Annotated in this window: 82 protein-coding genes and 1 tRNA gene; 50 read left to right on the top strand and 33 right to left on the bottom strand. The window is 64.0% G+C overall.

The genetic code is table 11. The features are described 5' to 3' along the window. Nucleotide 1: 1 nt before the first annotated feature. Nucleotides 2–88 (bottom strand) — tRNA-Leu (locus tag LHL23_RS18680). 254 nt (nucleotides 89–342) lie between these two features. Between LHL23_RS18680 and LHL23_RS18675 the strand changes: the two genes are divergently transcribed. Further along, complete coding sequence (locus LHL23_RS18675) at nucleotides 343–2532, top strand: dehydrogenase E1 component subunit alpha/beta (RefSeq protein ID WP_226431055.1); 2190 nt, start codon at nucleotides 343–345, stop codon at nucleotides 2530–2532. Continuing rightward, nucleotides 2529–3563, top strand: a complete 1035-nt coding sequence (locus tag LHL23_RS18670; RefSeq protein ID WP_226431054.1) for an ACP S-malonyltransferase — start codon at nucleotides 2529–2531, stop codon at nucleotides 3561–3563. The genes LHL23_RS18675 and LHL23_RS18670 overlap by 4 nt, the downstream gene beginning before the upstream one ends. A gap of 241 nt (nucleotides 3564–3804) precedes the next feature. On the opposite strand, the gene LHL23_RS18665 is transcribed toward LHL23_RS18670, so the two are convergent. The 3 genes from LHL23_RS18665 to LHL23_RS18655 form a co-directional block, all read right to left on the bottom strand. Beyond that, a complete protein-coding gene (locus LHL23_RS18665; protein WP_226431053.1) occupies nucleotides 3805–5379 on the bottom strand; it encodes a DUF427 domain-containing protein in 1575 nt (524 codons plus the stop codon). Between the two features lie 140 nt (nucleotides 5380–5519). Continuing rightward, nucleotides 5520–6221: a winged helix-turn-helix domain-containing protein gene (locus LHL23_RS18660; RefSeq protein ID WP_226431052.1), complete on the bottom strand. Its 702-nt coding sequence runs from the start codon at nucleotides 6219–6221 to the stop codon at nucleotides 5520–5522. Beyond that, nucleotides 6193–6486, bottom strand: a complete 294-nt coding sequence (locus tag LHL23_RS18655; protein WP_222476610.1) for a hypothetical protein — start codon at nucleotides 6484–6486, stop codon at nucleotides 6193–6195. The genes LHL23_RS18660 and LHL23_RS18655 overlap by 29 nt, the downstream gene beginning before the upstream one ends. Nucleotides 6487–6654: 168 nt before the next feature. Between LHL23_RS18655 and LHL23_RS23605 the strand changes: the two genes are divergently transcribed. The 4 genes from LHL23_RS23605 to LHL23_RS18635 all read left to right on the top strand — a co-directional run bounded on the left by LHL23_RS23605 (nucleotide 6655) and on the right by LHL23_RS18635 (nucleotide 10676). Further along, a complete protein-coding gene (locus LHL23_RS23605; protein ID WP_226431051.1) occupies nucleotides 6655–7173 on the top strand; it encodes a hypothetical protein in 519 nt (172 codons plus the stop codon). Between the two features lie 93 nt (nucleotides 7174–7266). Beyond that, nucleotides 7267–7884: a ribonuclease HII gene (locus tag LHL23_RS18645; protein WP_226431050.1), complete on the top strand. Its 618-nt coding sequence runs from the start codon at nucleotides 7267–7269 to the stop codon at nucleotides 7882–7884. A 107-nt stretch (nucleotides 7885–7991) separates the two neighbouring features. Beyond that, nucleotides 7992–9095, top strand: coding sequence for a site-specific DNA-methyltransferase (locus LHL23_RS18640; RefSeq protein ID WP_019297600.1), 1104 nt, complete (start codon nucleotides 7992–7994; stop codon nucleotides 9093–9095). Nucleotides 9096–9287: 192 nt separating this feature from the next. Next, the gene (locus tag LHL23_RS18635; RefSeq protein WP_226431049.1) at nucleotides 9288–10676 is read left to right on the top strand and encodes an adenylate/guanylate cyclase domain-containing protein; all 1389 of its coding nucleotides are present in this window, start codon (nucleotides 9288–9290) and stop codon (nucleotides 10674–10676) included. 3 nt (nucleotides 10677–10679) lie between these two features. On the opposite strand, the gene LHL23_RS18630 is transcribed toward LHL23_RS18635, so the two are convergent. Both LHL23_RS18630 and mutY read right to left on the bottom strand, forming a co-directional pair. After that, nucleotides 10680–11813, bottom strand: coding sequence for an alkane 1-monooxygenase (locus LHL23_RS18630; protein ID WP_226431048.1), 1134 nt, complete (start codon nucleotides 11811–11813; stop codon nucleotides 10680–10682). 84 nt (nucleotides 11814–11897) lie between these two features. Further along, a complete protein-coding gene (gene mutY / locus LHL23_RS18625) occupies nucleotides 11898–12962 on the bottom strand; it encodes an A/G-specific adenine glycosylase (RefSeq protein WP_226431047.1) in 1065 nt (354 codons plus the stop codon). 84 nt (nucleotides 12963–13046) lie between these two features. On the opposite strand from mutY, the gene LHL23_RS18620 reads away from it, so the two are divergent. Further along, the gene (locus tag LHL23_RS18620; protein ID WP_226431046.1) at nucleotides 13047–13574 is read left to right on the top strand and encodes a DUF721 domain-containing protein; all 528 of its coding nucleotides are present in this window, start codon (nucleotides 13047–13049) and stop codon (nucleotides 13572–13574) included. Continuing rightward, nucleotides 13571–14242, top strand: coding sequence for a DsbA family protein (locus tag LHL23_RS18615; protein WP_226431045.1), 672 nt, complete (start codon nucleotides 13571–13573; stop codon nucleotides 14240–14242). Before LHL23_RS18620 ends, LHL23_RS18615 begins: the two co-directional genes overlap by 4 nt. A gap of 96 nt (nucleotides 14243–14338) precedes the next feature. On the opposite strand, the gene lpxK is transcribed toward LHL23_RS18615, so the two are convergent. The 5 genes from lpxK to LHL23_RS18590 all read right to left on the bottom strand — a co-directional run bounded on the left by lpxK (nucleotide 14339) and on the right by LHL23_RS18590 (nucleotide 20416). Further along, entirely contained in the window at nucleotides 14339–15340 is a 1002-nt protein-coding gene (gene lpxK, locus LHL23_RS18610) for a tetraacyldisaccharide 4'-kinase (RefSeq protein WP_226431044.1), read from the bottom strand. Continuing rightward, nucleotides 15327–16520, bottom strand: a complete 1194-nt coding sequence (locus LHL23_RS18605; RefSeq protein ID WP_222476597.1) for a 3-deoxy-D-manno-octulosonic acid transferase — start codon at nucleotides 16518–16520, stop codon at nucleotides 15327–15329. Before LHL23_RS18605 ends, lpxK begins: the two co-directional genes overlap by 14 nt. A gap of 113 nt (nucleotides 16521–16633) precedes the next feature. Then, complete coding sequence (locus LHL23_RS18600; RefSeq protein ID WP_226431043.1) at nucleotides 16634–17437, bottom strand: 3'(2'),5'-bisphosphate nucleotidase CysQ; 804 nt, start codon at nucleotides 17435–17437, stop codon at nucleotides 16634–16636. Next, the gene (locus LHL23_RS18595) at nucleotides 17424–18770 is read right to left on the bottom strand and encodes a TldD/PmbA family protein (RefSeq protein ID WP_226431042.1); all 1347 of its coding nucleotides are present in this window, start codon (nucleotides 18768–18770) and stop codon (nucleotides 17424–17426) included. Before LHL23_RS18595 ends, LHL23_RS18600 begins: the two co-directional genes overlap by 14 nt. A gap of 122 nt (nucleotides 18771–18892) precedes the next feature. Then, complete coding sequence (locus LHL23_RS18590; protein WP_222476589.1) at nucleotides 18893–20416, bottom strand: DUF2125 domain-containing protein; 1524 nt, start codon at nucleotides 20414–20416, stop codon at nucleotides 18893–18895. Between the two features lie 135 nt (nucleotides 20417–20551). On the opposite strand from LHL23_RS18590, the gene LHL23_RS18585 reads away from it, so the two are divergent. Genes LHL23_RS18585 through LHL23_RS18575 form a run of 3 tightly spaced genes read left to right on the top strand, consistent with a single transcriptional unit; the run spans nucleotide 20552 to nucleotide 22592 of the window. Next, complete coding sequence (locus LHL23_RS18585; protein ID WP_226431041.1) at nucleotides 20552–21301, top strand: SDR family oxidoreductase; 750 nt, start codon at nucleotides 20552–20554, stop codon at nucleotides 21299–21301. Continuing rightward, the gene (locus tag LHL23_RS18580) at nucleotides 21298–21909 is read left to right on the top strand and encodes an enoyl-CoA hydratase/isomerase family protein (protein WP_226431040.1); all 612 of its coding nucleotides are present in this window, start codon (nucleotides 21298–21300) and stop codon (nucleotides 21907–21909) included. Before LHL23_RS18585 ends, LHL23_RS18580 begins: the two co-directional genes overlap by 4 nt. Further along, nucleotides 21906–22592: a VOC family protein gene (locus tag LHL23_RS18575; RefSeq protein ID WP_226431039.1), complete on the top strand. Its 687-nt coding sequence runs from the start codon at nucleotides 21906–21908 to the stop codon at nucleotides 22590–22592. The genes LHL23_RS18580 and LHL23_RS18575 overlap by 4 nt, the downstream gene beginning before the upstream one ends. On the opposite strand, the gene LHL23_RS18570 is transcribed toward LHL23_RS18575, so the two are convergent. Continuing rightward, on the bottom strand, nucleotides 22589–22882 hold the full coding sequence (locus LHL23_RS18570) for an HNH endonuclease (RefSeq protein ID WP_226431038.1): 294 nt from the start codon (nucleotides 22880–22882) through the stop codon (nucleotides 22589–22591). The genes LHL23_RS18575 and LHL23_RS18570 overlap by 4 nt on opposite strands. Before the next feature lie 68 nt (nucleotides 22883–22950). Here LHL23_RS18570 and LHL23_RS18565 point away from each other — a divergent pair, with 68 nt between their 5' ends. Continuing rightward, on the top strand, nucleotides 22951–24150 hold the full coding sequence (locus tag LHL23_RS18565) for a TIGR03862 family flavoprotein (RefSeq protein WP_226431037.1): 1200 nt from the start codon (nucleotides 22951–22953) through the stop codon (nucleotides 24148–24150). Here LHL23_RS18565 and LHL23_RS18560 read toward each other — a convergent pair. The 5 genes from LHL23_RS18560 to LHL23_RS18540 all read right to left on the bottom strand — a co-directional run bounded on the left by LHL23_RS18560 (nucleotide 24123) and on the right by LHL23_RS18540 (nucleotide 29458). Further along, nucleotides 24123–24713, bottom strand: coding sequence for a glutathione S-transferase family protein (locus tag LHL23_RS18560; protein WP_226431036.1), 591 nt, complete (start codon nucleotides 24711–24713; stop codon nucleotides 24123–24125). The two genes, LHL23_RS18565 and LHL23_RS18560, sit on opposite strands and share 28 nt — an antisense overlap. Before the next feature lie 76 nt (nucleotides 24714–24789). Further along, complete coding sequence (gene holA, locus LHL23_RS18555) at nucleotides 24790–25818, bottom strand: DNA polymerase III subunit delta (RefSeq protein WP_226431035.1); 1029 nt, start codon at nucleotides 25816–25818, stop codon at nucleotides 24790–24792. Next, nucleotides 25815–26330 carry an LPS assembly lipoprotein LptE gene (gene lptE / locus LHL23_RS18550; protein WP_222476570.1) on the bottom strand — a complete coding sequence of 172 codons (516 nt, stop codon included), beginning with the start codon at nucleotides 26328–26330 and terminating at the stop codon, nucleotides 25815–25817. Before lptE ends, holA begins: the two co-directional genes overlap by 4 nt. After that, complete coding sequence (leuS, locus tag LHL23_RS18545) at nucleotides 26317–28881, bottom strand: leucine--tRNA ligase (protein ID WP_226431034.1); 2565 nt, start codon at nucleotides 28879–28881, stop codon at nucleotides 26317–26319. The genes lptE and leuS overlap by 14 nt, the downstream gene beginning before the upstream one ends. Nucleotides 28882–28969: 88 nt before the next feature. Next, entirely contained in the window at nucleotides 28970–29458 is a 489-nt protein-coding gene (locus tag LHL23_RS18540) for a DUF3576 domain-containing protein (protein WP_226431033.1), read from the bottom strand. Nucleotides 29459–29768: 310 nt separating this feature from the next. Here LHL23_RS18540 and LHL23_RS18535 point away from each other — a divergent pair, with 310 nt between their 5' ends. Next, on the top strand, nucleotides 29769–30773 hold the full coding sequence (locus LHL23_RS18535) for a porin (protein ID WP_226431032.1): 1005 nt from the start codon (nucleotides 29769–29771) through the stop codon (nucleotides 30771–30773). A gap of 123 nt (nucleotides 30774–30896) precedes the next feature. After that, nucleotides 30897–31547 (top strand): YggS family pyridoxal phosphate-dependent enzyme, encoded by a 651-nt coding sequence (locus tag LHL23_RS18530; RefSeq protein ID WP_226431031.1) that lies wholly within the window; start codon nucleotides 30897–30899, stop codon nucleotides 31545–31547. Nucleotides 31548–31604: 57 nt separating this feature from the next. Here the strand turns inward: LHL23_RS18530 and LHL23_RS18525 are convergent, their stop codons facing one another. Continuing rightward, nucleotides 31605–32114, bottom strand: a complete 510-nt coding sequence (locus tag LHL23_RS18525) for a L,D-transpeptidase family protein (protein WP_226431030.1) — start codon at nucleotides 32112–32114, stop codon at nucleotides 31605–31607. Then, nucleotides 32114–33202: a GTP cyclohydrolase II gene (gene ribA / locus LHL23_RS18520; RefSeq protein WP_226431029.1), complete on the bottom strand. Its 1089-nt coding sequence runs from the start codon at nucleotides 33200–33202 to the stop codon at nucleotides 32114–32116. The genes LHL23_RS18525 and ribA overlap by 1 nt, the downstream gene beginning before the upstream one ends. A gap of 173 nt (nucleotides 33203–33375) precedes the next feature. Between ribA and LHL23_RS18515 the strand changes: the two genes are divergently transcribed. Next, a complete protein-coding gene (locus LHL23_RS18515; protein WP_222476556.1) occupies nucleotides 33376–34062 on the top strand; it encodes a response regulator transcription factor in 687 nt (228 codons plus the stop codon). A gap of 235 nt (nucleotides 34063–34297) precedes the next feature. Further along, nucleotides 34298–35086 (top strand): exodeoxyribonuclease III, encoded by a 789-nt coding sequence (locus tag LHL23_RS18510; RefSeq protein WP_226431028.1) that lies wholly within the window; start codon nucleotides 34298–34300, stop codon nucleotides 35084–35086. A gap of 176 nt (nucleotides 35087–35262) precedes the next feature. Here LHL23_RS18510 and LHL23_RS18505 read toward each other — a convergent pair whose 3' ends face one another. After that, the gene (locus LHL23_RS18505) at nucleotides 35263–35784 is read right to left on the bottom strand and encodes a DUF6653 family protein (RefSeq protein WP_226431027.1); all 522 of its coding nucleotides are present in this window, start codon (nucleotides 35782–35784) and stop codon (nucleotides 35263–35265) included. A 74-nt stretch (nucleotides 35785–35858) separates the two neighbouring features. Between LHL23_RS18505 and LHL23_RS18500 the strand changes: the two genes are divergently transcribed. Genes LHL23_RS18500 through LHL23_RS18490 form a run of 3 tightly spaced genes read left to right on the top strand, consistent with a single transcriptional unit; the run spans nucleotide 35859 to nucleotide 37642 of the window. Beyond that, nucleotides 35859–36785 (top strand): tetratricopeptide repeat protein, encoded by a 927-nt coding sequence (locus LHL23_RS18500; RefSeq protein ID WP_226431026.1) that lies wholly within the window; start codon nucleotides 35859–35861, stop codon nucleotides 36783–36785. 27 nt (nucleotides 36786–36812) lie between these two features. After that, complete coding sequence (locus LHL23_RS18495; RefSeq protein ID WP_226431025.1) at nucleotides 36813–37457, top strand: LON peptidase substrate-binding domain-containing protein; 645 nt, start codon at nucleotides 36813–36815, stop codon at nucleotides 37455–37457. Next, nucleotides 37454–37642: a Trm112 family protein gene (locus LHL23_RS18490; RefSeq protein WP_226431024.1), complete on the top strand. Its 189-nt coding sequence runs from the start codon at nucleotides 37454–37456 to the stop codon at nucleotides 37640–37642. The genes LHL23_RS18495 and LHL23_RS18490 overlap by 4 nt, the downstream gene beginning before the upstream one ends. Before the next feature lie 24 nt (nucleotides 37643–37666). On the opposite strand, the gene LHL23_RS18485 is transcribed toward LHL23_RS18490, so the two are convergent. Continuing rightward, the gene (locus tag LHL23_RS18485) at nucleotides 37667–38893 is read right to left on the bottom strand and encodes an FAD-dependent monooxygenase (protein WP_226431023.1); all 1227 of its coding nucleotides are present in this window, start codon (nucleotides 38891–38893) and stop codon (nucleotides 37667–37669) included. A 110-nt stretch (nucleotides 38894–39003) separates the two neighbouring features. Between LHL23_RS18485 and LHL23_RS18480 the strand changes: the two genes are divergently transcribed. From LHL23_RS18480 to LHL23_RS18465, 4 genes are all read left to right on the top strand, one after another. Further along, nucleotides 39004–40335, top strand: a complete 1332-nt coding sequence (locus tag LHL23_RS18480; protein WP_226431022.1) for an amidase — start codon at nucleotides 39004–39006, stop codon at nucleotides 40333–40335. 109 nt (nucleotides 40336–40444) lie between these two features. Beyond that, entirely contained in the window at nucleotides 40445–41623 is a 1179-nt protein-coding gene (locus LHL23_RS18475; RefSeq protein ID WP_226431021.1) for an aminotransferase class I/II-fold pyridoxal phosphate-dependent enzyme, read from the top strand. 115 nt (nucleotides 41624–41738) lie between these two features. Further along, entirely contained in the window at nucleotides 41739–44765 is a 3027-nt protein-coding gene (locus LHL23_RS18470) for a DNA translocase FtsK (protein ID WP_226431020.1), read from the top strand. 79 nt (nucleotides 44766–44844) lie between these two features. Then, on the top strand, nucleotides 44845–45429 hold the full coding sequence (locus tag LHL23_RS18465) for a LolA family protein (RefSeq protein ID WP_226431019.1): 585 nt from the start codon (nucleotides 44845–44847) through the stop codon (nucleotides 45427–45429). 15 nt (nucleotides 45430–45444) lie between these two features. On the opposite strand, the gene LHL23_RS18460 is transcribed toward LHL23_RS18465, so the two are convergent. Then, nucleotides 45445–46836, bottom strand: coding sequence for an alpha/beta fold hydrolase (locus LHL23_RS18460; protein ID WP_226431018.1), 1392 nt, complete (start codon nucleotides 46834–46836; stop codon nucleotides 45445–45447). Nucleotides 46837–46898: 62 nt separating this feature from the next. Further along, nucleotides 46899–47486 (bottom strand): transglycosylase SLT domain-containing protein, encoded by a 588-nt coding sequence (locus LHL23_RS18455; protein ID WP_174148550.1) that lies wholly within the window; start codon nucleotides 47484–47486, stop codon nucleotides 46899–46901. 425 nt (nucleotides 47487–47911) lie between these two features. On the opposite strand from LHL23_RS18455, the gene hspQ reads away from it, so the two are divergent. After that, nucleotides 47912–48238: a heat shock protein HspQ gene (gene hspQ / locus LHL23_RS18450; protein ID WP_222477534.1), complete on the top strand. Its 327-nt coding sequence runs from the start codon at nucleotides 47912–47914 to the stop codon at nucleotides 48236–48238. A 35-nt stretch (nucleotides 48239–48273) separates the two neighbouring features. Here hspQ and LHL23_RS18445 read toward each other — a convergent pair whose 3' ends face one another. From LHL23_RS18445 to LHL23_RS18435, 3 genes are all read right to left on the bottom strand, one after another. Then, entirely contained in the window at nucleotides 48274–49848 is a 1575-nt protein-coding gene (locus LHL23_RS18445) for a gamma-glutamyltransferase family protein (RefSeq protein ID WP_226431017.1), read from the bottom strand. A 309-nt stretch (nucleotides 49849–50157) separates the two neighbouring features. Continuing rightward, nucleotides 50158–50607, bottom strand: a complete 450-nt coding sequence (locus LHL23_RS18440) for an ATP-binding protein (protein ID WP_222476535.1) — start codon at nucleotides 50605–50607, stop codon at nucleotides 50158–50160. Between the two features lie 35 nt (nucleotides 50608–50642). After that, the gene (locus LHL23_RS18435) at nucleotides 50643–50987 is read right to left on the bottom strand and encodes an STAS domain-containing protein (protein ID WP_226431016.1); all 345 of its coding nucleotides are present in this window, start codon (nucleotides 50985–50987) and stop codon (nucleotides 50643–50645) included. Nucleotides 50988–51082: 95 nt separating this feature from the next. Here LHL23_RS18435 and LHL23_RS18430 point away from each other — a divergent pair, with 95 nt between their 5' ends. From LHL23_RS18430 to LHL23_RS18375, 12 genes are all read left to right on the top strand, one after another. Then, a complete protein-coding gene (locus tag LHL23_RS18430; protein WP_222476533.1) occupies nucleotides 51083–52255 on the top strand; it encodes an acetyl-CoA C-acyltransferase in 1173 nt (390 codons plus the stop codon). Between the two features lie 93 nt (nucleotides 52256–52348). Further along, nucleotides 52349–52804, top strand: a complete 456-nt coding sequence (locus LHL23_RS18425) for a GAF domain-containing protein (protein WP_226431015.1) — start codon at nucleotides 52349–52351, stop codon at nucleotides 52802–52804. 201 nt (nucleotides 52805–53005) lie between these two features. Beyond that, a complete protein-coding gene (locus LHL23_RS18420; RefSeq protein ID WP_226431014.1) occupies nucleotides 53006–53575 on the top strand; it encodes a helix-turn-helix domain-containing protein in 570 nt (189 codons plus the stop codon). Between the two features lie 10 nt (nucleotides 53576–53585). Continuing rightward, nucleotides 53586–53957: a GFA family protein gene (locus LHL23_RS18415; RefSeq protein WP_222476529.1), complete on the top strand. Its 372-nt coding sequence runs from the start codon at nucleotides 53586–53588 to the stop codon at nucleotides 53955–53957. A 15-nt stretch (nucleotides 53958–53972) separates the two neighbouring features. Then, entirely contained in the window at nucleotides 53973–56420 is a 2448-nt protein-coding gene (locus LHL23_RS18410; protein ID WP_226431013.1) for a GcvT family protein, read from the top strand. A gap of 45 nt (nucleotides 56421–56465) precedes the next feature. Then, the gene (locus tag LHL23_RS18405; RefSeq protein ID WP_226431012.1) at nucleotides 56466–57536 is read left to right on the top strand and encodes an alcohol dehydrogenase family protein; all 1071 of its coding nucleotides are present in this window, start codon (nucleotides 56466–56468) and stop codon (nucleotides 57534–57536) included. Further along, nucleotides 57533–58429 (top strand): homocysteine S-methyltransferase family protein, encoded by an 897-nt coding sequence (locus tag LHL23_RS18400; RefSeq protein ID WP_226431011.1) that lies wholly within the window; start codon nucleotides 57533–57535, stop codon nucleotides 58427–58429. Before LHL23_RS18405 ends, LHL23_RS18400 begins: the two co-directional genes overlap by 4 nt. A gap of 18 nt (nucleotides 58430–58447) precedes the next feature. Further along, entirely contained in the window at nucleotides 58448–59461 is a 1014-nt protein-coding gene (locus LHL23_RS18395; protein WP_226431010.1) for a GlxA family transcriptional regulator, read from the top strand. Nucleotides 59462–59544: 83 nt separating this feature from the next. Continuing rightward, on the top strand, nucleotides 59545–61995 hold the full coding sequence (locus LHL23_RS18390) for a GcvT family protein (RefSeq protein ID WP_226431009.1): 2451 nt from the start codon (nucleotides 59545–59547) through the stop codon (nucleotides 61993–61995). A 258-nt stretch (nucleotides 61996–62253) separates the two neighbouring features. Continuing rightward, complete coding sequence (dnaN, locus tag LHL23_RS18385) at nucleotides 62254–63375, top strand: DNA polymerase III subunit beta (protein WP_065267974.1); 1122 nt, start codon at nucleotides 62254–62256, stop codon at nucleotides 63373–63375. Nucleotides 63376–63472: 97 nt separating this feature from the next. Beyond that, nucleotides 63473–64570 carry a DNA replication/repair protein RecF gene (gene recF / locus LHL23_RS18380; RefSeq protein WP_226431008.1) on the top strand — a complete coding sequence of 366 codons (1098 nt, stop codon included), beginning with the start codon at nucleotides 63473–63475 and terminating at the stop codon, nucleotides 64568–64570. Further along, nucleotides 64567–65187 (top strand): LysE family translocator, encoded by a 621-nt coding sequence (locus tag LHL23_RS18375; protein ID WP_222476517.1) that lies wholly within the window; start codon nucleotides 64567–64569, stop codon nucleotides 65185–65187. The genes recF and LHL23_RS18375 overlap by 4 nt, the downstream gene beginning before the upstream one ends. Here LHL23_RS18375 and LHL23_RS18370 read toward each other — a convergent pair. Then, a complete protein-coding gene (locus LHL23_RS18370) occupies nucleotides 65184–65777 on the bottom strand; it encodes a TetR/AcrR family transcriptional regulator (protein ID WP_226431007.1) in 594 nt (197 codons plus the stop codon). The two genes, LHL23_RS18375 and LHL23_RS18370, sit on opposite strands and share 4 nt — an antisense overlap. Nucleotides 65778–65887: 110 nt before the next feature. Here LHL23_RS18370 and LHL23_RS18365 point away from each other — a divergent pair, with 110 nt between their 5' ends. The 8 genes from LHL23_RS18365 (at nucleotide 65888) to LHL23_RS18330 (ending at nucleotide 74014) form a co-directional block, all read left to right on the top strand. After that, complete coding sequence (locus LHL23_RS18365) at nucleotides 65888–66478, top strand: NAD(P)H-dependent oxidoreductase (protein WP_226431006.1); 591 nt, start codon at nucleotides 65888–65890, stop codon at nucleotides 66476–66478. Nucleotides 66479–66571: 93 nt separating this feature from the next. After that, a complete protein-coding gene (gyrB, locus tag LHL23_RS18360; protein WP_226431005.1) occupies nucleotides 66572–68989 on the top strand; it encodes a DNA topoisomerase (ATP-hydrolyzing) subunit B in 2418 nt (805 codons plus the stop codon). 430 nt (nucleotides 68990–69419) lie between these two features. Next, nucleotides 69420–69569 carry a periplasmic nitrate reductase, NapE protein gene (napE, locus tag LHL23_RS18355; protein WP_039185196.1) on the top strand — a complete coding sequence of 50 codons (150 nt, stop codon included), beginning with the start codon at nucleotides 69420–69422 and terminating at the stop codon, nucleotides 69567–69569. A gap of 12 nt (nucleotides 69570–69581) precedes the next feature. Beyond that, nucleotides 69582–70097 (top strand): ferredoxin-type protein NapF, encoded by a 516-nt coding sequence (napF, locus tag LHL23_RS18350; RefSeq protein ID WP_226431004.1) that lies wholly within the window; start codon nucleotides 69582–69584, stop codon nucleotides 70095–70097. Continuing rightward, complete coding sequence (locus LHL23_RS18345; protein ID WP_222476508.1) at nucleotides 70094–70372, top strand: chaperone NapD; 279 nt, start codon at nucleotides 70094–70096, stop codon at nucleotides 70370–70372. The genes napF and LHL23_RS18345 overlap by 4 nt, the downstream gene beginning before the upstream one ends. Beyond that, nucleotides 70369–72867 (top strand): nitrate reductase catalytic subunit NapA, encoded by a 2499-nt coding sequence (napA, locus tag LHL23_RS18340; protein WP_222476507.1) that lies wholly within the window; start codon nucleotides 70369–70371, stop codon nucleotides 72865–72867. The genes LHL23_RS18345 and napA overlap by 4 nt, the downstream gene beginning before the upstream one ends. Nucleotides 72868–72875: 8 nt before the next feature. Then, on the top strand, nucleotides 72876–73346 hold the full coding sequence (locus LHL23_RS18335; RefSeq protein ID WP_222476506.1) for a nitrate reductase cytochrome c-type subunit: 471 nt from the start codon (nucleotides 72876–72878) through the stop codon (nucleotides 73344–73346). Further along, entirely contained in the window at nucleotides 73346–74014 is a 669-nt protein-coding gene (locus LHL23_RS18330; protein ID WP_222476505.1) for a cytochrome c3 family protein, read from the top strand. The genes LHL23_RS18335 and LHL23_RS18330 overlap by 1 nt, the downstream gene beginning before the upstream one ends. A gap of 80 nt (nucleotides 74015–74094) precedes the next feature. Here the strand turns inward: LHL23_RS18330 and trhO are convergent, their stop codons facing one another. After that, nucleotides 74095–75006 carry an oxygen-dependent tRNA uridine(34) hydroxylase TrhO gene (trhO, locus tag LHL23_RS18325; RefSeq protein ID WP_226431003.1) on the bottom strand — a complete coding sequence of 304 codons (912 nt, stop codon included), beginning with the start codon at nucleotides 75004–75006 and terminating at the stop codon, nucleotides 74095–74097. A gap of 175 nt (nucleotides 75007–75181) precedes the next feature. Here trhO and pncA point away from each other — a divergent pair, with 175 nt between their 5' ends. From pncA to pncB, 3 genes are all read left to right on the top strand, one after another. Then, nucleotides 75182–75778, top strand: coding sequence for a bifunctional nicotinamidase/pyrazinamidase (gene pncA / locus LHL23_RS18320; RefSeq protein ID WP_226431002.1), 597 nt, complete (start codon nucleotides 75182–75184; stop codon nucleotides 75776–75778). Nucleotides 75779–75847: 69 nt separating this feature from the next. Further along, nucleotides 75848–78112 carry an ATP-binding protein gene (locus tag LHL23_RS18315; RefSeq protein ID WP_226431001.1) on the top strand — a complete coding sequence of 755 codons (2265 nt, stop codon included), beginning with the start codon at nucleotides 75848–75850 and terminating at the stop codon, nucleotides 78110–78112. Nucleotides 78113–78174: 62 nt separating this feature from the next. Further along, entirely contained in the window at nucleotides 78175–79464 is a 1290-nt protein-coding gene (pncB, locus tag LHL23_RS18310) for a nicotinate phosphoribosyltransferase (protein ID WP_226431000.1), read from the top strand. An 80-nt stretch (nucleotides 79465–79544) separates the two neighbouring features. On the opposite strand, the gene LHL23_RS18305 is transcribed toward pncB, so the two are convergent. The 4 genes from LHL23_RS18305 to LHL23_RS18290 are packed head-to-tail and all read right to left on the bottom strand — an operon-like array spanning nucleotide 79545 to nucleotide 84352. Further along, nucleotides 79545–80996, bottom strand: coding sequence for an aldehyde dehydrogenase family protein (locus LHL23_RS18305; RefSeq protein ID WP_226430999.1), 1452 nt, complete (start codon nucleotides 80994–80996; stop codon nucleotides 79545–79547). After that, on the bottom strand, nucleotides 80989–82596 hold the full coding sequence (locus LHL23_RS18300; RefSeq protein ID WP_226430998.1) for an ABC transporter ATP-binding protein: 1608 nt from the start codon (nucleotides 82594–82596) through the stop codon (nucleotides 80989–80991). The genes LHL23_RS18305 and LHL23_RS18300 overlap by 8 nt, the downstream gene beginning before the upstream one ends. After that, nucleotides 82593–83408, bottom strand: a complete 816-nt coding sequence (locus LHL23_RS18295; protein WP_226430997.1) for an ABC transporter permease — start codon at nucleotides 83406–83408, stop codon at nucleotides 82593–82595. Before LHL23_RS18295 ends, LHL23_RS18300 begins: the two co-directional genes overlap by 4 nt. Beyond that, nucleotides 83405–84352: an ABC transporter permease gene (locus LHL23_RS18290; protein WP_222476489.1), complete on the bottom strand. Its 948-nt coding sequence runs from the start codon at nucleotides 84350–84352 to the stop codon at nucleotides 83405–83407. The genes LHL23_RS18295 and LHL23_RS18290 overlap by 4 nt, the downstream gene beginning before the upstream one ends. Before the next feature lie 173 nt (nucleotides 84353–84525). Between LHL23_RS18290 and LHL23_RS18285 the strand changes: the two genes are divergently transcribed. Further along, nucleotides 84526–85644, top strand: coding sequence for an acetoin utilization protein AcuC (locus LHL23_RS18285; protein WP_226430996.1), 1119 nt, complete (start codon nucleotides 84526–84528; stop codon nucleotides 85642–85644). Nucleotides 85645–85730: 86 nt separating this feature from the next. Here the strand turns inward: LHL23_RS18285 and LHL23_RS18280 are convergent, their stop codons facing one another. Next, complete coding sequence (locus LHL23_RS18280; RefSeq protein ID WP_226430995.1) at nucleotides 85731–87209, bottom strand: ABC transporter substrate-binding protein; 1479 nt, start codon at nucleotides 87207–87209, stop codon at nucleotides 85731–85733. 165 nt (nucleotides 87210–87374) lie between these two features. Between LHL23_RS18280 and panB the strand changes: the two genes are divergently transcribed. Together panB and panC are read left to right on the top strand one after the other, a co-directional pair. Continuing rightward, nucleotides 87375–88220 carry a 3-methyl-2-oxobutanoate hydroxymethyltransferase gene (gene panB / locus LHL23_RS18275; RefSeq protein WP_226430994.1) on the top strand — a complete coding sequence of 282 codons (846 nt, stop codon included), beginning with the start codon at nucleotides 87375–87377 and terminating at the stop codon, nucleotides 88218–88220. 8 nt (nucleotides 88221–88228) lie between these two features. Further along, nucleotides 88229–89098: pantoate--beta-alanine ligase (gene panC / locus LHL23_RS18270; RefSeq protein ID WP_226430993.1), on the top strand; the 870-nt coding region annotated here is incomplete at its 3' end.

The following is an 89098-nucleotide window of genomic DNA, read 5'->3' as shown; positions in this document are numbered from 1 at the left end:
ATGGTGCCCAGGAGAGGACTCGAACCTCCACGTCCATACGGACACTAGCACCTGAAGCTAGCGCGTCTACCAATTCCGCCACCTGGGCAGGTGTCGTGAAACCGGCGTATAAGGCGGTTTTACGGGGGCGTCAAACGGAAATGGCAGGCGTGGCTGCCGGCCGCGGGTTCACCGGATCGACGGCTGCTGCTGCAAGCGCGGCCCATCAGTGGTTCCTGTGACGATCCGGACTGATTTCCGGGCTTGGCATTCCATTTTGGAATGATGACAGAACGCAAACTCATTGGCTTTAAGCGGCGGATTCGCGGATAAAGGCGCGGTCATTCAGCGCAAGGAGGCCGCATGGACCGCGCCCAGATCGTGCATCAGAACTTCCTGGACCGGGTTCAGGCCGGGAAACTTCCAGCAGGCGCTGCGCCGGGCGGGCCGCTGGCTGCAGCTGAGGCCGTTTCCGCATTCCGCGCGCAAGTGCTGAGCCGGGCGCTGGATCTGACCAGCCGCGACATGCAGAAAGCGGGGCAGGGGTACTATACCATCGGCTCCTCCGGGCATGAGGGGATGGCGGCGGTGGCCCGCGCCCTGCGCCCCACTGATATGGCGTTTCTGCATTACCGGGATGCGGCGTTTCAGATCGCCCGTGCCGATCAGGTGCCGGGGCAGCGGATTGCTTGGGACATGCTGCTGTCCTTTGCCTGCTCCAGCGAAGATCCGACCTCGGGCGGGCGGCACAAGGTGCTGGGGTCCAAGGCGCTGATGATCCCGCCGCAGACCTCGACCATTGCCTCGCATCTGCCGAAGGCGGTGGGCGCTGCTTATTCCATTGGTGCCGCCAAGCGGCACCAGCCGGAGCATCAGCTGCTGCCGGAGGATGCCATCGTCATGTGTTCCTTCGGCGATGCATCCGCCAACCATTCGACGGCGCAAGGGGCGATCAACACCGCGGGCTGGACCTCGGTGCAGTCGACGCCGCTGCCCTTGCTGTTTGTCTGCGAGGACAACGGTATCGGGATTTCGACCAAGACGCCGAAAGGGTGGATCGAGGCCTCGATGGCCCATCGTCCCGGCATCCGGTATTTCAAGGCGGACGGGCTGGATATCTACAACGCCTTTGCGGTGGCGCAGGAGGCGGCGGAGTATGTGCGGACGCGCAAGAAGCCCGCGTTCCTGCATCTGCGCACCGTGCGTCTGTATGGCCATGCCGGGGCGGATGTGCCGACCACCTATATGGCCAAGGCAGAGGTCGAGGCGGATGAGGCCAGCGATCCGCTGCTGCATTCGGTGCGGCTGCTGGAGGAGGCGGGGGCGCTGCGTCCCGAGGAGGCGCTGAAGATCTACCAGGACACCTGCGCGCGGGTGGATCGGATCCGGGCGGAAGCGGTGACGCGGCCGCATCTGAAAACCGCGACGGATGTCGCGGCCAGCCTGATCCCGCCCAAGCGGGAGTGCGCCCCCACCAACGGCCCCAGTGCCGAGGCGCGCGCCGAGGCATTCGGCAGCGACATGCGGGCGATAGAGGAGCCGCAGCCGATGTCGCGCCTGATCAACTGGGCGCTGACCGACCTGATGCTGGAGCACGGTGAAATCGTCATGATGGGCGAGGATGTGGGCCGCAAGGGCGGGGTCTATGGCGTCAGCCAGAAGCTGCAGCAGCGGTTCGGGCCGGACCGGGTGGTCGACACGCTGCTGGACGAGCAGTCGATCCTGGGACTGGCGATCGGCATGGGGCACAACGGGTTCCTGCCGGTTCCGGAAATCCAGTTCCTCGCCTATCTTCACAACGCCGAGGACCAGCTGCGCGGCGAGGCGGCGACGCTGCCGTTTTTCTCCAACGGGCAGTTTTCCAATCCGATGGTGCTGCGGATTGCCGGGCTGGGGTACCAGAAGGGGTTCGGCGGCCATTTCCACAACGACAACTCGCTGGCGGTGCTGCGCGATATCCCGGGGCTGGTGATTGCCTGCCCGTCGGACGGGGCCGAGGCTGCGATGATGATGCGCGAGGCGGTGCGGCTGGCGCGCGAGGAGCAGCGGGTGGTGGTCTTTGTCGAGCCGATTGCGCTCTATCCGATGCGTGACTTGCATGAGGTCAAGGATGGTGGCTGGATGCGCAGCTATCCCTCGCCGGACCGCCGCATCGGCCTTGGCGAGGTTGGCGTGCATGGGGATGGCACCGATCTGGCCATCGTGACCTATGGCAATGGGCGTTACCTGTCGGCCCAGGCGCAGGCAGAGCTGACGGCGAACGGGGTGAATGCGCGGATCGTGGATTTGCGCTGGCTGGCGCCCTTGCCGGAGGAAGCACTGCTGGAAGCGGTTAAAACCTGCAAGCATGTGCTGATCGTCGATGAGTGCCGCATCACCGGCAGCCAGTCGGAGGCGCTGATGGCGTTGTTTGCTGAGCAGAGCGATCTTCCCACGGCCCGGATTGCAGCCAGCGATTGCTTCATTGCTACCGGCCCCGCCTATGGCGCGACGCTGCCATCGAAGGACAATATCGTTGCGGCCGCATTGCAGCTGGCAGGAGGCAAGAAATGACCCGCACCGCTGTTCTGATCTGCCCGGGCCGGGGTACCTACAACAAGGCTGAGCTGGGGTATCTGCACCGCCACCATGCGGACAAGGCGGCGCTGTTTGCGGGCTTTGATGCGCAGCGCCGGGACGCCGGGCAGGAAGAGATCACCGCGCTGGACGGGGCCACGCGGTTTTCCGTGTCAAAGTATTCGCGCGGGGATATCGCCTCGCCGCTGATCTATGCGTCGGCATTGGCGGATGCGCAGTCCCTGGCGGAGGACATCGAGTTGGTTGCGGTCACCGGCAACTCGATGGGCTGGTACATCGCGCTGGCAGCAGGTGGGGCGCTGAGCGCGGCGGACGGGTTCGAGGTGGTGAACACCATGGGCACGCTGATGCAGGAGCAGCTGATCGGCGGCCAGCTGGTTTATCCCTTTGCTGGGGCGGACTGGCAGAACGACCCCGCGCGCAGGGCAGAGCTGCTGGCGCTGGCTGCAGAGATCAATGCGCGCGAGGGGCATGACCTGGCACTGTCGATTGATCTGGGCGGGATGCTGGTGCTGGCCGGAAACGAGGCCGGGCTGGCGGCGTTTGAGGGCGCGGTGCCAGTGGTCGAGGAGCGTTTCCCGATGCGGTTGGCCAACCACGCGGCGTTTCACACCAGCCTGCAGGCGCCGGTGGCGGCGGAAGGGCGCAAGCGTCTGGGGCAAGGGATGTTCACCCAGCCGGAGGTGCCGTTGATCGACGGGCGCGGGCAAATCTGGTGGCCCGGTGCCACGGATACGCAGGCCCTGTGGGATTACACTTTGGGTCATCAGGTTGTGGAGCCCTATGATTTCACGCTCGCTGTGCAGAATGCGGCCCATGAGTTTGCGCCGGATCTGTTCATCGTAACCGGTCCGGGCACCACGCTGGGCGGCGCGGTGGCGCAATCGCTGGTGCAGGCGGGCTGGCAGGGGATGACCTCCAAGGCGGATTTCAAGGCGCGGCAGGCCGAGGCGCCGCTGCTGGTCTCGATGGGCGATGCAGCGCAGCGCTCCTTGGCGGCGGGCTGATCAAGCGGCGCGGGGGGGGCTCCCGCGCCTGTTGCCTGGCATCACAGACGCAGGCAAGGCAGCCTTGGGCGCGGGACTGCCCTGCGGGCAGTGCCGAAGGGGTTTGCTGAGAAGGTCTTCAGGGGCAGGTTTGCCCTGAAGGCCGTGTTCCAGTGTGGTGCGTTCATCCCCGCCTCAAGGGTGAACCGCGCATAGCGCGGCGGCTGCGCCGCCCTTGACCCGGTGCTGAACAGGGACAGGGTTACTCCGCAGCAGCCTGGGAATTCCCGGCTGCCTGAATTGCAAAGCAGCTGACGGGCTGGGAGACATTGTGCAGGCTGACAGCGCCGAGCGAGACGCCCTGCGAGGTGTCGCCCAGGATGTCGCGGCTGACGACAATCGCGTGGTCAGCGGTTTTGCCGTAGTCGCCCAGCCGGGCGGCAATATTGGCGGCCTGGCCGATCACCGTGAAGTCCAGCCGCTCCCGCGAGCCGATGTTGCCATAGGTCACACGGCCATAAGCGATGCCGATGGCCGCTTCGCAGCGGTGGCCGTCTTCTTCCTGGGCAATTTCCTCCAGCCGGGCGACGATGGCGCGGGCGCTGTCCAGGGCCTGCTGCCGAGCCTTCTTTGGATCGTTTCCGGCGGGGAAGACCGCCAATACAGCGTCGCCGATGAATTTTAGCACCTCGCCGCCGTGATCATGCACGATGGTCGAGGCGGTCTCGAAGAACTGGTTCAGCAGCGCGATATAGTCCCGGCGGCCCAGCTGCTCTTCCAGCCGGGTCGAGCCGCGCAGGTCGCAGAACATGATGGCAGCGTCAATCTCGTCGCCGTCGCCGCGGCGGATCTCGCCGCCGAGCACCCGGGCGCCGGTGCGCTTGCCGACATAGGTTTCCAGCAGCGACTGGGCATTTTCGCGCTGCATGAAAATCTCGTAATAGCGCGCGATCACCCCGGAGCATTCGAAGATCAGGCCCAGGTTGGCGGTGGAAAAGCCATTTGGGTGATCGCTGGTCAGCGTCAGCACGTTGATCCGCCCGTCCGAGAACCGCAGCGGCATCGCGACATAGTCGGTGGCGCCTTCCTTGCGAAGATCCTCGAGAATGGGAAAAGCATCGTCGGTGCAGCAGCTGTCCAGCCGGTGCCGCACCCCGCCCAGCCCGTTGGAGACATGGCGCAGCGGGCTGTTCTGGTAAGCGGGATGGTCGTGGATTTCATACGACGGGGCGTAGGTCGTGACCTCGCCGGTTTTCTTCTGCCAGATATAGTTCTTGCCCGCGATAAGCGGGTGCAGCGACCAGGCCATGACCGAAAGGCGGGACAGGTAAATGCCCTGTTCCACGAATTTCTCTGCCAGCGCGGCGGTCAGCTCTTCCGGGGTTGCCGCCATCGAGGCATCGCGCAGGAGCCAGTCGATCACCGGGCCGGAGATATTTCCGTAGTCCGGCATCTCCACCGTGTTGCTGCCGAAATCGAATTCGACCTCTGCGCCGGGCATGAAACCGATGTGGCCGGAAATGGCGGCGGCCTCCGGCATGGCATCCTCGTAGGCCCAGACGCCGTTTTGCACCGTGCCGCCGGGCAACAGAATGTCGCGGTAGCTGGCGGTGCCTTTGAACGGGCAGAAGGTCTGCAGATCCGTATGCTGCGAGAGCGGGGCGGTTACGTCTTCAGCCGGGAAGTAGACCGCTGGCGGGAGCCGGGTTTCGTACATCACCCTGGCACGGGTGCTTTGCGCCAGAACGGTGCCGCCGCGCCGGGCAGTGACCGGGCCTTGCAGCGGTTCGACAACAATGCCGTAGCCCCGGTTGCGGGTCTGCACCTGTGTGTCCATCCCAGAGATCCTTGTCCTATGTGCCGTTCAGGCGGCGGAAACAGGACCGGCCGGCGCAGGCCGGTTCTGAACTATCTGGGGACTGTGCCGGAAAAATCCAGAGCCGGACACATGATATTGAGGAGAACGGAGCGGAAGGGTCAGACCATGCGGATCACATCCTTGCTGATCGCCAGCACATAGCCGCGTTTGGCGATGTTCTTGACCAGCAGTTCGCTGACCATCTGGTTGCCCAAGGTGTCGCGAAGGCGCTTGATCCGGGTGGCGCCGGCAGCTTCCTCGCAATCGGCGGAGGTGCGGCCGGAAATCACTGCCTCGATTTCGGCGCCGGACAGCACGTCGCCGTCCAGCCGGGCCTCGGCCAGGACCGAGAGGGTTTCCATTGCCGCGGGTGTCAGCTTGAACCCCATGTTGTTGAGGTAGACGGTGTTCTCATCGCGGCTGATCAGCAGTTCGTTCACCTGGATGCCGGAGCGCTCGATCTGTGCCATGCGGCGGTTCAGCATCACCAGCATGCCCAGCACCGCCAGCGCCGCCACCAGCATCGCGGTGGCAAAGACCAGCAGCACAAAGATCACCATCCGGTAGCTTGTCAGCGTGTCGGCAAAGGCAGTGCCGGACTGGGCCAGGATTTCCAGCAGCTTGATTTCAGCCTGGGTGGTGAGGTCGTTTTCGATAAACAGCCGCTCGACCCGGGTGTTGAAAGCGTTGGCATCCGGCAGCGTCAGCAGGAGCACGGTGCCCGCCACGGCCAGCATCGCAATGATGGCGGCGATGCCAAGCGCGATCACCCGGCTGCCGGCGGCCCGGGCGTCAGAAACGGAGATAGTAGGATCCGGCATCGGCCTTCCTTTGCTGCAGGCCTTCGGGGCCGAAAACGGAAAGGACGTTCAGAAGCTTCCAGCCGGCAGGGGCGATACGGGCTTCGATTTCGCTGCGGGCCGCTTTTTTCTTGCAGGCGCCGGACAGCTGGATCACGCCATAGTGCAGGCGCAGCGGATTGTCCTGCTTGGCCTTGTAGTCGGCATAGCAGTCAGCCGCCTGCGCCGGCGCGGAAAGCGCCAGAAGGGCAGCCGTAAGGGCGGGGATCAGGAGGTGCTGTTTCATGCGGCCATCCTGCGGCTGCACTGCCTGAAATTCAATAACCGCAGGAGGTTGGGGCAGCTGATATCCGATAACAAGCCGCCGATATTGCCTGTCTGAAAGGGCCGGGGCCAGGCTGTGTGCATCAAGCGCTGTCATTGCGTTTTGCATATTCAAAAGAAAGGTCCCGATATGACCCGTATTCACCGCCCTCAGCCGCACCGTAAATTCATTGCCTTGATTGTTGCAGCCGCCATTGCCGTTACCGGCTTTTCCGCGGCGCCCGCGCGCGCAGACGAGGATTTCGCCAAAGTGCTTGGAGGCCTGGCGCTGCTGGGAATCATCGGTGCTGCCATCAAGCATTCCAGGGATGACGACGACCGGCATGTGAGCCGCAAGTACACACCGCCGGCGCATAATCATTCGCACGGCGGCCACAAGTACTACGGCAGCGATCGCCACGACGGCTACGTCAGGCCGCTGCCGCCCCGGGTGCGCCGCTATGACCTGCCGTCCCAGTGCCTGAGGTATTTCCCGGCGTACAGCCGCAGCCATGCGCTGGTCGGCAAGGGCTGCCTGGAGCGCAGCTATGGCTACACCCATGCATTGCCGAAGTCCTGCAAGGTCACTTTCTGGAACGGCAAGCGCCATCGCACCGGCTACAAGCCCGGCTGCCTGAACAGCCACGGTTACCGGCTGGTGCGGCGCTGAGCAGACAACAATCGGGCAGCAGCAGACTGGGGGCCTCGGCCCCCTTTTTTTACGCGGGTTGCATCGGCTGCCTGAATTGGTTTTCTGGCTGGCATGACACAGCCTGATTACAGTCTTGAAGCCGCCGCCCTTGCGAAAGGGTTCCTGAGGATTGCCGGTGTCGACGAGGTCGGCCGCGGTCCGCTGGCCGGGCCGGTCACGGCTGCCGCCGTCGTTTTGGATGCTGCCGCGCTCCCGGAAGGCCTGAATGATTCCAAGAAACTGAGCCCGAAAAGGCGCGAGGCGCTGGAGGGGGAAATCCTATCCACGGCGCAGGTGTCGGTCGCTCATGCCACGGTCGAAGAGATTGATTCCCTGAACATTTTGCGAGCGTCGCACCTGGCGATGGAGCGCGCGGTAGCGGCGCTGGATCCGGCTCCGGACTACTTGCTGATTGATGGCAATCTGATCCCCAAGGGGCTGGCGTTGCCGGCTGAGGCGGTGGTCAAGGGCGATGCCAAATCGGTGTCGATCGCGGCGGCCTCGATTTTGGCAAAACTGGCGCGTGACAGGATCATGGTGGATTTGGCGCAACAGTTCCCGGGTTATGGCTGGGAGAAAAACGCAGGCTATCCCTCGAAACAGCACCGCGACGCGCTAGTTCAGTTGGGGGTGACCCCACATCATCGGCGCTCGTTCAAGCCGGTACACAATATCTTGTATCAAGAGTGAACCGTAGGGCGTTGTTATAATAAACAAATTGACCTCGAATCCGCGATGACTCATCCTGTGGACAACCTAATGAGCGCAAAAATGCGCCGCGGTTATGAGGCAGAGCAATGAATAAAACCATGACAAAGGGCGCGGCAGCGCTCCCTTTAAACACGATTATTGGCGGGGACTGCGTCGAAGCGATGAACAGTCTGCCGGCCAATTCGGTCGATCTGATCTTCGCGGATCCGCCGTATAACCTGCAGCTGAAAGGCCAGCTGCACCGCCCCGACAACTCCAAGGTCGACGCCGTGGATGATCACTGGGACCAGTTTTCCAGCTTTGCGGCCTATGACCAGTTCACCCGCGAGTGGCTGAAGGCGGCGCGCCGGGTGCTGAAGCCGAACGGCTCGATCTGGGTGATCGGCTCCTACCACAACATCTTCCGCGTCGGCGCCGTGCTGCAGGACGAAGGCTACTGGGTGCTGAACGACGTCATCTGGCGCAAGTCGAATCCGATGCCGAACTTCCGCGGCAAGCGGTTCACCAACGCGCATGAGACGATGATCTGGGCGTCCAAGTCCGAGGGCGCGAAGTACACCTTCAACTACGAAGCGCTGAAGGCACTGAACGAGGGCATCCAGATGCGCAGCGACTGGGTGCTGCCGATCTGCACCGGCCATGAGCGCCTGAAGGACGAAAACGGCGACAAGGCGCATCCGACACAGAAGCCGGAATCGCTGCTGCACCGGATCCTGGTGGGTGCGACCAACCCGGGCGACGTGGTGCTGGATCCGTTCTTTGGCACCGGCACCACCGGCGCGGTGGCCAAGATGCTGGGCCGCGAGTTCATCGGCATCGAGCGCGAGGAAGCCTACCGCAAGGTGGCGGAGAAGCGGATCAAGGCAGTGCGCAAGTTCGACCGCGAGGCGCTGGAGGTTTCCGCCAGCAAGCGCGCGGCGCCGCGGGTGCCCTTCGGCCAGCTTGTCGAGCGCGGCATGCTGCGCCCGGGCGAGGAGTTGTACTCGATGAACCGCCGCCACAAGGCCAAGGTGCGCGCGGATGGCACCCTGATCGGCGACAACATCAAGGGTTCGATCCATCAGGTGGGCGCGCATCTGGAAAATGCGCCTTCGTGCAACGGCTGGACCTACTGGTGTTTCAAGCGAGACGGCAAGACGGTGCCGATCGACGTGCTGCGCCAGCAGATCCGGGCAGAAATGCAGAACTGAGGCCCAAGGCTTTTCAGACCACAACAGTCTATTGCAGGCGCCTGTGCATCTTGTGCAGGCGCACACCTTGCCCCGCCTGGATCAGGCGGGGTTTTTTGCTTTTGTGCGGGCTGATGCGCTATTCCCAGATTGACGCAGGGCCACTATCTGAAATGGGTATGCTGCTGCAGCCAGCGGGAAGAGGGAGAGCCAATGACCGATACGGCGCTTGCAACCGGAACCGGTGCTGCCAGTGCAGCAGAAACAGGCAGCCAGCAGGTTTCTGCGGCCGAGGGAAGGTTTGCGGAGGCCGCACTGGATGCGCACAAGCGGCGCGGGCTGCAGCTGGCGGTGCGGGCCCGTTGGATCGCGATGCCATTCATCGGCGTGTTGCTTGTGTTCCTGAACCCGGCTTGGGAGATGCTCTATTATCATGGGATCCTGGCGCTTTTGTGCCTGAACGGCTGGTTCATCAGCCGCGCGGGCAAAGTCGGACGGTCGCGAATGGAGCTGTTTCTGATTTTCCTGGACCTGTTGATCATGACGGTGGGAATGGTGGTGCCGAATCCGTTCGCCAGTCATGAGATGCCGGTGGCGATGCAGTACAGGTTTGACAATTTTCAGTATTTCTTTGTCATTCTGGCGGCTGGCACCATGGCCTATTCTTGGCGTACGGTGATTGCAATCGGCACCTGGACGGCGGCGATGTGGCTAAGCGCCTTGGCGCTGGCCTGGTGGTTCGCACCCCCGTTTCCGGGCCTGACCGAAGCTGTCGAGGCTGCTTTTGGCCCGGACTTATTGCTGGCAGAGTTTTTTGACCCGAACAATTTTGTGGTCCGGATGCGGGTGCAGGAAGCGGTCGTCTTTGTCCTGGTTGCTGTGACGCTGGGTTTCTCGGTGCGCCGTTTCAACGGTTTGCTGATGAGCAACGCGAGCCTGACCCGGGAGCGGGCCAACCTGTCGCGCTACTTCTCGCCCAATGTGGTGGAGCAGCTGTCGCAGAACGATGAGCCGCTGAAACAGGTGCGCAGCGAGAATGTGGCGGTTCTGTTCATCGACATCATCGGCTTTACCCGGCTGTCAGCAGGCATGGATCCGCGGGCCGTGATTGATCTCTTGCGCGAATTCCATGGCCGGATGGAGCGGGAGGTGTTCCGCCACCACGGCACGCTGGACAAGTATCTGGGGGACGGGCTGATGGCGACATTTGGCACGCCGGTCGCCGGGACACAGGATGCTACCAACGCGCTGGCCTGCGCTCACGCGATGCGGACCTCGCTGGCGAGATGGAACCGGGAGCGTGCGAAACAGGGCAAGCCCGAGATTCGCGCCGGGATCGGCATTCATTATGGCGAGGCGCTGCTGGGCGATATCGGTGCCAACCGGCTGGAATACGCGGTTTTGGGCATGACGGTGAACATTGCTGCGCGGCTGGAGAACCTGACGCGCAGGCTGCAGGCCAGTATTGTTGTCAGCGAAACGGTGGCCGCGCAGGTCAAGGCTGAGCTGGCTGGGCTGGACCTGCTGGACGGCGCAGCCCGCCATCCGGATCAGGAGGTGCGCGGGCTGGATCTGCCGATGACGGTTTTGGCTTGGGCGTAATCCTTAGCGCGGCATCGGGTTCTGCGCCTTGTTATAGGCGTGCCAGTCGGTGATTTCCGGGTAGTACCTTTGCCGCCAGCGCCGCACCCGCGGGTTCATCACCCGCCGCCACAGGGGCGGGATCATCGCGGCAATGGTCATCACCGGATAGCCGTAGGGCAGCTGCGGGGCGTCGGCCTCTGTATAGTTCTGCAACAGGGGGAAGCGCCGGTTCGGCTTGTAGTGGTGGTCCGAATGGCGCTGCAGGTTGATCAGCAGCCAGTTCGATGCCTTGTGAGCCGCATTCCAGGAATGGCGCGGCTGGACCGGCTCGTATTTGCCCTCGCCCAGGTGTTTGCGGGTCAGCCCGTAGTGTTCGACGTAGTTGACCACTTCCAGCTGCCAGATCGCGGTGCCGGCCTGAACCAGGAACAGAAGGACGCCGGTCAGCCCGCCGAGCAGCAAGGCCAGCAGAAGCATCGCCGCCTGCAGCGCCCAGTAGCGGAAGAACGGGTTGGAGCGGTCGGTCCAGGGGCGGTCCTTCTTGGCAAGCTTCTCTTTTTCGGCACGGAAGGCGGAGTGCCAGCATTGCCGCAGTACCCGCGGATAGAAGCGGTGGAAACCCTCGTTGTAGCGCGCCGTGACCGGATCGCGGGGCGTTCCGACATAGCGGTGGTGCACCAGCAGGTGCTCTGACCGGAAATGCGAATAAAGCACCATTGCCAGCAGAATGTCGCCCAGCCAGCGCTCGACCCGGCTGGACTGGTGCATCAGCTCGTGGCTGTAGTTGATGCCGACGGCGCCGGTCACAACACCAACACCGAAGAAGGCTGCGAATTTCTCAAACGCGTTCAGATGTTCCGCACCGCTGACGTACCAGATCAGTCCGAACAGCGTGAGGAACTGCAGCGGCACCCAGGCCGCGGTCAGCGCCTTGTACCATTTCAGGTCGCTGTCCGGTGTCTCCGGGTCGGCGTTTTCCAGGTTGAGGCCGAACATCCCGTCCAGCACCGCAAACAGGTGCCAGGTGACCAGCGGCGGCAGCAGCAGCGCCCAGCCGCCCTGCAGCGCAGCGACCCAGACCAGCGGCAAAAGCAGAAAAGACATCCAGAACGGCAGGGCGCTTTGCCAGCGGGCAAGGGTTTCGGAGGCAATCATGCCGGGTCTCCCAAATCAGTCAGCGCGCGTTTGAGCGAACCCTATGCCTTGGCTCCTGAAAACCCAATAGGGGCGCAAGGTAACCTAGCGGTCTTTGTACAGGCTGAAGGCTTTGCGCATCACCGTGGGCAGACTGGAGGGGCGGAACTCTTGCTGCGGGACCAGCTCTTGGTCCGCATTCCGGTTGAACCCGCGGGGGAGCTCTGCGGTCATCACCTGCAGGATCAGGTGGAAATGGGTGAAAGTGTGCCGCACTTCGCCTGGCAACGCCTGCCAGTCAGCCTCAAAGGGCGGGGCAGGGACAGGGGCGCCGTTCCACTCCGAGCCGGGCCATCCGAGCATTCCGCCCAGCAGCCCCTTGTCCGGCCGCCGTTCCAGCAGCCAGATACCATCGGCCGATTGCGCCAGATAGACAATGCCGTGCCGGGTGGGTTTGGGTTTCTTTGGCGTCTTCCTGGGCAGCTCGGCGGCGGTTCCTGCAGCCCGTGCCGCGCAAGGTTCGCGCCAGGGGCAGATACCGCAGGCAGGGTTGCGGGGGGTGCAGATGGTGGCGCCAAGATCCATCACCGCCTGCGCGTAATCACCGGGCCGCTGATCCGGGGTCAGCGCTTCCGCACGGGTTTTCAGTACGGGCTTTGCACCGGGCAGCGGGTCGTGAATGTCATGCAGCCGCGCCATCACGCGCTCCACATTGCCATCTAGCACGGTCTCGGGGCGGTCAAAGGCGATCGAGGCGATGGCCGCGGCGGTATAGGGGCCGATGCCGGGCAGCTTGAGCAGGCCCTCGTAGCTGTCCGGGAAGCTGCCGCCATGATCCTGCGCCACCGTGCGGGCGCATTTCAGCAGGTTGCGGGCGCGGGCGTAATAACCGAGGCCGGCCCATTCGCTCATCACATCTGCGTCTTCCGCGGCAGCAAGATCCAGAACCGATGGCCAGCGGCCGGTGAAGCGGAGGAAGTACTCGCGGACGGCGGCCACGGTTGTCTGCTGCAGCATCACCTCGCTAAGCCAGACCCTGTAAGGATCCGGGCGGACACCTGCGGCACGGTCTGCCGGACCGACACGCCAGGGCATCTCGCGGGCATGAACGTCATACCACGCAAGCAGGTCTTCGCCCATCGCAGCAAAATCGCTATTCAAGTCACGCATTCGTTATTCCCCGGCTTGCGGTTTGGCTGGCGCCTGCATTACCGCTCTTTACAATAGGGCGGGCAGTCGAGCAAAACCTAGATCATGGCATTCAGGCGCAGCACCACACGCGGGTTCTCCCGGACCTCCAAGCTCCTCAGCGAGCAGATCCGCAAAGCGGGCGAAAGCCGCGGATTCGCGGTGTCCCGGCTGCTCACCCATTGGGAGGAGATCGCCGGGCCGGATATCGCTGCCATGGCCCGTCCCGTGAACATCGGCTACGGGCGGGGCTCCTTTGGCGCCACGCTGACGGTTCTGACCACCGGGGCCAACGCGCCGATGCTGGAAATGCAAAAGGAACGCCTGCGCGAGCGGGTGAACGCGGTCTATGGCTTCAACGCCATCTCCAAGGTGCGGATCACACAAACGGCACCGACGGGTTTTTCCGACGGCCGCGTGGAGTTCAAATATGCCCCCAAGGTGCAAGCGCCGCTGCAGCCGGACCCGCGGGATGCGGCTGAGGCCAGCAAGGCAGCCGCCGGGGTGGAAAATGACGATTTGCGCGCCGCCCTGGAACGCCTGGGGCGCAATGTACTGACAAAACAGAAAACGCAAGGAAAGGGGTTCAAATGACCCGTTTGATGTCTGGTGTCTTGGCCGCGGTTGCGGTGGTTGCGGGCGGTTATGCCCTGTCGGGTTTGGGCAGCCAGAGCAATCTGCCGTCAAATCCGCTGGTCGGCGCGGCAATCGCGCAAGAAGCCGAAGTGGACACCTCGACCATCACCGAGATGACCCTGGGGGCGGAGGACGCGCCGGTCACGCTGATCGAATACGCCTCTTACACCTGCCCGCACTGCGCGAACTTCCACAACAACACCTTCAAGCAGCTGAAGGCGGACTACATCGACACCGGAAAGGTGAAGTTCACCTACCGGGAGGTCTATTTCGACCGTTACGGGCTGTGGGCCTCGATGATCGCGCGCTGCAGCGGGCCGGAGAAGTTTTTCGGCATTTCCGATCTGATCTACAAGGGGCAGTCGGAATGGGCGCGGGCCGGCGGCGCGTCGGAAATCATCGACGAGCTGCGCAAGATCGGCCGCCTGGCAGGGATTGAAAACGATCAGCTGGAAGCCTGTCTGCAGGATGGCGAAAAGGCGCAGACCCTGGTGGCCTGGTATCAGGAAAACGCGACTGAGCACGGAATCGAGTCGACGCCGTCCTTCATCCTGAATGGTGAGAAAATCTCGAACCAGTCCTACGAAGACTTCAAGAAGCTGATCGACGCAGAGCTGGAAGGCTGAGCGCAGCTGGCCGCAAGGATGAAAAGCCCGGGCGGCTGCCCGGGCTTTTTCTTTTGGGCGGCACGCGCCGCCGCATGGATTGCAACCGGGCAGCGCTCAGGGTGCTGGCGCCGCCTTTTGCAGCAGGGCCTTCAGGCCGTCGGCACCGTCGATCTGCAATCGCACCGGCAGGGTGATCACCTTGGAGCGGAAGCTGTCCGGCAGGCGGACGGCGTCTTTTTCAGTTGTGACCAGCTGCGCGTTCAGCAGCTTGGACTCGCTTTCCAGCCGGTTCATCAGCGCCGGGGTCAGCGGCTGGTGGTCGTCCAGCGCCTCGGCCCGGGCTATTTCGGCGCCAAGGCTGCGCAGGGTGCTGAAGAACTTCTGCGGGTGGCCGATGCCGGCAAAAGCCAGCACGCGGGTGCCGTTCCAGGGCATCCCGGTCTGCAACGGTTCCAGCGCGCCGGTGAAATGCGGCAGCCCCTGCAGATGGCTGCCCCAAGCGTCCGCGAATGCCTTTTGGGCAGGCTCCGGCCCCAGCGACAGCACCGCGCCGGCGCGTTTCAGCCCGGTGGCAACCGGTTCGCGCAACGGGCCGGCCGGCAGGCAACGCCCATTGCCGAACCCGTGCTGCGCATCCACTACTACCAGCGACAGGTTCTTGGCCACTGATGGATTCTGAAAGCCGTCGTCCAGCACGATGACCGTCGCCCCGGCGTCAGCTGCAGCGCGGGCGCCCGCGGCGCGGTCCTTGGCAACCCAGACCTCTCCAAAGGCGGCCAGCAGCAGCGGCTCGTCCCCGGTCTGCGCGGCCTTGTGGCGGCCGGGGAACACCTGCACCGGCCCCTCCAGCGTGCCGCCGTAGCCGCGGGTGACCACATGCGGCTCGTGGCCGAGGCTGCGCAGGGTCTCCAGCAGCCAGATCACCGTGGGGGTCTTGCCGGTGCCGCCGGCGTTCAGGTTGCCGACGCAGATCACCGGCACCCCGGCTGCTTGCGGGCTGCCCTTGGCCAGCCGGGATGCCGTGGCACGCGCATAGGCCCATCCCAGCGGTGCCAGCAAGGTTGACCGCAGATCAAATTGCTCCGGCGGCTTGTGCCAGAAATCAGGTGCCCGCATTGGTATCCTCGTGCTGGTCCAGCAGGGTCTGGACCTTGTCCATCAGCATGTCGGTTGTGGCTGCGCTTTCGGTCACGCTCTGCCAGCCGGCCAGCGCCATTTCGGCAGCCTTGTCCGGTGCGGAAACCGCGACGACGGCATCCGCCATTTCAGCCGGGGTCTGAACCTGCAGAGCGGCGCCGGATTTGGCCAGCCGGTCATAGAGGTCACGGTGCGCGTGGATGCCTGGCCCGTGCAAGAGGGCAGAGCCCAAGGACGCGGCATCCAAGGGGGACTGGCCCTGTGCCGCGGGATCGAGGCTGCTGGCGATCAGGGCAACCGGAGACAGGCGGTACCAGAGTCCCAGGTCCTCGCCGCCGGTCAGCAGCACCTGGTTGAAGTCTTCCGGTTCGCCGCCGTCCTCCCAGTCGGCAAAGGACAGCCCGCTGTCCTGCAGCAGGCGGCGGGCGGCGGCCAGGTCGGCGGTGTCGTCCAGCGCGATCACCAGCAGCAGCCGGTGCAGCAGCCGCAAGGCGGTCCGGTGGGCTTCCAGCACCCGGGCAAGCTCCGCCAGTTTGACATGTGCTGCCAGCCAGACCGGGCGGCTGCCCAAGGTTTCCTGCATGGCGGCCAGCTCGTCATCGTTGCAGCCCGGCGGAATGGCGGACACCCGCAGCTTGCCGGCCAGTTCCACCCGCTCTGCCGGCACGCCTGCCCGGATCAGCCGGTCTTGCACCGCCTTGGAGGGGGTCAGGATGCAGGTCAGCCCCTCCAGCAGCCGCCGCCGCTGATCTGGCAGCCAGCGGCTGGTGCGGTGCGGCATTTCGCTGTCCAGCAGGTCCGCCAGCAGGATGCCAGTGCCGCGCTCGCGCAATTGCCGCAGCATCACCCGCCGTGCGGGCGTGCCGGTCCAGATGCAGGCGTCAGGCTGCCAGTGGGCCAGGAAATCCCGCGCCTCTGCCATCGTGTCCTCCGCCAGCGGGCCAACCGGAATATCGCAGCCAACGGTTCCCGTCAGATGCAACTCAGGCTCCCAGCTGGCAAGCACCAGCAGATCCGGGCGCAGAGTCTTGAGCCGCCGGCCGACATCACAGAGCGCCAGATAGCGTTCGGGCGTTGTCGCGTGCACCCACAGCAGCTCCCCCTTGGGGCGGGGCTGCAGGCCGGCGGAGCGCCTGGAAGCTGTGGTTCGCAGTTGCATCTGGTTCGATTTTATTTTTCCGGCCCAAGGTATCTGCAACATGCGGGTTTGTCTGTGAAAAATTTGCTTCTGGCGATGGCTGGACTGCTGAGACCGCTTAAGGCCTGCCCGGTTCAAAGTCCAGCGATGCCGGGGCTGGATGGATCGAGTGCCGCCAGCAGCGCCTGATGCAGGGCGCGGCAGCCGGCGATCACCCCGTTCAGGCGCGGGTGCGGGTTGTTGAAACGCAAGGGGCTACCGGAACGGTCGCTGATCGCGCCGCCTGCCTCGCGCAGCAGCAGGTCGCCCGCGGCGATGTCCCACTCCCAGCTGGGACGCAGGGTCAGCATGGCGCCGAACCGTCCATCGGCCACCTTGGCCAGCCGGTAGGCCAGCGAGGGCCTGTAGCTGCGGATGAACGCAGGCGGGGCGCCGCCGAGCCAGTGGTGCGCCTGCAAATTGGGCTTGGCTGCCAGGATTTCAGTGCTGGCAAGCTCAGTTGCGGAGGATACCTTGATCGGATTGCCGTTGCAGGCCGCACCCAGCCCCTTGGCCGCGGTGTACATAAGCTCCCGCTGGGGCAAATAGACCACCGCAGCTGTCACCTCTCCCTGTTCCGCAACCGCGATGGAATGCGCCCAGGTGCGGGAGCCTTCGGCAAAGCTGCGGGTGCCGTCGATCGGGTCGATGATGAACACCCGGTCGCGGGCCAGGCGGGCGGCACTGTCCTCGGTCTCCTCCGACAGCCAGCCGTAGCCGGGCCGCGCTTGCTGCAGCATGTCCTCAAGCATGGCGTTGACGGCCAGATCAGCTTCTGTCACCGGGCCTGCGCCGCCGGGCTTGTCCCAGCGCCTGGCGGCGGGTCCAGTGTAGCGGCACGCGATGTCTCCGGCCTGTTCCGCCGCTTTTACAAGCAGGGAAAGGTCAGTTGCCGGCAAGGGTCATTCCTTCGACCAGCAGCGAGGGCACCACGCTGGAAAGATGCGTGCGCGCGTCATTGGCCGGAATGATCCCGCGCAGCATGCTGTGGAGGTTGCCGGCGATGGTGCATTCATTGACCGGATAGGCGATCTCGCCGTTTTCCACCCAGAAACCCGAGGCGCCGCGGGAATAATCGCCGGTGTTCGGATTGATGGTGGAGCCGATCATCGAAGTGACCAGGAGGCCGGTGCCCATCTGTGCGATCAGGTCCTCGCGGCTGGCATCACCCTGGGTCAGCGCGATGTTCCAGGTCGAGGGGGAGGGCACCCCGCCGATGCCGCGGGCGGCGTTGCCGGTGCTTTCCAGCCCCAGCTTGCGGGCAGAGGCGAGGTCCAGCGTCCAGCCGGTCAGCACGCCCTTGTCCACCACGGTGCGTCTTCGGGTCGCAAGCCCCTCGCCGTCAAACGGGCGGGAGCCGGAAATGCGCGGGCGGTGCGGGTCCTCAACGACAGAGAGGGTTTCGGGCAGCACCTGCTGGCCCAGCGAATCCTTCAGCCAGGAGGAGCCGCGGGCGATTGCGGCGCCGTTGGCTGCCGACATCAGGTGGCCGATCAGCGAAGAGGAAATCCGCTCGTCGAACAGGACCGGGAAACTGCCGGTCTTGGGCTTGCGGGCGCCCAGCCGGGCCACGGCCCTCTCACCTGCGGTGCGGCCAATTTCCTCTGCACCGCGCAGGTCGGCCTGGAAGGTGCGGGAATCGCCGTCGTGGTCACGCTCCATTCCGGTGCCCGTGCCGGCGATCCCGGTGCAGGAAAGGGACCGGCCCGTGCGCTGGTAACCGCCGGAGAAACCGTTGGTCGCGGCCAGATGCACAGCATGGCGGCCATAGCCCGCCGCTGCGGATTGCACCTGGGTAATGCCCTCAATCTCCTGGCAGGCGGCTTCGGCCGCCAGGGCATCCGCTTGCAGGGCTGCCGGCTCCGGTTCGCTGCTCGGGTCTTCCAGCTCCAGCGCGGCCAGATCCCAGTTCCGGGCCAGCTGAGACGGATCGGCGAGGCCGGCATAGGGGTCTTCCGGTGCTTCCTTTGCCATGGCAACGGCGCGTTCGGCCATCGCTGCGATGGTTTCGGGCCGCATGTCGGAGGAGGAGACCAGCGCCTGGCGCTTGCCGACAAACACCCGCAGGCCGAGGTCGGTGCCTTCCGAGCGCTCTGCATGTTCCAGCTTGCCCTCGCGCACTTCAATGCTGAGAGAGCTGCCCTCGGCTGCCATGGCGTCGGCGGCATCCGCGCCGGCCTTGCGGGCGGCGTCAATCAGGGCGTGGCAAAGCGCTTCGGGAGACTGGGTCATGGGCACCTTCTGTTCTGCTCTTTAAAAGAGCTATCCAGAGAGACCGCGTGCCGCAAGTGCGGGCCGCAAAAAAGGGGCCGCGCCGGGCAGCCCCTTTGCAGGTCTTGTCAGGAATTCGACGGTTACTTGATGCGCTGGCCGTTGGCGAGCACCTGGCCGTCCTCGGTGACTTCGATCTTCGAGGTCAGCGTGTCCTCGCCTTCGCCCGGGACCGCCAGCATGCCCATCATCATCCGCGCGCCCATGGCGTCGCTGTCGGACATCAGGCCCATGCCGATCAGCTTGTCGATCAGGGTGTTGGCGCCGGTCAGCTTGAAGTTGGCTTCGCCTGCGGGTGCCGGCATGCCGTCAAAGCTGGTCAGGTCTTCGTTGTTGAAGGTGAAATCGCCGGTGCCGGTCAGCTCGGCGCCTGCTGCGGAGACCTGCAGCTGCTTCACGGTCAGCGCATTCAGCTCACCCGGCTGTTCTTCGCCCTTTTCCACGGCTTCCATGGCTTCGGGGTCAAACAGGTCAAACAGCACCTTGCCTTTGCCAGCCAGGTCCAGAATGACGGTGGCCGGGTCATGCGGCAGCTGGCCGGTCGGGTCGATCATGCCCCACAGCATTTCCGGCACAGCAAACTCGCGCAGGGTGACGCCCAGGGCGAAATCCTGCTCTTCCTCGGATTTCGAAAGCGGCATCATCAGCTTGAAACCGGTTTCCGCCATGCTGAGCGCCAGCGGGAACGGGATCTCTGATCCCGTGATGTTCACATTGGTTCCGATTTGCGAAACGTCATAGGTCAGGTGCTCCTTGTCCATCGACACGGTAAAGGAGCCGCCCTGGGAGTTGCTTTCCATCGCAAAGGTTTCGCTACCGTCCACGCCGGAAACGGAGCCGTTGCCGCCTTCGAAGGTAAAGGTGCCGTCAAAACCGAATCCGGCCTCCAGAAGCGCTGCCATGTCGGTGCCCGGCGTGCCTTCGGGAACGGTGCCGGTGCCGGTGAAGGCCAGGCCCTGCAGCGCCCCCTTGAAGGAGCCCTTGCCCTCGCCTTCGGGGTCGTTGAAACCCATGTCATAGCTGAGGCTGGAGGCAGTCAGCGTCTGCTCATAGCTGCGAGCGCCGGCCACCTTCATGTTGCTCCTGGTGGCGACGTCGCTCATGACGAGCTGGGCTTTCGCGACATCCGCGGGCACGGCCTCGCCGTCCGCGGTCAGCTCCTCAAGCGTCAGAGCAACCTTGGAGGAGCTGTAGTCATAGCTCATGTTCTCGGCGTCGCCGGCCACCTTCATCGGGGTGCCATCGTGGGAATAGATCAGCTTGCCGGAAAAGGTTTCGCCGTCGCCGGAGAAATCAAATGTCATCGGGAATTCTGCAGGCAGCAGCACGTTGACGGTGCCATCGCCGTTTTCGACAAACTGGACTTCCGGAAAGCTCAGGGTGCCGGATCCGTCTTCTTCGGGGATTGGCATGACCATCGACACGTCGGATACCGTGAGAGTGCTGCCCGAAACAGTTTCGGTGCCGGATACCGTGTAGCCGGTGCCGGTCAGGTACGCCTTCCAGTCGGCCCAGACTTCCTGCGCGCTCAGATCGGCCAGGGCGCCCTGCGCGGAAACAACCAAAATTGCTGCTGCGGCACCGCCGCGCGCAAAAATTACGGACATTAGAGAACCTTTCTCTGTGAGATAATTGAAATCATCGTCGGCCCGGCAGGCAGCGCCGTCAAGGGGGCCTTGGGCTGGACCGTTCCCCCTAAGGGCTTTACCACATGGGTTATCAGTCACTTGGAGGGACGGCGGATGGATTTCAACGGAAAAACAATTGCAATTACAGGCGCCAGCCGCGGGATTGGTGCGGATGCGGCCCGCCTCTTTGCTGCCGCCGGGGCCAATCTGGCCTTGCTGGCAAGGAGCGGCGATGCCCTGCAGGCGCTGGCAGAGGAGATCGGCGGAAACGTGCTGACCTTTGCCTGTGATGTGGCTGACTATGCTTCGGTGGAGGCGGCGCTGGCCAAGGCGCACCGGCAATTCGGCAGCCTGGACGTCCTGATCAACAATGCCGGGGTGATCGAACCGATTGCCCGGCTGGAGGATGCATCGCCGGACGGCTGGGGCAAGCTGATCGACATCAACCTGAAAGGCGTTTTCAACGGCATGCGGGCTGCGCTGCCGCTGATGAAGCCATCGGGGGGCGGCACCATCATTACCGTCAGCTCCGGCGCGGCGCACCGGCCGCTGGAAGGGTGGAGTGCTTATTGTTCGTCGAAGGCAGGCGCGGCGATGCTGACTTCTGCGCTCGACCTGGAAGAACGCGGCAACGGCATCCGCGCCATGGGCCTGTCGCCAGGGACGGTTGCGACCCAGATGCAGCGCGAGATCAAGGCCAGCGGCATCAACCCGGTGAGCGAGCTGGACTGGGAAGACCATATTCCGGCCGAATGGCCGGCCCGGACGCTGATGTGGATGTGCACTGGCGACGCAGATGATTATGTGGGCCAGGAGGTTTCCCTGCGCGAGGACAGCATCCGCAAACGGGTGGGCCTGGTATGATCGGACTGGAAATCGCGGAAAACGGTCTGTGGACCGTCACCATCAACCGGCCGGACAAGGCGAATTCGCTGACAGAAGCAATGCTCACAGAGCTGGCGGAGATTGCCGAACGCGCGCAGGAGGCCCGCGGGCTGATCCTGACCGGAACCGGCAAGGTGTTCAGCGCCGGTGCCGACCTGGATGAGGCGCGGGCAGGCCTGGCGACCTCGCCGGTGTGGGAGCGGTTGTCGGCGGCAATGGCCGCTGTTCCCTGCCTCAAGGTGGCCGCGCTGAACGGCACCTTGGCGGGCGGCGCCAATGGCATGGTGCTGGCTTGCGATATCCGCATCGCGGTGCCATCGGCCAAATTCTTCTACCCGGTGATGAAGCTTGGCTATTTGCCGCAGCCTTCGGACGCGGGCCGGATGGCTGCACTGATCGGGCCTGCCCGCACCAAGATGATCCTGGCGGCCGGGCAGAAGATCACCGCGCAGGAGGCATACGACTACGGCCTCGTGGACCGGGTTGTGGAGCCTGAGGCCTTGCTGGAAACGGCGGAGGACTTGCTGGCGCATGCGCTGGAGGCCAAACCGGGAATTGCCGCCGGCATCCTGAGGATGTGCCGGTGAAGCGGCTTTCAGGCCTTCGGCTGCAGGTCGAAGACCCAAAGATGCTGGCGGGGTTTTACGCGGATGTGCTCGGCATGGAGGCACGGGCTGAGGGTGAAGCCTGGCGCGCCGGTTATGCCGGCGGGGATGCGGACCTGATCCTGCTGCCCGGCGGCAGCCGGGCGCCGCATTCACGCGATGAACGTTATTGGAAGATCGGCATTTGCCTGCCCGATCTGGACATCGCCTGTGAGCATTTGCGGCAGAAGGGCGTGGAGGTTTCGGCGCCGCACCAGTTCCGCGATATCGGCTATATGGCGCATCTGCACGATCCCGAAGGCTTTGCCATAGAGCTTTTGCAGCATGATTTTCTTGGCAACCGGCCGGACGGTGCCGGCGATCCTGCACTGCTGCTGGGCGGCGGCGCGCATGTCGGGCAGATCACGTTGCGGACCGGGGACATCGCGGCCGAGCTTGCCCTGCGTGCAGACATGAAGCTCTTGTCAGTTCAGGATGTGGCGGAGTTCGGGTTCGACCTGCATTTTCTTGGCTTTACAACGGAAACACCGCCGGATCCGGATTTGCAGTCGCTGGCGAACCGGGAATGGCTGTGGCGGCGGCCCTACACAACACTGGAGTTCCAGCACATTCCCGGGGCGCAGCTGCGCGACAGCCCGGCCTTCATGGGGCTTGAATTCAGTTAGCGCTTGCGCCGCTTGCCAGGAACGCGGGAACGGAATTCCGGCGGGCGTTTCTGAACCCAGGCGATGAATTTCGCCAGCCGCGGATGGGCTTGCAGCGCTTCCGGTGTGTTGAAGTCGCGGGCCAGTTCCGCCTCTGTCAGTGTGGCGTGAATCTCGCGGTGGCAGATGTCATGCAGCAGAACGGTTGGTCCGCCCTTGCCTCCTTTCAGTTTTGGGATCAGATGGTGCAGGCTTTGCGGCGCACCCTTTGGGATAGGGCGTCCGCACAGCGGGCAGTTCGGATCAGACATGCACAGGCCTCGGCTGGTTTCGTGCGGGCACTAGACACGCCGGCGGCAAGGGCTGGCAAGGGGATGGCATGACAGAGGCGTGGGACGCAGTGGTGATCGGAGCCGGGCCAGCAGGGCTGATGGCTGCCGAAGAACTGGGCCGCGCCGGGCACCGGGTGCTGGTGGCTGAGGCCAAGCCGTCAGCTGCCCGCAAGTTCCTGATGGCGGGCAAGTCCGGCCTGAACCTGACCAAGGACGAGCCTTTCAAACAGCTGATTACCCGTTACGGTGAGGCGGCGGACTGGCTGGCGCCGATGATCCGGGCCTTTGATGCGCAGGCAGTGCAGGTCTGGGCGCAGGGACTGGGGAGCGAGCTGTTCACCGGCTCCACCGGCCGGGTGTTCCCGAAGGTGATGAAAGCATCGCCGCTGCTGCGGGCCTGGCTGGGGCGTTTGGACGGGTATGGCGTGCAGATCCGCACCCGCTGGCGCTGGGCCGGCTGGGACGGTGCGGCTCTTGTATTTGAAACGCCAAGCGGTTCGGTGCGGATTGAGGCAGGCGCCACGGTTCTGGCGCTTGGCGGTGCAAGCTGGGTGCGGTTGGGGTCGGATGGGGCGTGGCGGCCGCTGTTGCAGGAACGAGCGGTAGAAGTTTCGCCATTCAAGCCTGCCAATGCCGGGCTGCTGGTGGAGTGGTCCAGGCATATGGCACCGCAATTCGGCCAGCCGCTCAAAGGGATTGCGCTGCGGGCGGGCGGCCAGGTTTCGCGCGGTGAAGCGGTAATTTCGCAGCGCGGGCTGGAGGGCGGCGGTATCTATTCCGTCTGTGCCGCGGTGCGGGAGGGTGCGGTGCTGCATATGGATCTGCTTCCGGATCTGGAAGAGGCGGAAGTTGCCCGCCGCCTGTCGCGCCCGCGCGGCAAGGCGAGTTTCTCCAACCACCTGCGCAAGACCTTGAAGCTGTCACCGGCTGGGGCGGCGCTGCTGCAGGAATTCGGGCGCCCGCTGCCGCAGGAGGCGCAGGCCCTGGCAAGGCTGATCAAGGCGCTGCCGGTGAAACACACGGGTTTGCGTCCGATGGACGAGGCGATTTCGACCGCCGGCGGTGTTTGCTGCGATGCAGTGGATGGCAACCTGATGCTGAAACAAATCCCCGGAACTTTCTGCGCCGGGGAGATGCTGGATTGGGAAGCCCCGACGGGCGGTTATCTGCTGACCGCCTGCCTGGCCACCGGGCGCTGGGCAGGGCAGGCGGCGGCGGGTTACTTGGCGAGTTCGGCCACCCGTTGAAACGCCGGGCGTTCCCGCATCCGTTTGCCGTAGTCTTGCAGCTTTTCACCCTCGACCGGGAACTTGGCGCTGCGCGCCCAGTTCAGGCAATGGGTGCAGATGATGTCGGCGATGGTGAACTCTTCTCCCATCAGGAAGGGGCCTGCCATCTTGCTTTCAAGGCGCGACAGGTTGTGGGCAAACTCCCATTTCAGGCTGCCTTTCACCTCTGGTACCCGCTGTTCCTCCGGCAGGATGAAGCTGTGCCGTGCCGCGGCCCAAAGGACGGCATCGACCTCGTCCAGCAGCAGATGGGTCATCGCGTCCTGCTTGGCGCGCGCAATGGTTCCTGCGGGGGCCGTCAGCGCGCCGTGCTTGTCAGCCAGGTAGGTGAGAATAGCAGTCGAATCGGTAATGACCTCACCTTCCGCCTGCAGCACCGGCACCTTGCCAGAGACATTCAGCGCCTGCACTTCCGGGCTGCGGGGGCCATGCTGATTCAGCTCGTAGGGCTGCCCAAGCTCTTCAAGCGCCCACAGCACCCGGAAGGTGCGGGTAAGCGGAATGCCGGTGACCGTATACATCGTCTTTCTCCTGTTCTTACCGTGCCATGATGGGCGGCCCTGCAAGGCGGATCAAGCGGGACGGTGCGTTTCGGGATCAGCGGGCGCGGCTGAGCATGGCAAGCCGGATCAAAGCCCGCTCCATCAGGGCCAGCGCCGGCGCGGTCTGGCCGGCAGAACGCAGCGCCAGATCGGTGTCGGTGATGATCGTCAGCGCAGTTTCCAGCCGGTTTGCGCCCCAGTTCTGGGCCTGCCGCAGCATCCGGTCGCGGCGTTTGCCGTAAAGCGGCGGGCGCAGCTGGCCGATGCCCTGGGCCGGGCCGCCGGGAGCCGAGGCGATGGTGTAGAGCGTGCGGAAATGCCGGGTGGCGCCGATGCAGAGGGTCACGGCGTTGGTGCCCTGCGCCTGCAGGCGGCGGATCAGCGGGCCGATTTCAGGGCTGCGGCCCTCGGCGACCACGTTGAGCACGTCGTCCAGCGCGGCTTCGGTCGACTGCGGGGCCACGGCGCCGATGTCGTCCAGTGACAGCGGGCTGCTGTCGCCGTGCTTGTAAAGCGCCAGCTTCTCGATCATGCGGGAAAAGTCGCCGGGGCCGATGTCATTGGCGATATCGGTCAGCGCCGACATGCTGTCGCCGGGCACGTCGCGGATGCCGGCCTCGCCCAGAATGCGTTCGATCTCGGCACGCGAGGGCGGGTCGTCGTAAATGCCAACCGCATAGGCGTTGCTGTGGCCCTCAAACGCCTTGCGCAGCTTGGAGGACGCTTTCAGCTGGCCTGCCGTGACCACGATCTGAGCATCGCCCGGCTGCCATTCCTCCAGTGCTGCGGTGATTGCGGGGGTGGCGGTGTCGTTGGCGCCTTCGACAAACACCGCCCGGACACCGGGAAAGAACCCGACCGCCTTGACCGCATCCAAAAGCTGTGCCGGATCCTTGCGCAGGTCGCCGCCAGGCAGGCGGGTCAGGCGCATTTCTTCCTCGGCGCCGGGGCCAAGCAGGGCGGCCAGCACCTGCTGCCGCTTCAAGGACACGCGCATCGCGTCGGCGCCATAGATCAGGATGCCGGTCTTGCCGGGATCGGGCTTGGCGAAATAGCCGTCAGCTTCGCGCGGGGAAAGCTTCATTCAGCAGCGGCGGAGAGATCCGCAGTTGCCAGGATCTGCGTGGTGATCTGATCGGCCAGAATCACCATCAGGCGTTCATGCGCGTCCCGCTCGCCCGCCAGAGTCTCCACCGTGGAGCCGGTGGCGGAGTAGCCGGTGAAGTTCCGCACAGTGCCGCTGGACGCGACCTTGCCATCCGACTGCCGGGTCAGCGAAAATCCTGCGGTGCCGATCACCGAATAGCGGGTGATTTCATTATCCGCCGTAATCGCCTGGCGCTCTTCCTCGGTGCTGAGCGTGAGGTCTAGCTTGTAGGCGGCACCGCTGCCGCGGCCCAGGCGCTGCTCCAGGTTCTGCACCAGGAAATAGGCATCAGAGCCGTTGGCGCCCTTGATCTTTTCCGGTGCCTGAACCTCGATCTGGCCATGCAGCTCCGCGCCGGTTCCGCCAGGGGCGTAGACCGGGGTGAAGCCGCAGGCAGCTGCCGCCAGGGGCAGCGCCATCAGCAGGGTTCTGCGGTTAAGCAACGACATTCACAATCCGGCCCGGAACAACGATCACCTTCTTCGGGGCGCCGCCATTCAGCGCCTTTTGCACAGCTTCGTGTGCCAGGGCGAGTTTTTCAACCTCTGCCTTGTCCAGATCCTTGGCGACCTCGATCTCGCCGCGGCGCTTGCCGTTGATCTGGATCGGCAGGGTGACGGTGTCTTCGACCAGCATGGCGTCGTCGGCAACCGGCCAGGGCGCGGTGGCGCACAGGCCTTCGCCGCCCTGATGGTTCCAGATGTCCTCTGCCAGGTGCGGGGTCATCGGGGACATCAGCTGTGCCAGCGTCATGATCGCCTGCTTCTGCACCTTGGCGCTGGCCTTGGATTTGGCGAGCGTGTTGGTGAAGGCGTACAGCTTGGCAATCGCGGCGTTGAAGCCGAAGGAGTCGATGCCCAGCGTCACATCGCGGATGCATTTGTGCATCTCGCGCAGCAGCTCCTCGTCGCCTTCGCCCGCCGCCTCCGGATCCATCTCACCAATGCGGTCGCACAGGTTCCAGACACGGTTCAGGTGTTTGTGGGCGGCTTCGGCGCCGGCAGCGGTCCATTCCACGTCACGCTCGGGCGGCGAATCCGACAGCACGAACCAGCGGGCAGTGTCCGCGCCGAAGGACGAGATGATGTGCAGCGGGTCCACGACGTTGTTTTTGGACTTGGACATCTTGGCAGAGGGGATGATCTCCACCTCAGTGCCGTCCTTCAGGAAGCCCTTGCCGTCGCGCAGCTCCACTTCTTCGGGATAGTGGTAAACCGGGCGGTGGTTCTCGCCGGTGGTCTTGTAGATCGCGTGGGTCACCATGCCCTGGGTGAACAGCGCATCGAACGGCTCGATGGATTTCTCCGGCAGGTGGCCGCAGATCTGCATCGCGCGGGCAAAGAATCGCGAATAAAGCAGGTGCAGAATCGCGTGCTCGATGCCGCCGATGTACTGGTCGACGTTCATCCAGTATTCGGCCTCGGCCATGTCGGTAGGGGTTTCGGCGCGCGGTGCGGTGAAACGGGCGAAGTACCAAGACGAATCGACAAAAGTGTCCATGGTGTCGGTTTCGCGCTGGGCCGGCTTGCCGCAGGACGGGCATGCGCAATCACGCCACGTCGGGTGGCGGTCCAGCGGGTTGCCCGGCACCGAGAAGTCGATCGGCTTGCCGCCCTCATCATAGGGCAGCGCAATCGGCAAGTTCTCTTTCTTCTCCGGCACCACGCCGCAGTCACCGCAGTGGACCACGGGAATCGGGCAGCCCCAGTAGCGCTGGCGGCTCAGGCCCCAGTCACGCAGGCGGTATTTGGTGACGCCCTGGCCCCAGCCGGCCTTTTCCGCATAATCCACGGTGGCATCGATGGCTTCCTCGCCGGTGGCCTCGGTCAGACCGGCGAAATGGTCGACCCAGCGGACCTTCTCGGTTTTCGGCGGGACAAAAGCCTCGTTTGCAACCGGAGTGTCATTGTCCAGCGCAAAGAACGTGTCGATGACCGGCAGATCGTATTTGCGGCAGAAGTCCAGGTCGCGCTGGTCATGCGCCGGGCAAGCAAAGATTGCGCCGGTGCCGTAGTCCATCAGGATGAAGTTCGCGATCCAGACAGGCAGCTCCCAGTCCGGGTTCAGCGGGTGTTTGACACGGATGCCGGTGTCATAGCCCAGCTTCTCGGCCGTCTCGATGGCTTCCTCGGTGGTGCCGCCCTTGCGGCACTCGGCGACAAATGCCGCAACTTCGTCCGATTCGGCTTCCAGCGCCTTGGCAATCGGATGGTCGGGCGAGATGCCGACAAAGGACGCGCCCAGCAGCGTGTCGGGGCGGGTGGTATAAACCTCGACCGGCTCGCCGCCGTCGGTGCGTTCAAAGGAGAACTGCAGGCCGCGCGACTTGCCGATCCAGTTTTCCTGCATCAGGCGGACCTTGGCGGGCCAGTTCTCAAGAGTGTCCAGCGCCGACAGCAGCTCTTCGGAGAAATCGGAGATCTTGAAGAACCACTGGGTCAGCTCGCGCCGCTCCACCAGCGCGCCCGAACGCCAGCCGCGGCCGTTCTCGACCTGTTCGTTGGCCAGCACGGTCATGTCGATGGGGTCCCAGTTCACCACGGCGTTCTTGCGGTAAACCAGGCCCTTTTCCAGGAAGTCGAGGAACAGCGCCTGCTGCTGGCCGTAATATTCCGGGTCGCAGGTCGCGAACATGCGGCTCCAGTCCAGCGACAGGCCCAGCGGCTTCATCTGCTCGACCATGGTGTCGATGTTCGAATAGGTCCAGTCCTTGGGGTGCCCGCCCGAGGCCATCGCGGCGTTTTCGGCCGGCATACCGAACGCGTCGAAGCCCATCGGGTGCAGCACGTTATGGCCGGTGGACAGTTTGTAGCGCGCGATCACGTCGCCCATCGTGTAGTTGCGCACATGGCCCATGTGCAGCTTGCCCGACGGGTAGGGGAACATCTCCAGCACATAATACTTGGGCTTGTCGCCGGTACGCTTGGCCTGGAAAATCCCGGCCTCGTCCCAGGCCTTCTGCCATCGTGCTTCGATTTCAGGAGCTATGTAACGCGGCATCAGAGCGGTCCTTTGCATGAAAACGCCGGGCAGGTGGCCCGGCGCTTCTGATAATGGGGTTTGGCTGGCGATTCCAGAGGGCGCAGGGTCAGAGTTTCTTGTCTGCAATCCGCAGCTGGCGCGCGCGGGACAAAATCGCGTCCTCGACGGCACGGGTGGTGCTGGCGCTGACCGCTCCGCCCTTGGACTGCAGCGCCACGTTCAGGGAGCGTGCGTCCAGCGCCGGATCCTTGATGTGGATCGTGGCCCGGTAAGAGCGGCCGCCGCCGGGGGGGGTGCCGTAGCCGGTCACGATGACGCCGGTGAAGGGATCAACCGACTGCACGGGCAGGAAGCTCAGCACATCCAGGCTGGCGGTCCACAGATAGCGGTTCACCTGCACGGTCTGGTCCGGCTTGGCGTTCAGAAAGTCGAAGATGGACGACTTGGTCGCGTTACGCTGGATCTCTTCCTTTTGGCTGATCGTCCGCGCCGTGTTTGCCGGCACCTCGCCGCTTCTGTTGCCGCCGCCGCAGGCTGCGAGGCCAAGACAGATCGCGCCGATCACTGTTACCCGCAGGGTCTTTCCGTATTTCATAACCGCTCCCGGAGCCATTTTCTGCGCGAACACCTAACGCAAGGCGCAACAGCGGAGCAAGGGCTTTGGCTTCTATGACGCTGCTCCTGCGGGGCATTTCCGGCTCTATAGGACTTTTGCAGGGCTGATCGGGGATGTGGCGGGGGCCTCAGACGGGCGGACTGTGGCAAAGCTGCACCATCCGGGGCCGCATCGTTTCGCCCGACTTTCCCAAGCCTTGCCAAAACGGGGGCGAAAGAGCGAAACCCCTTGGCATACCCACGCCGGATTCCCCGGTTTGGGCTGAGGAATAGAAAACCGAGGGAAAAACATGAAAAAGGTTCTCTTCGCGACTACCGCGCTGATCGCCACCGCAGGCATGGCCGCGGCAGAAGTCAAGATCTCCGGCTACGGCCGTTTTGGTCTGGACTGGAACGAAGCCAACGACCGTGACGTCAACGGCGCTTCCGAAACCAACATCACCAGCCGTTTCCGTCTGACCTTTGACGCGTCGACCGAAACCGACGGTGGCGTGACCGTTGGTGGCCGTATCCGCGCCCAGGCAGAAAGCCGTGACGGCAACGCAGGCGTTGCTAACTGGTCCGCTCCGCAGTTCCACGTCGCATACGGCGGCCTGCGTGTTAACGTCGGCAACATCTGGGGCGCAGTTGACTCCGTTCAGGGCCTGTACCTGAACACCACCTCGGTCGGCACCGGCATCGACGGCATGGGCTTCAACTCCCTGGCCATCGGCAACGGCTTCAACTGGGATACCTTCACCTCCGCGGGCAACGGCCGCAACGGTGTTGAAGCGATCTACTCCGCAGGCGGCTTCACCGGCCACATCTCCTACTCGAACCAGAACGACACCATCGAAGCTGACGCTGATACCGATCCGTCCGACGGTGTGATCAGCCCGGCAGTTGAAGCGGCTGAAGGCGAAGAGCGTATCGCAGTGGCTCTGGGCTACTCCTTCGGCGACTACTTCGTGTCCGGTGCTTACCAGGACTCGAACGTTGAAGCCAACGACGAGCTGGGCTTCCTGGCAGTCGGCGGTGACTTCGGTCAGTTCGGCGCGACCCTGTCCTATGGTACCACCATGGCAAGCGACTCCATCACCCTGGCTGGCGACGTTGAGCTGGGCTCCGCGTCCACCATCGTTGCATGGGTGAACTCCGCTGATGCAAACGAAGAAGGCGGCCGTGACGGCACTGCCTTCGGCATCAACTACGAGTACGACCTGGGCGGCGGCGTGACCTTCGTTGCTGGTGCGGTTAGCTCGCACGCAGACGAAGACGAAAACTCCGTGCAGGCAGGTCTGCACTTCAGCTTCTAAGCTGAAGCACGCCTAGCGTGACTTTCGGGGCGGGTTCCTTCGGGACCCGCCCTTTTCTTTTGCGGCTTAACATTTCCAGGCAAACAGTGTTTCTTGCGGCCAAACAGTGATGAGGCCGGACCCATGCCGCTTGAAGAGATCAAATCCAGAATAGCCAAGGCCGAGACCAAGGCGGGCCGCGCACCGGGCAGCGTGAAGCTGATAGCGGTATCCAAGGTGCAGCCGAATGAGCGGGTTCAGGCGGTGCTGGAGGAAGGCCACCGCTGTTTTGGCGAAAACAAGGTGCAGGAAGCTGCGGGCAAATGGCCGGGTTTCGCGGAACAGTTCGACGGGATTGACCTGCACTTGATCGGCCCCTTGCAAACCAACAAGGCGCGCCAGGCGATGGAACTGTTCAACAGCATCCATTCGCTGGACCGGCCCAAGCTGGCCAATACAATTGCCCGGCTGGCACAGGAACTGGGCAAATGCCCGGACCTGTTCATTCAGGTGAACACCGGTGAAGAAGAGCAGAAGGCGGGCGTGATGCCGGCTGATGCAGACGCTTTCGTTGCAGAGTGCCGCAAGCTGGACTTGCCTGTGAAAGGGCTGATGTGCATCCCGCCGGTTGATGAGGAGCCCAGCCTGCATTTTGCACTGCTGGCGAAGATCGCCGAACGCAATGGGCTGCAGGGCTTGTCGATGGGGATGAGCGGCGATTTTGAATCGGCCATTGCGCTGGGCGCGACCCATGTCCGCGTCGGCTCTGCCATCTTCGGTGCCCGGACCTATTGAGGCGAAAAAGTTTTCTGAAAGCTCATGCCAGGATTTTTCTTGAAAGCCCTGGATGCGTCAGGCGCGGCTCAAGGCGGGCACGATGACCCGGGTGCCGGGCTGAATCCGGGCGGCCAGCCAGTGGAGGTCGGTCCTGGAAAAGGCGATGCAGCCTTCGGTGGAGAAGCCGGGACGCCGCCACTGGTGCAGAAAGATGGCCGAGCCCTTGCCGGGAATGGCATCCGGCCAGTTCCAGTCAGTGATCAGGACCAGGTCATAAAGCGGGTCCGCCCGGCGCAGCCGTTCGTGGCTGAAAGCATAGGGGGCGCGAACTCGGTGGTTGTAGCTGCCGTGGCCCGCATCATCAGACCAAAGATCCCGCGGGCCGATGGGTTCCGCCCAGGGCGCGGGGCGGCGCAGCCGGTCGGGACGGTAGAGCATGCCTGCGATCCGGTGAATGCCAACCGGTGTGGCGCCATCGCCTTCGCGCTTGCCCGCGGACAGCCCGCCTTTGCCGATGGTGCAGGGCAGCACCCGGCCCAAAAAGCGGACACCGGCCGGGGTCAGGACCAGATCCGCGGGCGTCATTACAGCATGTGCCCGGATTTGCGGGCCTTGGTAGCCAGATAATGCTGATTGTGGGCGTTTTCCCCCACTTTCAGCGGCACACGTTCAGCCACCTGAATGCCGGTTTTTTCCATCATCGCGATCTTGTTGGGGTTGTTGGTCAGCAGCCGCACCTGGGAGAAGCCCATTTTTTGCAGGATGGCCGCGCCCAGGCGGAAGTCGCGTTCGTCGTCTTCAAACCCCAGCCGGTGGTTGGCTTCCACCGTGTCGAATCCCTGATCCTGCAGCGAATAAGCCCGCATCTTGTTGGCCAGTCCGATGCCGCGGCCCTCCTGGTTGAGGTACAGAAGAACACCCGCGCCTTCCGTCCCCATCTGCGCCAAAGCGCCCTGCAGCTGCGGGCCGCAGTCGCATTTGAGCGAGCCCAGCACGTCGCCGGTGAAACAGGCCGAATGGAGCCGCGCAAGCACTGGTTTGGAACGATCGGGGCGGCCGATCTCCACTGCATAGTGCTCTTCCGCGCCATCTTCCGGGCGGAAGATATGGAGCCTCCCGGCTTCGGCGGCCGTCATCGGCAGCCGGGCCGCTGCAACCGGATGCAACGGTGAGCTTTCGCTCAGCAGCGGTTCGGCAGCGCTGCGCGAAACGGTTGTCAGTCCGTGGGATGCGGCAAAGGCAGATGGATCGCTGACAGGGACAAGCGCGGCAGCAGGCAGCAGCCGGGCGGATTTCGCCAGGGCAATGGCCAGCCGGTGCAGATCCGCGCTGCCGCCGCGCTGGCTGGACAGCGGGCCTTTCATCGGTGTGTTCAGATCATCCGCTGGATCCGCCAGCGCCTGGATCCAGTTCAGACCCTCGGATTCCGGCACGCACACACGGGCAGTATCCTCGTCATAAACCCGCGCCTTCAGCGTTTCTGCCCGGCGGGCCGTGAGCGCCAGAGACAACGGGCCCAGGGACCGCATGTCCGACAGGCGCGCCTCAGTCAGCGCTTCCACGGCAATCGCCAGCGCGCCCTCGCCTCCGTCCGTCAGCACAACCGGCAGCCCCATGCGCAGATCGACCCGGGCGCGGGCCAGCAGTTCGATCATGGTGGGCATCAGGCTCATGCGGGAGTTCCGGTGTTATTTTGTAACAGAAGCTCGCTGTCTTTACGCCTAAATGCAACGGATGTGAAACATTTTCCATGCCATGGACACGTCGGCGTGAGAGTTTTGCAGCAAATCTTGCCGCGGGCGCAAGGGATGCGCATGTGTGGTCTTGAGAACAGGAGGGCGAGCCGATGGCGCAACTGAAGAAAATTCTGCTGGTTGATGACGACGAGGACCTGCGCGAGGCCTTGAGCGAGCAGCTGGTGATGACCGAGGACTTCGACGTGTTCGAGGCGGAGAATGGTCAAACTGCAATGGAGCGCGCCAAGGAAGCTCTTTACGATCTGATTATTCTGGATGTCGGCCTGCCAGACACCGACGGGCGCGAGCTGTGCCGCCTGATGCGCAAGCAGGGTGTCAAGGCGCCGATCCTGATGCTGACCGGTCACGACACCGATGCGGACACCATCCTCGGCCTGGATGCGGGCGCCAATGATTATGTATCGAAGCCCTTCAAATTCCCGGTGCTCCTGGCCCGTATCCGCGCCCAGCTGCGCCAGCATGAGCAGTCCGAGGACGCGGTCTTTGCGCTTGGCCCGTATACGTTCAAACCGTCGATGAAGCTCTTGATCACTGAGGATGAGCGCAAAATCCGGCTGACGGAAAAAGAAACCAACATCCTCAAGTTCCTTTACCGCTCCAGCGACGGCGTGGTGCCGCGCGACGTGCTGCTGCATGAGGTCTGGGGGTACAACGCGGGTGTCACCACTCATACGCTGGAAACCCATATCTACCGTTTGCGGCAGAAAATCGAACCCGATCCGTCGAATGCGCGTCTGCTGGTGACAGAATCAGGCGGATACCGATTGGTCGCCTGATGCGGATGGCCTTGAGGCAGATCAACGAAGAACCCGAGGTTCATCTTTAGAAAGACCTCATACCCGCGCATATCCGGGTCATGATATGCACCTCCCTGTTGGACTTGGCCGGGCTTGATGCCCGGCCTTTTTTTGTTCCGGCTGTCTGATGCCGCCCAAGAAAAACACTTCTGGCACTTCCCCGCCCGCGCAGGCAGTATCGCGGCCGAACCCGGATTACATGACGAGGCGCGCGATGCCATTTTCCCTTGCCACCTGGAATATCAACTCCGTCCGCCTGCGCGAGCCGATCGTGCAGAAGCTGTTGCAAGAGGAAGGGCCGGACATTCTCTGCCTGCAGGAATGCAAGAGCCCGGTGGAGAAGATCCCGTTGGAGGGCTTTGCCGCGCTTGGCTACACCCACATGATCGGTCGCGGCCAGAAGGGCTACAATGGCGTCGCCATCCTGTCGCGGCTGCCGATCGAGGATATCGGCGACAAGGATTTTGCCGGCCTCGGCCATGCCCGTCACGTCGCGGGCCGGCTGGAGAACGGGGTGGTAATCCACAATTTCTATGTGCCCGCAGGCGGCGATGTGCCGGACAGGGAGCAGAACGAGAAATTCGGCCAGAAACTGGACTACCTTACGGATATGCGGGACTGGTTCCACGCGGAGAAGCCGGAGAAGTCGATTCTGGTCGGCGACCTCAATATCGCCCCGCGGGAGGATGACGTCTGGGACCACAAGAAGCTGCTGAAGGTCGTCAGCCATACGCCGGTTGAAGTGGAGCATTTTGCTGAGGTGATGGACGCGGGCAACTGGTCCGATGTGACCCGTAACGATATCCCGGAAGGCCGCCTTTACAGCTGGTGGAGCTATCGGGCCAAGGATTGGGATGCCGCCGACAAGGGGCGCCGCCTGGATCATGTCTGGGCAACGCCGGACATCACGCATGCGGCGCATTCCAGCCGCATCCTCCGCGATGCCCGCGGCTGGGAGAAACCCAGCGATCACGCGCCGGTGTTTGCGACCTTTGATCTCTGACTGCGGGCGGAGCCCTCCCGCCTGATCGCGAACATCCGACGGATGTTCCCTCGCAGCTGGGCATGGCACTGCGCTGCCGCGCAGTGCAGTACCGCCGCGCCTTAGCACGGCACCCGGCCCAACGCCGCAAGGGAGCCGGCAAGCCGGGGCCTTCAGCGGGGCGGGAGCAACCCGGGTCAGCGCAGCCAGCGGGCATAGCCGGGATGTTTGTCCTGCATGTCCTGATACAGCCAGGCCATCCGGTCCACGAACCACAGCTTGCCGCCAATCATCAGGATCAGCCCGGCCAGGGCGGTCCCCGGGTTCAATGCCCACAGGCCGTGAACCCAGGGGATAACGCCGATGCCTGACACCCAGGCCAGACCATTTGCCCACATCTCGTGATGCCGGGGGACAGGAACCTGTGCCCGGTTCAGAAACACCCGTTCGCCAAATGTGCCGCGCGAGGCCCAGTTGTCCGTGCTGGCAGGCGGCGCAAAGGCGCGCGGGTTCCACCAGGTCCATGCCAGCACCAGCAGAACCGGCAGCAGAGCGCCCCAGCCCAGCCAGACTCTTGACCAGATGGCCAGGGTCATCAGCGGCAGCACCGACATCCGGCTGAAAACGCTCCACGGGCTTGCGTGCCGCGCCCAGGCGGCGTCGTCCATCTTCATCAGCCGCTCTGACGCAGCGAAGAGATCGAACCTGTGGCGGGCCATTGGCAAACTCCTCTCTTGGTTTCCGGCGCGCAGGATTCCATATAGGGGGCAAGTTCCTAGCGGAGAACAATCTGATGAGTGAAATTCTTGGCAGCGCCGCACCGGCGGATGATCTGATCAAAGACGTGACCGAAGCCACTTTTATGCAGGATGTCGTGGACGCATCCATGCAGGCGCCGGTGATCGTGGATTTCTGGGCGCCTTGGTGCGGCCCGTGCAAAACCCTGGGCCCGATGCTGGAGGCGGCGGTCACCAGGGCCAAGGGCGCGGCCACCATGGCCAAGATCAATGTGGATGAAAACCAGCGGCTGGCCCAGGCGCTGGCCCAGCAGGGCTTGCCGCTGCAGTCGATCCCGACAGTTGTGGCCTTCGTGCAGGGCCGCCCCATTGACATGTTCCAGGGCGCGCTGCCGGCGTCCGAAATCGATGCCTTCGTGAAGAAGGTGATCGAGGCCGCAGGCGGCACTGCCGATGGCGGACTGGGAGAGGCGCTGGAAGCGGCGGAGCAGATGCTGGCCGAAGGGGCGGTTGCGGACGCGGCCCAGACCTTCGCGGCGATCCTGGGCGAGGATGACAAGAATGCCGCCGCCTATGGCGGGCTGGCGCGCGCCCATATCGCGCTGGGTGATCTGGATCAGGCCGAGGCGGTTCTGAACGGCGCCCCCGCGGAGATTTCCAGCGCGGCGGAGATCGAAGCGGTCCATGCGCAGATCGCGCTGGCGCGGCAGGCAGAGAATGCCGGTCCGGTGGCAGAACTGCGGGCAGCGGTGGACGCCAGCCCGGACGACCTGCAGGCGCGTTTCGACCTGGCGCAGGCGCTGCATGCCGCGGGGGATGCAGAGGCGGCGGTGGCGGAACTGCTGGAGCTGTTCCGCCGCGACAGGGAGTGGAACGACGGCGCCGCCAAGACGCAGCTGTTCACCATCTTCGATGCGCTGAAACCGAATGACCCGGTGGTCCTGAACGGGCGCCGCAAGCTCAGCTCGCTGATATTTGCCTAACACCGGGGCAGCACTACACTCTGTCCCATGATCCAGCCTGCCGATCTGCCGGACACGATTGCCGTGTTTCCCTTGCCCGGGGCGCTTTTGCTGCCCCGGTCCCGCCTGCCGCTGCACATCTTCGAGCCGCGGTATCTGCAAATGCTTGAGGACACGCTGAAAACGCGGCTGCGGCTGATCGGGATGGTGCAGCCCTGTCCTGCCCCGCATGGCAACGGAGAGGACCTGCACAGCATTGGCTGCGCCGGGCGTGTGACCCAGTTTTCCGAAACCGAGGACGGGCGCTACCTTGTCACGCTGTCCGGTGTCTCCCGGTTCCGGATTACCCGTGAAGCAGGCGGATTCACGCCGTACCGGCGCTGCGACGTCAGCTGGACGGGGTTCGACCGCGATCTTGGCCGCTGCGAAGCGGATGAAACCCTTGACCGTCCGTCTTTTCTGGACCTGCTGGAACGCTTCTTTTCTGCCCGACACCTGTCCACGGATTGGGACGCCTTGAAAGAAGCGGATGATGAGTTGCTGATCAACTCGCTGTCGATGCTCCTGGAATTTGATCCCGAGGACAAACAGGCCTTGCTTGAGGCGCCGTGCCTTGCCACAAGGCGGGAAACGCTTGTCACTTTGATCGAGTTTGCCCTGCGCGGCGGCTCTCAGGAGGAAACCCTGCAATGACCGAGACACAGGCGCCTGCCTTTGACCGGCGGATGCTGGAATCACTGGTCTGCCCGCTGACCCAGACAGTGCTGGAATATGACGCCCAGGCGCAGGAGCTGGTTTCGCGCGCAGCCAACCTGGCCTTCCCGATCCGCAACGGTATTCCGGTGATGCTGGTGGATGAGGCGCGCGAGCTGGACTGATCCGGCCGGCGGCACCAATTCCCCTTAAATCGCCTGCCCTTTCAGCAGCCGCGGCAAATCGCCGGTCAGGCCTGCCGCCTCGCGCACGAAACCGCGGCGCAGGCCGGGGACCGCGCCCGCAAGCCCCATGCCGATGTCCCGGCCCAGCCGCAGCAGCGGGTTGTCGTTGGAGAACAGGCGGTTGAACACGTCAGTAGCCGCTGCAAGCGAGGCGGTGTCGAAACGGCGCCATTGCTGGTAGCGCTCCATCACCAGGGAGGAGCCGATGTCCTCGCCCCGCCGGGTGGCCTCAGTGATCACCTCTGCGAGCGCGCCGACATCGCGCAGGCCCGCGTTCAGCCCTTGGCCGGCAATCGGGTGCATCCCGTGCGCGGCATCGCCGATCAGCGCCATCCGGTCGCCGATGAAACTGTTGGCGATGGTCAGGTTCAACGGGTAGGTGAAGCGTTTGCCCGCCAGGGAAATCTCCCCCAGGAAATCGCCGAACCGGGGCCGCAGCGCCTGGATGTATTCCGCGTCATCCAACGCCTGGATCGCCTTGGCGGTCTCGGTCCGCTCGCTCCACACAATCGATGACCGGTTGCCCGGCAGCGGCAGGATGGCCAGCGGCCCGGGCGGCATGAAGAACTGGTGGGCAATGCCGTGGTGCGGCTTTTCGTGGTCGATGGCACAGACCAGCGCGGTCTGGCCATAGTCCCAGCCAGTCCTTTTGATACCGGCCCGCTGCGCGGTACCGCTGCGGCGCCCGTCGGAGCCGACCAGAACCTGGCCGCGCAGCTCCCCGCCGTCATCCAGCGTGACTGTCACGCCGGTCTGATCCGGCGCCTGCGCGACCACGGTGCGTCCGGACACCAGGGTAATGCCGGGCGCATCTTCCATCGCCTGCAGGAAGGCGCGGCGCAGGAAGCGGTCCTCGACCATATATCCCATCGGGCCTTCTTCCAGCTCCGCATGGTCGAAGTGGATGAAAAACGGCGACGGCCCGTGGCCCGCGTGGCCGTCCGTCACTTTGATCTCCAGCATGGCTTGCGCGTTGTCCCCGACATGCTGCCAGATCCCGGTCTGCTGCAGCAACCGCTGCGAGGCCAGCGCCAGCGCATAGCCGCGGCCGTCGAAACCCTCGTCGGCCAGTTTGTCTGGGGTCAGCGAGTCGACAACGGTAACGCTGTGGCCGGTCTGAGCCAGGGCCAGAGCCAGGGCCGGACCATTCAGCCCGCCGCCTACGATCAGGATATCGGACGCATTTTTCATGCCCCGCAATATGCGCCTGCTGACGGGATTGTCCATGCAGGAAGCGCGGGATTGTGCCTGCGTCCTGCTGCCGCTACCGTCACCGGCAACTGCCAAGGGGAGAGATGCTGATGCAAGACTGGCTGACGATGACTGCCGCCGATCTGGGACGCGGGATTGCGGCCGGTGAAATCGGCCCGGTGGCACTGACGCGCTGCTATTTGGACGCTATCGACGCGCATCCCCTGAAAGACCGGATCTACACGCAGGTGACCCATGACCGCGCGCTGGCGGAGGCGGAAGCGGCTGAGCAGCGCGTCGGTCTGGGCTTGCGCCGCTCGCTCTTGGATGGGGTGCCGGTCAGCTGGAAGGACCTGTTCGACAGCGCCGGCACCGCAACCGAATCCGGTTCGGATCTGCTCAAAGGGAGGGTGCCGGACCAGGATGCCGCCGTGCTGTCCAATGCAACGCTCATGGGCACGGTCTGCCTCGGCAAAACCCACATGAGCGAGCTGGCGTTCTCCGGCCTTGGCTTTAACCCGGTCAAGGAAACACCGCCCTGCGTGAATGACCAGGAGGCCGCTCCGGGAGGGTCGTCCTCCGGCGCGGCAGCCTCTGTGGCTTACGGGCTGGCAGCCGGCGGAATCGGCTCTGACACTGGCGGTTCTGTCCGGATTCCCTCGGCCTGGAACGATCTTGTGGGGCTCAAGACAACCTCCGGCCGGATCACGCTGGAGGGCGTCGTGCCCCTGTGCCTGAAGTTCGACACCGTCGGCCCGCTGGCCCGGTCAGTCGAAGATGCCGGGCTGCTGCTGGGCGTGCTGGAAGGGACTGCGGGTCCTGATCTGCGCAACCCTGGCTCCCTGAAAGGCCGCCGGTTTGCCGATTTGCAGAACGTTGCGCAGGACGATCTCGATTCTAAAGTTGCCGCTGCCCACCGCGAGACGCTGGAAAGGCTGAAAGGCGCCGGGGCAGAGATCGTGCCGCTGGAGGTGCCTGCGCTGGACGAGGCGATGGGCCTCAGCCCAATTCTCTACACGACAGAGGCCTATGGCCTGTGGAAGGACGTGATCGAGGCGTCTCCGCAGCTGATGTACGCGGAGATTCTGGAACGCTTCCGCTCCGGTGCGCAGTTCAGCGGCCCGGACTATGTTGCGGCCTGGGCCAAGCTGGAGCAGTGCCGGATGGCCTGGGATCAGGCGGTGGCCGGATTTGACGCTGTGCTCAGCCCTGTCTCGCCGATCCTGCCGCCCAACCTGGACCGGCTGCAGAGCGACCACGACTATTACGTCCGTTCCAACCTGATGGCGCTGCGCAACACCAGGATCGGCAACCTGATGGGGCTGTGCGGCCTGTCGCTGCCCACCGGCATCCCCAGCTGCGGGCTGCAGGTGCTGGGGCAGCCGGACTGCGAAGAAGCCCTGCTGCGCACCGGCGCCGCGATCGAGGCTGCCTTGGCCTGAAAGCCACATTCGGCCCAACGGCCGCATCACCGGGTGGACGCGTCCGCCCGCCCCCTGTAACCTGAGGCGCAAACGGGGCGCCAATGATCCCGTGACCGAGGCATAAGATATGGATTTTCCTGAGCGGTTTTCGAACCTGCCAGCCTATGCGTTTCCGCGCCTGCGGGCGTTATTGGACCATCACACCCCTGGCGGGGATGTGGTGCATATGACCATTGGCGAGCCGAAACATGCGTTTCCGGCCTGGGTCACCGATGTCATCGCAGAAAATGCCGCCGGGTTTAACCAATACCCCAACAACGATGGCACGCCGGAGCTGTGTGGTGCGATTTCGGACTGGATCCACCGTCGCTACGGTGTGACTGCGGATCCTGAAGCCCAGATCATGGCGCTGAACGGCACCCGCGAGGGGCTCTACAATGCCGCCATGGCGCTGTGCCCGGAGCAGAAGAACGGGCAAAAGCCCGTGGTGCTGATCCCGAACCCCTTCTACCAGGTCTATATGGTGGCGACGATTTCTGTCGGGGCAGAGCCTGTGTTTGTCCCCGCGACAGCAGCGACCGGCCATCTGCCGGACTATGAAAACCTGCCGGAGGATGTTCTGAACCGCACGGCGGTCGCGTACATCTGTTCGCCCGCGAACCCGCAGGGGGCCGTGGCCTCGCGCGCGTACTGGACCCGGCTGATCCAGCTGGCAGAACAATACGATTTCCGCATCTTCGCGGATGAATGCTACTCCGAGATCTACCGCGATGCGGCCCCCGTGGGTGCGCTGACCGTTGCGCAGGAACTGGGTGCCGATCCCGAACGGGTGGTGCTGTTCAACTCGCTCTCGAAACGTTCGAACCTGCCGGGTCTGCGCTCCGGGCTGATTGCCGGCGGGCCGGATACCATCAAGCGGGTCAAACAGCTGCGCGCCTATTCCGGTGCGCCGCTGCCGGGTCCCTTGCAGGCCGCCGCCGCCCGGGTCTGGGCGGATGAGGCGCATGTGGCGGAGAACCGTGCGCTCTATCAGGAAAAATACAAAATTGCGGATGAGGTCTTTGACGGCCTCAACGGCTACATGGCGCCCGAGGCGGGCTTCTTCCTTTGGCTTCCGGTGGAAAACGGCGAGCAGGCCGCGCTGAAGCTGTGGAAGGAAACCGGGGTGCGGGTGCTGCCCGGCGCCTATCTGGCGCAAGGCGCGACCGGCCAGAACCCGGGCGAGACTTACATCCGGGTGGCGCTGGTCGCCCCCGCCGAGGACACCCGCGAGGCGCTGAGCACGCTGCGCGGCTGTCTTTACTGAATTCTGCTGAGCGGCCCTTGGCTGGGGGCCGCGCAGCCAAAACCAAGAACGGACAGGCCTTTGACCTTGCGGTGAACAGCGGGGCAGGGGCGAATGAAACGGAACTGAGGTAGGCATGGCATTTCAAACCCGCAGCCGCGATCCGCTGCTCGACAGCAATATGCAGGCGGCCATTGAAAAGCGCGGCAAGGAACTGATCGGGATTGCCCTGATCCTGGTGGGGCTGATGGTTGCGGCCATGCTCGGCTCGTACACGCCCGAAGACCCGAACTGGACGGTGTCCACTGACGCGCCGGTGCAGAACTGGCTGGGCCGCCCGGGCGCCTCTGTCTCCTTTATCCTGATCACCCTGTTCGGCAAGGCCAGCTGGGCGATGCCGCTGTTCCTGGCGGCCTGGGGCCTGCGGTTTGTGCTGCACCGGGGCGAGGACCGCGTGGTCTGGCCGCTGCTCTTGTCGGTGCCCTGGCTGCTGGTGGTGTCCCTGCATATGGAAACCCTTAACGCCAGCACCAGTTGGCAGCAGAATTATGACTTCGGTCTCGGCGGCATGGTTGGCTACACCTTCCTGGGCGCGCTGCTGGCGCTGCTGCCGGTTGGCCTGCACTTCATGGTCAAGATCATGTCCCTGCTGAGCGCTGCGGGTATGCTGGCGCTTGGCTGCGTGGTGCTGGGCTTCACCTGGCCCGAGGTGAAGAAAGGCCTGCACAAGGTGATGATCGGGCTGATCCTGGGCTATGGCGCCGCAGCTGCGCTGCTGGGCCGCGGTGCTTCCAGCGGGCTGCAGGCGGCGCTGACCTACCGCCGGGAGCGTGCCGAACGCGCGGATGCTGCCGCTGAGGACCTCTATGCCGGCGCAGATGCAGACCCTGAGATGTTCGAGGACTATCCCGAAGACGTTTATGCGGCTGATGCTGATCTGGAAGAACCTGAAACGCCGGCCAAAGGCGGGTTGCTGTCGCGAGTGCCGGGGCTGATCCGCCGGGCTGCGCCCGCGGCACCGGCGCATGAAGATGCTTATGCCGCTGAAACTCATTTTGCGGATGAGGAAGAGACCTTTGCCGATGATCAGGGCGGCGAAGACCGGATCTCCAAGAAGATCGCAAATGCGGTGCGGATCCGCCGCGCCGCCGATACACCGCCGGAGCTGGACCCGAACCTGCCGCTGACCAAGGGCCGCGGCCAGCGTCCCGCGCCGCTGATTTTCAATCCCGCAGCCGCACAGGGCGGCCTGCCCGCCGAGCCGCCGCTGACCGCTGCGCAAATGCCGGTGCCGCCGGTGCCGGACGAGCCGCCGCTGTCCTGGCAGGCGGCAGAGGCTGAAGCCTTTGTTCCGAATGCGCCGGAAGCACACGCGCAGGAAGAGGACGCCCGCGCCGGCTTCGGCGACGATGCGCCTCGGATGCTGACGCCGGACCACGTGCCGGCCGAGTCTCTGCCGGACGCGGCGGCGCCGGTTCAGGATGCCCCCCAGGCGGCCAAGGCCCCCGGGCCGCGGCTGACCGTTGATCTGCCGGTGGCAGAGCCGCGCAAGGCGGTGGTGGAGAAACCGGCGCGAAAGCCGGTGCAGCCCTCAGCGCGGGCCAAGGCGGAAGCCCAGCCCAACCTGGCCTTCGACGACAGTGACAGCGATTTCGAACTGCCGCCGCTGAACCTGCTGACCAACCCGGTCAGCATCGAACGCCACCATCTGAGCGATGAGGCGCTGGAAGAAAACGCCCGGATGCTGGAGACGGTGCTGGACGACTATGGCGTGAAAGGCGAGATCGTCTCGGTTCGCCCAGGCCCCGTTGTCACCATGTATGAGCTGGAGCCCGCGCCGGGTCTCAAGGCCTCCCGCGTGATCGGCCTCGCGGATGACATTGCGCGGTCCATGTCTGCGCTGTCGGCGCGAGTGTCGACTGTGCCCGGCCGCACCGTGATCGGCATCGAACTGCCGAACGAGAAGCGTGAGAAAGTGGTGCTGCGCGAAATCCTGTCTTCGCGTGACTTCGGCGACGGCAACCACGCGCTGCCGCTGGCACTGGGCAAGGACATCGGCGGCGACGCAATGGTCGCGAACCTCGCCAAGATGCCTCACCTGCTGATCGCGGGCACCACCGGCTCCGGTAAATCGGTGGCAATCAACACGATGATCCTGTCGCTCCTTTACAAGCTGACGCCGGATGAATGCCGCCTGATCATGATCGACCCCAAGATGCTGGAACTGTCCGTCTATGACGGCATCCCGCATCTGCTCTCGCCCGTTGTGACCGACCCGAAGAAGGCGGTTGTCGCCCTCAAGTGGGTGGTGGGCGAGATGGAGGACCGCTACCGCAAGATGTCCAAGATGGGGGTGCGTAACATCGCGGGCTACAATGGCCGCGTGAAGGAAGCGCTTGCCAAGGGCGAGATGTTCTCGCGCACAGTGCAGACCGGGTTTGACGATGACACCGGCGAACCGGTGTTCGAGACCGAAGAGTTCGAACCCAAGGCGCTGCCTTACATCGTGGTGATCGTCGACGAAATGGCCGACTTGATGATGGTTGCCGGCAAGGAAATCGAGGCCTGCATCCAGCGCCTGGCGCAGATGGCGCGGGCCTCGGGCATCCACCTGATCATGGCAACCCAGCGCCCCTCGGTCGACGTGATCACTGGCACCATCAAGGCCAACTTCCCGACCCGGATATCCTTCCAGGTGACCTCCAAGGTCGACAGCCGCACCATCCTGGGCGAGATGGGCGCCGAGCAGCTCCTGGGCATGGGCGACATGCTGTATATGGCGGGCGGCGCCAAGATCACCCGCTGCCACGGTCCGTTCTGTTCGGATGAAGAGGTCGAGGAGGTGGTCAACCACCTCAAGCAATTCGGCCCGCCGGATTATGTGGGCAGTGTACTGGACGGCCCGGATGAGGACAAAGCCGACAATATCGACGCGGTGCTGGGGCTGAACACCGGCGGCAATACCGACACCGAGGACGCGCTCTATGACACGGCGGTTGCCATTGTGATCAAGGACCGCAAGTGCTCGACTTCCTACATCCAACGCAAGCTGGCGATCGGCTACAACAAGGCCGCGCGTTTGGTGGAGCAGATGGAAGACGAAGGTGTCGTCTCAGCCGCCAACCACGTCGGCAAACGGGAAATTCTGGTTCCCGAACAGTGAGCTGACAAAAAACCGCCGATGCCGGATCCCTGCGGGTCCGGCATCTTCACATCTGCAGCAGCGCACCTATGTTGAGCCCATGAAACGGATTCTACTTGCCCTTGCGCTGACCTTTTCTGCCCCGGCTTCCTGGGCGGCAGAGAAGCTGAGCCTGAATGAAATCTCCCGCTACCTGAACGGGATCACGACGGCGACATCCCCCTTCACACAGATCAATGACGACGGCAGCCTGTCCACGGGCAAACTGTATATGCACCGGCCGGGGCGCATGCGGTTTGAATATGACGGCAATGGCGGCGGCACCGTGGTGGCCGGCGGCGGCGCGGTAGTGATCCACGACCCGAAGTCGAACCAGCCGCCCGAGACTTACCCGCTGAAGCGGACGCCGCTGTCGATCATCCTGGACCGCAGGGTGGACCTGGGCCGGGCCAACATGGTGGTGGGGCACAGCTTTGACGGCACCTCGACCATCGTGCGGGCGCAGGACCCGGAAAACCCGGACTATGGCAGCATCGAGATGATGTTCACCGGCAGCCCGGTCGAACTGCGCAAATGGGTGATCCATGACAGCGCCGGCGGTCAGACAACCGTTGTCCTGGGGGCGATGGAAACTGGACAGAAATTGTCCTCCAGCCTGTTCACGACAAGCGGGCGCTCCCGCTGAGCCGGCTGCTGACGTTCACTCAGTGTGGCGCCGGATGAACGGCATCGCTTCGTCAAAGAACTCCTGAAATCCCGGGTGCCCGCCAACCATGCCGTGGTTGTTGCCAGGCAGTTCGACAAAGCTAGCACCGGGGATCAGCCGCGCCGCTAGCCGCCCTTCCTCCACCGGAACCGCCCGGTCGCCGCGGCAGTGCAGGACCAGGGTGGGAGTCCTGACGTTTCCTGCATGGGGCGTTGCATCTATCACGGCGTTCATCTCCATGATGCGCAGGGCGTTTCCGGTGTTGGTGGACAGCCGCTGCAGTTCATCGAAGGATTCCCCTTCCTCCGCCGTGGCGTCGGGAATGTACGTGGTTGTAAAGAAGTGCCGGTAGATGGAATTCGGCGACCCCCAGCCGTCCCGGATCATGTTGTAGCCGATCTGGTAGAACCGGTCCGCCTCCGGGTCCTCGCGCCGCAAACGCCCGCGCACGTAGCCGCCAAGCAAAACCAGGCATTTGACCCGCTCCGGGTGCTGTGCCGCAAAGCGCATAGAAAAGGCGGCGCCCTGGCTAATGCCGAACAGGGCAAAGCGGTCCAGCCCCGCGGCATCGGCAACGGCCAGCATGTCGTCGATCATCCGGTCTTCGGATATCTCCTCCACCTCCCAATCTGACAGCCCGTTGCCGCGCTGATCAAATCGGGTCAGGCTGCAGCTGCTTGCAAATTCGTTCAGGAACTGGCCCCACACCGGGCTTTGCCACTCGTATTCGATGTGGTTGATCCAGTTTGGCGCCTTCAGCACCGGCGGCCCGTTGCCGATCGTGGTATAGGCCAGGTGCGTTCCGTCAGGCGACGTGCAGTATTTCACTCTTTGCTGCAGCGCTGCTTCAGGCGGCTCACGTTCCGGGCGGGCATCGGGCACCCATTGCCAGACCCGGACCGGGCGGGAGATGTTCTTGATCCGCTGCGAGCCCATGTCCCGGAAACTTTCGCCAAGCCGGTCCCTGACGGTTTCGTGGACGATGCCGGAAATGCATATGCCGCCTGGTTCCGCCAGCCCTTCCAGGCGGGCGGCGACGTTGACCCCGTCGCCAAAGATATCCGCGCCGTCAAAGACCACATCGCCGATATTGATCCCGACACGGTAACGGATGCGGCTTGGCTCCTGGGTGTCCGCTTCGCGGCCTGGCATCTCCTTCTGGATTGCCAGCGCGCAGCGGACTGCATCGTGGGCTGACGCAAATTCCACCAGCATGCCGTCGCCGGTGGTTTTCACGGTGTGGCCGCGGTTGGCAGAGATTTGCGGATCGATCAGGTCCCGGCGGTGCTTCTTCTGGCGCTGCAGAACGCCTTCTTCATCCGCTTCGATCAACCGGGCGTAACCGGCCATGTCGGCGACCAGAACCGCGGCAAGCCTGCGTTCCATGAACTGTATCCTCCCCCCTGAATGTTAGGGGAGAGGCTGCGGAAATCCAGCTCAGGCCGCGGTCAGCGGAACTTGCGGCAGGTGGCGAGCTGGGCCTGATAAGTCAGCGCCCGGGATTCGACCTGGCCGGCAACCCGCATCAGCCAGGACTTGGACCTGTAGCTGCCGCGGGCATAGCCGGAGTGCCCTTCATGATAGGCCAGGTACTGGTTGCGCGCGTCATAGAGGGGGATGCCGTTCTTCTCGAGGCTCTGGCGCATGTACCAGCCCATGAAGTCCGCGGCATCGCTGATCTTGTCGCGCTTGGCCCGGCGCCGTCCGGTGTCCCGCCGGTAATCGTCCCAGGTGCCGTCCAGGGCCTGGCTGTAGCCGTAGGCGCTGGATTGCCGCCCGACCGGGATCACCCCCAGAAGATACTGATGCGGTGTGCGGGCATCGCCGCGGAACCGGCTCTCATGATAGATGGTTGCCATCTGCACATGCACCGGAACGCCCCAGCGGCGCTGGGTCGCGCGGAAGGCTTTCAGGTATTCGGGGCGCTGCTGGATGATGCTGCAGGCATTATCCAGGTTGCGCGGCGGCGCTTTGTGCCCGCCTCCGCAAGACGCAACCGCCATGAGGAGAACGAGGGCGCTGATGAGTCTGCTCATTGCCTCTGCCCATTTTTGTTTTGGGTTTGTTTTGCGGCAAGTCTAGCGGATTGCTGCGTGCGAGGAAATCAAATTTCAGGAAGCCGCGCCCGCAGCAGCCGCCAGTCGACAGGTGTCTTCCGGGCAGGGCTGCAGGCCTACGGGGCCAATGGCCCGACACCGCTTGGCAGAGCGTTTCTGCGGTGGCGTCCACCTCGCCGCGGCGGTGCCAAACCTTTGGCCGGGCTGCCGCTTTCAGCGCTGCTTCGGGACTCACGATGTGGCATGTCCCGCCTCCCGATAGCAATTGCGCCAGCGCGCCGGACGGCCAGCCTAAGCCACTGTTAAAGCAGGGTTCACAGTCTGTTTCCCTGAAAATTTGCCTCAACTGTTGGACAATTGCCCGGCCCCCGCGCTATTTAAATAAGGACGGGGGCAGCATGACCATGATGAGAACACGCGCAAAATACAATCTCGGGCAGGTTGTCCGCCACCGCAAGCATCCCTTCCGCGGGGTGGTCTTTGATGTGGATCCGGAGTTTTCCAATACCGAGGAATGGTACGAGGCAATCCCGGAAGACAGCCGTCCGGTCAAGGACCAGCCGTTCTACCACCTGCTGGCCGAAAATGACCAAAGCTATTACGTGGCCTACGTGTCCGAACAGAACTTGGTTGCGGACTATTCGGGGGAGCCTGTCGGGCACCCGGATGTGCCCGAAATGTTCGGCAATTTCGACGGCGGTGCCTATTCTCTCCATTACCAGCTGAACTGAAACCGGCAGCAGCCGGCTGCCAGGCTGCGCCTGTGTCAGTATCCCAGCGCACATCCGTCCTTGCGCGGATCGCTGGCGCCTTCCAGCACGCCTGACGGATGGATGCGGATCGCCTGCGCTCCGCCAAGCGGAGTATCCGGCACCTCCACCCTATGCCCCAGATCCGACAGTGTCCGGCGGGCTGACTCACCATAGCCGCGTTCGGTTTTCAGAACACCGCCGTCGGGAAAACAGCGCGGTGCGTCAATCGCCGATTGCAGGTCCATGCCGAAGTCCGCAAGGTTCGACACCAGGCGGGCATGGCCTATGGGCTGATACCCGCCGCCCATCACGCCGAACGGCATGATCACCTCTCCGTCTTGCTGCAGCATTGCCGGAATAATCGTATGCATCGGTCTTTTGTCGGGGCCCAGTTCATTGGGATGGCCTTCCTCCAGCGTGAAACCAGCGCCGCGGTTTTGCAGCAGGATGCCGAACTTCTCTGACGCGATGCCTGAGCCGAAGCCGTGGAAAATCGAATAGATCAGCGACACCGCCATCCGGTCCTTGTCCACCACCGTGATATAGACCGTGTCCTTGTGCACGGCTTCTGTCAGCGGTGCGGCAGCGGCCATGGCGCGTTTGGGGTCGATCAACGCAGCCAGGCGGGCGGCGGTTTCCGGCGCCAGCATATGCGCCAGCCGCGCGGTGTGATCCGAGTCGGCCAGAAACCGGTTGCGCGCGTCATAGGCCAGCTTGGCGGCTTCTGCCTCGATATGCGCGCGTTCGGCGCCGGATGGATCCATGCCGGCGATGTCGAAATGCTTCAGGATGTTCAGCAGCAATAGGGCCGTGGCGCCCTGGCCGTTCGGCGGATGCTCGGCGAGGCTCAGCTCCTTGTACCCGCCCGCAACCGGCTGCGTTGCAAAGCTGCAGGCGGCAGCAAAGTCCTCGGCCGTATGGACACCGCCTTGTGCTGTCAGCGCTGCGATCATGTCTTCAGCCACTTCGCCGGTGTAGAACGCTTCCCGCCCGTGCCGGGCAACGCGGCGCAGGACTTCAGCCTGCCCGGGTGCGCGGAACAGATCGCCCTGGCGGAGCGGGCGGCCGTTGTGCAGGTAATGCTGCCGTGCTGCGCCTTGCAGGGTGCCTTCGCTGTTGCGCCAGTCAAAAGCCGTGCGCGGCGCAACGGGAACGCCGGCTTCAGCATAATGGATGGCAGGTTGCAGCAGAACGTCGAGACCAAGCAGGCCTTCGATTTCCGCCAGCCGGCAAAAGGCGTCGATCGCGCAGGGGACCGTGACCGCATCTGCGCTGCTCAGCGGCACCGAATCCAGCCCCTGCGCTCGCAGAGCCGCGGCGCTGGCTGCGGCAGGGGCGCGGCCGGACCCGTTCAGGGCTTGGATGCCTTGCCCGGGCCGCGAGTAGAGAACAAAGCAATCGCCGCCGATCCCGGTCATCTGCGGTTCGCATATCCCCAGCAGAACCGCCCCGGCCAAAGCTGCATCCATGGCATTGCCGCCGCGTTTCAGCATATCCAGCGCGACGCTGGCCGCCAGCGGGTGCGACGTGGCGCACATGCCGGAAGCGGCAAAGACGGCCGATCGCCCGGGCAAATGGAAATCTCGCATGGCAGTGCTCCCCTTTTGACGCGCCAAGCCTAGGCACGGGTCCGCTGAAGGCAATTCAAATCCTGTGCAGCCCGGCTGGAACGGGGCGTCATGGCCTGAAGCGGAGGAGGAGGCGGGCTGAAACAGGTGTCCCCGGTGCCGTGCACTGGTGGGGGCAAAGATACACGGCACCAGGGGAAGCTCGTTTCAGCTACAGGTAAGGTTTCGCATATCTGTTGGGCCGTGGTTGGCCGGGAATAGGGCGCAATTGTGGCGAAGCGTTAAAATGCAGCAAAACCAGCTGCCGGAGACGCAGCGCCGCCAGCCGGATCAGACTTGGGCAGGCGGGCTCGTGACTTGGATTTCGAAGCAGAGGGAAAGGTTGTTGCTGCCTTCCGCGCGCTCATATTGGACCTGGCTTGCCAATTCGCGGATCAGGAACCAGCCAAAGCCGCCCTCGGGCAGGCTGTCGGCGGGAACAGTGACATCGGCAGGCTTGCCTTCCGGCAGTTCGCCGTTCGGAAACGGGGCGCCTGCGTCCTGAATGCTGATCCATAGGCGCTCAGGAGACAGCTCTGCGCGAATCCGGACATCTCCCGGGGGCTTGCCCTCGTAAGCATGCTCGACCACGTTGTTCACGGCTTCGGTCAGGGCAATTTGCACCTCGTCCACGCGGGCCGCCTGGAGACCCAGGGACCGCAAGTGTTCCACGACAGACGCGATGCCGTTACGGGCATCCAGATTCGTGGCCGTGAACGAGCAGGCAAAGGTTTTTACCATCAAATTCTCGCTTTGCGCCGCCAGCGCAGTCGTCTTCAGGAATTCGCGCCAGCCGGCGCGGTTGCTTCACTCAGGGAACTGTAGAGATTGAAGACCGTGTCCATCCGGGTCAGCCGGAACACCTTTTCCACCATCGGAGTCAAACCGGCCAGGTCCAGCCTGCGGCCCCCGCCCAGCTGCTTCATTGCGGCGACAATCGCGCCAAGCCCGCTGGAATCAATGAACTGTACTTCGGACAGGTCCAGAATCACGCGCTCCGGACCGCTTTCCGTTTCCGTGCGCATGTCTTCCTTGAATTGGATGGCCATGGCGGCATCAATGCGTTCGGCATTGACTTTGACGATTTGCGCATCGCCCGTCATGGTGGTCGTCAGGCTCATTTTAGTCCCCCGGGATGTAACGTCATTACGCAGCACTCTAGACCGCAAACCTTACTATTCTGTAGGTAATATTTCGACGATTGGAGGAAAATTGCATGAAAGACGTTGTTATCGCCGGAGCAGCCCGGACGCCGATGGGCGGATTCCAGGGCATGTATGACGGGGTGACGGCTGCAGAGCTGGGCGGCGCGGCAATCCGGGCAGCTTTGCAGCAGGCCGGATCCGCCACGGCTGACGAGGTCCTGATGGGCTGCGTCCTGCCCGCGGGCCAGGGCCAGGCCCCCGCACGCCAGGCTGGGTTCGCTGCCGGCCTGGGTGAAGAGGTGCCGGCCACCACGCTCAACAAGATGTGCGGCTCCGGCATGAAGGCGGCAATGATCGCCTTCGACCAGATTGCCCTGGGCCACGCGGACACGATGATTGCCGGCGGCATGGAAAGCATGACCAACGCGCCCTACATGCTGCCCAAGATGCGCGGCGGCGCCCGTATCGGCCACGGCCAGGTGATCGACCACATGTTCCTGGACGGGCTGGAAGACGCCTATGACAAGGGCCGTCTGATGGGCACTTTTGCCGAGGACTGCGCCGAAAAGTACCAGTTCACCCGCGAAGCCCAGGACGAATACGCGCTGAAGTCCCTGTCCAACGCGCTGGAAGCGCAGGAAAGCGGCGCCTTTGACGGTGAAATCGCGCCAGTGACCGTGAAGACTCGCAAGGGCGAAGTGGTGACGGATGCGGATGAGCAGCCGAAATCGGCGCGCCCGGAAAAGATCCCGACGCTGAAACCGGCTTTCCGCAAGGATGGCACTGTGACCGCAGCCAATGCGTCTTCCATTTCCGACGGTGCCGCGGCGCTGCTCCTGGCCTCTGCCGAGGCGGCCGAGGCGCAGGGCCTGAAGGTCCGCGCCCGCGTTCTCGGCCACGCCAGCCATGCCCAGGCGCCGGGCTGGTTCACCACCGCACCGGTGCCGGCCGCCCAGAAGCTGCTAAAGTCCATCGGCTGGACCGTCGAGGACGTCGATCTGTGGGAAGTGAACGAGGCCTTTGCCGTGGTGCCGATGGCCTTCATGCATGAAATGGGCATCTCGCGCGACAAGGTGAACGTGAACGGCGGCGCCTGCGCGCTGGGCCACCCGATCGGCGCTTCCGGCGCGCGGATCATGGTCACCCTGCTGAACGCGCTGGAAAAGCGCGGCCTGAAACGCGGCGTTGCCGCGATTTGCATCGGCGGCGGTGAAGGCACGGCCATTGCGATCGAGCGGGTGTGATCTTCACCTTTGAGAAATACTCTCGGGGGTGAATTGACCGTGAGGTCAAGAGGGGGCAGACAGCCCCCTCAATACGTTTCAGGAGAGCTGCACATGCAGGTTGATTACGAAACCCTGGCCAAGACCATCGCGGCGCTGACCGAAGGCGAAACAGATGAGGTGGCGCTGATGGCCACCGTGGCCTGCGAGGTTCACCACGCGGACGGCCGCTTCAACTGGACCGGCTTCTACCGCGCGGTTGCGCCAGAGCTTCTGAAGATCGGGCCCTATCAGGGCGGCCATGGCTGCCTGCAGATCCCTTTCTCCCGCGGCGTTTGCGGCGCCGCCGCGCGTACCGGCCAGGCGCAGCTGGTGCCGGATGTCGATGCCTTCCCGGGCCATATCGCCTGTGCCTCCTCCACCCGCTCGGAACTGGTGCTGCCGGTTTGGAACGGCGCCGGGGGGCTGATCGGGGTGTTTGACATCGACAGCGACCAGCCCGATGCCTTCACCCAGGAAGACGCTGACCAGCTTGAGGCAATCCTGCGGCAGGTGTTCAGCCGCGGCTGATTCGCATGTCTAAGGCTTTGCCTCCGGCCTCGCGGCCTTATCCCAAGGGGCTGTAGACCAGAAAAAAAGCCGCCCGGCGCCTGAAGGCGCTGGGTTTTTTCATGGCATCCTTCCGGTTCGTGAAAAAATGCTTGGAAATTTCACGAACTCGGTCCATCGTGAAAAACGAGAGGATTTTTTCACGAAGCGGGGAGAGGGCCGGTGAACGATCAGACGGTGGCAACGGCGACACTGGGGGCGGATATCCGGGCCTTGCGCAAGGCGCGCGGGCTGACCCTGTCGGATATTGCCGCGATGCTGAACCGCTCGGTCGGCTGGCTGAGCCAGGTAGAGCGCGACATGTCCGAGCCCTCGATCTCCGACCTGCGGCAGATTGCCGAGGCGCTGGGCGTGCCGATGTCGATGCTGTTTGCCCACTCCGGCGCCCCGGCAGATGAACATGGGTATATTGTGCGTGCCGGCTCCCGTCGGCCGATGGGCTCCGGCGAGGAAGGGCTGATCGAAGAACTGCTGTCGCCGGACCTGACCGACGATTTCGAGATGGTGCATTCCACCTTTCAGCCCAAATCGCGGATGCAGACGCCGGCCAACCGGCCGACACAGGAGGTCGGCTACATGATCTCGGGCAGGCTGGACCTGCTGATCGGTGGCCGCAGCTTTACTGCCGGTCCTGGCGACAGCTTCCGGATCAAGCATGAGCCGTATCAATGGTCGAACCCGTACGACGAGCCCGCGGTGGCCGTCTGGGTGATCGCGCCGCCGGTCTACTAGGAGGAAGACGATGATCAAGGGATCCTGTCTCTGCGGCGATATCCGTTTTGAAACCGCGGCCAAACCGCAGAATGCCTCGATGTGCCATTGCAGCCAGTGCCGCAAGCAGTCGGGCGGCATCTGGGCCTCTGCGCAGGTGCGCGACGAGGAGCTTGCCATCACCGGTCCGGTGAGCTGGTTCGAGGCAACGCCGCAGGCCAAGCGCGGCAGCTGCCCGCGCTGCGGCTCCTTCCTGTTCTGGAAGGGGACGGGGGAAGACACCACCAGTTTCGCTTTGGGCGCTGTCGACGGGAACACCGGTCTCAGCGTCGAAAAGCACATCTTTACCGCCTCCAAGGGCGACTACTACCGGATTGCGGACGGCGTGCCGCAAGAAGACTGAGACTAGGGAGCGAACATGTCTGATTTTCCATCCAAGGCCCGTGTGGTCATCATCGGCGGCGGCGTCGTCGGCTGCTCATCGCTTTATCATCTGGCCAAGAAAGGCTGGACCGATTGTGTGCTTCTGGAGAAGAACGAGCTGACTGCTGGCTCGACCTGGCACGCGGCCGGCAATGTGCCGACTTTCTCGACGTCCTGGGCGATCATGAACATGCAGCGCTACTCGACCGAGCTTTATTCAGGCTTGGCCGAAGAGGTCGACTACCCGATGAACTACCATGTTTCGGGCTCGATCCGCCTTGCACACACCAAAGAGCGGATGCAGGAATTCGAACGCGCCATGTCCATGGGCCGCTATCAGGGTATCCCGATGGAGATGTGGACCCCGGAAGAAACCAAGGAGCACTATCCGTTTCTAGAGACCCATGACCTGGCAGGGGTTCTCTATGACCCGACCGATGGCGACATCGACCCGGCACAGCTGACCCAGGCCCTGGCCAAGGGTGCGCGCGACATGGGCGCAAAGATTCTGCGTTTCACTCCGGCGACCGGTGTGACCCAGCACGAAGACGGCACCTGGACCGTGCACACCGAGAAGGGCGGCATCGACTGTGACTATGTGGTGAATGCCGCCGGTTACTACGCGCAGCGCGTGGGCGAGATGTTCAAGCCCTACGGCGGCCGTACCGTGCCTGCCATGGTGATGGAGCACCAGTATCTGCTGACCGAACAGATCCCCGAGGTCGAAGCCTGGTCGAAGGAACACGGTGGCAAGCTGCCCCTGATCCGCGACGTGGATGTGTCTTACTACCTGCGTCAGGAAAAGCACGGCTACAATCTCGGCCCTTATGAGCCGAACTGCAAAGGCCACTGGCTGACCGAAGACGATCCGATGCCCGAGGACTTCTCGTTCCAGCTGTGGCAGGAAGATCTGGACCGGATCGAGGATATCGTGACCGATGCGATGGAACGGGTGCCGCTGATGGCGTCCTCCGGTGTCTCCAGCGTGATCAACGGCCCGATCCCCTACGCCCCCGATGGCCTGCCGATGATCGGCCCGATGCCGGGTGTGAAAAACGCGTTTGAGGCCCACAGCTTCACCTTCGGCATTGCCCAGGGCGGCGGTGCAGGCAAGGTGCTGGCCGAATGGATCGTCGATGGCCACACCGAGTGGGATATGTGGGCCGTCGATCCGCGCCGCTACACCGACTACACCGACCAGGACTACTGCAACCAGAAAGGCATGGAAGTTTACGGCAACGAATACTCCATGCATTTCCCGCACCACGAGTGGCCGGCCGCGCGCGACAAGAAGGTCAGCCAGGTCCATGCTAAAATCAAAGAACTGGGCGGCGTGATGGGCGCCTATAACGGCTGGGAACGCGCCAACTGGTTCGCACAGCCGGGTGACGACACCTCCGAGGAAGCCACCCACACCTGGGGCCGCTCCGGCCCGTGGCAGCAGCGCATCCAGGAAGAATGCGAAGCGGTCCGCGACGGCGTCGGCGTGCTGGACCTGCCGGGCTTCTCCCGCTTCAACCTCGAAGGCGAAGGCTCCGCGGAATTCCTGCGCGGCCTGGTGACCGGCGGCCTGCCAAAAGTGGGCCGGATGAACCTCGTTTACTTCTCGGACGACCGGGGCCGTATCCTGACCGAGATGTCCTGTGTCCGTCATGGCGAAGACCACTTCACCATGATCACCGCAGGCTCGGCCCAGTGGCACGACTTCGAGATCCTGAAGAAGGCGCTGCCCGCAGGCCTGACCCTGACCGACCGCACCACCGAGTTCGCGACCATGATCGTCACCGGTCCGAAATCGCGTGAGCTGTTTGCAGGTATTTCCGACGCCGACCTGTCGCTTGGCTGGCTGACCCACCAGGAAGCCACCGTCGCGGGCAAACCCGCCTTCCTGGCGCGGGTGTCCTTTGCCGGCGAGCTGGGCTGGGAGGTGCACTGTGCCAACGAGCACCAGCCGGCAATTTATGATGCCTTGCTCACAGGCGGTGCCAAGCCGTTCGGCATGTATGCACTGAATTCCCTGCGCATCGAGAAGGGCTACCGCACCTGGAAGGGCGACCTCAGCACCGACTACTCGCTGCTGGAAGGCGGGCTGGAGCGGTTCGTCAAACTGGATAAGCCGCAGGATTTCCCGGGCAAGGCCGCGATCCAGAACGAAAAGCAGCAGGGCGCGAAGAAGTCCTTTGTGACCCTGATTGTCGAAGCTGGCGAGGCAGACGCGCCTTACATGTCCTGCATCTGGAAAGATGGCGAGATCGTGGGCGAAACCACCTCCGGCGATTGGGGCTACCGCGTGAACGCCTCCATCGCGCTGGGCATGGTGCGCCCTGAGCTGGCCGTTCCGGGCACCGAGCTTGAGGTGGAAATTTACGGCGAGAAGTGCCGCGCGGTGGTTCAGAAAGACGAACCGCTGTGGGATCCGGCCAACGAGCGCCTGCGCGCCTGATGTGCTACGGTCGGCCCGTCACGCTTAATTCAGGAGGCTTCAGCGATGGCCCAGATGATGAAAGGCGTCTGTTTGACCCGGCATGGCGGGCCGGATGCGCTCGAATGGCGTGAAGATATTCCTGTTCCGGTCCCTGGGCCGGGGCAGGTGCTGGTCAAGGTTCTGGCGGCCGGCGTCAACAACACCGACATCAACACCCGGATCGGCTGGTATTCGTCAGATGTGACGGGGGCCACCGATGCGGTCGGCGATGACGCAGAGGTCGAGGCCGGCGGCTGGGGCGGCGCCCTGAGCTTCCCCCGCATCCAAGGCGGCGACCTGTGCGGCGTGGTGGTTCAGACCGGCCCTGGTGCCGGTGGCATCCGCGTGGGGCAGCGGGTCACCAGCCAGATCAATATTCCCCGGCCGCAGCCGGACAACCCAGTGGCCTTTGTCGCCCTGGGGTCAGAGCTTGACGGTGCTTTCGCGCAATACTGCCTGACTGACGCGGCAGAGCTGTTCGACGTCAGCGCCTCTCCCCTGTCAGATACCGAGATTGCGGCCATGCCCTGTGCCTATGGAACCGCCTGGAACCTGCTGCACCGGGCCGGTGTCTCTGGCGGCCAGCGGGTGCTGGTGACTGGCGCTTCCGGCGGGGTCGGGCTGGGTGCGGTGCAGCTGGCGGCCCATCTTGGTGCGCAAGTGACCGGCCAGACATCGCCCGCCAAGGCGGAGGCGGTGACCGCGATGGGGGCGGGCAGCATCATCGGCCGCGGGGAATCCCCAGAACCGGGCAGTTTCGATGCCGTCATCGACGTGGTCGGCGGCCCGGCCTGGCCCGCGCTGATACAGGCGCTGCGGCCCGGCGGGCACTACGCGGTCTCCGGCGCCATTGCCGGCCCGATCGTCACAGCGGACCTGCGCGAGATTTACCTGCGCGACATCACCATCCACGGCTGCACCTTCTCCCCGCGTGCGGTCTTTGCCGAACTGGTGGAGCTGATAAATTCCGGCGCAATCCGCCCCTTGGTCTCGGCAACCTACCCCCTGCAGGGCATCGCCCGGGCGCAAGCCGATTTCATGAGCAAGGCGTTTCCGGGCAAACTGGTCCTGATTCCCCCGCAGGAGGCCCCATGACAGAAATCATCCTCCTTGACGGCTCGATCGGGCAGGAGGTCGTCAAACGGTCCGGCGACCGGGCAACGCCTCTGTGGTCAACCTCCGTGATGATCGAAAAGCCGAGTGTGGTTGGCGGCATTCATGCCGACTACTTTGCTGCCGGGGCCACAATTGCCACCATGAACACCTATGCGGTGCTGCGCGACCGTTTGGCCCGCGCCGGGATCGAGGAGCATTTCGAAGAATTGCTGGCCAAGGCCGCTGCACAGGCAACCGCTGCACGGGACGCCCACGGATCGGGCCGCGTTGCTGCTGCGCTTGGGCCGCTGATTGCATCTTACCGCCCGGACATCTGCCCGCCGCACCAGGAGGCCGCACCTGTCTATGCGGAGCTTGTCCAGCTGCTGGAGCCGCAGGCGGATCTGTTCCTGATCGAAACCGTGTCCTCGGTCGAACAAGCCAGGGGCGCCTTGCTCGGCTGCGCCGGCACGGTCAAACCGGTGTGGCTGGCAGCTTCAGTTTCTGATGAGGACGGAACGCTGCTGCGCTCTGGCGAGCCGCTGGCAGACCTCGCGGCGGTGGTTGAGGAATTCCAGCCGGAGGCGGTTCTGCTCAACTGTTCGCGCCCCGAGGTCGTCGGCGCAGGCCTGGAAATCGTGAAGAGCTTCGGCAAGCCCTTCGGCGCTTATGCCAACGGCTTCACCCGGATATCCGAGGGCTTCCTGCAGGATGCCCCGACCGTGGACGCGCTGGAGCAGCGCCAGGATCTGAGGCCCAGGGCCTACGCGGAATTTGCCATGGGCTGGGTTGCCCAAGGCGCTACCATCGTCGGCGGCTGCTGCGAAGTCGGCCCGGACCATATTGCCGAACTGGCCCGCTGCTTGCGCGCGGCCGGGCATCGGATCGTCTGACCAGGGGAGGGGATCAGCATGGCAGCTCCGGAAAAACTGAAAGCGGCAGACCCGGCCCGGGTCTGGCACATCGACATCATCGTCACCGAAGGTTTTGTGCTGATCGAAATGTCCGCAATCCTCGAGGTGCTGCGGATCGCCAACCGTGTGCTGGCCCAGCCGCCGTTCAAATGGACCGTCCGCTCTCTGCAGGGCGGCCGGGTGGGTTGCCGGGCGGGTCTCAGCGTGGATACTGAACCCTTCGCGGCCAAACCGGACGCGGATTTCGCCTTCTTCCTTGGCAACTCGGACCCGGATCATCCTGGCCTTAGTCTCGGACGGGTGATTTCCAGCTACACCTGCCGCGATATCAAGGTCTATCTTCTGGCGGAGGCCGCTGCCCGCTATATCCGCGACCAGGGCGGCGCCGCCGGGCGGCTGACGACCCATTGGGAAAACTCCGCCCTGCTGCGCGAGCGGATGGGATTGAATGATTCCAGCCATGCGCTGGCCAGCGAGGACGGGCCGGTTGTGACCTGCGCCGGCATGGGGTCCACTGTCGACATCATCCTGGCGCTGGTCGGCAGGCTCACCTCTGCGGCGGCACAGATGACCGTGGGCAACATCATGCTGCACGAACAGGTGCGCGACTTCTCCTCGCTGCAGCCCTTTGCCGGCGCCAAGCCGACGATCACCGGTGACAGCGACCTGGACCATTGCATCCGCATCATGCAGGACAACATCGAGGAGCCGGTGCCGATCAGCGACATCGTCGATGAACTGGGCATTTCCACCCGCTCTCTGGAGCGCAAGTTCCGGACCTTCCTGGGAACCACTCCCAATGGGTTTTACCGGGAAATGCGGCTCTCCAAGGCCAACAATCTCCTGCTCAATACCACCATGAGCGTCCGCGAGATCGGTCTTGCCTGCGGCTTTCCGAACGGATTCTCCAGCCTTTACAAGAGCTTCTTTGGCATCACGCCCTTTGCTCTGCGCAAGCGCCGCCGACTGGGCGAGGACAGCCCGGAAAAAATCCTCAAGGTCGGAGAATAGCCTCGGGAGTCTGGCGTTTTTGATGCATTTTGCGCCGCCTATTCATGATAATCAGGCGCAAACTCTCATTCAGGAGCGATGATATGAGCGATCTTCCCAACAAGGCCCGCGCGGTGATTATCGGCGGCGGTGTGATCGGCTGCTCGGTGGCCTACCACCTGACCAAGCTCGGCTGGAAGGATGTGGTTCTGCTGGAGCGCAAGCAGCTGACCTCCGGCACCACCTGGCACGCCGCGGGCCTGATCGCCCAGTTGCGTGCCACTGCCAACATGACCAAACTGGCAAAATACAGCCAGGAGCTCTACGGCTCGCTGGAGGAGGAAACCGGCGTCGCCACCGGCTTCAAGCGTTGCGGCTCGATCACCGTGGCCCTGACCGAAGAGCGCAAGGAAGAGATCTTCCGCCAGGCCGCCATGGCGCGCGCGTTTGGTGTCGAAGTTGAGGAAATCTCTCCCGAGGAAGTCAAAGCCCGCTACGAGCACTTGAATGTGGGCGACGTGACCGCCGGCGTATGGCTGCCGAAGGACGGGCAGGGCGATCCGGCCAACATCGCGCTGGCCCTGGCCAAAGGCGCCCGCCAGCGCGGCGCGCTGGTCAAGGAGCGGATCAAGGTCACCGGCATCTCCAAAAACGGCCGCCGCGTCACCGGCGTTGACTGGGTCAGCGATGATGGCCAGTCCCAGGGCCACATCGAAGCCGACATGGTGGTGAACTGTGCCGGCATGTGGGGGCATGAGGTCGGCCGCATGGCAGGCGTCAACGTGCCGCTGCACGCCTGCGAGCACTTCTACATCGTGACCGAAGGCATCGAAGGCCTGACCCAGATGCCGGTGCTGCGGGTGCCGGACGAATGCGCCTATTACAAGGAAGACGCCGGCAAGATCCTTTTGGGTGCCTTTGAACCCAACGCCAAGCCCTGGGCTATGAAGGGCATCCCCGACAGCTTCGAGTTCGACCAGCTGCCCGAGGACTTCGACCACTTCGAGCCGATCCTGGAGGCCGCCTGCAACCGTATGCCGATGCTGGCCGAGGCCGGTATCCACACCTTCTTCAACGGCCCGGAATCCTTTACCCCGGACGACGCCTACCACCTCGGCCTGGCGCCGGAGATGGACAACTTCTGGGTCGCCGCTGGCTTCAACTCGATCGGCATTCAGTCCGCAGGCGGCGCCGGCATGGCGCTGGCGCAGTGGATGGAAGACGGCCAGAAGCCGTTTGACCTCGGCGATGTGGACATCTCCCGCATGCACCCGTTCCAGGGCAACAAGCACTACCTGTTCGAGCGTTCGAAAGAGACCCTGGGCCTGCTTTATGCGGATCATTTCCCCTACCGCCAGAAGGCCACGGCCCGCGGCGTGCGCCGCACCCCGTTCCACTACCACCTCAAGGAACAGGGCGCCGTTTTTGGCGAAATCGGCGGCTGGGAGCGCGCCAACTGGTTTGCAAACGAAGGCCAGGAGCGCGAGTACCAGTACAGCTGGAAGCGCCAGAACTGGTTCGAAAACTCCGCCGCTGAACATCGCACTGTGCGGGAAAACGTCGGCATGTACGACATGTCCTCCTTCGGCAAGATCCGCGTCGAAGGCCCGGATGCGGAAAAGTTCCTGAACTACATCTGCGGCGCCAATGTCTCGGTTCCCGCGGGCAAGATCGTCTACACCCAGTTCCTGAACTCCCGCGGCGGGATCGAGGCGGATGTGACCGTCACCCGCCTGAGCGAGACCGTCTATCTGGTGGTGACACCGGCGGTGACCCGCCTCGCCGACCAGACCTGGATGATGCGCAACAAGGGCGGTTTCAACGTCGTGCTCACCGATGTGACCGCAGGCGAGGGCGTGCTGGCAGTGATGGGTCCGAACTCCCGCGAACTGCTGCAGAAAGTGTCGCCCAATGATTTCTCCAACGAGGTGAACCCCTTCGGCACCGCGCAAGAGATCGAACTGGGCATGGGCCTCGCCCGTGTGCACCGGGTGACCTATGTGGGTGAGCTTGGCTGGGAAATCTATATCCCGGCAGAGATGTCCGGCCATGCCTTCGAAACCCTCTGGGAGGCGGGCCAGGATATGGGGCTCAAGCTCTGCGGCATGCACATGATGGACAGCTGCCGGATCGAGAAGGGCTTCCGCCACTTCGGCCACGACATCACCTGCGAGGACAATGTGATCGACGCGGGCCTCGGCTTTGCGGTCGCCGCCGGCAAGGACGACTTCATCGGCAAGGCCGCGGTGCTGGAGCGTAAGGAAACCGGCCCCAAGAACCGCATGGTTCAGTTCAAGCTGACCGATCCCGAGCCGCTGCTGTTCCACAACGAGCCGATCATCCGCGACGGCAAATATGTGGGCTATCTCAGCTCCGGCAACTACGGCCACACCTTGGGTGCCGCCATCGGCATGGGCTACGTACCCTGCGAGGGCGAAAGCGCAGCGGATGTGCTGGGCTCCACCTACGAGATCGACGTCTGCGGCGTGAAGGTGAAGGCCGAGGCCTCGCTGAAGCCGATGTACGATCCGAAATCGGAGCGGGTGAAGGCCTAAGCACCTCTCCAGTGCAATCACCTGCCCGTATCACGCCCCGGACAAAGCGCCGGGGCGTTTTTCATACTTGTCTCTGCGGGGGCAGCGCCGGGTTCTGCTGCAACGTTTGCCCCGGTTTCGCGGCCCAGCCGCGCAGCCCCTCTTGACCCCGCCGGAAATCCCTTGGAGAAATCCATAAAAAGCCTTGTGCGGCAGGGGTAAACAGGTAGGTTGCTTGTCCCGGCCACTGACACGGGCCTGACGAAGAGGATTTGGGACATGAAGATCAGCATCGAACGCGGCACGCTTCTCAAGGCCGTGGCCCAGGCGCAGTCTGTGGTCGAGCGCCGCAACACCATTCCGATTCTGGCGAATGTGCTGATCGAAGCCGAGGGCGACAGCGTCCAGTTCCGCGCCACCGACCTGGATATCGAGGTGGTCGACAAGGCCCCCGCGCAGGTGGAGCGCGCCGGCGCCACCACCGTGGCCGCCACCACCCTGCACGAGATTGTCCGCAAGCTGCCCGACGGCGCGCTGGTCACCCTGACCGCCGACGCCGCAACCGGCCGCCTGGCGGTCGAGGCCGGGCGCTCCAACTTCTCGCTGGCGACCCTGCCGCGCGAGGATTTCCCGGTGATGGCGTCATCGGAATATCACTCGAACTTCGCCGCCAAGGCGGCCGTGCTGCGCCGCCTGTTCGACAAGTCGAAATTCGCGATCTCCACCGAGGAGACCCGCTATTACCTGAACGGTGTCTACCTGCACGTCTCCGCCGGTGCCGAAGGCGGCAAGGCGCTGCGCGCTGTGGCCACCGACGGCCACCGCTTGGCCCGTATCGATGCCGAGCTGCCGCTGGGTGCCGAGGACATGCCCGGCGTGATCGTGCCGCGCAAGACTGTGGGCGAGCTGCGCAAGCTTCTGGATGATGACGACATGGACATTGCGGTCTCGGTCTCGGAAACCAAGGTGCGCTTTGCCACCCCGAACATCACCCTGACGTCGAAGGTAATTGACGGCACCTTCCCCGACTACACCCGCGTGATCCCGGCCGGCAACACCCGCCGTCTGGAAGTGGACGCTGCCGAGTTCGCACAGGCCGTTGACCGGGTTGCCACCGTTTCCTCCGAACGCTCCCGCGCGGTGAAGCTGCAGCTGGAAGAGGACCGCCTGATCCTGTCGGTGAACGCACCCGACAGCGGCGCCGCCGAGGAAGAGCTGGCCGTCGCCTACAATGACGAGCGGCTGGAAATCGGCTTTAACGCAAAGTACCTGCTGGAAATCGCCAATCAGGTGGACCGCGAGAACGCCGTGTTCATGTTCAACTCCTCCGGCGATCCGACCCTGATGCGTGAAGGCAACGACGAAAGCGCCGTTTACGTCGTGATGCCGATGCGGGTCTGACGCGCCTGACGGCGCTGCCTCCCCTTTCGGCGGCAAGGCCGCCTGCCGGGCAGCGGGACGCGAGTATTTTTAGAAAGATGAAAAGGGAGCGCGCCGCGTGCTGGCCCTGACCGCCTTGACCCTGTCCCATTTCCGCTCGCATTTGCGGGCGGAATTGCATTTGGACGGGCGTCCGGTGGCCATTTACGGCAACAACGGCGCGGGCAAGACCAACATTCTGGAAGCGGTGTCGCTGTTCTCCCCAGGCCGCGGCCTGCGCCGGGCCAGCGCAGCGGAGATGGCGCGCCAGCCGGAGATGCTGGGCTGGAAGCTGAAGGGCGAGCTGCGGACGCCTTCGCAGACCTATGAGGTGGAAACCTGGTCCGAAGGCGGCAATGCGCGTCAGGTGAAGATCGACAACAAATCCGCGAGCCAGCTGGCGCTGGGGCAGGTGGCGCGCGTTGTCTGGCTGATCCCGGCGATGGATCGGCTGTGGATCGAAGCCGCCGAGGGGCGGCGGCGGTTTCTGGACCGGATCGCGCTCAGTTTCGAGCCTGGTCATGCCGAGGCCTCGCTGGCTTATGAAAAGGCGATGCGCGAGCGTAACCGGCTGCTGAAGGAACAGATCCGCGACGCTGCCTGGTACAAGGTGCTGGAAGACCGGATGGCCTCCGCCGGGCACCGGATTCATGCCGCGCGGGTGCAGGCGGTGGAGCTTCTGCAGCAGGCACAAGCGGAGGCGGAAACAGCCTTTCCCGCTGCCGAACTGGAATTGATGCAGTCGGAGGGCAGCATGCCGTCCTCGGAGGCTGATTTCAAAGAGGCGCTGGAAGAAAGCCGGTTCCGAGATCTGGCGGCGGGCCGCACCCTGGTGGGGCCGCACCGCACGGATTTGATTGGCACCTACCGGGCCAAGGGCATCCCGGCCAGGGATTGCTCCACCGGCGAGCAGAAGGCGCTGCTGGTGTCGCTGATCCTGGCCAATGCGCGGGCATTGGCCGAGCGCGAGGGCGCGCCGCCGATCCTGCTGCTGGATGAGGTGGCAGCGCATCTGGATGCCGCACGCCGCGCCGCGCTGTATGACGAGATTTGCGCCTTGGGAACCCAAGCCTGGATGACGGGCACCGGCCCTGAGCTGTTTGCGGAGCTGGGCGGCCGGGCGCAAGTGCTGGAAGTGTCGGAAGCCGAAGGTGTGTCGGAGGTTTCCCGGAAATGACCGTGACGCCTTGGGATCTGGCGCTCTACGCCGGCGCCTTGCTGATCCTGTTCCTTACTCCCGGCCCGGTCTGGCTGGCGCTGATGGCGCGCTCGGTTTCCGGCGGGTTCCCGGCGGCTTGGCCGCTGGCGGTTGGCGTCGCCTGCGGTGACATCTTCTGGCCACTGATCGCGGTGGCAGGCATGTCCTGGGTGGTCTCGGAATTCGAGGGCATCATGACCGTGCTGCGCTGGGTTGCCTGCGCGATGTTCCTGGGGATGGGATACCTGCTGATCCGCCATGCCGGCGACGCGGTGGAGGAAAACCGCGCCCTGACCCGTCCCGGCATCTGGGCCGGCTTCATGGCTGGCATCGCGGTGATCCTCGGAAACCCCAAGGCGATCCTGTTCTACATGGGCGTGCTGCCCGGGTTCTTTGACCTGTCGGGCATCTCCTGGAGCGACGTGGCGGCGATCGTCACCCTGTCCTTCCTGGTGCCGCTTCTGGGCAACCTGGCGCTGGCGGGGATGGTGCACCGCGTGCGCCGCGCGGTGACATCCACCCGGATCCGGCGGCGGATCAACCTGGTCTCCGGCGGGCTTCTTATCTGCGTCGGGCTGGTGATCCCGTTCACCTAGGGGGCGGGCTGCAGCCAGGCCTGAAGGTATGGCGCCAGCGCCTTGGCGGGCGGCGTTTCATCATCGTGTTCCATGCAGAACCACACGCCCAGGACGTGGTTCAGGAAAGCTTGAATGCCTTCGGCCAGCAGTTCCGGCGGCTGATCGCGGCGGATCCGGCCTGCTGCCTGCAGAAGCTGCAGCCAGCGGGTCAGCAGGGCAACCTGGCGGAGGAAGCCTGCGGTGACCACTTCGTCCGGTTCTGCCGCCGTGGTGCCGGAGTAGCGCAGCAGCAGATCGAAGATCACCCGGTCCTGGCCGACGTAGTCCAGATGCGGCGCCAGCCGGGCGGTCAGTTCTGCCGCATCCTGGGGGGCGCCACCTGCCTCCATACCGTCCAGAAGGCGCATGACCTCATCCCCGATCAGCACGGCCAGCAGCCCGTCCTTGTCCTTGAAGTGCGAAAACAGGGTGCCCTTGGCCACACCGGCGCGGGCGACCACATCCTCCACCCGCAATCCGCTGTAGCCCTGCTCCTGTATGATGGCCGCTGCCACCTCCAGCAGTCTTGCCCTGGTTTCCAGCCGCCGTTTCTGCGGTGCACGTGTCATGTCTCAGCCTCAAGATCTCTTTTATTGACCACGGTCACTTTTGTAATTGACCGCGGTCATTTTCTGATTCAATAAAGTGACCACGGTCAACTTAGCTAATGGAGAGTGAAATGTCTGCCCGGAAAATCCTGATTCTGAACGGCCATCCGGCTGCCAATACTTTTACCGGGGCGCTTTGCGGTAGCTATGCGTCTGCCGCTGACAGCGCCGGTCATGATGTGCGTCAGCACAAGCTGTCGCAGCTGGAGTTCGATGCAGATTTCGGACAGGCCGGGTTTTCCGGCGCAAAGAAGCTGGAACCCCAAATTGAAGCGGTGCTTTCGGATTTCGAATGGGCCGACCATGTGGTTGTTGCCTTTCCCCTGTGGTGGGGTGGCCTGCCGGGTAAATTGAAGGGGCTGTTCGACCGGATCCTGCTGCCCGGCCGCACCTTTGATCCCCGCATTGTCACAGATGGCCTGCCCAAGCCGCTTCTGACAGGAAAGTCAGGGCGGGTCCTGATTGCGTCAGACACGCCGCCCGATTTGATGGTGCAGTTCTACGACAATGCTGCACATGTTCAGATGGAACGCCAGATCCTGAATTTTGTGGGAGTTGACCCAGTTGAGACCTGCCATTTCGGCGCTTTGCAGGGGTCAAGCAGCGAGGAGCGTGAAGCCTGGCTCCGCACGGCTGCGGAACTTGGAGCGCTGGGTGCATAATCGTCTGATAGGCCCATGAAAAAAGGGGGCTTGCGCGTGACAATCCCGGTCAGGTTTCGTATAAAATCCCGAAGCAAAGACAGGAAGATGTGAATGTCCGGAAACGAGCAGGCCCCCGCAGAATATGGCGCGGATTCCATCAAGGTTCTCAAAGGGTTGGAGGCGGTCCGAAAACGCCCCGGCATGTATATCGGGGACACGGATGACGGCTCGGGCCTGCACCACATGGTGTACGAGGTCGTGGACAACGGCATCGACGAGGCGCTGGCGGGCCACGCCGACCACGTGACGGTCAAGATCCACGCCGATTCCAGCGTCTCCGTCAGTGACAACGGCCGCGGCATCCCGGTGGATATCCACGCCGAGGAAGGCGTGTCGGCAGCCGAGGTCATCATGACCCAGTTGCACGCCGGCGGTAAGTTTGACTCGAACTCCTACAAGGTGTCGGGCGGTCTGCACGGCGTGGGCGTGTCGGTGGTGAACGCGCTGTCCGACTGGCTGGAACTGCGCATCTGGCGCAACGGCAAGGAGCACGTCGCCCGGTTTGAACGCGGCGACACGGTCAAGCATCTGGAAGTGGTGGGCGATTGCGGTGACCAGACCGGCACCGAAGTCCGCTTCATGGCGTCGACCGATACATTCTCGAACCTGGAGTATTCTTTCGAGACGCTGGAAAAACGCCTGCGCGAGCTTGCCTTCCTGAATTCCGGCGTGCGGATCATTCTGGAAGATGAGCGACCGGCAGAGAAACTCTCGGCAGAGCTGTTCTACGAGGGCGGCGTCAAGGAGTTCGTCAAATACCTCGACCGGCATAAGACTCCGGTGATGGAGGCTCCGGTCTATATCGTGGGGGAAAAGGACGACATCGGTGTAGAAATCGCCATGTGGTGGAATGACAGCTACCACGAGACCGTGCTGCCTTTCACCAACAACATCCCCCAGCGCGACGGCGGCACCCATGTAGCGGGCTTCCGCGGCGCGCTGACCCGGACCATCAACAACTACGCACAGACGTCGGGGATCGCCAAGAAGGAGAAGGTCTCCTTCACCGGTGACGACGCCCGCGAGGGGCTGACCTGTGTTCTGTCGGTCAAAGTGCCGGACCCGAAATTCTCCAGCCAGACCAAGGACAAGCTGGTCTCCTCCGAGGTGCGCCCGGTGGTCGAAAGCCTGATGGGCGAAAAACTGGCCGAATGGTTCGAGGAAAACCCGAACGAAGCCAAGCAGATCGTCGGCAAAATTGTCGAGGCTGCTCTGGCCCGCGAGGCTGCCCGCAAGGCGCGCGAACTGACCCGCCGCAAGACCGCGATGGACGTGAACTACCTGGCGGGCAAGCTCAAGGATTGCTCTGAGAAAGACCCCTCCAAGACCGAAGTGTTCCTGGTCGAGGGTGACTCGGCCGGCGGCTCCGCCCAAACCGGGCGGGACCGTATGACCCAGGCAATCCTGCCCCTGCGCGGCAAGATCCTGAACGTGGAGCGCGCGCGCTTTGACCGGATGCTGTCGAGCCAGGAGATCGGCAACCTGGTGATGGCGCTGGGCACCGGCATCGGCCGCGATGAGTTCAACATCGAAAAGCTGCGCTACCACAAGATCGTCATCATGACCGACGCCGACGTCGACGGCGCCCACATCCGCACCCTGCTGCTCACCTTCTTCTACCGGCAAATGCCGGAGCTGATCGAGGGCGGTTACCTCTATATCGCGCAGCCGCCGCTCTATAAGGTCGCGCGCGGCAAATCCGAGGTCTATCTCAAGGATCAGGCGGCGTTGGATGATTACCTGATCAACCAGGGCGTCGACGGTGCGGTTCTGAAACTGGGCGACGGCTCCGAAATGGCCGGCGCCGACCTCACCCGCGTGGTGGAAGAGGCGCGCCAGCTCAAGCGTGTGCTGGATGCCTTCCCGACCCATTACCCGCGCCACATCCTGGAGCAGGCCGCAGTGGCCGGCGCCTTTGTGCCCGGCGCCGTGGATTCCGACCTGCAGGGCGTGGCCGACAAGGTTGCCGCCCGCCTGGACGCCATCGCGCTGGAGTATGAGCGCGGCTGGCAGGGCCGGATCACCCAGGACCACGGCATCCGCCTGGCCCGCATCCTGCGCGGCGTCGAGGAAGTCCGCACCCTGGACGGCCCGATGCTGCGCTCCGGCGAAGCCCGCAAGACCGGCAGCTTCACCCAGAGCCTGCAGGAAGTCTATGGCACCACCGCGCAGTTGGTCCGCCGCGACCGCAGCCAGATGATCCACGGCCCGCTTGGCCTGTTGAAAGCGATTCTGGAAGAAGGCGAAAAGGGTCTCACCCTGCAGCGCTATAAGGGTCTCGGCGAAATGAACCCCGATCAGCTGTGGGAGACCACACTCGACCCGGATGCCCGCACCCTCTTGCAGGTGCGCATCGACGATATGGTAGAGGCGGATGATCTGTTCACCAAACTGATGGGCGACGTGGTGGAGCCGCGCCGCGAGTTCATCCAGAAGAACGCTCTCAGCGTCGAAAACCTGGACTTCTGAAAACTTCTAACCATCTGAAAAATTTTGATTTCTGAAACGGCGCGTGCTCCTGCACAGGGCGCGCGCCGGCTTTTTCGGCCTGCTGCGTTCGATCATGTGTCTCTCGGCCGCCCGGCCCGGCTCAGGCAGTTAACTGTTCTGCGGGCCGCACTGGCGCGGCTGTGGTGCGGTGAAAATACAATTTCGATTTTTTGAATATTTAGTTTTTCAAATCAAACACCTGCGAAATGATTCAGATCAAGGTCCGGGGAGCCGTGCTTTTACATGGTGGCGCTGGCAGGACCGAACCCGGTAGGTCGTAAATATGAATCAAAAATGCCTTTTGATTATGATTCGGCTTTGTTGAGTTAAGGTGGTTCTGCCTGCACCAGCCTTTCGCGGGCGTTCCGCGTGGATTTAGTGTAGAATAAATTAGCTAAGGAGGACGCTTATGTCCGAACAGCCAACCAAAGCCGAAGAGCGGAATACCTTTCTGTTCCTCGCTGTGATCCTGGCGCCGGTTCTGGCAGTGGGAATCGTCGGCGGGTACGGTCTGATGATCTGGATCTCGCAGATCTTCCTGGGGCCACCCACCGGATAAGAGCCCAGTCCGATGCCAGCACATGCCAGCACAGCCCCTTCGCGGCGCGCCTTCCTGACCGGAAGGGTGTCCCGCCCGGATCCGGAATTCCGCCCGCCCTGGACGGATGAGGCCCGGGTGCAGGCCCATTGCACCAGCTGCAATGCCTGCGTGGAGGCCTGCCCGGAAAACATCATCGAATTCGACAGCCGCAACCGCCCGCGGATCAGTTTCCGGGGCGGCGAATGCACCTTCTGCGCCGCCTGCGCCGAAGCCTGCCCGGAGCCGGTGTTCGATCTGGAACTGCCCGCGCCCTGGCCGGTGACGGTGGAGATCACCGGCAGCTGCCTGAATGCGGCTGGCATCGCCTGCCAGCTGTGCACGGACATCTGCGACCCGCGCGCCCTGCGGATGGACCTGTCGGTCCGCCCGGTCGGCGCCATCCAGGTGGACGCTGACGCCTGCACCGGCTGCGGCGCTTGCCTGTCCACCTGCCCCAGCAACGCCATCGCGATCAGCGACCCCCGCCAGAAAAGGATGCCTGCGTGACAGAAGAAATCCATATCTCCAGCCTGCTGGTGCGCAGCAACCCGGCGCAGATGGAGGCCGTTCTGGCCGAAATCAAATCCATGCCGCGCGCCGAGATTTCGCAAACCGACCCCTCGGGCAAGATCGTCGTGCTGTTCGAAGCGGACAGCGACCGGGCCATCGGTGACGCGCTCGCCAAAATTCAGCTTCTCGACGGTGTCGCCAGCGCGGCGCTTGTCTTCCATCAAACCTGCGATGCGCAGGACCTCGCCATTGAAGAAGGAGTCCCCCAATGACCGGACTTACCCGCCGTGACGCCATCAAGGCGCAGGCAGCTGCAGCCGCGGCCCTTGCCGCCGGCCTGCCGATCCCCGCGGCCGCGCAGAACCTTGTCACAGACGCAAATGTGACCGAACTGAAATGGTCCAAGGCGGCCTGCCGATTCTGCGGCACCGGCTGCTCGATCATGGTCGCCACCAAGGCTGGCCGTGTGGTCGCCACCCACGGCGACACCCAGGCCGAGGTCAACCGCGGCCTGAACTGCGTCAAGGGCTACTTCCTGTCGAAGATCATGTATGGCGCCGACCGCCTGACCACGCCGCTGCTGCGCAAGACCAACGGCGAATATGACAAGAACGGCGAATTCACCCCGGTCAGCTGGGATGAGGCCTTCGACATCATGGCCGAGAAGTGGAAGAAAACCCTGGCCGAGAAAGGCCCCGAAGGCATCGGCATGTTCGGCTCCGGCCAGTGGACCGTCTGGGAAGGCTATGCGGCCTCCAAGCTGATGAAGGCGGGCTTCCGCTCCAACAACATCGACCCCAACGCGCGCCACTGCATGGCCTCGGCCGTGGGCGGCTTCATGCGCACCTTTGGCATCGACGAGCCGATGGGCTGCTATGACGACTTCGAGAACGCCGACGCCTTCGTGCTGTGGGGCTCGAACATGGCAGAGATGCACCCGATCCTGTGGACCCGCATTACTGACCGCCGCTTCAGCCACCCGCATGTCAAGGTGGCAGTGCTGTCGACCTTCACCCACCGCAGCTTCGATCTGGCCGATATCCCGGCGGTGTTCACCCCGCACACCGACCTGGTGATGCTGAACTACATCGCCAACTACATCATCCAGAACGGCGCGGTGAACGAGGATTTCGTGTCCAAGCACGTCAACTTCAAGCGCGGTAACCAGGACATCGGCTATGGCCTGCGTCCGGAGCATCCGCTGGAGCAGATGGCCGAGAACGCGGACAAGGCCGGCGGCGCCTCGGATATGACGTTTGAGGAATTTGCCGAGTTCGTTTCCGAATACACGCTTGAAAAAGCAGCGGAAATGTCCGGTGTTCCGGCAGAGACGCTGGAGAAGATCGCCAAGCTTTACGCCGATCCGGATACCAAGGTGATGTCGCTTTGGACCATGGGCGTGAACCAGCACACCCGCGGTGTCTGGGTCAACAACATGATCTACAACATCCACCTGCTGACCGGAAAAATCTCCACCCCCGGCAACTCGCCGTTCTCGCTGACCGGCCAGCCCTCGGCCTGCGGCACCGCCCGCGAAGTTGGCACCTTTGCCCACCGTCTGCCTGCCGACATGGTGGTCAAGAACCCGGAACACCGCGCCTATGCCGAAAAGATCTGGAAGCTGCCCGAAGGCACCGTGCCCGGCTGGGTCGGCGCCCACGCGGTGAAGCAGAACCGCGACCTGAAGGACGGCAAGATCAACTGCTACTGGGTGCAGGTAAATAACAACATGCAGGCCGCCCCCAACATGATGGAGGAAGGGCTGCCGGGCTACCGCAACCCCGACAACTTCATCGTGGTGTCGGACGCCTACCCGACGGTGACGGCAGAAGCCGCCGACCTGATCCTGCCCGCCGCCATGTGGGTGGAAAAGGAAGGTGCCTACGGCAACGCCGAGCGCCGCACCCAGTTCTGGTATCAGCTGGTCAACGCGCCGGGTGAATCCAAATCCGACCTGTGGCAGCTGGCGGAATTCTCCAAGCGCTTCACCACTGACGAGGTTTGGCCGGCGGAGATCCTGGACGCCAATCCGGACTACAAGGGTAAGACCCTGTTCGAGGTGCTGTTCGCCAACGGCAAGGTCGACCAGTACGAGCTGAGCGATAAGGCCAAGGAATACGGCAACCACGAATCCGAGGACTTCGGCTTCTACATCCAGAAGGGCCTGTTTGAGGAATATGCCGAGTTCGGCCGCGGCAAGGCGCACGACCTGGCGCCCTTCGACACCTACCACGAGGTGCGCGGCCTGCGCTGGCCGGTTGTGGACGGCAAGGAAACCCAGTGGCGCTTCAAAGAAGGCTACGACCCCTATGTTAAGCCGGGCTCGGATTTCGAATTCTACGGCAAGCCCGACGGCAAGGCAGTAATCTTTGCGCTGCCCTACGAGCCGCCGGCGGAAAGCCCGGATGAGGAATACCCGATGTGGCTGGCCACCGGCCGAGTGCTGGAGCACTGGCACTCCGGCTCGATGACCCAGCGGGTGCCGGAACTGTACCAGGCGATCCCGGATGCGCTCTGCTACATGCACCCGGACGACGCCAAGGAGCAGGGCTTCCGGCGCGGCACCGAGGTGCGGGTGATCTCGCGGCGCGGCGAAATCCGCACCCGGATCGAAACCCGCGGCCGCAATAAGCCGCCCAAAGGCTTGGTCTTTGTGCCCTGGTTCGATGCGCGCCGGCTGATCAACAAGGTCACGCTGGATGCCACCGATCCGATCTCGAAACAGACGGACTTCAAAAAATGCGCAGTCCGTATCGAAGCAGTGTGAGGCCCGTCATGAAACATCTCCGTCTCGCCATCCTGGCCGCACCGATCCTGCTGGCCTCGGCAGCTTTCGCCCAGAACCAGGTCGCCACGCTGCGCAACACCGCGCCGCTGGGCGAGCAGGGTGAAGCCACCCAGATCCCCGGCGTTGTCAACACCGACATCCGCCAGGTGCGCAACTACCCGGACCAGCCGCCGCTGATCCCGCACAAGACCGACAACTACCAGGTCGATCTGAACTCCAACAAATGCCTGACCTGCCACAGCCGCACGGCCGTGGAGGTCAGCCAAGCGCCGATGATCTCGGTCACCCACTTCATGAACCGCGAGGGCCAGACCCTCGGCGCGGTCAGCCCGCGGCGCTATTTCTGCAACCAGTGCCACGTGGTGCAGACCAACGCCCGGCCGCTGGTGGAGAATGAGTTCGTCGATGTCGACAAGGTGATCGATTACGTGAAGGCAAAGCAGGGCGGGGCGGACTGATGTTTGGTTTCCTGAAACGGCTCTGGTGGATCATCAGGCGACCCAGCGCCTATTTCTCGCTCGGCTTCCTGACCATGGGCGGCTTCGTTATGGGGATCATCTTCTGGGGCGGTTTCAACACCGCGCTTGAAGTGACCAACACCGAGGCCTTCTGCACCAGCTGCCACGAAATGCGCGACAACGTGTTCGAGGAGCTGAAGCCGACGATCCACTATTCCAACCGCTCCGGCGTCCGCGCGTCCTGCCCGGACTGCCACGTGCCGCACAACTGGACCAACAAGATCGCCCGCAAGATGCAGGCCTCCAAGGAGGTTTGGGGCAAGATCTTCGGCACCATCAACACGCGGGAGAAATTCCTGGAGCACCGGCTGGAACTGGCGCAGCACGAATGGGCGCGGCTTGAGGCGAACGACTCGCTGGAGTGCCGCAACTGCCACTCGGACGAGTCGATGGACATCACCCGCCAGTCCAAGCGGGCAGCGGACGCGCATGAGCGCTTCCTGTTCACCGGCGAGAAAACCTGCATCAACTGCCACAAGGGCATCGCCCACCAGCTGCCCGACATGGCCGCAGCCGAAGGCGAAGATCACGCGGGCCTGCTGGCGCCGGCCCACGGCGAGGGCCTGCTGGCCAGCACCCGCAGCTACCTGGGCCTGAGCAGCAACTGACGCTGCCTGCCCTTCAAAAACAAGAAAAGGCCGCTGTCCCGATGGGCAGCGGCCTTTTTAGTGTCTGTTTCACGCGGATCTTACAGCGGGATGCTGCCCAGGTGATCCTCACCGCGCTCGCGGGCCAGCTTCATCTGCTTCTGCCGCTCGCGGAACCGCGCCTTGTCCTCTTCCGAGGTCTGATCGATGCACAGGTGGCAGCTGACGCCCTGCTCGAACTCGGGCCGTTCCTTGTCTTCCGACAGGATCGGGCGGCGGCAACCGTGGCACAGCTCATGCGGGCCTTCGACCAGCCCGTGGCCGACTGACACACGGTTGTCGAAGACAAAGCATTCGCCTTCCCAGGTGCTGTCCTCGGCGGGCATTTCCTCCAGGTAGCGCAGGATGCCGCCCTTCAGGTGATAGACATCCTCCACGCCCTGGCCCAGCAGGTAGTTGGTCGACTTCTCGCAGCGTATGCCGCCGGTGCAGAACATCGCAACCCGCTTGTTGTGGAAGCGGTCCTTGTTCTCCTCCCACCAGGCGGGGAAGTCGCGGAAGCTTTCTGTCTTGGGGTCGATCGCGCCCTCGAAGGTGCCTATCGCCACCTCGTAATCGTTGCGGGTGTCGATCAGCACCACATCGTCCTGCTGGATCAGGTCGTTCCAGTCCTCGGGCTCGACGTAATGCCCGACAGAGGCCAGCGGATCCACATCCGGCTGGCCCATGGTCACGATCTCTTTCTTCAGCCGCACCTTCATCTTGCCGAACGGCGGCTCAGCTGCGGCGGCCTCCTTCCATTCCAGACCGGCGCAGCCGGGCAGCGCCTTGATATGGGCGAGCACTGCGTCGATGCCAGCCCGCGGGCCGGCGATGGTGCCATTGATCCCCTCCTGCGCCAGCAGCAAAGAGCCTTTAACGCCCTGTGCCTGGCACAGGTCCAAGAGCGCCGGCCTGACCGCGGCGGGATCGGGGAAACGGGTGAAGTGATAGAGGGCGGCAATCGTGTACATGGCCCGCCCATAGAACCAAGGCGCGCGTATTTCAAGCAAAAGCCCTGCTGCACAGGCTTGGAAAGCTGTGCCCTGAATGCACTTTTTAACGCGGGCTGCGAACCCGGACCCAGCAGGAGTTCCCAAGACCGGACGGCACCGCTACATATTGTATAAGCCACAATAGGAGCAGCCCATGTCCCAAGCCCTGATTGTTGTCGATGTGCAGAATGATTTCTGCCCCGGAGGCGCGCTGGCCGTGCCCGGCGGGGATGAGGTGGTTGCCCCCGTAAACGCGATGATGGAGCGGTTCGACACCGTGATCCTGACCCAGGACTGGCATCCGGCGGGGCATTCCTCCTTTGCCTCCGCGCATCCGGGCAAGGCGCCTTTCGAGACCGTGGAAATGCCCTATGGCACCCAGGTGCTTTGGCCGGACCACTGTGTGCAGGGCACCGAAGGGGCGGCCTTTCACAAGGATCTGCGCACCGATGGCGACCTGATCATCCGCAAGGGGTTCCGCGCAGGGATCGACAGCTATTCCGGCTTCTTCGAGAACGACCGGACCACGCCCACCGGGCTCGAGGGATACCTGCGCAGCCGCAGCATCACGGATCTCACCCTGGCCGGGCTGGCCACGGATTTCTGCGTAGCCTTCACGGCGCTGGACGCGGCTCGGTTGGGCTTTGCGGTAACAGTGGATCTCGCCGCCTGCCGCGCAATCGACCTGGAGGGCTCGCTTCAGACGGCGCTCTCACAGATGAAGGAGGCGGGGGTCGATTTGCAATCTTGAGTTGAGGTTTCCAAATATTAACACAATCATATTAACCTTGGCGGGGTGTCCTGGCAGCAAGGCTGGATGATGACTTTAGCAGAAGGGCCGGCTACCGGCCCGTTAGCCAGCTATGAAAGGAAATACAGCTCGCAAGAGCTGATGATGCGCTATGCCAGGGGGCGCTGCAAAACCTTCTGGCCGCGCCAGGCGTTTGTCCTTGGGGCGTGCCTTCTGCTGGGCCTGGCAACGGATATGCAGCTTGCGGCGCTTGCGTTTCTGGCGGCAATGGCCGGCGACATCATCGACAGCCTCTGCCTCCGGCAGCTTCCGGCAATGGCCGCCAGGGGCGTTCCGGAACAGCGGATGCGCCTTCTCAGCAGTTTTTCTGCCGCCATCTATGGCGCGGGAATTAGCATGTGCGCCACGCTTCCGTATTGGCCTGTAATGAAGGCGGAGGTGCATACCGCGCATCACCTCGACCTGTTGTTCTCCATTGCTTTCATGTCGGGCATTGCGATGAATGCGGCGATCACCTTGCCGTTTCACCGGGCCGCTTCGCTAATCTGGATGGCATTTTTCTGCACCGTGCCTGCTATCATGCTGTGGCACGATCTGGCAGATGGCGGCGGGGTCACTACCGAATGGCAGCTGCATGCCGTAGGCTTCCTGATTCTGTTTGGCTACATGATATGGCTTGCCGGCTACGGCCGCCGTTCGTTTGAAAATACCCGCCAGTACAATCTTGCCACCGCCACCCAGCAGCAGGAGCTGGGGGCGGCAAACACCCGTCTGCAGGAGCAGCGGAAGGAGGCCCGGCGCCTGGCGCTGGTTGCCGAAAATGCCAACGACAGCGTGATGCTGATGGACCGGGAGGGGCGGATCACCTGGGTTAACGACAGTTTCACCCGCATCACCGGCTATTCCTTCGGCGAGGCGCTGGGCCGGCTGCCCGGCGATCTGCTGAACAGCGGCGAGACCGATCCTGAAACCATCCGGAAATTGCAGGACAGTGTCCGTTATGCCCGCCCGGTCCGGGTGGAAATCCGCAACCGGCGCAAGGACGGGCAGCTGGTCTGGATCGAAACCAGCCAGGTGCCGATGGTAGACAGCGAAGGCAGGCTGGAGACTCTGATTGCCGTGGAACGCGACATCTCCGCTGCCAAGGAGCACGCGCAGCAGCTGGTGCAGGCGCGCATCGCCGCCGAGGAAGGCGCCCGGGCCAAGGCGGATTTCCTCGCTACCATGAGCCATGAGATCCGCACGCCGCTGAACGGAGTGATCGGCATGGCGCAGTTGCTGCGAGACAGCGGCCTGACGCAAGAACAGGAACCCTACGCGGACACGATCCTCAGTTCTGCGGACATGCTGCTTGCCCTGATCAACGATGTTCTGGATTTTTCCAAGATGGACGCGGAGGAATGCACCCTCAGCCCGGTCAACTTTGACCCGCGCGCCTGTTTCGAAACTACCATCCGGCTGCTGCAGCCCCAGGCTGAGGCAAAAGGGCTGAAGCTTTCGCTGGAGATCAGCAGCAGCCTGCCCGGCCTGTTGCGGGGGGATGACCGCCGGATCCGGCAGATTCTGATGAACCTGGCGGGCAACGCGATCAAGTTCACTGATCAGGGCAGCGTGGCCGTCGCGGTGGACAGCGAACCGGCAGGGGACGGAATCGATCTGACCTTTACCGTAACGGACACCGGGATCGGCATCGCCGAGGACAAGCTGGACGGCGTGTTCGAACGGTTTTCCCAGGCCGATGCCGCGATCAGCCGCCGCTTTGGCGGCACCGGGCTGGGGCTGGCCATATCCCGCCGCCTGGCAGAGGCGATGGGCGGCAGCATAGCGGTGTCCTCCCAGCTGGGCCTCGGGTCCTGCTTCGCGGTGCGGCTGCACTTGCTGCCGCCGCAAAAGGACACGGCCGCACCGCAGGCAGACCCGCCGCCGGCGGACGGCACGGCCGCTTTGGACGGGCTGCGGGTGCTGGTGGCCGAGGACAACGCCGTCAACCGGCTGTTGGTCGAAAAGTTCCTGCAATCAGTCCCTGTGGAGCTGGCCTTTGCCAGAGACGGCCGCGAGGCGGTGGCCCAGTTCGAGGCGTTTGCGCCTGATATCATCCTGATGGACATGTCGATGCCGGACATGGACGGGCTGGAGGCGACCCGGTCCATCCGCGCCCTTGCACGCCCGCAGCCCGCCATCGTCGCCCTGACCGCCAATGCCTTCGACTCCGACCGCAAGGCCTGCCTGGCGGCCGGCATGGACGAATTCATGAGCAAACCGATCAGCAAGCCCAAGCTGCTGGCGCTGCTGGGCCAATTGGCGCCGCAGGCGCTCAGCCGCCGCGCGGGCTGATGTCCTTGCCCCGGGTGGCGGGCTGTCCTATCAATCAATGACCCCTATGCACGAGGCCGCCGGTGGATATTGCAACCCGCGTCTACAATCACAAATGGAAGATCGACCCGATTATCCGGTCGCTCATCGATACTGATTTCTACAAGCTTCTGATGTGCCAGTCGGTGTTCCGCAACAAGCCGGACACCACCGTGACCTTCTCGCTGATCAACCGGTCGGCGCATGTGCCGCTGGCCCGGCTCATTGACGAGGGGGAGCTGCGCGAACAGCTGGACCACATCCGCTCGCTGTCTCTCAGCCGCGGTGAAAGCACCTGGCTGCGCGGCAATACCTTCTATGGCAAGCGGCAGATGTTCCGCCCGGATTTCATGGAATGGTTCGAGGGGCTGCGCCTGCCGCCCTACCACCTGGAGCGCAAGGGCGACCAGTACGAGCTGACCTTCGAGGGCAAATGGCACGAGGTGATGCTGTGGGAAATCCCGGCGCTTGCGGTGCTGATGGAGCTGCGCAGCCGGGCGGTGCTGGACCAGATGGGCCGGTTTGAGCTGCAAGTGCTTTACGCCCGCGCCATGACCCGCGTCTGGGAAAAGATCGAGCGCCTGCGCGAGGTGGAGGACCTGACCATCGCCGATTTCGGCACCCGCCGCCGCCATTCCTTCCTGTGGCAGGACTGGTGCGTGCAGGCGATGATCGAGGGCCTGGGCGAGAAATTCACCGGCACCTCCAACTGCCTCATCGCCATGCGCCGCGAGGTGGAGGCAATCGGCACCAACGCCCACGAACTGCCGATGGTTTATTCGGCGCTGGCAGACAGCGACGCGGAACTGGCCCAGGCCCCCTATGACGTTCTGTCCGACTGGCATGACGAGCACGAGGGCAACCTGCGCATCATCTTGCCCGACACCTACGGCACCCAGGGGTTCCTGGACCGCGCGCCGGATTGGCTGGCCGGCTGGACCGGCATCCGCATCGACAGCGGCGACCCGGCCAAAGGCGCCGAGGTGGCGATCAACTGGTGGAAAGAGCGCGGCGAGGACCCGGCAGAGAAACGGGTGATCTTCTCCGATGGGTTGGACGTGCAGCAGATCCAGGACCTGCACGCGCAATTCTCAGACCGCACCAAGGTTTCCTTTGGCTGGGGCACACTCTTGACCAACGACTTCCGCAAGCTGGTGCCGGATGACGCGCTGGCGCCGTTCTCGCTGGTCTGCAAGGCGGTTGCAGCCAACGGGCGGCCCACGGTGAAACTGTCGGACAACCCGGAAAAGGCGATGGGTCCGGCAGATGAAATCGAACGCTACAAGCGGGTGTTCGGCGTAGGCAGGCAGGAGCGGCAGGCGGTAATCGTCTGAGAGCAGAAGAGGGGGCGCCGCCCCCTCGGCCTGGCGGCCTCACCCCCGGAGCATTTTGGAAAGGTGAAAGAGGCGCGCGCTTAGCCGTGATGCGCCGCCACCGTTTTCAGCTGCGAGAAACCGTAAAGCGCCTCAAAGCCTTTCTCCCGCCCGTGGCCGGATTTCCCGACCCCGCCGAAAGGCAGCTCCACCCCGCCGCCGGCACCGTAGTTGTTGAGGAACACCTGGCCCGCCCGCAGCCGTTTTGCCAGCCGCATCTGCCGCGCGCCGTCGCGGGTCCAGACGCTGGCGACAAGGCCATAGTCCGTGGCATTGGCGATCCGCAGCGCGTCTTCTTCGGTGTCGAACGGGATCAGCACCTGCACCGGGCCAAAGATTTCCTCCCGCGCCAGCACGTGATCCTCCGGCACATCCGCAAACAGGGTGGGGCGCACATAGGCGCCGCATTCTGGCGCGTGCTCCACGATGGACCCCTGCGCCGCAACCGGCAGGTCCGCGCCTTGATTCAGATAGTCCTCGACAATCTGCTTTTGGCGGCTGGAAATCAGCGGCCCGACCCGCAGGTCCTCTGCTGCCGGCCCAACCGTCAGCGCGCCATAGGCCGCTGCCATCCGCGCCTTCACGTCCTCGTAAATCCCGCGCTGCACCAGAATGCGCGAGGAGGCAGAACAAGTCTGGCCCGCGTTCTGGATGCCGGCGTTCACCAGAAACGGCAGCGCAGCGTCCAGGTCGGCATCGTTAAACACCAGCTGCGGGGACTTGCCGCCCAGCTCCAGCGTCACCGGCACCACATTGGCGCCGGCTGCCTGCTGCACCAGCGCGCCGGTCCGGACCGACCCGGTGAAGGAGATGTGATGCACACCGGGATGCCCGGCCAGCGCCGCGCCGGCCTCAGCCCCCAGGCCCGGCACCACGTTCAAGGCCCCCGCAGGCAGCCCGGCCTCCATGGCGATATGGGCAAAGGCCAGCGCCGTCAGGCAGGCCTCCTCCGCGGGTTTCAGCACGCAGGCATTGCCCATCGCCAGCGCGGCCCCGACTGAGCGGCCGATGATCTGCATCGGGTAGTTCCAGGGCACGATATGCCCCGTCACCCCATGCGGCTCGCGCAGGGTATAGACGGTGTAGCCATCGAGATAGGGGATGGTCTCCCCCATCACCTTGTCTGCCGCGCCGCCGTAGAACTCGCAGTAGCGCGCCAGCGCCACCGCATCGGCGCGCGCCTGGGTCAGCGGCTTGCCCACGTCCATCGCCTCGATCGCGGCCAGCAGCTCCACCCGCTCCAGCACAAACTGGCCGATCCGGGTCAGGATGCGGCCCCGCTCCAGCGCAGTCATTCGGCCCCATTCGCCGTCCAGCACCGTCTGTGCTTCCAGCACCGCGGCCTCGACATCCGCTGCGCCGCCGCGGGCGATCTGGCAGATCTCGCTGCCGTCGGAGGGGTTCACCAGCGGCAGCGTGCCGCCGCTGGCCGCGGGCAGCCATTTGCCGCCAATCAGGCAAAGCGCGGGATCGAACCAGAGGGGATCAGACATGCTGGGGGTTCCTTTCGAGGCCATTGAGATCGGGCAGCACCGGCGCTGCGGCGATCAACTGGCGGGTGTAGGGGTGCTGGGGATCGCTGAACACGGCTTCGGTTTCGCCCTGCTCGACGATCTCGCCGTGTTGCATCACCAGGCAGCGGTCGGTGATCGTGCGCACCACGCTCAGGTCGTGGCTGATGAACAGATAGGTGAGCGAATAGGCCGCGCACAGCTCCGCCAGCAGGTCGAGGATACGGGCGCGGACGGAGACGTCGAGCGCAGAGACCGCCTCGTCAAAGATGATCAGCTCCGGCCGTGTGATCAGGGCGCGGGCAATGGCGATACGCTGGCGCTGGCCGCCGGAGAACTGGTGAATGTATTTTCCGGCATCCTCCGGCTTTAGCCCGACGGCGGTCAGGGTCTCGGCAATCAGATCACGGCGCGCCGCCCCGGCGGGCGGATCGGGCAGCGTATGGAACGGTTCGGTGATCAGCCGCTCCACGCGGTGGCGCGGGTTGAAGCTGCCGTAGGGGTCCTGGAACACCACCTGAATCTTGCGCCGGCTCGTCGGCTCAAGGTGAGTCGTCACAGGCTGGCCGTCGAGACGAATCTCCCCGTCTTGCAGCGGCTCCAGCCCCAGAATCGCCCTTGTTAGGGTCGATTTTCCGCAGCCCGACTCACCCACCAGCCCCAGCCGCTCGCCGCGGTTCAGGGTGAAGGAGACATCGTTCACGGCGCGGAAGCTGCAAGGTTTTGCGAACAGCGATTCGCGCGGGGTCTTGTAGTCGCGCACCGCGTTCCGGACCTCCAGCAGCGGCGCCGGGGCAGGCGGCTGCGGCAGTGCCACCTGATGGCTGGAGGCCTCAAACAGCATCCGCGTGTAGGGATGGCGCATGTTGCGTAGCAGCCAATCCGTGTGTCCGGCCTCCACCACCTCGCCACGGCGCATGACGACGATCCGGTCGGCCAGATCTGCCACCACGGCCAGGTCATGGGTGATGATCAGAAGGCCCATGCCATAGTCCTGCACCAGGTCCTTCAGCAGCGCCAGGATCTGCGCCTGGGTGGTCACATCCAGCGCCGTGGTTGGCTCATCCGCGATCAGCAGTTTCGGACGCAGGGCAATGGCCATGGCAATAACCACCCGCTGGCGCTGGCCGCCCGACAACTCATGCGGATAGCGCGACAGCGGAAAGCGGTCCTGAGGCAGCCCGACCCGCTCCAGCACCTCGCGGGCGCGGGCCTCGGCTTTCTCGCGCGGCATTGCCTTGTGGATCAGGATCGTTTCCATCACCTGCGCGCCAATGGTCTTCACCGGATTGAGCGCGGTCATCGGTTCCTGGAACACCATGCCGATGGACTGGCCGCGGATGGCGCACATGCGGTCCTCGGGCTGCTCCAGCAGCTGGGTGCCGTCCAGGGTGATATAGCCGCGGGCCTCCGCCAGCTCCGGCAGCAGCTGCATGATGGCGAGTGCGGTCATCGACTTGCCGGAGCCGCTCTCGCCGGTGACGGCAACAATCTCGCCCGGATCAACGTGAAAGGACACATCTTTGAGCGCCTGAAACGCGCCGATGCTGACTGACAGGCTGGTGACATCCAACAAGGTCATGCGCGCGCTACCCTCAGTTTCGGGTCCAGATAATCGCGCAATCCATCGCCCAGAAGGTTCAGTCCCAGCACCGTCAGGATGATGGCCACGCCCGGCACCAGCGCCAGATGCGGCGCAAAGCTCACCATGGTCTGCGCATCTGCCAGCATCCGCCCCCAGCTGGGCGTGGGCGGCTGGGCGCCAAGGCCGACATAGCTGAGGCCCGCCTCCGCCAGAATGCCGAGCGAGAACTGGATGGTGCCTTGCACGATCAAAAGGTTCATCACGTTGGGCAGGATATGCTCGGCCGAGATCCGCGCCGCGCCCTTGCCTGCGACTCGTGCGGCCAGGATGAACTCGCGTTCCCAAAGGGACAGCGCCGCGCCGCGGGTGATGCGGGCAAACACCGGGATGTTGAAGATGCCGATGGCGATGATGGCGTTGACCGCCCCGGCGCCCAGCACGGCGGTGATCAGGATGGCGATCACTAGCGACGGGAAGGCAAAGACCAGGTCATTGCCGCGCATGATCAATTCATCCAGCCAGGATCCCTTGCGCGCGGCCGCCGCCAGCCCCAGCGGCACGCCCGCGCCCATGCCGATGCCAACCGCCACCAGCGCTACGGCGATGGAGGTGCGGGCGCCCACCATGATCATCGACATGAGGTCGCGGCCGAAATGATCGGTGCCCAGCCAATGCTGCGCATTCGGTGTCTGCAGCTTGGCCGGGATGTTCATCACCGCGTGGTCAAACGGCGTCCAAAGGAACGACACCGCCGCCGCCAGCAACACCAGCGAGGACAGCACGGTGCCAAGGATCAGGTTGCGGGTCATGTCCGGCTCCTTAGCCGCGGGTCGACCAGCGCATAGGCCAGATCGACCAGGAAATTCACCGTTATGACGGCAAAGACCAAGAGCATCACCACCGACTCCACCACGATCAGATCACGCGAGGAGATCGCCTGGAACACCAGCCGCCCGAGGCCAGGCAGGTAGAACACCTGCTCGATGATGATGGCGCCCGCCAGCAGGAAGGAGAACTGCAACCCGATGATCGTCAGCACCGGGATCAGCGCGTTCCTGACCCCGTGCCGCCACAGCGCCTGACGGCGTGTCAGCCCCTTGGCACGGGCGGTACGCATGAAGTCCTCGCCGAGGATGTCCAGAAGGGCGGAGCGCATGACGCGGGTCAGGATCGCCGCCTGCGGCAGCGCCAGCGCGATGGCGGGCAGGGTGAGCGCATGGAGGCCGCTCAGCAGACCCGCGTCCCAACCCGGAAACCCGCCGGCGCCGAACCAGCGCAGGTTGATGGCAAAGATCAGGACCAGCATCATCGCAAACCAGAAGTTCGGCACCGCAACGCCCAGCTGGGTGGCGCCCATCACCGCCATATCACCCGGCTTGCCGCGGCGGGCGGCGGCGTAGATGCCGGCCGGAAAGGCAATCAGCGTCGACAGTGTCAGCGCGTAAAGCGCCAGCGGCAGCGACACCCACAGCCGGTCCGCGATCATCCCGGCGACCGGCGTGCGGTAAGTGTAGGAGGTGCCGAAATCGCCGCTGAGCATCCCTGCGGCCCACGTCAGGTAACGGGCCAGCTTGCCCTGATCCAATCCCAGCTCCGCCCGCAGCGCGGCAATTGTATCGGGCTGCGCATTGACGCCCAGCATGAAGGAGGCCGGATCGCCCGGCGCCACCTCCACCACGAGGAAGATCACCAGCGAGGCAACGGCCAGGCTGAGGAACAGCGACAACAGGCGTTTCAGGGCATAACGCAGCATGGAAGCCACGTTAGGAGCGCGCGGCAGCCGGGTCCAGAGGGCGGCGGAAGGAAACCAAGCGCGGGCGGTAAAAATGCGCAGCGTCAAGAGGTTGTGCGCAGTTCGGCCAGTAAGAGGCCAAAGGTGCCCGGCAGGCACTTTGGCAGCGGGCGGAAACCGGCTATCACTGTGCCATGCTGTCCCGCCCCCTTTTCATCGGATCGGAAATCTACCGCGGCTCCTCATATGGCCGCACCCATCCCTTGCGGGTGCCGCGGGTCTCGACCGTGATGGACCTGTCCCGCGCGCTGGGCTGGCTGCCGGACGCGGTCTATGTGAACTCCCCCCGCGCCAGGCCTGCGGCGCTGACTGCCTGGCACACGCCCGAATACGTGGCGGCATTGCAGGCGGCGGAGGCGGCGCAGGAAGTGAGCGCGGAGGTGCGCGCAAGGCATCATCTCGGCACCCTCTCCAATCCGGTGTTTCCGGAAATCTTCCGCCGCCCGGCCACCGCCGCGGGCGGTTCGATCCTGGCAGGCGAGCTGCTGGCCGATGGCGGCATCATCTACAACCCGGCGGGCGGCACTCATCACGGGATGCCGGACCGCGCCAACGGCTTCTGCTATCTGAACGATCCTGTCCTGGCGATGCTGTCGCTGCGCCATCACGGCGTCCGGCGGATCGCCTATGTGGACATTGACGCCCATCACGCCGACGGGGTGGAGCACGGCTTTGCCGGCGACGCGGATGTGCTGATGATCTCGGTGCACGAGGAGAACCTCTGGCCCAAGACCGGCAGGCTAACCGATGACGCGGGCGGATCAGCGCTGAACCTGCCGGTGCCGCGCGGCTTCAACGATGACGAGATGGCGCATATCCGCGACGCGCTGATCCTGCCGGCGGTCGAGGCGTTTCAGCCGGATGCGATCGTGCTGCAATGCGGGGCGGATGCCGTCACCGAAGACCCGCTGCCGCATCTGGACCTGTCGAACAACGCCCATTGGGCGGTGGTGCGGGCACTGATGGGGATGGCGCCGCGCTATCTGGTGCTGGGCGGCGGCGGTTACAACCCGTGGTCGGTCGGGCGGCTCTGGACCGGGGTGTGGGCCACGCTGAACGGATTTGAGGTGCCGGAGAGGCTGCCAGCTGCGGGCGAAGCGGTGCTGCGCGGGCTGGAGTTCAACGGCAACCGGCTGGGCCGCAACCCGCCGGAGCATTGGTTCACCACCCTCTGGGACCAGCCGCGCGGCGGCGAGGTGCGGCGGGAAATCCGGGAGAGGGTGGATTATTTGCGGAAAAGACGGGGGCTTTGAACCTGGTTCCGCCTGGCCGCAGGGCGGGCAGCGCCCGTCCCGCCTCCCACGGGGCGGGCACTGCCCTGCGCGACGGGGATCGTACTTTACTCCGTCCAGCTGAGCGCACTCAGGTCGATGGCCGCTGTCGGCGCGTTCTCCCACAAACCCTGCAGCCCGGCCTTTGCCACCCCCAGCTTGGCCAGCTGGAACAGGTAGCCGTTCACGTAATCCGCCGAAATCATCTCCTGTGCCTCCTGCAGGATCGCGGTGCGGGCGTCCGTATCGGTGGTGGCGGTCAGCTTGGCCATCAGCTCCTGGAACGGTTTGCTGTCATACTGGAAATAATACTCGGGCCGGGCATAGATGCCGATGTCCATCGGCTCGGTATGGCTGATGATGGTCAGGCCAAAGCTCTTGCCGCGGAACACGCTTTCCAGCCATTGCGCCCATTCGACGTTGATGATCTCAGCCTTGATCCCCACGGCGGCCAGCTGTGCGGCAACGATTTCGCCGCCGCGCCGCGCATAGGAGGGCGGCGGCAGGTGCAGGGTGGTCTCAAACCCGTCCGGGAAACCTGCCTCTGCCAGCAGTGCCTTGGCTTGATCCGGGTCATAGGCTGACTTGCCGGTCAAGTCCTTGTAGGCCGGGTGGTGCGGCGCGAAATGCGTGCCGATCGGGGTGCCATAGCCGAACATGGCGCCATCGATGATCGCCTGCCGGTCGATGGCATGGGCCATCGCCTGCCGCACCCGGATGTCGTCGAACGGCGGCTGCTTGTTGTTGGTGGACAGGATGGTCTCGCCCTCGGTCGAGCCGACCAGCACCTGGAACCGCGGATCGGCGTCGAACTGGGGCAGGTTTTCCGGCGCCGGGAAATTGTCAAAGGCGTCGATGTCCTCTGCCATCATCGCGGCAAAGGCTGCGGTCGGGTCAGAGATGAACTTGAAGGTGGCCGAGGCCAGCGCGGGCTGTTCGCCCCAGTAGTCCGGATTGCGTGCCAGCGTGATGCGGTCGCCCTGCACCCACTCCTGGAACGTATAGGCGCCAGTGCCGACCGGATTGGTCTTGATGCTTTCAATGCTTTCCGGCGCCACGATCACCGCATCGCCCCAGGCGAGGTTGAACAGCAGGCTGCCGTTCGGCGCCTCCAGCGTGATCCGCACGGTCTGCGGGTCCACTGCTTCGACTGCTGTAATCCCATCGAACAGCGCCTTCTGCGCGTTGGTGCTGTCCTCCGCGCGGGCGCGGTCGAGCGAGAATTTCACGTCCTCCGCATCCATCGTGCTGCCGTCGTGAAAGGTCACACCCTCTCGCAGTTTGAAGGTATAGACGTTTCCGTCCCCGGAAATTTCCCAGCTTTCCGCCAGCCCCGGCACCACCGAGCCATCGCCCATGAAGCGGGTCAGCCCCTCAAAGATGTTGCTGTAAACCACCGAGTCGATGGCCTGCGCCGCGGCGCTGGTCGGGTCCAGGTGCGGCGGCTCCAGCTGCAGGCCGATGGTGACGCTGTCCTTGGCCCAGGCGCCGCCCGCCATCAGGGCCAGCGCGGAACTGGCGGCAAAAACAAAGGATTTGAAACCCATCGGAAAACTCCCTGTTTGCAATAAACGGGCCTGAAAATGGCGCCCATTGGAAACGAGTTTCCCTGTTTCCCGAACGTAATCAAGACCACGGGACATTTCGCGCACTGGAAGCACGCGGCGTTAATTGGTAATCCGTGCGCCATCCGAACCGCGAACAGGACAGCCATGAGCGCGACAGCCAAGAAACAGGCGCCCAACGCCGAAGATATCCGTGCCCGCAAGGGCGGCACCCCTTTGGTGAGCCTGACGGCCTATACCACGCCGATGGCGCGGCTGATGGACAAGCACTGCGACTTCGTGCTGGTCGGCGACAGCGTCGGCATGGTGCTGCACGGGCTGACCTCCACTCTGGGCGTCACCATGGAGATGATGATCATGCACGGCCAGGCGGTTGCGCGCGGTCTTGAGCGCGCGATGCTGGTCATCGACATGCCCTTCGGCTCCTACGAAGAAGGCCCGCAGCAGGCGTTCCGCAACGCCGCCCGGCTGATGGCGGAAACCGGCTGCGCCGCGGTCAAGCTGGAAGGCGGCGTCGAGATGGCAGAAACGATCCGCTTCCTGGTCAAGCGCGGCATCCCAGTGATGGCCCACATCGGCCTCACGCCGCAGTCGATCAACACCCTGGGCGGCTACAAGGTGCAGGGCCGCGATGCGCAGGCTGATGCGGTGCTGGCGGATGCCCGTGCGGTGGCCGAGGCCGGGGCGTTTTCCGTGGTGCTGGAAAAGGTGCCGCAGAAACTGGCCGACAAGATCACCGCCGAGGTGGCGATTCCCACCATCGGCATCGGCGCCAGCGCCGGCTGCGACGGGCAGATCCTGGTGGTCGATGACATGCTGGGCTTCTTCACCGCCTTCAAGCCGAAATTCGTCAAACGCTACGCTGACCTAGGCCCGCTGGCAGAGGCCGGCATCGCCGAATACGCCGCCGAAGTGCGCGCCCGCAGCTTCCCCGCGGCAGAGCATGTCTTTGCCGAGCAGGCGCCTGCGTCCAAGACGTCTTCCAAAGGATGACTGCCGACATGACCGCTCCAATCCTGCGCCGCTTAGGCGACCTGCGTGCCAAGACGGGTAAATGGCGCCGTTCTGGTGAAACCATCGGCCTTGTTCCCACAATGGGCGCGCTGCACGCAGGCCACCTGTCGCTGGTGGAAGCCGCCAAGGCGGCCTGCGACCGGGTGATCGTGACCATCTTCGTGAACCCCAAGCAGTTCAACAACCCGGAGGATCTGGCGAACTACCCGCGCACCGAAAACGAGGACGCGGAAAAGCTCGCCCCCTACGGCGTCGACCTGATTTATGTCCCGGACCCGGACCAGATCTACCCGGACGGCTATGCCACCAATATCTCCGTCGGCGGCAGCATCACCGCGGTGATGGAAGGCCCCTTCCGGCCCGGCCATTTCGATGGCGTCGCGACGGTGGTGGCCAAGCTGTTCCTGCAGACCAGCGCGGACAAGGCGTTCTTCGGCCAGAAGGATTACCAGCAGCTGATGGTGGTGACCCGCATGGCCCGCGATCTGGACATCCCGATTGAGGTGATCGGCTGCCCGACGGTGCGGGAGGCCTCGGGCCTCGCCATGTCCTCTCGCAACCTGCGCCTGTCGGAGGAGGCCCTGGCCAAGGCTGCGGCCCTGAATGCGGCCATGCGCGAGGCCGCCGCCAAGGCATCCGCGGGCGAACCCTGGGCGCCGCTGGAAGCCGCCGCGCGCCAGGCGCTGGCCAAGGCGGGATTCGGCGATGTGGAATACTTCGACCTGCGCTGCGCCGAAACCCTGGAGGCGCTGGAGACCCCCTCCCGGCCAGCAGGCGGCCACCATCGGCCAGGCCTGTTTCCAGCCGGGGATGATGAAGTCCACCTACGGGACAGGGTGTTTTGCGCTCTTGAACAC

It is taken from the genome of Leisingera sp. McT4-56, from assembly GCF_020514995.1.
GTDB lineage: Bacteria > Pseudomonadota > Alphaproteobacteria > Rhodobacterales > Rhodobacteraceae > Leisingera > Leisingera aquaemixtae_A.
Note: the sequence above shows the minus strand (reverse complement) of the source record. Positions and strands in the feature narration are given on the sequence as shown.

What these genes read in the sequence shown, in the direction of transcription:
- LHL23_RS18290 (WP_222476489.1), bottom strand. Translation starts at nt 84,352, where the DNA reads ATGCTGCGTTATGCCCTGAAACGCCTGTTGTCGCTGTTCCTCAGCCTG.
- LHL23_RS18440 (WP_222476535.1), bottom strand. Translation starts at nt 50,607, where the DNA reads ATGGTAAAAACCTTTGCCTGCTCGTTCACGGCCACGAATCTGGATGCC.
- LHL23_RS18300 (WP_226430998.1), bottom strand. Translation starts at nt 82,596, where the DNA reads ATGACCTTGTTGGATGTCACCAGCCTGTCAGTCAGCATCGGCGCGTTT.
- LHL23_RS18405 (WP_226431012.1), top strand. Translation starts at nt 56,466, where the DNA reads ATGGCCCAGATGATGAAAGGCGTCTGTTTGACCCGGCATGGCGGGCCG.
- ribA (WP_226431029.1), bottom strand. Translation starts at nt 33,202, where the DNA reads ATGAGCCTGATGCCCACCATGATCGAACTGCTGGCCCGCGCCCGGGTC.
- LHL23_RS23605 (WP_226431051.1), top strand. Translation starts at nt 6,655, where the DNA reads ATGACCCGTATTCACCGCCCTCAGCCGCACCGTAAATTCATTGCCTTG.
- LHL23_RS18480 (WP_226431022.1), top strand. Translation starts at nt 39,004, where the DNA reads ATGCAAGACTGGCTGACGATGACTGCCGCCGATCTGGGACGCGGGATT.
- LHL23_RS18335 (WP_222476506.1), top strand. Translation starts at nt 72,876, where the DNA reads ATGAAACATCTCCGTCTCGCCATCCTGGCCGCACCGATCCTGCTGGCC.
- LHL23_RS18435 (WP_226431016.1), bottom strand. Translation starts at nt 50,987, where the DNA reads ATGAGCCTGACGACCACCATGACGGGCGATGCGCAAATCGTCAAAGTC.
- gyrB (WP_226431005.1), top strand. Translation starts at nt 66,572, where the DNA reads ATGTCCGGAAACGAGCAGGCCCCCGCAGAATATGGCGCGGATTCCATC.
- LHL23_RS18410 (WP_226431013.1), top strand. Translation starts at nt 53,973, where the DNA reads ATGTCTGATTTTCCATCCAAGGCCCGTGTGGTCATCATCGGCGGCGGC.
- LHL23_RS18655 (WP_222476610.1), bottom strand. Translation starts at nt 6,486, where the DNA reads ATGAAACAGCACCTCCTGATCCCCGCCCTTACGGCTGCCCTTCTGGCG.
- LHL23_RS18315 (WP_226431001.1), top strand. Translation starts at nt 75,848, where the DNA reads ATGACTTTAGCAGAAGGGCCGGCTACCGGCCCGTTAGCCAGCTATGAA.
- LHL23_RS18505 (WP_226431027.1), bottom strand. Translation starts at nt 35,784, where the DNA reads ATGGCCCGCCACAGGTTCGATCTCTTCGCTGCGTCAGAGCGGCTGATG.
- napE (WP_039185196.1), top strand. Translation starts at nt 69,420, where the DNA reads ATGTCCGAACAGCCAACCAAAGCCGAAGAGCGGAATACCTTTCTGTTC.
- dnaN (WP_065267974.1), top strand. Translation starts at nt 62,254, where the DNA reads ATGAAGATCAGCATCGAACGCGGCACGCTTCTCAAGGCCGTGGCCCAG.
- LHL23_RS18640 (WP_019297600.1), top strand. Translation starts at nt 7,992, where the DNA reads ATGAATAAAACCATGACAAAGGGCGCGGCAGCGCTCCCTTTAAACACG.
- LHL23_RS18605 (WP_222476597.1), bottom strand. Translation starts at nt 16,520, where the DNA reads ATGCAACTGCGAACCACAGCTTCCAGGCGCTCCGCCGGCCTGCAGCCC.
- LHL23_RS18485 (WP_226431023.1), bottom strand. Translation starts at nt 38,893, where the DNA reads ATGAAAAATGCGTCCGATATCCTGATCGTAGGCGGCGGGCTGAATGGT.
- lptE (WP_222476570.1), bottom strand. Translation starts at nt 26,330, where the DNA reads ATGTCGTTGCTTAACCGCAGAACCCTGCTGATGGCGCTGCCCCTGGCG.
- LHL23_RS18515 (WP_222476556.1), top strand. Translation starts at nt 33,376, where the DNA reads ATGGCGCAACTGAAGAAAATTCTGCTGGTTGATGACGACGAGGACCTG.
- lpxK (WP_226431044.1), bottom strand. Translation starts at nt 15,340, where the DNA reads ATGCGGGCACCTGATTTCTGGCACAAGCCGCCGGAGCAATTTGATCTG.
- LHL23_RS18305 (WP_226430999.1), bottom strand. Translation starts at nt 80,996, where the DNA reads ATGTCTGATCCCCTCTGGTTCGATCCCGCGCTTTGCCTGATTGGCGGC.
- LHL23_RS18645 (WP_226431050.1), top strand. Translation starts at nt 7,267, where the DNA reads ATGACACAGCCTGATTACAGTCTTGAAGCCGCCGCCCTTGCGAAAGGG.
- LHL23_RS18445 (WP_226431017.1), bottom strand. Translation starts at nt 49,848, where the DNA reads ATGCGAGATTTCCATTTGCCCGGGCGATCGGCCGTCTTTGCCGCTTCC.
- panB (WP_226430994.1), top strand. Translation starts at nt 87,375, where the DNA reads ATGAGCGCGACAGCCAAGAAACAGGCGCCCAACGCCGAAGATATCCGT.
- LHL23_RS18460 (WP_226431018.1), bottom strand. Translation starts at nt 46,836, where the DNA reads ATGGAACGCAGGCTTGCCGCGGTTCTGGTCGCCGACATGGCCGGTTAC.
- napF (WP_226431004.1), top strand. Translation starts at nt 69,582, where the DNA reads ATGCCAGCACATGCCAGCACAGCCCCTTCGCGGCGCGCCTTCCTGACC.
- LHL23_RS18630 (WP_226431048.1), bottom strand. Translation starts at nt 11,813, where the DNA reads ATGATTGCCTCCGAAACCCTTGCCCGCTGGCAAAGCGCCCTGCCGTTC.
- LHL23_RS18615 (WP_226431045.1), top strand. Translation starts at nt 13,571, where the DNA reads ATGACCCGTTTGATGTCTGGTGTCTTGGCCGCGGTTGCGGTGGTTGCG.
- LHL23_RS18525 (WP_226431030.1), bottom strand. Translation starts at nt 32,114, where the DNA reads ATGACGCCCGCGGATCTGGTCCTGACCCCGGCCGGTGTCCGCTTTTTG.
- LHL23_RS18585 (WP_226431041.1), top strand. Translation starts at nt 20,552, where the DNA reads ATGGATTTCAACGGAAAAACAATTGCAATTACAGGCGCCAGCCGCGGG.
- mutY (WP_226431047.1), bottom strand. Translation starts at nt 12,962, where the DNA reads ATGCGTGACTTGAATAGCGATTTTGCTGCGATGGGCGAAGACCTGCTT.
- LHL23_RS18475 (WP_226431021.1), top strand. Translation starts at nt 40,445, where the DNA reads ATGGATTTTCCTGAGCGGTTTTCGAACCTGCCAGCCTATGCGTTTCCG.
- LHL23_RS18425 (WP_226431015.1), top strand. Translation starts at nt 52,349, where the DNA reads ATGCAGGTTGATTACGAAACCCTGGCCAAGACCATCGCGGCGCTGACC.
- LHL23_RS18580 (WP_226431040.1), top strand. Translation starts at nt 21,298, where the DNA reads ATGATCGGACTGGAAATCGCGGAAAACGGTCTGTGGACCGTCACCATC.
- LHL23_RS18365 (WP_226431006.1), top strand. Translation starts at nt 65,888, where the DNA reads ATGTCTGCCCGGAAAATCCTGATTCTGAACGGCCATCCGGCTGCCAAT.
- LHL23_RS18375 (WP_222476517.1), top strand. Translation starts at nt 64,567, where the DNA reads ATGACCGTGACGCCTTGGGATCTGGCGCTCTACGCCGGCGCCTTGCTG.
- LHL23_RS18620 (WP_226431046.1), top strand. Translation starts at nt 13,047, where the DNA reads ATGGCATTCAGGCGCAGCACCACACGCGGGTTCTCCCGGACCTCCAAG.
- LHL23_RS18595 (WP_226431042.1), bottom strand. Translation starts at nt 18,770, where the DNA reads ATGACCCAGTCTCCCGAAGCGCTTTGCCACGCCCTGATTGACGCCGCC.
- LHL23_RS18295 (WP_226430997.1), bottom strand. Translation starts at nt 83,408, where the DNA reads ATGACCCGCAACCTGATCCTTGGCACCGTGCTGTCCTCGCTGGTGTTG.
- LHL23_RS18670 (WP_226431054.1), top strand. Translation starts at nt 2,529, where the DNA reads ATGACCCGCACCGCTGTTCTGATCTGCCCGGGCCGGGGTACCTACAAC.
- LHL23_RS18415 (WP_222476529.1), top strand. Translation starts at nt 53,586, where the DNA reads ATGATCAAGGGATCCTGTCTCTGCGGCGATATCCGTTTTGAAACCGCG.
- trhO (WP_226431003.1), bottom strand. Translation starts at nt 75,006, where the DNA reads ATGTACACGATTGCCGCCCTCTATCACTTCACCCGTTTCCCCGATCCC.
- LHL23_RS18465 (WP_226431019.1), top strand. Translation starts at nt 44,845, where the DNA reads ATGAAACGGATTCTACTTGCCCTTGCGCTGACCTTTTCTGCCCCGGCT.
- LHL23_RS18470 (WP_226431020.1), top strand. Translation starts at nt 41,739, where the DNA reads ATGGCATTTCAAACCCGCAGCCGCGATCCGCTGCTCGACAGCAATATG.
- LHL23_RS18400 (WP_226431011.1), top strand. Translation starts at nt 57,533, where the DNA reads ATGACAGAAATCATCCTCCTTGACGGCTCGATCGGGCAGGAGGTCGTC.
- LHL23_RS18560 (WP_226431036.1), bottom strand. Translation starts at nt 24,713, where the DNA reads ATGTATACGGTCACCGGCATTCCGCTTACCCGCACCTTCCGGGTGCTG.
- LHL23_RS18665 (WP_226431053.1), bottom strand. Translation starts at nt 5,379, where the DNA reads ATGGACACACAGGTGCAGACCCGCAACCGGGGCTACGGCATTGTTGTC.
- napA (WP_222476507.1), top strand. Translation starts at nt 70,369, where the DNA reads ATGACCGGACTTACCCGCCGTGACGCCATCAAGGCGCAGGCAGCTGCA.
- LHL23_RS18535 (WP_226431032.1), top strand. Translation starts at nt 29,769, where the DNA reads ATGAAAAAGGTTCTCTTCGCGACTACCGCGCTGATCGCCACCGCAGGC.
- LHL23_RS18455 (WP_174148550.1), bottom strand. Translation starts at nt 47,486, where the DNA reads ATGAGCAGACTCATCAGCGCCCTCGTTCTCCTCATGGCGGTTGCGTCT.
- LHL23_RS18590 (WP_222476589.1), bottom strand. Translation starts at nt 20,416, where the DNA reads ATGTCCGTAATTTTTGCGCGCGGCGGTGCCGCAGCAGCAATTTTGGTT.
- LHL23_RS18370 (WP_226431007.1), bottom strand. Translation starts at nt 65,777, where the DNA reads ATGACACGTGCACCGCAGAAACGGCGGCTGGAAACCAGGGCAAGACTG.
- LHL23_RS18330 (WP_222476505.1), top strand. Translation starts at nt 73,346, where the DNA reads ATGTTTGGTTTCCTGAAACGGCTCTGGTGGATCATCAGGCGACCCAGC.
- LHL23_RS18530 (WP_226431031.1), top strand. Translation starts at nt 30,897, where the DNA reads ATGCCGCTTGAAGAGATCAAATCCAGAATAGCCAAGGCCGAGACCAAG.
- LHL23_RS18280 (WP_226430995.1), bottom strand. Translation starts at nt 87,209, where the DNA reads ATGGGTTTCAAATCCTTTGTTTTTGCCGCCAGTTCCGCGCTGGCCCTG.
- LHL23_RS18390 (WP_226431009.1), top strand. Translation starts at nt 59,545, where the DNA reads ATGAGCGATCTTCCCAACAAGGCCCGCGCGGTGATTATCGGCGGCGGT.
- LHL23_RS18490 (WP_226431024.1), top strand. Translation starts at nt 37,454, where the DNA reads ATGACCGAGACACAGGCGCCTGCCTTTGACCGGCGGATGCTGGAATCA.
- LHL23_RS18565 (WP_226431037.1), top strand. Translation starts at nt 22,951, where the DNA reads ATGACAGAGGCGTGGGACGCAGTGGTGATCGGAGCCGGGCCAGCAGGG.
- LHL23_RS18510 (WP_226431028.1), top strand. Translation starts at nt 34,298, where the DNA reads ATGCCATTTTCCCTTGCCACCTGGAATATCAACTCCGTCCGCCTGCGC.
- LHL23_RS18495 (WP_226431025.1), top strand. Translation starts at nt 36,813, where the DNA reads ATGATCCAGCCTGCCGATCTGCCGGACACGATTGCCGTGTTTCCCTTG.
- hspQ (WP_222477534.1), top strand. Translation starts at nt 47,912, where the DNA reads ATGATGAGAACACGCGCAAAATACAATCTCGGGCAGGTTGTCCGCCAC.
- LHL23_RS18430 (WP_222476533.1), top strand. Translation starts at nt 51,083, where the DNA reads ATGAAAGACGTTGTTATCGCCGGAGCAGCCCGGACGCCGATGGGCGGA.
- LHL23_RS18570 (WP_226431038.1), bottom strand. Translation starts at nt 22,882, where the DNA reads ATGTCTGATCCGAACTGCCCGCTGTGCGGACGCCCTATCCCAAAGGGT.
- LHL23_RS18675 (WP_226431055.1), top strand. Translation starts at nt 343, where the DNA reads ATGGACCGCGCCCAGATCGTGCATCAGAACTTCCTGGACCGGGTTCAG.
- LHL23_RS18635 (WP_226431049.1), top strand. Translation starts at nt 9,288, where the DNA reads ATGACCGATACGGCGCTTGCAACCGGAACCGGTGCTGCCAGTGCAGCA.
- LHL23_RS18395 (WP_226431010.1), top strand. Translation starts at nt 58,448, where the DNA reads ATGGCAGCTCCGGAAAAACTGAAAGCGGCAGACCCGGCCCGGGTCTGG.
- LHL23_RS18285 (WP_226430996.1), top strand. Translation starts at nt 84,526, where the DNA reads ATGCTGTCCCGCCCCCTTTTCATCGGATCGGAAATCTACCGCGGCTCC.
- pncA (WP_226431002.1), top strand. Translation starts at nt 75,182, where the DNA reads ATGTCCCAAGCCCTGATTGTTGTCGATGTGCAGAATGATTTCTGCCCC.
- leuS (WP_226431034.1), bottom strand. Translation starts at nt 28,881, where the DNA reads ATGCCGCGTTACATAGCTCCTGAAATCGAAGCACGATGGCAGAAGGCC.
- LHL23_RS18500 (WP_226431026.1), top strand. Translation starts at nt 35,859, where the DNA reads ATGAGTGAAATTCTTGGCAGCGCCGCACCGGCGGATGATCTGATCAAA.
- holA (WP_226431035.1), bottom strand. Translation starts at nt 25,818, where the DNA reads ATGAAGCTTTCCCCGCGCGAAGCTGACGGCTATTTCGCCAAGCCCGAT.
- LHL23_RS18660 (WP_226431052.1), bottom strand. Translation starts at nt 6,221, where the DNA reads ATGCCGGATCCTACTATCTCCGTTTCTGACGCCCGGGCCGCCGGCAGC.
- LHL23_RS18540 (WP_226431033.1), bottom strand. Translation starts at nt 29,458, where the DNA reads ATGAAATACGGAAAGACCCTGCGGGTAACAGTGATCGGCGCGATCTGT.